Consider the following 115,343-nt stretch of genomic DNA (forward strand, 5'->3'; position numbering starts at 1 on the left):
TATTCAAAGTCTCATTTCTCAAATTATTCCGCAGGAAATAATCCCGGGGTTTGAGCCTAGTGCAAAAGTACCTGAAGTTGCATTAAAAGCGCAAAAGCCTAAACGACCTAAGAAGCCTAAAAAGCCGCAGCAAGGCGGAGCAGCTAACGACGCTCAGAAGCGTCCAAATGGTACTGGTGCAAACACTCCAAATAACGGGAATGCCAAGCGAGCAAACCAGAAGAGACGTCCTAGAAGAATCACACCTCAGTAAGACTGTATTTAGCATCGGTTTTATCGATGCTAAGCTCTCGCTTATTCGTGTTTTCTTTGCCATAGGCTAACTTATACTCATGTTATTAATTTCAAGTGATGTACATGTGTTTACACAACTTGCGACATGAGGATAGGCAAATGATCAATGTAAACAAGATGCTGGCCAGTTTAAGTCGCTCTAGCATGATGAAAGGCAGTGGAGGTAGTTTGCTCTCTGGTGGTCTTGCCGGCGGATTAGCTGGTAGTCTAATGAGCAAAGGCGGAAAAAAAAACGGGAAAAAAGCGCTCAAAGTAGGCGCGTTAGCCGCTGTCGGTGGTATCGCATGGAAAGCATACAAATCTTATTCTGAACAGCAAGCTAGAGACCGCGCATTCAACCAAGGTAAATACCAAGAATATGGCAGGGCACCAAGTCAAGGTTTTGCTTATGCGCCAGACTCTTTGCGCGAAGAACAGTTTGATGATGTGGTACGAGAGAATAATAGTGAAGGACAAATGCTCTTGTTAAGGGCGATGGTCTCAGCGGCCCATGCTGATGGACATATTGATCAGACTGAACGTATGAAGATTTTCGACCAAGTAGATGGCATGGATTTAGCCCCTGAAGACAAAGCTTCTCTATTCGATGAAATGCGTAACCCAATGAGTCTAGATGCGCTAGTTGCTTCGGTACCCTGCTCAGAGGCTGCTGCAGAAGTATATGCGATAAGTGCGCTTGCAATTGATTTAAGCGCAAGTGAGTCCCGTGTATACCTCGATAAGTTAGCTCAATTATTATGTTTACCCTCTGAGCTGCAGTTCGCATTAGAATCAAGTGCTCATGATGCAAGACTGTCAGTCACAGCATAATTAAAAGTAAATTAATTGTTAATAAAATAAATAAAAACTTAACATTTGCGGGTGCCTTCGTTATATTAATGGTCTGATGAGCGGAGCAGCAAGGTGGCGTAGGTGTCAAATTCAACTAAGTGGATCCTTTCAATCACGGTCGTGTTTGCACTAGCGAGCGTGATTGCGGTAATGCTTTTTTCTGAGGATGAAACACTGGTCGATGAACTATCTATTGTCCCAAAGGAGAATGCTTCACCTTCGACACCTCCCACCGCGATTCCATCGAATCCTAGCCTATTAAGCAAGAGCAAGGCAAGCTCGGTGACAGAAACTATGCCGCCTGAAGACGCTGCTATTTTCAAAGCACAAATCACACAAGTAGCAGATATGTATAGTGAGACAGCGCAATATCCCATTGGCTCACAACCTATTCGAAACCCTGCGGAAGCTTATCAACCCAAAGCATTTGAGGAAGCGAATTTCACCGTTCCTTATCCAATGCAGAATGGCGGTACTTTAGAAGTTAACGCGGCGCTTAATAAACACCAATATTTTGCTGGAGAAGACATTCAAATACGCTTGCAAATAAAGGGTAATGACAGTGATGCGTTTATCGAACCGAGTGCGGTTGTGGCATCTTCTGAGAAAGACTTACTAAGCGGAATAACTTTCGTTGAATCGGCAACATCGACTCGAGAATTTCTGGCGACTGTTCGCTCTGATGATATATCCGATGACCTTCCATCCCCCGAGCTATTGCTAAAAGTGACTATCGACGTCGACGGTGAAACATTTTTCATCACACAAGGCTTTACCTTATTTCAAGCGTCGGCGGCAGTCACCGGCATTGGCCGAAGCGAAGTAGATGATGCCAATCTTCTGATCCCAGTAAAAATAGACGTTGAAGAAGCTGGTTATTACTTTCTGAATGCCATTTTAGAGGATGAAGAAAGCGCAAAACCCTTGGTCGCCTTACAAACCGAAGGGCGCCTGAAAAAAGGCAATAAAGAATTGCGTCTACTTGCACACATCCAAGCGCTCAAAGTGGGAGAGTCAGAAGGGCCGTACACCTTAAGAAGTATCAAGCTCTACCGAGGCGCTAAAGAAGGTGAGCAATTTGATGTACCCGGTAAGTCTAATAAGAAAAGTTTTCCAGTACAGGGGTTTTCGTTCGAGCAGTACAGTGACGTAAAACATGTTGACCCACTGGCGAAAGAGCGAGAGGCGTTCCTGCGCAGTTTGGCCAAATAGGGCAAGCAACGAACGTGAAAGATAACGATAAATATCACACACGATAATAATAATAAGAAAAAATAATAAAACACGAGGTGAAACATGAAAACGAAAGCATTACTGCTACTCGCACTGGCGTTTATGGCGTCCAGTGTGAATGCAAGTATTAACGGAAAACCGGTCATATTAGTCCATGGTTTCCAAGTTGAAGACTTGCAGAATAACCCACCTAATGAGGGCTTTTTACAACAACGCTCAGTTGAATACTTCGGTGAGTTCTGGTCACAGCGGGCCGACCGACATCACTATTTCTCAAGTGCTGACCGAGTACGAGGTGGAATTAAAGATCAGTTTAAACGCCATTTCGAACGCTTGGAGAGTAATGGCTTGTGCGCACAGGGTTGTATATGGGTCACGCATTCTACTGGCGACCTAGTACTACGTGATGCTCTATCTCGCCTAGGTCAATGGGGTATCAATCAAAACCGAGTTAAAGTGCTGGCTGTAGTTGATCTTGCTGGTGCTGGTGGTGGCACAGAGTTGGCTGATTTGGCGGTAACGGTGTCTGAAGGCGGTGGTTTTATCCAAAACAGCATCCGTACCGTTGTTGGTTTATTCCTTGGCGTGAGTGTCGTTCCGGATAACTTAGGAGTAGTGAACGATTTGCGTCCTGCAACAGCAAGGAGTATTGCACCTCAAAACCAAGCATTTCCTAGACTACGTTTTACAGGCACCGGTTCTGCTTTTGCTGGCCTATCTAAGCCGTTTATTTTAGGTTCAGACGACAGCGTTGTGCCACTTCATAGTGCTTGTGGCTCTCGTTTTGTTGGTAATTACGAATCTTGTGATCGCAATATTAGAGTGAACGGTCAGCTGAAAAGCAGTCGTGCACCTAGTTCATTGTTACATAACCACTTTGTTGTGTTGATGGGTGAAAAAGCGGATCACTTTGAGGTGATCACGGATGAGAGAGCAGGCGGTAACTATGCAACTGTGATTAATGATCGCACCTTCAATGGTGTCAGAGTCGATTTCGACGATGTGACAGAGCGTAAATGGTGGAGCTGGTTTACTAAAGTGAGAACCTTACGCAATGGTGACCGTAAAAGTATGTCGCGTCATGTTTACGAGACTTTAGACAACTAAGCGACCACGCTACTTACTATCTATCAAAGGCCTTGAATGCATTTGAGTGTGTTCAAGGCTTTTTATTTTATTCGCCTTCATTCAATATCCAGTGGTTTTGAATAAATACCGATGATGCTTGTATATAAGCCTTTTTGCCGCTAGTTTTATACTTACATTTTATTTACATCTAAGCATATTCTCGCAAACTGCGCGCTCTTGCTTGATAGAGTATATCTAGGGCTTCTATGACAGATTCAACGCAAAAACATTATTCTACCTGTACGCTATGTGAGGCCATGTGCGGTATAGAAGTCACGACACAAGAGCGTGAGATTCTTTCCATTGCTGGCGACAAACAAAACCCATTTAGCGAGGGGCACGTTTGCCCTAAAGCGATGGCTTTGAAAGATCTTTATGAAGATCCCGACAGAGTCAAAAAGCCTCTCGAAAAAACCGCATCGGGCTGGCAAGAGCTGGAATGGGATGAGGCGCTTGATAAAGTGGCTCAAGGCTTGTTTGATGTCCAACAAAAACACGGTACTGAATCTGTCGCCACCTACTTAGGAAATCCTAACGCGCACAATATGGGCTCTATTTTGTTTGGACCCTATTTCTATCGAGCATTGCGTTCTCATAACCGCTATTCTGCGACATCAGTTGATCAACTACCTCATCACATTGTCAGTCGACAATTATTTGGTCATCAATCGCAAATACCCATCCCTGATATTGATCACACCCAGTATTTTATGATTATCGGTGGGAATCCATTGGCTTCGAATGGCAGCATCATGACAGTGCCACATATCAAGCGTCGACTAAAAGCGGTGCAATCTCGAGGAGGCAAGGTTGTCGTCGTTGACCCCAAGAAATCAGAAACTGCAGATATCAGTTGTGAGCATCATTTTATCAAACCCGGTACGGACGCTTTACTGCTCTTAGCTATGCTAAATACTCTGTTTGCTGAGGGCTTAAACAAGCCCGGAAAACTAGCAGAATTAACGCCGAAACTGTCTTTGATAGAAGCTTATGTTGCTCCTTATCCGGCTTCTCGTGTGGCTACACTAACGGGCATGGATGAACAAGAAATTAAGGATATCGTGCGTGGTTTCTGTGCTGCAGAGTCGGCTGTATGTTATGGACGTATGGGGGCTAGCGTACAAGCCTTTGGCACCTTAACGCAGTATCTGATCATGCTTTTTAATATCCTGACGGGTAACCTAGATAGGCAGGGTGGAATGATGTTTACGCAACCTGCTGCTGACCTATTGCCACATTCTGGCAGAGGCACCATTGGACAATATCATTCGCGAGTTCGAAAATTACCTGCATTCGCTGGGGAGTTTCCGGTTTCAGCCTTAGCGGAAGAAATACTGACCGAAGGTGAGGGGCAAATCAAAGGTATGGTGATTGGCGCAGGTAATCCAATTTTGACCACACCAAATGGGCAGCAATTGGACACGGCTTTTGAGTCTTTAGAATTCGTTGTCGCCGTTGATTTTTTCATTACTGAAACAAGCAGGCATGCCAACATCATCCTACCTCCAGTGACAGCGCTAGAGCGCGATCATTATGATGTGGTTTTTCATAATTTTGCGGTTCGAAATAGCACTAAGTTCTCTCCCGCTATTTTTGAACCAAGCGATGATTCGCGCACCGATTGGCAAATCTATCTTGGCTTAGCAGAGCGACTCGATGCGCTAAATGGCGCATCAACAGAAAAGTACGCCGCTTTGTGGCAGAAAGAGCCGACCGGTGTGGTCAATGATTTATTGCAGATGAGTGATTACCGTCACGAGGGTGAACGTTTGAATATCGACCTGCTGAAGCGTTTACCGCATGGTATCGATCTTGGCCCCTTACGAGAAGACTTACCTAACGCAATTTATCATAGCGACAAGCAAATTGATCTGAGCTTTGATTACTTCATGGGCGATCTTCAGCGCCTCAATGACACTTATTTTGCTGATAAGCCGGCAGAAGAAAACGGTCAATTACAGTTGATTGGACGCAGACATTTAAAAACCAACAACTCTTGGTTACATAACAGCCAACGAATGGTGAAAGGAACGAAGGGAGGATTGTCTCGTTGCACGGCGCAATTGCACCCTGATGACGCTCAACGGCTTGCCGTTACCGACAAACAAATGATCACGGTCAGTTCTCGAGTGGGCAGTATTCAGATTCCGGCTGAGATAACTGAAAAAATAATGCCCGGTGTCATCTCAATTCCACATGGATGGGGTCACAATAAAAAGGGGATGCGTTGGAAGGTAGCTCAAGAGCACGCAGGTGTGAGTGTGAACGATTTGACAGATGAAATGGTGTTGGATGAGTTATCTGGAAATGCAGTTCTTAATGGGGTGCCAGTCAGTGTCACCCCGATAGAAAGCGCAAACTAAAAGCACCATGTAGATCTTGAACATTGCGCTTGATTCATTGCTCGATGAATTGAGCGTAATCGTTCATTTATTTCATTACGTTTTTTAACAATCGGCTTACCTTCTCCTCTACTTGATTGACTTGCTTTGACTGCTTGGCATAGTCTACATGTTAATTATTTGTTGAGGCGATTATGCGTAAATTTACATTTTTATCATTGATGATGGTACTTGCTGTTGTATGTATTTTTGCTTGCACTCCTTCAACATCAAGCAGCACGGACGCTCGAGAAAATAAATCAACGAAACAAAGCAAAGAGCCTGTGACTAGAGCGCTCGCTGCTGCCTATTCTCCTTTTTTCTCTTTTGGGGTTGCAGTGAATAGAAATCATGTAACTCAAGAAGATAATCCAGGTGCCAATATAGTTCAGCAGCACTTCTCTGTATTGACGGCTGAAAACGATATGAAGTGGGAAAGTATTCAGCCCAGCGAGAAACGCTTCACGTTTAAAGGCTCAGATGCGCTTGTATCTTTTGCTGAAAAGTATGACAAAGAACTCATTGGTCATGTTTTCGTGTGGCATCAACAAACACCTGACTGGGTTTTTGAAGATGAGGAAGGTAATTTTGTTTCTCGGGAAGTGCTTCTACAAAGAATGCGGGATCATATTTTCACATTAGCTGGTCGTTATGAGAATGCTATCAAAGGCTGGGATGTGGTGAACGAAGCACTCAATGAAGATGGTAGCTTGAGGAAGTCAAAGTGGCAGCAAATTATTGGTGATGATTTCATCGAGAAAGCCTTTGAGTATGCTGCTGAGGCAGCGCCGAACGCTGCGCTCTATTACAATGATTACAATCTATTTAAAGCTGAAAAAATGGACGGCGCTATCGCCTTAGCAAAGCGCCTAAAAGGCAAGGGTATTCGAATTGATGGTATTGGTATACAAGCCCACTACAGCAACGAGCCCCCGTTAGAAGAATTAGAACAAAGTATACAGAAGGTCATCAATGCTGGTTTCAAGATCATGATTACTGAACTTGACCTGACCGTATTGAAATTTCCGGATGAAGATAAAGTGGGCGCGGATATCACCCTAGATTTTGCATTTCAAGAGGAATACGACCCCTATAAAAATGGGATTTCTGAAGCATCACATCAAAAGCTGGCGACCGCCTACATCGATTTGTTCCGCTTATTCTTGAAATATCATGAGCATATTGATCGCGTCACCTTGTGGGGAGTTTCAGATAAAGACACTTGGCGAAACTATTGGCCAATGAAAGGTAGAACAGATTACCCACTACTGTTTGATCGAAAACATCAGGCAAAGGACTTTGTAGACGATCTTATCGCGTTGGCAGAGAGTGCAAATAAAATAAATTAAACACTAGGCGGACCGCTAGAAGGTCATGACTAGTAAAGATATTAATAATAAAAAGACAAGGGAAAGCAGTATGCAAAGGCTTAGCGTTAAAGAGAAGTTTGGCTACGGCCTTGGTGACACGGCGAGCAATATCGTGTTTCAAGTTGTCATTGGTTTTCTAACCAAATATTACACTGATGTCTATGGCATTGGGGCAGCAGCAGTCGGCACCTTGTTTTTAGTGGTAAGAATCTTTGATGCGATTACTGACCCAATTATGGGAGGTATTGCTGATAGAACCGAGACGAAATGGGGTAAATACCGTCCTTATTTGGTTTGGTTTGCCTTACCCTACGGCGCGCTTGCGGTTGCGGCATTTACCACACCCGAATTAACTGAAGATGGCAAACTGATATACGCCTATCTTACCTATGCAGCCTTAATGACGGTCTACACAGCGATTAACATTCCTTATTCAGCACTGGGCGGTGTGATGACAGCGTCACCCACTGAGCGCGCATCTGTGCAGTCATGGCGCTTTGCGCTAGCGATGGTTGGCGGTGCGATAGTGACCGCGTCAGTCATGCCATTAGTAAACTATTTCGGGCAGGGGAATGAACAATTAGGCTTTCAAATGGCCATGGTGGTGCTTTCCATTTTTGCTGTTATCTGCTTCTTTCTTTGCTTTGCTTTTACCAAGGAGAGAGTACCTCCACCACCTCCATCTAATGCACCTTGGGTTGCAGGGATCTGGCGTGATTTCAAACAAATGTTACGCAATGACCAGTGGCGCATTATTGCTATTATCAGCTTGGTAATACTTATCAGCGTTGTCATGCGAGGTGGAACAACGATTTACTATGTTGAGTATTATTTGGAGCGTGAAGACCTTGTTACCTTATTTATGACAAGCGGTATGGTAGCAGGCATTTTTGGTGCGTTAGCTGCGAACGTACTCGTTGCCAAGTTTTGTAAAGTGCAACTGATGAAGGCGTGCGCCTTAGGCATCGTGATTAGTAACGGCATTTTGTTTATGGTGCCTCGAGACGGTATGGAGCTTGCCTTAGTTTTCACGATACTGGCCAACTTTGTACATATGATCTTCACTCCTCTTATGTTCTCGACGGTTCCTGATACTGTCGATTATGGCGCTAAAAAACTCGGCCAAAGTAGCATGGGGATGGCATTTTCAGGGCATTTATTAATGATAAAGATGGGTATTGCTCTAGGCGGAGCGGGTATCGGTTGGATTTTGGCATATTCAGGATATGAACCAAACGTTAGCCAAAGTGAGTCAGCATTAAATGGGATTTTATTTCTCTACACGATCGCATCTGTGATCGCCGGCATTATTATTTTTCTCCTCATGAACAACTACAAACTCACTCGTGATTTTAAAGACTAAGGAACATCTATTTTGAGTCAACATACTATTATTCAAAACCCTATTCTACCTGGCTTTAATCCAGACCCAAGTGTCGTGGCGGTGGGTGATGACTTCTATATCGCGACATCTACTTTTGAATGGTATCCAGGGGTGCAAATCCATCATTCAAAAGACTTAAAAAATTGGCGCTTAGCAAAACGACCGTTAGATAGGAAGAGCCTACTAGACATGCGCGGCAACCCAGATTCTTGCGGTATTTGGGCGCCTTGTTTAAGTTATCACGATGGCTTGTTTCACCTCATCTATACAGATGTAAAACGTTTTGATGGTAACTTTAAAGATGCTCATAATTACCTAACAACCTGCGAAACTATTGATGGTGAGTGGAGTGAGCCGGTGTATATGAACTCTAGCGGTTTCGATCCATCATTGTTTCATGATGATGATGGGCGAAAGTGGTTCGTTAATGTGATTTGGGATCACCGTCACGAAAATAATCGTTTTGGCGGTATCTTGCTACAAGAGTATTGCCCGAAACAAAAGAAATTAGTGGGGCCGATTAAAAATATCTTTAAAGGTACTAAACTTGGCTTGACTGAGGCGCCACATCTATTTAAGCGCAATGGATATTACTATTTACTCACCGCTGAAGGTGGCACTTTTTATACTCACGCGATGACTATGGCGCGCTCGAAAAACATCGACGGACCTTATGAAGAGGATCCTCACGGCTACCTACTGACCGCGAAAGACCATCAAGATTTAGGTTTGCAGCGAACAGGACATGGTGACTTGTTTGATGCACCGGATGGCCAGTCGTATCTTGTGCATTTGTGTGGGCGGCCGTTAGAGGGCGAGCGACGTTGCCCGCTTGGTAGAGAGACCGGTCTGCAAAAAACAGTATGGGGTGATGATGGGTGGTTGCGTTTGGAAAGTGCCATCTCCACAGAGAGTGAGGGTAGAGCAACAACCAGCAACGGCCTTCCTGAAATCGAAATTACAGTAAGTAACTTGCCTTTGCATCCTTGGCCCGCCAAAACGGAAAAACACGATTTTGAATCGCCTGATTTGCCAAGCGACTTTCAATGGTTGCGAACGCCTACACCAGAAACATTTATGAGCTTGACTGAGCGTTCAGGATACTTGCGTTTGAAGGGTAAAGAATCTATTGGTTCATTGTTCGAGCAGGCGTTAATTGCTCGACGCCAAGAAGCATTTTCTTATACCGCCGAGACAGCTCTGGAATTTGAGCCTGAAAATATCCAACAAATGGCAGGACTTACTTGCTATTACAATAGCCGTAAATTTCATTATTGCTACGTTTCAATAGATGATGATGGGCAACGTTATGTCGACATCATGAGTTGCCTTGGTAACGGTGATCAAATGTTGAATTTCCCCTTGAGAGAAGGGCATTTGGGGGAGTTCAAAACTGATGCTAGATTTGTCCTACCAGCTGAAGATAAGGTCTATTTGAAAGCAGAAGTTGATCGTCATGTGCTTACGTTTCATTTCTCGACTGATGGTCAAGAATGGACAAGGCTGCCGGTTAATTTAGATTACACTGTGATATCTGATGAAGCCGGTGGTGGTGACGGTTGTCATTTCACTGGTGGTTTTGTCGGTATGGCTTGTCAGGATGTTTCTGGCCAGCAGTGTTACGCTGATTTTGACTACTTTAGTTACGTAGAGCGGTAATTTTGCTCTTCGTGTCATTGGCGCGCTAACAGTCATTGCCGCGAAGGCGGTAACCTAAAACAGGGATTCCCTCCTGCGAGGGAATGACGGGGTACAGTCATTACCGCGCTACCCCAGTCATTACCGCGCTACCCCAGTCATTACCGCGCAGGCGGTAACCTAAAATCGGGATTCCCTCCTGCGAGGGAATGACGGGATGAAGGGAATGACGGGATGAAGGGAATGACGGGATGAAGGGAATGACGGGATGAAGGGAATGACGGAATGGCAGCTCATAATTCTAATTTAAGACAAAAAAAAGCACCTATCGTGATGATAAGTGCTTTTGTTTATTTAGCTTAGTCTGTTGCTATTTTTGTCGTTATACACGCTCAAAAATAGTCGCGATGCCTTGGCCTAGACCAATACACATTGTAGCCAAACCAATTTCTTTATCGTTAGCTTCCATCAAGTTAATCAGGGTTGTCGAGATACGCGAACCAGAGCAACCTAATGGGTGGCCTAGTGCAATTGCACCACCATTCAAGTTCACTTTTTCGTCATACTGTTCCAACCAACCTAAGCGCTTGATGCACGATAAGGCTTGCGCTGCGAAGGCTTCATTGAACTCGGCAATTTGAATGTCATCCATTGTCATGCCAGCACGTTTCAATGCTTTCTGAGTGGCTGGTACCGGGCCAAAGCCCATAATGGCAGCATCACAGCCCGCAACAGCCATTGCGCGAACTTTCGCACGTGGTGTAAGCCCAAGTTCTTTCGCGCGGTCCGCAGACATGATCAACATCGCTGAAGCACCGTCAGATAGCGCTGAAGAGGTTCCTGCGGTCACGGTGCCATTAACTGGATCAAACACCGGTCTTAAACCTGCTAAGCCCTCTACGGTGGTTTCAGGGCGAATAACTTCATCGTGCTCGATTAAGCTAAGTACACCATCTTTGTCATGACCTTCAATCGGTACAATCTCATTCCAACGACCTTCAACCGTCGCTTTGTGGGCACGCTGATGTGAGCGAGCACCGAAAGCGTCTTGCATCTCACGGGTGATCCCATTTTGACGGCCCAATAACTCAGCTGTCATACCCATGCTGCCAGACGCACGCGCAGTGTGTTTAGCAATACCAGGGTGGAAGTCGATATTGAAGTCCATAGGCACGTGGCCCATGTGCTCTACACCACCAATCATATATATATCACCGCGACCACTCATGATGCCTGAAGTGGCATCATGCAAAGCTTGCATAGAAGAACCACACAAACGGTTCACTGTCACCGCGCCTGTTGAGCGAGGGATGGGCGTGAGCAATTGTGCATTACGAGCAATGTTGAAGCCTTGTTCTTTGGTTTGCTGTACACAACCCCAAATAATGTCTTCAATTTCTGCAGGGTCAACACCTGGATTACGTTCAACTAATTTTGTCATTAAGTGTGCTGATAACGTTTCAGCTCGCACATTTCTGAACACACCGCCTTTGGAACGTCCCATCGGGGTACGAATACAATCGATAACTACGACATCTTTCATTTTTATCTCCTCTGGTGACTTAGGCTGATTGTGAAAAGTAAGATTTACCAGCAGCGGCCATTTCGCGCACACCGTCTGATATTTGATAAATAGGACCTAAACTGGCGTACTTGTCGGCAAGTGCAACAAAATTCGCTAAGCCCATAGTTTCAATGTAGCGGAAAATACCACCTCTGAACGGAGGGAAACCTAAACCGAACAGTAAGGCCATATCCGCTTCAGCTGCGCTTGCTACAATACCTTCTTCTAAACAACGAATCGCTTCGTTTGCCATTGGGATCATGACGCGAGCGATGATTTCTTCTTTATCGAATTCTTTGCTAGCAGCAACGTGACCTTCAAATAAAGCGTAAGCTTCAGGAGACGCTTTCTTCGCAGGACGACCGCGCTTATCCAATGAGAAATCGTAGAAACCTTTACCGTTCTTCTGACCTAAGCGACCGGCCTTATAAAGCAAGGTAACTGGGTCATTGTCAATTTTCTGCATACGCTCAGGAATGCCATCAGACATGACGCCGGAAGCGTGGTCAGCAGTATCCATGCCCACTACATCTAGCAAAAATGCTGGACCCATCGGCCAACCGAATACTTTTTCCATGACTTTATCAACGGCAGTAAAGTCAGCACCGTCAATCAATAACTGGCTGAAGCCAGCGAAATAAGGGAACAATACACGATTAACTAAGAAGCCAGGGCAGTCATTCACAACGATAGGTGTTTTACCCATTTTCAGTGTCGCAGCAACGACTGCGCTGATTGTTGCATCTGAGGTTTTTTCACCTCGGATGATTTCAACCAATGGCATTTTGTGCACAGGGTTAAAGAAGTGCATACCACAGAAACGTTCAGGCTTGTCTAAACTCTCTGCTAATTGGTTGATAGAAATAGTTGAGGTGTTAGAACAAATAATTGCATCATCAGCAACCGTTTTTTCAGTATCAGCCAAAACAGCTGCTTTGATTTTAGGATTTTCAACAACCGCTTCAATCACTAAGTCGGCATCAGCAATCGCATTTTGATCAAGGGTAGGAATAATGTTGTTCAGAGTAGAAGCCATTTTCTTCGCATCTACTTTGCCACGTTGCATTCCCTTCGCAAGAATACCAGAGGCTTCTTTCAATCCTAGGTCGAGAGCTGCCTGATTAATATCTTTCATGACAGTTGGAATACCCTTTACAGCACCTTGGTATGCAATACCACCGCCCATGATCCCAGCACCCAGAACAGCATGTTGCTTCACTTCTTTTGTTGCGCCTTTAGCTACTTTTTTGCCTTTACTTTTGACCAATTGGTCGGCAAGGAAAATACCCACCTGTGCTTTACATGCATCGGTTTTAGCAAGTGCTACAAAGCCTTCATTTTCGAGCTTCAAGGCACCATCGCGATCCAGACCAGCAGCTTTGCTTACGGTCTCGACCATTTTATGTGGTGCTGGGTAATGCTTACCAGCTTGTGCTGCAACCATTGCTGCTGCAGTAGAGAAGCTCATCATTGACTCATTCGTATTCAACATCAACGGGGCTTTTTTCTGGGCTCTACGGTTTTGCCAATCGAGCTTTCCATCGATGGCACTTTTTAGCATTGTACGTGCGGCTTCGTGCAATTTCTCAGGTGCAACAACTGCATCAACAGCGCCTTCTTTTAAGGCTTTTTCGCCGTTGCGATCGCGTCCAGTGGTCATCCACTCGAGCGCATTATCTGCGCCAATCAAACGTGGCAGTCGAACCGTGCCGCCAAAACCAGGCATCAAACCTAATTTTACTTCTGGCAAGCCAATCTTTGCTGTTGTATCTACGACTCTAATGTCGCCAGCTAAGGCCATTTCGCAACCCCCGCCCAAAGCGAAGCCATTCACTGCAACAACGCTTGGTACTGGCAGATCTTCAAAGCGATCGAACACTTGCGATGTTTTTGCTACCCATTCAAGAATATCTTCCGGAGCCATCTCAAATAGCGGAGTAAACTCGGTAATATCGGCGCCGACTATAAATGTACTTTTTGCTGAACGAACTAACACACCTTTAACACCGTCTGTCGATGCAATTGCCTGTGTTGCTTTGTCGAGTTCTTCAACGGTTTGTCTATCAAATTTGTTGACTGAACCTTGTGCATCAAACACCAGTTCAGCAATTGAGTCGTCTGTCAGTGTTACTGAAAGACTCTTGCCTTCAAAGATCATTCTATTCTCCTGTGACATTTACAACACGCCAGTATTAATTGTTAAGATTAGACCACACAATACCGATAGGTGATTTATACTCTCATTGGACGTATTGTTGGTTTAAGTGTTCTAAATAATGAACTGAGCGATTCAAATAATCGTTCAAACCCGTTAATCTGTATTTACTACCACTAAGTATCAATGGAGTATGTGAGATTAATAGTAGAACATCAGCTTGATTCATCAACCTGTTCATCTACATGGTCATGAATACTACGTTTTCAACCACTCATTGTACCAGTTATTTTTTTGTTTATTTATTGTAACCGACACATAACAACGACGAGAACCCGCTTGCATACGCACATAGCCTATATTTATCCCATTATTTTGATAGTCAGTATTTTGTTCGCGAATGTTGCACAAGCGGATGAAAATACCAACAATGAAGCCGTGTTGGCAGAAAAGCGAGCGGCCTTTCTGCGTATCGAAAAACAAGTTTGGAACACCAGCGATGCCGACTTCGCCGATTTAGTGGTGCAGCTTGGTGATTATCCCTTAGTGCCCTACTTGATTGAGAAAAAAATACTGCATGGACTCACAACTCGTAAAGCCGAGCAAGTAAGCGCGTTTTTGAAAGAGTATGAAAATACCCCGCTAGAGCGTAAAGTACTGAGAACCTGGTTGCGTTACCTAGCAAAGAAAAATCGTAAAAGCCTGTTTCTGGAGTCTTATCAATATATAGGCGACACAAAATTGAGCTGTCGACACTTCCGCTATCAGTTGGAAGATGGGGTTGCCATTGAGACATTGTATCCAGCATTGAAGCAACTTTGGAATGTGGGGAAATCTCAGCCTAAAGACTGTGATCCCTTGTTTAAGTTACTAAAAGACAATAATCAAATTACACCAGAACTTATTCTCGCGCGCATATCGAAAGCAGCGCAAGGTGGACAGCACACACTTATTCCTTATTTAACCAAGTTGCTTCCAAGCGAGCAGCAATACTTAGGTAAACTCTGGCACAAAGTGCGCAGAGATCCCTCATCGCTCAGGCGATTAAATGCCTTTTCTGAAAAATACCCAGAGGTTGAAACTGCCATCATCAGTTACGGCTTGGGTCGTTTAATATGGCGGGATAAGTCTTTGGCTTTGCGCACTTGGAAAAAGGCTGAAGAAAAATTTACCTTTAGCGCTGAGCATAAAGCGCATATTGCGAATCGTTTTGCGATCAGTTTGGCAATCGCTAATCATGAGAAAGCAGAGCAGTGGTTAATTGAATCAGAGAGCCTCGAGCAAGATCCTGAAGTCTTGCGTTGGCACTTGGCTATCTTACTGAACGAGCAAAACTGGTCTAGCATCATTAATTTGATTGAAAAGGCTTCGCCAGTATTAACCAGTAAAAATGATTACCGATATTGGTTGGCGCGCAGTTACGAAGCGATGAACAATGGAGCAAAAGCAAAAGAATTGTATCAACAACTGGCAAATGAGCGGCATTATTATGGCTTTCTTGCGAGTGCTCGTTTGGGACAAGCCGTCAGCCTACAAGATTCTCCCTTGTTGATTGAGAGAGAGCTTCTCGACAAGGTTGCTTCATTACCTAGTGCGAAGCGTGCGCGTGAGCTCAAAGAGTTGGGCCGATTTCATGAAGCGCGTTTGGAGTGGCGTTATGCGCAACGCCAGCTAAGCGAACAAGAGAAGTTGGCGTCCGCAGTACTGGCAACAGAATGGGAATGGCATGACCAAGCTATTTTTACTTTTTCAAATACCGGCTATCTGGATGACGTTAATCGGCGCTTTCCGATGGCATTTGCCGATGTTATTACCCGCGAGGCCCAACGCTATAAAATCGACCCAGAATGGGCATTTGCCATTGCGCGTCGTGAAAGTTCCTTTATGACCGATGCAGTGTCATCAGCCAGAGCGTTTGGTCTAATGCAAGTACTGCCTTCTACTGCCAAGTATCTAGAGAAAAAACGTGTGTCGGAACGCTCTTTAATGCGCCCTGAAGTGAACGCGAAACTCGGGAATAAGTATTTGCGGTACTTGATGGATAAGGTCGACAACAACACTGTGCTTGCAACGGCGTCTTACAATGCCGGTTGGAGACGGGTGCGAGGGTGGTTGCCTGAAAACGATACAATGGAAGCCGATTTGTGGGTCGAAACCATCCCATTCAAAGAAACCCGTAATTATGTGAAAGCGGTTCTCGCCTATAAACAGATTTATCAAAACAAGCTATATCAAATTAGTGATTCGGACACGTCTGATAGAAAGCCGGGCTCGGTTTTTGCTGACTTTGTCCAAATGCAAATTCCAAGTAGCGTGGCTGATTAGCGCCAACAAGCGCTGACATCATCAGCGTTGCGTGATAGCCTTTATTTATATTAGTCATGCCAAACAAGAAACGAGGAAAGTGATGCCAACAGAGTCAAGTCATGCTGCAGCCTATGCTGAACATATCCAGATATTACAAGAGCGTACCTTAGAAGCGATTCAACGTGAAAGTATCGATGGCTTAATTATCCATTCTGGGCAAGGTAAGATCATGTTCCTTGATGATAATTACTACCCTTACAAAGTAAATCCGCAGTTTAAAGCATGGTTACCCGTAGTCGATAATCCTTGTTGTTGGCTGGTGGTGAATGGCACTGACAAACCCAAATTGATCTTCTATCGTCCAGAAGACTTCTGGCACAAAGTACCGCCTGAACCAACAGATTTTTGGGTGGAGCACTTCGATATTGTTTATTTGAAACAAGCCAACGCAGTCGAGAAACATCTTCCTTACGACAGAGCGAAATATGCTTATGTTGGTGAATACATTGAAGTAGCAAAAGCCCTAGGCTTTGATTTGATCAACCCTGATCGTGTGCTGAACTACTTGCATTGGCAGCGTGCGTTTAAAACAGACTACGAACTACAATGTATGCGCGAGTCCAATAAAATTGCTGTTGGCGCGCACCAAGCGGCTAAACAGGCCTTTTTTGACCATAAGAGTGAGTTTGACATTAACGCTGCTTATCTAAGTGCGGCTAGGCAAGGCGAGAATCAGGTCCCGTACAACAATATCGTGGCCCTAAACGAAAACGCGGCGATATTGCATTACATGCAAACTGACAATGTGGCTCCTGACGATTTCCGTACTTTTTTAATTGATGCTGGTGCAAGTTATCATGGCTACGCTTCTGATATTACTCGTACCTACTGTGCAAAGTCGCATGAGTTTGCTGATCTTATTCAGGCGGTTGATAAGTTGACACTTGCACTAGGTGAACAGTTGAAGCCTGGCACGTCCTACACTGATATTCACTTAGCTGCTCACGCTGGTATTGCACGTATCCTGCAAGACTTTGGGGTCGTAAACTTAGCTGCTGAAGATTGCCAAGAGCAGGGGATAGTGAGTACGTTCTTCCCTCATGGCATTGGTCACTTTCTTGGCCTGCAAGTACATGATGTGGGTGGCCATGCTGGCGATGATAGAGGAACGCCTAATCCACCACCACAAACGCATCCTTTCTTACGCTGCACTCGTCAAATTGAAGCTCGACAAGTCTTTACTATCGAACCTGGTTTGTACTTCATCGATAGCTTGTTAGCCAAGTTAAAAGGCTCAGAGCAATCGAAGTATATTAACTGGAATGTGGTCGATGCATTCAAGCCTTTTGGTGGTATTCGTATAGAAGACAACATCATTGTGCATCGTGAACGCAATGAAAATATGACCAGAGAGTTGGGGCTAGATTGAGTACCAGCGAGACACTTTGAGGATAGAAATTATGGAGATTGTGGATTTTCACGATATTGAATTATGACGAAAAAAAAACTATTTATTAAGTTTTGGATTGCGCTCCTGCCTATCATAGGAATCAACAATACCTTGCATTTTTTTGCATCGGAAGAATGGGCAATGATGGTACTCAACTTAGTTAGTGCTTCGGCTGGTGTGTACTGCTTTGTATTGTTTTCCCGCTATTTGAATTCTGCAGACAAGAGCCACCAATAGAAGGGATGTTTTTATAGAGCCGATAGTCTTAGCTAAAAGTTAAGTAAGCATCCTTTAAACATCTCAGCGAGTTTATGCTCTTCGAACTGATCTGCAACAGTAAGATCATCAGGTCGTAAGCTTGGGAATGCACCATAACCGGCTAACAAACAGTGCCAAGAACTTACACCAAAATGCATTTGTAAGCCCTGTCGGTAGATTTCCTGTCTAAGGTCGCCTCTTTCATACCATACTGTGAGTAATTGCAGCAGTGAATCCGATAGCTTCATATTGTCTCGGTTTTCACGCCAATAGTCAGAATCTTGCCTTGTGTTCAGTTTGTAATGAGCAACGATATAGTCTCTAACACGCTCATACCGTTCTGCCATAGCTTGGTTGAACCGAGACTGATGTTGGTCACTGAAGTGACCGTCTTCAAATTCATCCATAAACATTTCAATAGATATTTGAGTCAGATGAAGTGCTGTTGCTTCTAAGGGTTCTATAAAGCCTTGTGATAAGCCAATGGCTAAACAGTTTTGGTGCCAGTGTTTTTCAATCTGTCCGACATTCATCTTTAAATGCCTAGCCTGCACATCGGCATCGAGCATACCTAAGTGTTGGCGCAACTCTTTTTCAGCGTCCTCTTTGTTGATGAACGAGGATGAATAAACATAGCCATTTCCTGTTCTATGTTGCAGAGGTATTTGCCAAGCCCAACCATTGCTTAGCGCCGTGGCTTTAGTCTGTGGGGAGAAATCAGTCAAACTTGCGCTAGGTATGGCAATTGCTGCGTCATTGAATAAATTGTCTTTAAAAGGTGTAAAGCCCTGCTTCAAGTGCTTTTGCATTAATAGGGCATCAAAACCGGTGCAATCAACAAAGAAATCCCCCTGCACTTGCTCGCCATTATCAAGCACTAAATGGCTAATATTACCCTGCTTCGTCAGTTCAACATGTTCAATGTTTGCTTGAATATGTTTGACTCCGAGTTGACTTGCTCGCTTGGCTAAAAATTGTCCCAACAGAGCAGAATCAAAGTGATAACCGTACTCCACTGCGAAAGGGAACGTGGGGGCTGCAACTGGGTCATGTTGATGCTTTGCCAGCCAGCCATTGAGAAAAAAGTCGGACGGTGTTGTATTAACCGAGACACCATGTCGACGAGTTAAGCAGTTAGTAAAAAAGTGTGGCTCAGAGAACGTATCAACTTGTGAAAGGAAAGGGTGGCTGTATGCCTCTATACCAGATTGAGGACTCCACCCAGCAAACTCAATATTGACCTTATAAGTAGCGTTACACTCAGGCATCCACTCTTGCTCACTTATGTGTAAGTCATCAAAGAAACGCTTTAGGGTAGGCGTTGAACCTTCACCCACACCAATAATCCCGATACTGGGCGACTCAACTAAGCAAATGTGAGTACCAAACTTAGCCCAGCGATGATGCATCAAGCTAGCAGCCATCCAGCCCGCTGTACCACCGCCAGCGATCACGATGGTTTTCGGGGCATTGTTTTGCTGTGTGGTAGTGGTTTCGTTCATTTAAGCGCTCAAGTAATGTTTTAGAAATTCATCGTGCGCCAGCATTTTGGCTAAAGGCTGTTTCTTTGCCTCGGCAATTTGCTCTAGCGCTTGTTGCAATTGATCAATCGGAGGGACATTCGCCGCAGGATGATAGTCTTTCGGGGTCAAACCTTGTCCTAACATTACCTGCAGCCATGAGGCATCTCGAAAGATATCGTGTTGGTCATTCAGCATATTCCCGACCTGAGAGAACACATCAATCTTGTTTTGTAAGCGGCTAGGAATACTCATCTCGCGCATATTAATCCAAAAATCTGAATCTGTTCGCTCATTTACGTGATAGTGCAGAATAATAAAGTCGCGAATCGTTTCGTATTCGACCTTTGATTCTTCGTTATATAAATCAATAACGGATTGCTCAATACCTTGATGTGGAAACAGTTTTAATAACCTGACGACTGCTGACTGTATTAGGTGAATGCTGGTGGATTCCAATGGTTCTAAGAAGCCGCTAGATAAGCCAATAGCAACGACGTTTTTGTGCCATTGTTCAGTGGTTCTGCCAGTATTGAATGAAATTTTGCGAACGTCATTCACCATTTTGGTATCTAGATTATTTACCAGCCTTTGATGAGCATCATCGTCATTCATGTATTGCTGAGAAAACACGATGCCATTACCATTTCGATGGGTCAATGGAATGCGCCATTGCCAGCCCTTGTCGTGGGCAATACTGCGAGTATACGGGGCGGTTGTCTCATGTCTTTCAGTTTGCACCGCAAGGGCTGAGTCAGCGGGTAAGTAGTGAGACCAATCTTCGTATTTCACTCCCAACGTTTTTTGCATTAACAAGGCACGCGTGCCAGTGCAGTCAACGAATAAATCGCCAAGAATTTCGGTGCCGTCTTTTAGTTTCAAGGCGGTGATATGGCCACTTTTTTCGCACTGTTGAATTTTATCTATCATACCTTCTGTGCGTTTTACGCCGGCTTGCTCTGATAATTTGCGCAAAAATTTACCGTATAAAGCTGAGTCGAAGTGATAGGCGTAAGGCATATCAAAAATTGGGTTTTGAGCATTGATTTTATTGAATGTGCCATCTTTGCAGCAGAGGTAATTTAAATCGAAATCCCACAGTGATTTATTCAAGCCCTGCTGACTTGCTCGCATCCAATAGTGTTGGAAATTGCAAAAGCCCATGTTCGCACCCGGCGCACCAAAAGTATGAAAATAACTTTCACCATCTACTCGCCAGTTTTCAAACTTTATCGCAAGTTTTATTGTGCCGTTGGTTTCACGTAGAAAATCTTTCTCATCGATACCTAAAAATTGATTAAAGGTTTGAATAGGTGGAATGGTTGCTTCACCAACACCGACAATACCGATATCTTCAGATTCGACTAATTCAACTTCTATTTGTGCCCCTAGGACTTTCTTTAAAAGCGATGCCGCCATCCAGCCAGCGGTGCCGCCGCCTGCAATCACAACTTTTTTAATGGGGTGGTGCATATGCGCCTCTCGTTTTTTATTTTTGTACGCAAAAGTTGCTGACTAAGATGCCTATAGTTTAACTTTTTGCACCTTAGAACGTGTCATTATCGTAGCACAATCCCTTTGAGATAGGACTTGCTTCTTGCAGATTCAGAAAATAAAAAAGCCCCTAATCGTTAGACTAGAGGCTTTGGTTTTCTTAGGTATTACATTAACTACTTAATTTTAGTAGAAAGAGTAGTTGAAGTTAACCATGTATGAAGGACCGAACTCACGACGAGTAGTAACTATGCCGTTGTCGTCACGAGATACTTGGTCAGCATCATCAAGAAGGTTGGTTGCTTGGAAAGAGACTCTTAGGCCTTCTAAGTGCTCTATACCAGAGTTTTCGAAGTCATAAGAAATCTGAGCATCGACCACTTGTGTACCGTCACGTGTTGCTTCAGTAATTTTGTTTGAACCACCTCGCTCATACGTTGTGTACTCATCACGATCAGTCATCGCTACTCTGAACTCAAAACCTTCGTTCTCATAGTACGCTACAAGAGAGGTGATTTGGTCAGATTGCCCTGGAATAGACGAACCATCATCTACTTCAGCATCAATAAAGGTAGCTGATGCGACAACACCGAAACCATCTAATGCATCAGATAGAATACTCATTGGAATGTTCGCAGTTAACTCAAGTCCAGATACAGAGCCTTCTAAGCCATCTTCAAAGAATGAAAATTGACCTAAACTAGGTGGGAAAACGTTTGTCCCAGCTGGGTAGAAAATACCATTCTGCGAGTTTGTTACGTCCACGTCCAATACGCGGTTGTGGAAGCCCTCGACGAAGTAGTCTGCGCCATTGTTGAATTCATCATTTGTAAAATCAATCGTTGGGCTAGCTTGTCTAGTTAAGTTAACTAAGTCTTTATAGAATAAAGACGCAGCAACATAACCTTCATCTTCAAAGTATTTTTCTATTGAGATATCGTAGTTATTTGACTCTAGAGGACGCAATTGTGCGTTACCTGCTTCTTTTGACCAAGGCGAACCAGCACCAGCCAGTACGTCTTCGTCTCTCAAAGTAATGAACTGGTCATTCAAATCGAACTTAACAAAACCAGAGGCTTTCATTTGGTCAAGACGCGCTCGTGAAATCGTAGTAGATGCCGCAAAACGAACAAACAAATCTTCAACCACTTCAGCATTAATACTGAAGCTTGGTAAGAAGTGAGAGTAGCTAGCACCATCAGTAATTGCACAATCAGCGTCAATCACAGAGTCACTATCGGCATCACATACACGGAAGTTTGAACCGATAACACCCAAAGTACCGTCCGAGGTTTGGTCAGTATCAACGTATTGAGCACCAACGTTACCAAAGATCAGCATGTCACCCATTTCATACTCGAAGTCGGCTTTTGCATAAATCGTGGTTATTTCTTCTTCGATGATATAAGTATCACCAAAACGGTCTGGTTCTAAGAAGCCACCATTGTTTTGTGTGTAGTATCCATTGTTGTATGGAGCGTTACCGTCATATGCAACAACAAAGCCCAAACCAGCCCAAGACAGGTCTGTTAGACCAACCACCGGAACGCCAGATTCAGCTACTGATTGACTATCTGGGAATACAGTCGCCGTAGCGAAGAAACCGTTGTTTTCTTTATCTTTGTAGCGGTCAGAAAAATGTAAACCAGCGGTAATTTTATTGAATATTTCGCCGTCTAAATTACCCTCTACTTCAAACTTAAATTGAGTGAGCTCTTCTTTAATGGTGAAGAAGTTGTTGAAACCATCTTGTGCATTTAAGTAGTTAAACGGTTCGCCACTTGCACGCAATTGAGTTGTTTCAAATTGGTCTGCTAAGTTAGCTAAACCACCACCCCATGTTTGTGGACCTGTTAGCTGTAGTGAATTCGGATCGCTGAACGCATCCAAACCTGATTGGCCAGTAAAGAACACACCTTCAGATGACATTTGGAATGTACGAGAACCAAAATCACCAGGTGACAATGCACCTGAACGACCTAAACCAGAGTAAGATTCTGCACGCTGCTCAAACTTATCAGCATCAGAACGGGCTAAATCTACTTCCACTTTCCAGTCGTCGTTTAAGTAATATTCGACATTAAGACCAAAGGCTCTTAACTCACCGTCTTTATTGAGTGGGTCAGTTCTAAGTACGGGATTAGCTTCGATTTGTGTGCCAGAAGTATTAGCGCCTGTACCGCTAAGGTTTGCAGTTGCGAATGGTTCGATAAAACCACGTAATACACCTGAATCCTCGAAGTCTATTTGCAGGTAATCTGCAACAATGTTCAAGCTATCGTTGGGTTGAAACTGCAACACTGTTGAAATGGTGTCGCGTTTAAGTTCAGTAGACTGCGCATTCAAATCAAGTCCAGAAGGCGTGATTTGTCCGTCATCATTTGTTGAGTAACCCCACACACCATATTTACGCTGGTTATTTGGTGTAGTTGTGTGCGCAATGGCAACTGCTAGGCCGATAGTATCATCTGCAAATTTCTCAACGAAAGACAATGAGTAGCGATAACCTTTATCGTCGAAATCAGGGTTGTCAGCAGGCGCTTGGTTTGCTTCGTAAACACCCGTTACAGTCAATGTTTCAGACGCGCTAAGCGGTCTGACTGTTTGTAAATCAACAGTACCACCCAAACCCTGAGTAATTAGAGTAGCGTCGCCTGTTTTATAAATAGTTGCACCCGTCATGATTTCGGATGGATATAAGTCGTACTCGATACCACGGTTGTCGCCAATACCAATTAGCTCACGACCGTTTAAAGATGTTCCTACAAAATCTTCTTTGAAACCACGAACAGAGATACCTGAGGTACGACCGCCAACTCGTTCACCGGCGAGGCCTGGTAAACGTGCAAGTGATTCTGCGATAGATGAATCTGGTAATTTACCGATGTCTTCTGCTGAAATAGCTTCAACGATTGAAGACGAATCTTGTTTTACTGCTTGTGCTCTCATGAGAGAGCCGCGGATACCACTTACTTGAATGATTTCCACGTTGTCTTCAGCCGCCGTGTCTGGAGTGGATTGTTGTGCCACTGCACCATTTGATGCAATCGCTCCAGCAATTGCTAGGCTTAGCATCGCTGGTTTGAAATTTTTATGCTTGTTCATTTGTGTGTCCTCAGTGTTCTACTTTATTATACTAACTTTGACTTTATTTATCGTTTCTATTGCGAAACTTAAGTGTCGTTTAAAGTCTTAATGCTCAGCCTCTGCAAAGCCTTTCCGTGGAAGTTAAAGACAAACTTCGGTCTTATTCTTCAGTTTTGCACAAACCAACAATCATAATATTAACATGTGATTTACAAAATAAAAGCAAAAACTTAATCGTTATAGTGAATTTTTTAAAAAATTGTCAATTTGGTTAGTTAGGAGCAGATGAGTCAGAGCAATTTTTTCAGGCTTTAACCACTCTGTATATCATCTATCATAGCTTTTTTTGCGAGTACTATGTGCACTCATTATCAATCTCTAACTTTGCTTTTTCGTATTCTTGCAGCAAATAGTTATTATCAAGTTAAATGCTGATAAGACCTATTTATACAATGTTTGAAGCCCCTTCTGTATTTACTTTTATTTGTGTTTCGCATTGCGTGTGTGCTGATTTAAGGCGTTTCCATGACTTGACGAGCACACTCTATTCTCTTTCCATGCAATTGGCTTTACATTTTATTTTCTTAATCCTTTAAGAATTGCTTTTCTTTTGTTGCTATTTCATTAATACTAACAACTCATTTACATTAACTGTGTAAATATCGAATGAATGCCGAAAAGAGGCATCACGCTATTAGCATTAAAACGGTAAAAAACATGAATACAAAACAAAAGCCTACCTTAGAGTTTTGGCAAGTATGGAATATGTGTTTTGGGTTTTTCGGAATTCAATATGGCTTTGGATTGCAGCAGGCAAACCTGAGTCCCATTTTTTCTTATCACGGTGCGGCTGAACATGAGCTTCCTATTCTATGGCTAGCGGGTCCTGTCACTGGACTGCTGATACAACCCTTAATTGGTGCAATCAGTGACCGTACTTGGACCAGTTTTGGTCGCAGAAAGCCATTCTTTTTGTGGGGCGCATTAATCGGCAGTGTAGCCGTTATGTTTATGCCTTACGTTCCTGAGCTATGGATGGTCGTTGGTCTGTTTTGGATATTAGATGCTGCAATGAATACAGCAATGGAACCTTATCGTGCAATGGTGGGTGACATGGTCAATCGCGAGCAGCGTCCTTTTGCTTTCGCCTTACAGACCTTCATGATTTCCGGTGGTCAGATACTCGCTAGTTTGATGCCAGTAGTGATGATTGCCTTTGGTGTTTCGGCGGTAACAGATGGCACTCAAATTCCAGACATTGTTAAATACTCATTTGTTGTGGGTGTCATAGTGATTATGACAACCGCGATATGGTCGTTTATCAAAGTAAAAGAATATCCGCCAGAAGATATCGTTGCCTTTAAAGCAGAAAATAAGGGCAAGGTATTATCAAATGTGCTATCAGATCTATGGTCAGCTATGCGAGATATGCCAAAGTCATTGCGAACATTATGGTGGGTTAAACTCGCCACTTGGTTTGGTTTACCGCTTATGTGGCAATACCTTTCGCTATCTATTGCACACCACGTTTACAACGCACCTACGCCAGATGCTCCCGGTTTCGCTGAAGGAACTGCGCAGGGCGGCACAGCTTTCGCGGTAATGCATATAACCACACTTGTTATGTCGTTCTTTATTGCCAAAACGATTCACCGCTTCGGCGACAGCAAAGTATATGCTTTGTGTTTGCTCGTGGGTGGAATTGGTTTCCTATCCATGCAATTAACCACCGATTTATATTTAACCCTCGCGTGTATGGCGTTGGTTGGAGTGGGTTGGGCTGGTGTTATTACTGTGCCATTCATTATCTGCGCGAACGTTGCGCCTATGCTGCGAATTGGCGTTTACATGGGCCTATTAAACGCAATGATCTGTCTACCACAAATACTGGAGATGGTTAGCATTGGCTACATCTATGAGTCGGTGTTGGGCGGTGATCCACGTAACGCATTAGCGCTTTGTGGTGTGCTATTTATTATCGGCGCGGGTTTGGCCTTGCGGATCAATACAGCCGAAGATACAAAATTAAGTCAAAGTCAGGATTTTTAATTTTATGAAGTTAAAAGATTTACAGCGTAAATGGTGGAAAGAGGGAGTTGTATACCAAATCTATCCGCGCAGTTTTAAAGATTCTACCGGAGATGGCGTAGGAGACTTACGCGGAATTATCGATAAGTTGGATTACATTCAGAGTTTAGGTGTCGACATCATCTGGCTTAACCCGATTTACAGCTCGCCGAATGATGACAATGGTTATGATATTTCAGACTATCGCAACATCATGACTGAGTTCGGTTCCATGTCTGATTTTGATGAATTGCTTGCAGGAATGCATGAACGAGGAATGAAAGTGGTGATGGATCTTGTGGTCAATCACTCTTCAGATGAGCATGAGTGGTTTCAACAATCGCGTAGCTCAAGGGACAATCCTTATCGCGATTATTACCACTGGTGGCCAGCTGAGGATGGTGAACCACCTCGCCGCTGGAGTTACTTTGATCCAGAGGCAAATGCATGGAAATACGACGCCACAACAGACGCTTACTATTTACATTACTTCTCAGTTAAGCAACCGGATTTAAATTGGGAAAACCCAAAATTGCGTGCTGAAATTTATGACATGATGCACTTTTGGTTCAAGAAGGGTATCGATGGATTTCGCATGGATGTCATTACTTTCATATCAAAGCATGACGGCTACCCTGAGTTTCCCGAGGAATATCAAGGCCAAGCAATGATTGACATGTATGCCAAGGGCCCACGCTTGCACGAATATCTTCATGAGATGCATGAGGAAGTATTGAAGCATTACGATTGCATGACGGTTGCAGAAGGCCCGGGCACACACATTGATAATGTATTAGATTTAGTTTCAGAAGAGCGTGAAGAGCTAAACATGAACTACCACTTCGATCACCAAGCGATTGGGGTAGGTGATCGCTTCTTGGTGAATGAAGATTTTCAAAATTTAGTTAAATTCAAAAAAGTGATGAGTGATTGGGATGCTGTTTTTAACGAAAAAGGTTGGGGTACCATCTATTTTGGTAACCATGACTTTTCTCGGATGGTCTCAAGGTGGGGCGATGACAGCCCAGAATATAGACGCTTCTCATCAAAGTTATTAAGTACTTACCTCTTAAGCATGCGTGGCACTCCTTACTATTACATGGGCGACGAAATTGGTATGACGAATATCAAGTTCGATAATATTGAAGATTATCAAGATCTGATGACCTTGAATTGGTACGAGTTGACCAAGCAAGAGGGCGGTGATCTCGATGCATTCATGGAGTCTCATAAACTTTGTTCTCGAGATAATGCAAGAACGCCTATTCAGTGGGACGATACAGAAAATGCGGGTTTTACCAAAGGTAAACCGTGGTTGAAGGTTAACCCCAATTACGCTGAAGTGAATGTAGCGTCTCAAGAGCACGACCCTGATTCTGAACTCAATTACTTCCGAAAGATGGTTAAGCTAAGAAAGCAAGAGTTATGCTTGGTCTACGGTGAGTATCGCTTGTTGTTGCCAGAGCATACTGATATTTATGCTTACACTCGAACACTTGATGATGAAGTGATCCTCGTCTTGTTAAATCAGTCACGGAACGCTCACTCATTAGATTTAGTTGAATTGACCGGTTTGGAGGTGAGCGGATGCGAGGTGCTCATTGATAACTATGAAAACCATAGTGAACAATCAGCTTTGGGTCACTTGAGACCGCATCAAGCGAAATTGATACGTATAAAGTAACGCTACTGCATAGCTACTTACACAGTTACTTACACCTGAAATAGAGAGCTGCGCTGTTTAGGCGCAGCTTTTTTGTTGATGCATAGTTTATAGAAAACTAGCTCACAGATGAGTAGAAAACCAGTCCAAAATCATCGCATCGATCTCAGTCTTGTACTTTGTTAATTCATGCCCACCATCATCGAAGCTGGCAAACAGATAAGGTCGGCCAAGTGCTTCTAGTTGTTCGGCCAGTTTCTGCGAATCAGCGTACCTTACTTTGTCATCATCCTTTGCGTGTATTAGCAAAATGGGCACTTTTGGCAGTTCATCAGACCAATGAATAGCAGAGCGTGCTTTGAGTAAGGTTTCTTCCTCCTGTTGATAATTTGGAATAACGGTAGAAAGAAGTGTTGCTGTTTTTTCATCACGATCTCGAAAACTGAACAGGTCGGCAATACCTGATTTACTCACTAACGCTTTGATATCAGGATTGGCTTTTGCAAACAGGTAACTCTGCATACCACCCCTGCTTGAACCAAGTACACCAATACGTTTTCTATCAGTGACTGCGAGTTGCTCTATAATGGGGAGTAAGGCATTCACGTCATTTTGGTCGATTCCGCCAAACTCATCACTTTTTCCATTGGTTTTAAAATCTTTCGCTTTGACATCGCCTTCCCAGCGATATTGGCTGCCAATGACTGCGAAACCTTCTATTGCTAATGGCATCAGTTCATACATCATTCGACCCATATTGACTGAGCCCCATCCTCCATTACCACCTCGATTGTAGATAACCGTTGGTAGGGCTTTGTCGACAGACTTAGGATGAATAAGAAAGCCGCCAACAATCACGTCATTTACCTTGTATTCAAAAACAGTACAAGTGAGCTTTGCTTTGAAGTTATTAAAGCTGGCTTCAGTAAAAGGAAAACGTTTTTTTGAAAACTTCGCATTGCGGTCAGACAGAAACTTAAGCCATGAATCATAACTTTCAAACACATTGCTAAAACAATCATAGTGCTCAGTAACAGTGTCAATATCTTTAAGTGACTTAGCCTGTAGCGATGCGCAGATAAAAAGCATCGTTACCAAAACGAGTCGAGAAAAATAGCGTTTATTCATGGGAATACCTTAGGGATTTAACCATTCACAGCTTAGCATTGATACTAGGCTCTGTGTAGATTTAAACAATGATATGGTTCTCGTAACCTTAGGCATTATTTAAAAGAATGCTGCTATTTCCTTTAGTCGCTGGGTAAACTTTGATAACATCGCTACTCGCTTCATGAAGAAGCGGGATGCTAAATAAAAAGGACTTATGGATGAGACGCTCCCCGCTAAATCGCGTATTCTTCGCATTTTTGTATGCTGCTATTCCATTGCAAATTGTCATCATCACCGTTGATCAGTGGTCATTGTGGTACATCCTAGTCGTGCCGGGTTTGTATTTGCTAATGTATGGTGATGATTATATCTATGAAAAAAGAGGCCAGTTTTATTTTCGCAGAGTACCGTTTTTTAAAGGTGTACCCATTCATCAACTGCGAGATCTAAAAGACCTTAGAGTGATTGATACTGCCATGAATGTTCATCGTTTGTGGCGGCGAATACAGCAACTGCGCTCAAAAGCTTAAGATGAACGATTAACCGATAGATCTGCTAAGCCAATCAGTGCTTGTTTATACTGGCTATCTGGAATCAGCTTTAACGCGTCTTTTGCCTTTTGTGCTTCAATCTCAGCGAGGTTTTGCGTGTAACTAAGTGACCCCGTTTCCTGCATGACCTTGAGTATACGGTCAAAGTGGGGCATACCATTTGCGTTTTCGATGGCATCGCGAATGAGTGATGCATCGGCAGCTTCGCAGTTCCACATTGCATGTAATAAAGGAAGAGTCGGCTTACCTTCAGCAAGGTCATCGCCCGCATTCTTGCCCATATCTTCAGCTTGTGCAGTGTAATCAAGTACATCATCAATCAGTTGGAAGGCTGTACCTAAATGTTTCCCATAGGCTTGCATCGCAAACTCAATCGCCGGATCTTGATCTGTAAGCACTGCCGCTAGTTGAGTGGCTGCTTCAAACAGGCGAGCCGTTTTGCTGTAAATCACCTCAAGGTAACTTTCTTCAGTGGTATCTGGATCATTGCAGTTCATTAGCTGCATGACTTCGCCTTGTGCAATTCGATTGGTTGCATCTGATAAGATGTCCATGACTTTCATTTGTTGCAAGCCAACCATCATTTGGAAGGCGCGTGAATATAAAAAGTCACCTACTAGTACGCTAGCTTGATTACCGAAGACGGCATTTGCCGTTTCTCGACCTCGGCGCATGGTAGACTCATCGACAACATCGTCATGCAATAAGGTTGCTGTGTGAATAAATTCAATGATCGCGGCAAGAGCGTGATGTTCGTCAGTCTTAATATCAAGCGCTCTTGCTGACAAAACTGTTAATAATGGACGTAATCGTTTGCCACCGCTATTAACAATGTAAAAACCGAGTTGGTTGATTAGCGCTACATCTGAGTCAACTTGCGTTTGAATTAACTGATTAACAGCTTGCATGTCTGATGCAGAAAGAGATTGAATGCTTGCTAAATCCATAGAAGACTCGTTAATACCTTAATTTTTCAGGAATAAATTTGATGCGCATTATTGTACATTAATCTACAATAGTGTGTACAAAAGCGATGTAAATAAGCATAACTTTATGGGTTTACGCGGCAGAAAAAAACATAATCGAATATTTACGAAATAAAATTCGGTTTTGTGCTTGATACGTGCGGTTTCTTAACGTACAATTCGCGCCCTGTTTTTTGAATTAAAGCGCTTATGAGCGCAGAGCGGAGAAATATATGTACGCGGTTTTCCAAAGTGGTGGTAAACAACACCGTGTGGCCGAAGGTCAAACCGTTCGTCTTGAAAAAATCGAAGTAGCTCCAGGCGAGTCTATTGAATTCGATAATATCTTGATGGTTAGCAATGGCGAAGACGTTAAAATCGGCACGCCTTATGTTGCTGGTGGTAAAGTTACAGCTGAGATCGTGACTCACGGTCGTGGCGAAAAAGTTAAAATAGTGAAGTTCCGTCGACGTAAGCATAGTCGCAAGCAGATGGGACATCGCCAGTGGTTCACTGAAGTGAAAATCACTGCAATCAACGCATAATAGGAGCACTAACTCATGGCACATAAAAAGGCTGGTGGTAGTACCAAAAACGGTCGCGATTCAGAAAGTAAACGTCTTGGTGTAAAACGCTACGGCGGTCAAGAAGTACTTGCTGGCAATATCATTGTTCGTCAGCGTGGAACTAAATTCCACCCTGGAGACAACATGGGTATTGGTAAAGACCACACTTTATTCGCTCTTACAGACGGTAAAGTGCAGTTTGAAATCAAAGGCCCTAAAAACCGTAAATACGTAAGCATTGTTGCTGAGTAATTCGGTCGAAGAATATCGGAAACCCCGCTATTAGCGGGGTTTTTTTTGGCCTCCTAAAAGGTGGTTCCAATTAAGAATAATCTCTCCCAGAATCTCTGCTTTTCGAAAAACGCTACGAGCTCATCCATGAGCGCTTAGGCAATCACATCCATGTGATTGCATATTTTCGAAAAGCAGAGATTCTGGACGAACTTATTCTTAGTTCACTGCTAATTTAAGAGTTCGCACTTTGAAAAGCTCAAAAGCACTAATGCACTAATAGCCTGCAGCCTTTCCCTAAATAAAAGTGTCACTCGGCAGGACGCCGAGTGCCAAGCGACCCATGGATGGGCTTGAAGCGCCTTTTATTTAGGGAAAGGCTGCAGGCTGTTAGTGCTCTAGTGCTGTTGCTCCTATACATTATATTTGCCAAGCGAACTGCGCGTTAGTGCAGTTACGATGCTGGCAAAAGATGCTATAATTAATACGTTATTTAACATAGCACGAGCATATTGTGGTCGAGCTATCTACCAACCATAGGTTTAGAGAAAAGATATGAAGTTTGTTGATGAAGCAGAAATACGCGTTGAAGCTGGAGACGGTGGTAACGGCGTTATTGGATTCAGACGCGAGAAGTACATCCCGAAGGGTGGGCCTGATGGTGGAGATGGTGGTGACGGCGGGAGTGTATATCTCGAGGCTGATGAAAACCTAAATACTCTAATCGACTATCGTTTTGAACGATTTCATCGTGCTCAGCGTGGTACAAACGGTCAAGGTGCAAACTGCACAGGCCGAGGCGGTGAAGATTTAATATTGCCTGTTCCTGTGGGCACGCGAGCGACTGATAAAGATACCGGTGAATTGCTGGGTGACCTTACCGTGCATGGTCAGCGAATGAAAGTTGCTCAAGGCGGTTATCACGGTTTGGGAAATGCTCGTTTTAAAAGCAGTACCAACCGTGCACCACGTATTAAAACAAATGGAACTCCTGGCGAAATCCGCACGCTTAGCTTAGAGCTAATGTTGCTTGCTGATGTAGGACTCCTTGGCTTACCTAACGCTGGTAAATCTACTTTTATTCGGTCTGTTTCTGCGGCTAAACCAAAAGTTGCTGATTATCCATTTACCACATTAGTACCGAACTTAGGCGTTGTCCGCTTAGATTCACAAGCTAGTTTTGTTATTGCAGATATTCCAGGACTGATCGAAGGTGCCTCGGATGGTGCGGGTCTGGGTATTCAGTTTTTACGTCACCTAGAACGTTGCCGTGTATTACTTCACTTGATTGATATTATGCCAGCTGACGGATCTGATCCGGTAGAGAATGCCCTGACGATTGTTAACGAACTTGACCAATACAGTCCTAAGCTAGCAGCAAAGCCGCGTTGGTTAGTATTTAATAAAATTGACCTGATGCTGGAAGATGAAGCTAACGAAATCTGTGCCGAAATTGCGTCTAAACTTGGTTGGGAAGAAGACTACTATCAAATTTCAGCATTCCAAAAGTTAAATGTCGACGAACTATGTCAGGATGTAATGGAGTTCATTGATTCCTTGCCTCCGGAGGAGTTGGCAACGGTTGAGCAAGATGAAGAAGACCAAGCTTTTAAATGGGATACTTACCATGAAAAAGTGATTGCAGAACATCAGCATGATGACCTTGACGACGATTTAGACGATGATGATTGGGATGACGACGACTATGATGTCGAAGTGATATACCAGAAGTAAGAGGCAAAATTAGTAGTATGACTATTTCAATGATAGCCGCAATGGCACATGGACGAGTGATTGGCGCTGATAATGCTATGCCTTGGCACTTACCTGCGGACCTAAAACATTTTAAATCTGTGACGATGGGAAAGCCGGTGATTATGGGTCGTCGCACTTATGAGTCGATTGGCAAAGCCCTTCCTGGTCGCCCTAATATAGTGATCAGCACTCAATCTGACTACACCCTAGACGACGCCTTAGTCGTCAACACCATTGACGACGCAATGGCTGCAGCAGCGCAATATGATGAAGTAATGATCATTGGCGGTGGCAGTGTTTATGAAGCATTGTTACCAAAAGCGGATCGCTTATATCTGACGTTTATCGATTTAAACGTAGAGGGCGATACGCATTTTCCAGATTACCAAGCCGCAGCATCATGGAATGAAAGTGAGAAAGAACATCATACTAAGGATGAAAGAAATCCTTACGACTATACTTTTGTTACGCTTGAGCGCGCCTAAGTTTCCTATTTAAGCTCACGCTATATACAAAACCGTATACCGCACTAAAGAATATGGATGGGGCAACCGTCAGCCATAAATTCGGCGTTTCAAACATAATATTGATTGAGATAACGAAGCTTGCTTGAATCACTATTGCTGGTAATGGCGTGAGTAGAGTGCCAGGTAAGCACATTCCTTTACATGCTCGTTCTACTTCGTTTAAGCTGGCTTCAAATGTCTTTGATGTTGCACAATCTTTGCTGAATATTGACGGCTTAAAAATGGTAGGCACCACGAATGGCAGACAATACTTCTTATCTTTAAAATGATGATAAAAGTATTCCAAGAAAAAAGTGAACACAAGCGTAATTGCGCCACTATAAACACCCTGAACTAAGGCTGCTTTTAGCAGCACATCTGGGTCGCCGCTTACTAGGCTATTGGCAAAGTATGCCCAAGTAGCATAGAAAACAAAGGCGATTACACCTGATATAGTCAGTCTTATAAAGGCAAACATAGTGTGTCTAGCAAGGTGCTAAGGCTCGTAGGTAAATAGTGATTCTATATCAAGACCTTGATGACGCATAACATCTTTCAATCGCTTTAAGGCTTCTACTTGGATTTGACGGACACGTTCGCGCGTGAGGCCTATTTCGGCACCAACATCTTCCAAGGTGGCAGGTTCGTGGCCGAGTAAACCGAAACGTCTTGCCAATACTTCACGTTGCTTTGGATTGAGCTCTTCTAGCCACCTGACAATATTTGACTTCATATCGTTGGTTTGAAGTTGGTTTTCAGGGCCTGTCTCGTGCTCGTCTGCGATCATGTCAAGTAAGGCTTTACTCTCTTCGTCACTTCCAATGGGCGTATCAACGGAACTAATGCGTTCATTTAGTTTCAACATCTTTTGCACACTCGCAACCGGTGCATCGCTTGCATCTGCTATTTCTTCAGCGGTCGGTTCGTGATCAAGTTCCTGTGCTAACTTTCTTGCAGTACGCAAGTATAGATTGAGTTCTTTGACAATATGAATCGGAAGTCGAATGGTTCTAGTTTGGTTCATTAAGGCACGTTCAATGGTTTGACGTATCCACCAAGTCGCATAGGTAGAAAAGCGAAACCCTCTTTCCGGATCAAATTTTTCAACGGCTCTAATCAGACCCAAGTTGCCCTCTTCAATCAGATCTAGCAGCGCCAAACCTCGGTTATTGTATCTTCGCGCTATCTTAACTACTAAGCGCAAATTGCTGACTATCATGCGTTCTCGAGACTTTTCGTTACCCTTGAGTGCCTCGCGAGAAAACTTCACTTCCTCTTCAGCCGTAAGCAAAGGGGAGAAACCAATCTCACCAAGATACATTTGGGTCGCATCTAGTTGCTTTGCGCTTATCTCTTCGCTTACTGCTTGCTTGGTGTTTGAGCTAGCGCTTTTGGCTTGGTCTGTATCGGATTCCATGTCTATTTCAGTGACGCCCTCATCAATGTCGTCAACAGCCTCTATCAAATCAGAGCCGTCCTGAGTTTGCTTTTTAGTCATGATTTTTTTTGTTTTCGTATCGGTCTTCGGGCTCATCGTTTGTCTCCAAACTTGGCGCATTGGTTCAGACTATAAAGTGCATGAGTTGCAAAAAAGAAACGTAGTCTATTGCGGAGGCAAAAAGGAATAGGGATCGAGCGATTTGCCTTTGCGGCGAATTTCAAAATGCAACATGACTTCACTATTGTCAGCGCGGCCCATGGTTGCAATTTTTTGTCCCTGCGTAACATATGTTTGTTCACCCACTAAAATCGTATCATTGTGCGCATAAGCGCTGAGTAGATTATTGTCATGTTTCACAATAATGAGATTGCCGTAGCCTTTTAAAGCGTTACCTGCATAGACAACCTTGCCACTTGCCGCTGCGTATATAGGAGAACTTAACTGACCCCTAATATCGACACCACGGTTTGTACCATCACTGCCAACTACCGCAGATGCAGATCTGCCTTTCGCCGGCCATATCCATGAACTTGATTGTGAATCTGAAACCCTATTATCAGGTTTACTCGACGTTTTGATATTGTTTTTAGATTTTTTTCGATGAGCGTCTGACTTAAGTTCACCATACGCTTGTGGTTTGATAGGGTCAACTACTACTTTGGTTGATTGTGCTGTCGTTTTTGCTATTACCTTGTTTTGTCTATGGTTATTTTTTGCAGGTGCAGCAATTAGTCGCAGTTTTTGGCCAGGAAATATGTTGTAAGGCGCTGAAATATCATTGTATCGTGCAATATCTCGATAATCGTTTCCACTGTAAAAAGCGACCGCAAACAGTGTATCACCGCGTTGTACGATATAGCTCTCACCAGAGATTTCAGTCAAATTGTTACGTTTGGTAATGTTGGTATCTAGCGATACGACAGGTGCCGGAAGATGACGTGAGTTACACGCTGCAAGTAGCGTGAAGGCGAATAATAATGCGATGAGATACTTAGTGCTCAGTGCGATCCGTTTAACCAAGCGAGAGATCATGATCCGTTACCTGAATATCAAATAAAGAACAACAGCAATAGCGACCGTCGCCCAGCCAATGACTTCGATATACTTTTTAAGCTTCAGTTCCATCATAGGTCCGCCATATTTCATCAAAGCAGCCACTAGGAAAAAGCGTAAACCTCGGCCTATTGTTGAAGCGACAATAAATGGCAGAAGGGCCATATGCATGAAGCCAGCAGTAATCGTAAATACTTTATAGGGAATAGGTGAAAAGCCTGCTAGAAATACTACCCAAACACCATATTCTTCAAACCACAAGGTCGCTTGTTCAAGCTTGGCTTGATAACCCATATCAATGACTAAAGGTTGGATCATGGTTTCAAAGGCAAAATATCCAAGTAAATAACCGAGGACGCCGCCAATGACCGAAGCTATCGTGGTAACAGCTGCAAATCGCCAAGCTTTTTGGGGCTGACTGAGTGCCATTGGTGCAAGCATCACATCTGGGGGAATAGGAAAAAACATCGACTCTGAGCAGCTTAAACCAGCTAAATATTTTTCGGCATGTCTGTGCTTGGCCCATTTTAAGCATAGGTCGTAGCAACGTTCAAAAATTTTCAAAGTAAGGCTCCCGCGACCAAAGGAACGAACCTAACGGCTTCAATGGTTTGTTCTATAAACTCGTCGCCTTTGCGGTCAATACACTTGAGTTGTTGTTGGTCATTTCCTACAGGAATGATTAATCGGCCACCGTCATTCAATTGGTCAACTAATGCCTGTGGCAATTCAGCCGCGGCCGCTGTAACGATAATGCCGTCGAACGGTGCTTTGCTTTTCCAGCCTTCCCAGCCGTCTCCGTGCTTCATTGAAATATTGTGAAAGTCGAGCTGATTCATGCGTCGCTTGGCTTGAAATTGTAAGGACTTGATACGCTCTACTGAAAAAACTTGCTCAAAAATACCGGCCAGTATTGCTGTTTGATAGCCAGAACCCGTGCCAATTTCTAAAATTCTTTTTGGCGTATTGTCGGCCTTTAATAGCAACTCTGTCATCTTCGCCACAATATATGGCTGCGAGATAGTTTGGCCTTGGCCTATTGGAAGGGCTGTATTTTGATACGCCTTGTGCTTTAACGCATCGGGAATAAAAATATCGCGCGGTATATTGGCTATCGCCGTGAGTACTCGATTGTCACTTACGCCTTCTTGTTCGAGTAATTGGGCCAGTTGTAAGCCTCGGCGTGATGATAAAGCCATTTTATTTCCTAATCTTCTTTGCTTAACCAAGCATTCATACTGTTTACTTTTTCATGGACAGTCATATCCACTGACATGGGTGTCACGGAACAGAAGCCTTGGTTCAGGGCCGCAAAATCCGTACCTTCACCAGCATCTTGTTCACTGCCTAACTTGCCGTACCAATATATCGTCCTGCCAAAGGGGTCAGCGCTTTGCACCATTGTTTCAGCACGATGCCGTTTGCCCAAGCGCGTAGCCACAATACCCTTGATATCTTCATAAGCAATGGCTGGTACATTCACATTTAATATTTCGTTTGGCGCTAGAGGGTGACTTGCGATCCTACGAATGATATCGCAGGTGATCTTAGCGGCGCTACTAAAATAATCTTCTTGTTTACTATTTAGTGAGACAGCAATCGCTGGCAAGCCCATATGGCGGCCTTCTAGGGCTGCTGCGACAGTGCCAGAATAAATTGTATCGTCACCAAGATTGGGCCCATGATTGATGCCAGAAACGACAAGATCTGGCTCTTCATCCATAAAACGACCAATGCCAAGCTGAACACAGTCAGACGGTGTCCCATTCACGGCATAAAAGCCATTTGGCATTTTCTCTATACGCAAGGGCGTATGCAAGGATAGGGCATTACTCATTCCGCTGCAATTACGGTCAGGTGCGATCACTGTTACGTCATGTTCTTTCGCGAGGTATTCATGCAGAACTGCGATCCCTTTTGCATTCACGCCGTCATCGTTACTAAGCAATATATTCATCGTGCTCTTGACCTTACATTATTGAATAATGGAGAAACCTTACACATCCATTAGCTCCCTTACAATAGAGGTTGCGAAACAGCCTGACGGTAGGGAGAAGCTGAGCTTCAAAACATCGTCGTTATACTGCCATTCAAAATCTTCAGGCACTATGCGTATTGCCCGGCGTTCTTGTTTCAAACCTAAGTCATTCAAGGTTTGAGTAACGGCCTTATGGTGACTAACACAGGCCAACTCAAACTCTTTCGCATCTTGAGATGTGTGTAACTTACCATTACCCCACATAGGGGCCGTGATATTGACATCATACGCAGCAAGGCGGGTGTCCACTTTCGCTTGTTCTTCGGCTTTATCATTAACAAAAAAACTATTCGAACCACTCAACTGCATGGCATCGCCCGGTAGCGCTTTAAAAAAACAGTCTTGTTCAATACGCTGGTGAATGATCTCGTTGAATAACCAGCTTCGCAAGGCTGAGATGGCCATAGAACGTTTATTTCTGTTCCTAATTTGCTCACCGTCTATGAGCTTTTCGGCCAAGGCTAAGTTGCCACCCTTGACACTTTTTACAGGTTCAACGCCGGCGCTATTCGTTTCAGTCACTAAGGGGGGAGATATTTCTGACGACGCTAAATCATTTGGTACTGATACCCGAATTTCGCCGAAGCGCTGGCTACCGTAATAGTTTGGTGCGCCCAATTGTTTGATTTTTTCTAGGCGTTGGAGCAGGTCGCTATCGTTGAAACCGTCGTTAAAATGAATATTTCGGATAGTCACTTCGAAGCGATTGCCCTTCAGCACTCCTACCCGTAACTTACGATCGTTTCTGGTGACCTCTAGTATTCGTGCACAGTCTAAATTGAAGGCGTTCCAGTCAGGCTCTTTGAAATTAGCGATGTGCACACCGAACCACTGTCGAGTGAGAGCAAACTTATCTTTGCGACCGGCATAGGTAATATTACGTAATGGTAAATTCGCAAACTTCGCGATCTCTTCAGCAACAAAGGCAGTGTTCAAATTGGTTTTTTCTAGCCAAAGGAAAATATGCTCCCCACTGCCACTTGGTATAAAACCTAGTTGCTCTTCAACCACAAAGTCACTGAGCGTGTGTTTTAATGCGCCATTGCCCAGTGAGACACCGTGTAAACGACGCCAGTGTGAGGTGCTTAAAGACATCAGCTTAACGACTTGGACAAACTAAAACGACGGCAGTACAAGCAATACCTTCTTCGCGTCCCACAAAGCCAAGGCCCTCAGTGGTGGTGGCTTTGATACTGATATCTTTTACTGAAACACCCATCGCATCTGAAATTGCTTCTCGCATAAACGTAATATGAGGAGCCATTTTTGGTGCTTGTGCCTCAATCGTGATATCAGCATTGCCTAACATATAGCCTAAATCTAAAATGCGCTGATAAACTAGACGCAAAAGTTCTAGACTGCTGATATTTTCAAACTTTTTATCAGTGTCTGGGAAATGATGCCCAATGTCGCCCAGTGCGAGTGAGCCGAGTAAGGCATCGCATAGAGCGTGTAATGCGACATCACCATCTGAATGGGCTATTAAGCCGCGCTCATGAGCGATACAAACACCACCAATTGTAATTGGACCCATACCACCGAATTTATGTACATCGTAACCATGTCCGATTCTGAACATCAGTTGCCTCCTTGCTTATTGTTAAGGTTTAAATAAAACTCAGCGAGTGATAAATCACTAGGGCGTGTTATTTTTATATTGCTAGACCGCCCTTCGACCAGTTTTACTTTTGTACCAATGTGCTCCATCGCTGAAGCTTCATCAGTCATTTTTATTTTATCTTGTTGTGCTTGCTCGATAGCATGCAAGAGTTCTTTTAGCGGAAAAAACTGTGGCGTTTGTGCTTGCCATAATCTTGTTCTATCAACTGTGCGCTGAACGTGAGGGGCTTCAATATCATCACTTAAATCGCTCGATAACTTCAAAGTATCGGATACTGGAGTAGCTAGGATCCCACCAACAGAATGCGCTTGTATAGCCAATAAATCGTCTATTTCGTCGTGGCTGACACAGGGCCTTGCAGCATCGTGAACCAACACCCAGTCATTGTCGCTTTGCGCATTAGTGGCCAGACAAGCACGCAAACCACTTAGCACAGAGTCAACTCGTTCATCGCCACCTACACAAGTGAATACCTGCGGAGAGTCCGCGCATTTCAGTGTGGAGAATTGTGTATCATCGGGGTGCAAAACAACCACCACTGATTTAATACGTGAGTGACTCAGTAGAGCAGCAATAGTGTGCTCAATCACAGTTTTGCCAGCAATCTGTAAATATTGCTTTGGAATACTCGCTTGCATTCTACTGCCGATGCCGGCAGCAGGGAGAACTACTGTATAGGAATTTACTGCTTTCACGTATACGACTACTTATTATGGTTCTTGAGGTAAAATACGGTAAAAGGTTTCACCTTCTTTTATTAGTCCTAACTCATTCCTTGCTCGCTCTTCAATTGACTCTAGGCCAAGTTGAAGATCGTCTATATCTGCTTGTAAAAGTGCGTTTCGCTGCTTCAAATTCGCATTTTGTTGTTTTAGCTCTTGGACTTGTAGGTCCATGGCTCGATAGTCAGCAATACTATTTTTACCAAACCACAGCCGAACTTGCAGCATAGCCAGCAATGCTATCAATATGATTACCAACCATCTATTGCGCATAATGCTTCCTCGAATAAGGCCGAACGTCGACGCTATATTTTCTTACTTTTTAAATAACTTGTCGCCTAATTTATCAAGCAACTCATCTTTTTTCTTATCAATAGCAGAATCCATTTGCGATTTAAGCAACTCGTTAAGACTTTCTGTATCACCTTGTGCTGCAGACAATAATGCGTCTACTGATGCGAGTTGTTCCGTCGAGCTACCTAATTGGTCCGCTACTTTTTGATTTAACTTACTTTTTAATTCGCCCAGCTTGCCGGAGCTCTCTCCACTCAAGCCTTGCGTGAATGATTGTAACATTTTTTTATCTAAGTCAGATTTTACTTTAATTGAAGGACTAGACAAGCTACCTGAAAAGTTCGTATTCAAGCTCAGTTCACTCAGACCTGACACAATTTCTGCCATTGCGCTGGTCAAGTCATTCTGACCCGTCGCTGACATAGATAAAGCGCTCAAGTCAAAGATGGAAGAACCAGATAACTTCCCATCTACAATTTCAATCCCACCTGTGCTGGCTAAGAAACCAGACTTCAGCATGGCGGTGAGTTTTTGTTTTGACTCTTCAGGGACCAATTCAACTGCTTTTAAAGCCAAACCTTGAATATCCCATTGCTGACTAGAGTTCACTTTACCTGCGAGAATCTCGAAAGTACCGTTTAAGTCAATGCTGTTCCATTGCTCAGCTTTACTAGAATTAATCAAAAAAGTAGTGGGTTGACCAACTCTACCATGCTGGTCAGTGATATTTTCCCACGTTGAGGCAATGCTCTCATCTTGCCACTTTATATTGACCAACGCTTTTTTGATCCATACATTGGGTAGGCCATCATCCGCTGCAGGGTCTACAGTCTCTTCCTCTGTTTCGCTTTGTGAATTCGCTAGCATATCAATTGCTGCAAGTAATCCTTGCGTATAAATTTTAGCTTTATCACCGAATAAGTGTTGGGTTACTTGACCTATTGCCCCTTCGTCACCCGCAACTAAGCCTTTGAGCAAATCGAAGTCTTCACCTGGAGCGGCTTTTAGGGCTGCGACTGAACTTGCACTGGCAGCTTTCGCTTCTTTCGCTAAGGCGACAAACTCGTTGATTTTGGCTTTATCTGCTTTTATCGATTCTTTAATCTCATCAAATTCTTTCTTGGCGGCTGCCAGAGCAACAGGGTCTTTATAATTTGTCTCTTTCAGCGCTTTTAGCTTTTCTTTGTATGTGGCGAGCTTTTCTTTATTCGGTAGCGCATCGTATTTTTCTTTTAAAGGCGTCTTGTACTTTTCAACGACTTCGCTGGCTTCGGCTACTGCAGCACTTGTTTTTAGCGGTGAGTTATTAAGAACATCGTCAACACTTGGCAAGTCTTCCAGTGTTGGAAACGCGAACGTAGATGCTTGAGCATCGGTTTGTGCATAAACAGCACCTTCTGAGGCTCTTTTTGTATCAAACTCGACATCTTGCACGATGAGCTCTTCGACAATCAGCTTTTTACCAAGCAATGGAAGGAGATCCACGTCTGCTTTGATCATGCCTACTTCAACTTTATTTCGACTAGGCATGTTGTTATCGGTGGCTTGCACTCTAATCATACTGATGCCGAATGGGAAAAGGCTATGGTCAACTTCTTCAATGTTCACCTCTGCACCCGATGCGTCGCCAAGAGCACTTTGCGCCAAGCTTTTTAATAGTGGGTTTGCAAATAGAAAATAAAGGACGAAAAGAGCAGCCACAATGCCCAAGGGGATGACAATCCAAAGTGATACTTTTCCTGACTGTGACCAAACATTTACTGAACGAGAAAGACGCTGATGCATATAACAATCCTTATTACACGAAGATAATTTTGGTTGATTTGCTTTTGAGCTAACAAAAAGCATAGAAGAAACGCTCAAAAATAACAAAGAACAACCGCTATGAACATCATACAGAATAAGCGTTGAACAACCAATCTATAGTGCAAATTGATATCAAATTAATAGGCTCTGTTTCCTTTTAAAGACAGTCAAATGAAAAAAAGTATTCACAAAGGTAGTTTTTGCTTTCAATTGCGATTATCGTACGGGCAAATTGTAACCCTGCTGAACTTACTTTGAGGTCTTTCAATGTTAGTGAACAATAGTATTCAAAATGTTTGTCCAATCCGTCAAAAAATTCGCGAGTTTTACCGTATCAATGAATCGGAGGCGATTGACCATATTTTGCCTGAAGCGGAAGTCAACATGGCGGCTCGCAGTCGCGCATGGGAGCGGGCACGCAGAATGGTATTGCAAATTCGCAGGGAGCAAGAAGGACACGGCGGTGTTGATGCACTGCTAAATGAATATTCACTATCGACAGCAGAGGGTGTGGTATTAATGTGTCTTGCTGAAGCTTTGCTTCGAGTACCAGACAAACACACTCAAGAAGAGCTCATTCGTGACAAATTGTCTAAAGGTGAATGGACACCTCACTTAGGTAATAGTGACTCGATATTTGTGAATGCTTCTGCCTGGGGTTTATTGTTTACTGGCAGTATGGTGAATTACGCAGATAAACGTAAGTCTGAGCAGTTTGGCCTATTGAAGAAAACCATGGGCCGCTTGGGTGAGCCAGTGATCCGCCGAGCGATGAAAATAGCCATGAAAGTCATGGGCCGACAGTTCGTGATGGGCGAAAGTATCGAAGACGCGGTAGAACGTGCTGCTGAAAAAGAAACACAAGGCTATGTTTACTCTTATGACATGTTGGGCGAGGGTGCACGCACCATGCGCGACGCCGACCGTTACTATGACGCCTATGTGAAAGCCATTGAAGTCATAGGTAAAGCTGCGAAAGGTCGTGGGCCTCGTTTAAGTCCAGGCATTTCAGTAAAACTATCAGCTATTCATCCACGCTACGATTTTGCGAAATATGAGCGTGTTATGGAAGAAATCCCAGTCAAGCTAAAAGCACTGTGTCTTATGGCAAAGAAATACGATATCGGCCTAACGGTTGATGCTGAAGAGTCTGAGCGTTTAGATATTTCTTTGGATATCATTGAAAAAGTGTATAGCGATGAAGATCTTGCAGGTTGGGACGGCTTTGGCTTAGCGGTTCAGTCATACCAAAAACGCGCTATTTTTGTGATTGATTGGCTGCGTGATATTAGCTTAAGAGTCGGTCGTAAAATAATGGTGCGTTTAGTCAAAGGCGCCTATTGGGATACAGAAATAAAGCATTCTCAGCAGGGAGGTTTTGATGACTTTCCTGTGTTTACCCGCAAAACGTCAACGGATGTTTCTTATCACGCCTGCGCAAACAGACTATTGGCTTACAGAGATTCTATCTACCCTCAATTCGCGACTCACAACGCCTACACCGCCTCAGTCATTATTGAACTGGCTGGCGATGATAAAGAAGGTTTTGAATTCCAATGTTTGCATGGCATGGGCGACTCCTTATACGACCAAGTCGTAACAGAAGACAATATTCAGTGTCGTGTTTATGCACCGGTCGGGATACATGAAGACTTGTTGGCTTATTTAGTTCGTCGTTTATTAGAAAATGGGGCTAATTCATCTTTCGTGAATGCCATAGTGGATGATAGCCAACCGGTTGAAGCGCTACTTGAAGATCCTGTTGAAAGAACGCAGCGGCTGCAGGTACGTGAAAATCGTCAAATCGCCATGCCTATCGACTTGTATCAGCCAGCACGTGTTAACTCTCGCGGTTTTGATATTTATGATGTGACAGAAACGCAGAACTTTTCATTTAGACTTGACCGCTGGTTCAAGGAATACACTCGACAGCTTTCAGAACTTGAAACTGATAGCGATGACGTGATTGTAGTGAAGAACCCAGCCTTACTCGATGAAGTCGTCGGTTACCATAAGTTGCATACGAAAGAGCAAATGGCAGAGATGTTGTCACGCACGAGCAAAGCCGCTGAGTCATGGTCTCAAGTACCGGTAGACGAAAGAGCCGAGTTATTGATGCGAACAGCAGATATCCTCGAACGCCATATGGATGAACTTATTGGTTTGTGCATAAAAGAAGCTGGCAAAATAACGCAAGACAGCATTGATGAAGTCAGAGAGGCCGTGGACTTCTGTCGCTATTATGCGGTTGAAGCACAACGCTTAGATCCTCAAGACCGTCTAGTGCCGCGCGGCACTATCTTGTGTATTAGCCCATGGAACTTCCCGTTGGCCATTTTCTTAGGACAAGTCGCAGCGGCCTTGGTGACGGGTAATACCGTGATGGCCAAGCCAGCAGAACAAACTAGCTTAATAGCAAAGCGTGCTTTGGAACTGATGATCTCAGTAGGCTTGCCAGAAGATGTGGTCAACCTTGTTGTCGCGCGTGGTCCTGATGTGGGAGAAGTCCTGTTACCGGATGAGCGCATTCAAGGTGTCATGTTCACTGGTTCTACCCAAACCGGTACCTTGATCTCTCAAATTCTCGCTGAACGAGGGACTGAGCAAGTCCCCTTGATTGCGGAAACGGGTGGTCAAAACTGTATGATTGTCGATTCAACGGCTTTACCAGAACAAGTCGTGGACGATGTGGTGATGTCTGGTTTCCAAAGCGCTGGACAACGCTGTAGTGCGTTAAGAGTGCTATTCGTTCAAGAAGATATTGCAGATGATGTGACTGACATGATTGTCGGTGCGATGAAAGAACTGAGCCTAGGCGATCCCTCTAAACTCTCAACCGATATCGGACCGGTTATCGATGAAAAAGCCTTATCTTCATTAACTAGCCATGTTGAAGCAATGGAAGGCAAAGCGAAGTTGATCTACAAATGCGATATGCCAAGTGAAAATGGTACTTTCTTTGCTCCTCATCTGTTTGAAATTGACAATATTGATGTACTGGAGCGCGAAGTATTTGGTCCTTGTGTACACATTATTCGCTTCAAGGGAAAAAATATCGATAAGGTTATTGAGCAAATTAACGGCACTGGTTTTGGGCTAACAATGGGCATTCATTCGCGTATTGAAGAGAGAGCTAACGAATTAGCTAGACTCTCCAGAGCGGGTAACGTTTATATCAATCGTAATATGATTGGTGCAATAGTGGGTGTGCAGCCTTTCGGCGGACGAGGCCTTTCTGGAACAGGTCCTAAAGCTGGCGGTCCAAACTACTTACCACGATTAATGAAAGAAAAAGCGACGCCAAAAGATGCCTCACAAATCGATAAATATGAAGACGATAAAGCGATTTTGAGTGACGACACAGCCGTTGCTGAAGCAAATGATCTGATGGACGCAGCAGTGGGCATTGAAAACAAGTGGAGACTGTCTGCTCTCAATGACCGTGTTTCGTTTGTACGTCAACTATTGGCAAAAGTAGCCAACGTAGAAAGCGTTGAAGAACTCGCCGATGACTTGAACAAAACTTTAGCAACAGCAAGAACCCAGTTGATAGCAATCGAACGTCGCTTGAAATCGCCCATGCAACTACCTGGACCAACTGGTGAGTCAAATACTCTACATCTTGAGCCGCGTGGCATATTGGTTTGTTTCGCAGATAAAGACGTTACGTTTGAATATTGGACACTGTCTATCGTAACTGCACTTGCAACCGGTAATACCGTTATCTCTGTGGTCTCAGATTTATTTTATGACGAAGCATGCACTTTTAGAGATAAGCTAGCGAGTACTGGGGCGCCCAATCATGTATTCCAAGTGGCTAAACTACGTCACTTAGAGGCCTTATTGGTGCATGAAAACCTTGCCGGTGTGGTTATCGACAGTAACACCGATCGAAGTGCCCATATATCGGCAAAACTGGCTGAGCGTCAAGGCGCAATATTACCGGTTATTACAGCTGAATATAATGACAACCTGATACAACGTTTAGTGACTGAGAAAACAATCAGTATTGATACTACGGCCTCGGGCGGTAATACCTCATTGATGACCATGGTAGAGGATGACGATTAACACTAGCGAAGGTAAGGTTGTAAAGCTATTGAAGCCCGCGATGCGCGGGCATCGATAGATTAGTCAGTATGGCTAAGGCTCTGACACCGAACGCGACAACACACCCTATTGCCACAGCATAAAGCCCCCGGATATCAAGTAGGCTGTCACAGACACAATAAGCAATTGCGCCGAGCAGAGAGGCGGTAATATAGATCTCTTTTTGGAATACCACTGGTACGTCGTTTAAAATAACGTCTCGAATAATCCCACCCAAACACGCACTGAAGACACCCATAATGACTGCCACCGGTATCTCGGCCCCTAAAGAAAGTGCTTTTTGTGCACCTAACACACTGAATAAGGCCATACCGATTGCATCTGCCCAGAGTAATGCCTTGGACTTTCGCGAGATTTGTTGAGTAGCAAAGTAAGTGATAACAGCAGAGACACTACAAATTACCACGTAGTACCAATCTACTAGCCAAAAAACAGGGACATCGAGGATCACATCTCGGAGTGTGCCACCACCTATACCGGTAACATTACCGATGAATACAAAACCTACCCAATCCATCTTTTTCTTAGCCGCAAGTAAAGCGCCGGATACAGCAAAAGCGGCGGTGCCTGCAACGTTAATAATAAAAAGCAAGGTGAGCATAAGGCTTTCCTACTTCAAGCTATTGCTTGAGGACGATGAACATTAAAGAAGAGGATTTGATTTTCCGCGCTTACGAGCATACAAACCAAGTAGAAAGCCGAACAAAACACTGACCAAAGCAAGCACTGTTCCGCGAGTAAACCAACGCATTTGGTCATTGCGATCCTTTCGGTCAATGACACGAGCAAGTTCCGCTTTTTCTTCAAGGCTCTTGGTTAGACTTCGATTCAAACTGAGGCGTTGCTTTTCAGCATCTTGACGATCGCGCTTGGCTTTTCGCATGGCGTTCAGTGCTTCATCAACTTCAATTTGTTGCTCAGCGACCCTTTCTCGGGCTTGAGTGAGTTCAGCGCGAATGGAGGGGATTCGACTCACAAATTTAGATTCAACCCAGCCTGTGCGACCTCTATCGTCCTCTATTTGCGCATAACCCGCACTTGAATCTACTTCGAGCAATGACACCGTCGTCCCCGCGGTAATTGAACCGAGTATACGAAAGTCTCTTCCGGGCCCCGCGTGTAAATAAATAAAAAGCTCGTCAGAAATATAACGAACCTCGCGTGGAGCGTCTGTTTCTTGTTCGGTTTCTTGTGCTGAACTGAGAGGAGATAACAATAGGAATACTACTGTTAAAAAGGCCAAGTTTACCTGCATAGTTATTCGCTACACCATTTGCTGTTTTCGTGATTAACATAAATATTAGGGACTTATGCTAGTGATAACAAGTCGCTTGTTGAAAGGTTTGCGAATATTCACATTCAAAGCTATTGTAAGCAGCCTATTTAGCTGCCAAATGAACGATATATAGACCATGGAAATTGAGTTAAAACTTGTTGCTGATCAAGATGCCTTAGCTACCTTTGAACGTCAAATCATGCCTAAACTGAAAGGGACATTGGAACGCGCTGCCTTCGATGTATTCAATGATTATTACGATACGCCGGAGCAATTTTTAGGGCAACGAAAAATGGGCTGTCGAGTCAGAACAGTTAACGGACAAATTGAGCAGACTATAAAAACCCAAGGCAAAGTAGAGGGAGGATTGCATCAACGGCCTGAATACAACGTTGACATTGACTCTTCTCAACCAGACCTTGAAAAATTCGAGCGAGAAATTTGGTCCGAAGATATTAATGTTGAAGAAATTAACCGACAATTGGTGGTTCAATTTTCAACGCACTTTCATCGCGTCACTTTTGATATTAAAGAAGGTGATAATCACATTGAGTTGGTGTTTGATTCAGGTGCTGTCAAACGCCAAAACGAAAGTCTGCCGATCAGTGAGATTGAAATAGAATTAAAAACGGGTGCACCGTCGGCACTATTCGACCTGGCTGACGAAATTAGCAAAGTAACACCGGTTCGCCTGAGTAATGTGACTAAAGCAGCCAGAGGGTATCAACTCCTCAACGGCAATATGCCTGAAACGCGGTCGTTACCAGACTTTCTGTCACTGACCAACGATGACAGCACTGAAGATGGTCTATGTAAAGCCATTGAATGCGCTCTTTCTCATTGGCAACATCATGAATATGTTTTTCTTCAAACAGGGCATCAGGGTGCCTTAACGGAAATTGCTAAAAGCGTGCACTTACTTTTACAAGGGGTTTCTTTGTATCTACCGGTTTTGCAGTGCCAAGAGCTTCTTAGTTTACACAAACAATTGCTAGTGCTGTCTGAGCAATGGAGCTGGCAAGATGACCTCCAATGTATACGTAAATTACGCTCTAAAAAAGGCCCTTTCAGCCGTCGAATCCCAAAGAACCAATCCTTATTGAGTTACTTAAATGGACGTAGAGAGGGCTTACTTAGCGTGCAATCACCTGAGCAATTACTTTTGTCTATTGAAAGTTCGCAGGTGCAATTAGGGGCGTCGCGTTTGTTGATTGAAAAACCATGGCAAGATCAAGCGACAGGTCACCAAATTCCTGTGCTTAAACATGCAAAAGGATGGTTGTCTCAGGGCTGGCAAACAGTGATGCAAAGTTTACCCGCTAAAAAAGGCATGGACCATACCAAGTATATTGCCTTAGAAGTATTGCTCAAACAGACCTTGATGACAGGGTTTTTATTGGCCGATTTATTCGCTGAAAGCCGAGGTAAATTCAGAGCGCCTTGGTTGGACCTGATTGAAGGCATTGAAGAAATTAAAGCCTTGTTATTCTTACGCAGTGTATTAGACGAAGTGGATATAGAAGATAGTGCCGACTTAAACACTTGGATTAGCGATAAGCTAAACAGCGTTATCACAGTGATGGAGAAAAGTCGTAAAGTTGCAATGAATGCAGAAGTCTATTGGTAGCCTGCTAAACTACGTAAATGCATTGTCACGATGTGTTTCATCAACACTCAAGCCAACATTAGAGTTGAACCATTGTCGCCGATGATCAATCAAACTTACTAAGGCAAACGGCGACACTTGCCTGTTTTTCACGTTTTAAGTACTTAAAATTTAAACAAAAGTGAATAAATATTGTTAGCCCCCTTGAATCGTACTAATTCGCCATCACTATGGATCCTTAACCGCGAAGCGGCAGTAAGCATAAAGGTAAATTTTATGCGGATACGAGTGAGTTCTCGAACTTTTTGTTCAAGCCTTGTTCTCTAATTAATTAATCTGGTTAAGCGAATCGATTTTATTCAATTTATTTATTTATGTTTTGCGCTTATCTTTACATCAAGCAAAACGGAACACCGTTTTAACTCTTAACATTACTTACTAAACTTAAAGGAAACGTAATATGTCTATGATCAACAAATCAATCCCAGACTTTTCAGTAGAAGCATTCCACGATGGTGAATTTAAAACTATCACTAGTGAAGATGTGAAAGGCAAATGGTCCATCTTCCTTTTCTACCCAGCGGATTTCACATTTGTATGCCCGACTGAGCTTGAAGATATGGCGGCTAAGCACGAAGAACTTCTTGGCTTAGGTGTGGAAGTATATTCAGTATCAACTGATTCTCACTTTGTACACAAAGCATGGCATGATGCGAGCGACGCGATTGGCAAAATCAAATATCCAATGCTAGCTGATTCCACAGGTTCACTGACGCGTGCTTTCGATATCATGATTGAAGAAGAAGGTCGTGCTTTACGTGGTACTTTCCTAGCTAACCCAGACGGTATCGTAAAAGTAGCTGAAATCCACGATTTAGGCATCGGTCGTTCTGCGGCAGATATGGTTCGTAAGGTTAAAGCAGCACAATACGTTGCTAACAACGACGGCGAAGTTTGTCCTGCAGCTTGGGAAGAAGGTCAAGCAACATTGACGCCAAGCCTAGACCTAGTAGGTAAAATCTAAGTCAAATTAGATTAATGCGATTGGGGAGCCAGACTCCCCAGTCATTCCCGCACCAAGTTTTGTAGCAATGGTGCAATACTGAACGCTTTGAGACACGCTCATGTGTAATAGCAAACGCTTTTTAAAGAAGCGACACCAGTAAAGAGTTTCAGTCCGTATTTTGGCTTGATTCTTTTGCTGAAGGATTAAGTTTTCAAGGAAAGTCTGCTTTAGCCCTAGTGCTCACACGTAGACGAATAAAACTATCACAGACATTCTAGGCTTGAAAAATGGCCGGGATAGTCATGACTAAAATTACTAGAATACAGAGTGAAACTCTTTATCTAAAACTGAATAAATGACCCTGAGTACATAGGCCAACATAGCAAGAAATGTACAGCGGGAGAAAAGAGGAAATAAGAGATGTTAACTAAAGATATATTGAATGCCCTAGCGCAATACACGAAAGATATGCAACACAAGGTGACACTCGTTCTGCAAACGGGTGAGCACAGCAAACGTAGCGAACTGAAAGATATGTTAAGCCAATTCGCATCGATTTCAGACAAAATAACACTAGAAGAGAGAGATGACAGTGAGCGTTTTCGCAGCCCAGTGACTTTCGGACTCGACGTAGATGGGAAACCAACTGGTATCGTCTTCTCTGGTGTGCCTGGTGGTCATGAGTTTAACTCTTTTGTCCTTGCTGTACTGCAGTCTGGTGGCGTTAAATTGAAGTTGGATGAGAGCATCCAAAAGATGATCAAAAAAGTCGTCAATCCACTTAAGTTCCAAGTTTTTGTGAGCTTAAGTTGTCACGCATGCCCAGATGTTGTCCAAGCGATGAATCAATTTGCCCTATTGAATGACAATATCGAAGCCGAAATGATTGATGGCAGCGTTTACCCTGACCTTATTGAAGAGAAAGGTATTCAGGGTGTGCCGACGGTTTATATGAATGGCGAAGTGTTTGCTACCGGACAAATCGATACGGCAAAATTGATCGACAAGTTAGGTGAGACGCAAGCTGAGATGTTCCAAGCGAGTAACGATGTAGAGCAACTGCCTTTACAAGATGTCACGGTTATTGGTGGTGGTCCAGCTGGCGTGGCAGCAGCAATATACTCTGCTCGAAAAGGCTTAAATGTCACGATTGTTGCGGACCGTTTTGGTGGACAAGTAAAAGACACGATGGGTATTGAAAACCTTATTTCAGTGCCTAAAACCACTGGGCCTGAATTAACTAACTCACTTATGGATCACCTTAATGACTATGAAGTGAATGTACGTGAGCATTTGCGAGTAGACAGTATAGAAAAAGGTGATATTAAGAAGCTAACACTCACCTCTGGTGAAGTGGTTGAGACGAAGACTATCATCATAGCAACAGGTGCAAACTGGAGAGAGCTAGGCGTGCCTGGAGAGAAGGAAAATATTGGTAACGGCGTTGCTTACTGCCCACATTGTGATGGTCCTTTCTACAAAGGAAAAGACGTTGCAGTCATCGGTGGTGGTAACTCTGGTGTCGAAGCAGCCCTAGATTTGGCAGGTATTGTAAAATCGGTCACTGTTTTTGAGTTTCTACCAGAGTTGAAAGCAGACCAAGTACTGATTGATCAAATTAATGCTCGTGACAATATTTCGGTCATTAAAAACGCTCAGACTAAAGAGATATTAGCGGCTGATGGTAAAGTGAATGCCATTGAATATATCGATAGGGACACCAGTGAAGTGCATCAAAAAGAGTTACAAGGTGTCTTCGTTCAGATTGGATTAGTGCCAAATAGTAGTATTCTTAAAGGCATCGTTGATTTAACCAAGTATGGTGAAGTAATTATCAATGAGAAAGGACAAACAAGCGAAGAAGGTATTTTTGCTTGTGGTGACGTAACGACCGTGCCATATAAACAAATAGTTATTGCGATGGGTGAAGGTGCAAAAGCTTCTCTAGCTGCTTATGACCATATTTTAATGAGTAAGCCAGCTGTTAAAGCTGATTCCGCTGCTGCGTAATTCTGTTAAATCTTGGATGAAAAAAAGGCGCTTCCGTCTGAAAGAAGCGCCTTTTTAAATGTGCCGCCACTAATGAGAATGGCGACAGGGACACACAACTTATCTCTTTAATTAAACGTCTTAAAGGATTAAGTTAACACTATCAGTTTCAAACTATCCTGTAAATGCGTTGTTAATGAATTTTCTTTTTATCATTGTTTAAACGCTGTTTGTTATGTATATTTATATTAACAAAGTAACTTAAACGTTTAAATTCATATGAAGTTCAGTAGCGAAGCTGAGAAAACCTTAGCAAGATTAATACATGACTTGGATTTGAGCTGTTTTTCGGCAGCCCAAAAGACAGTCTTTGAGCACCGTTTGCAGCAAGAGTTTCCCCTGTTGTTCAGCATGCTACTGGACGTATATGGAGATCAGTATGATTTCTATTATCACCTCCAGCAACTTATGGTCAGCCTGAGAGATGCTTTTGACGCGAGAAAGCCTGCGCTTAAGAAAAAAGATGAGACAAGCTTGAATGATGGGCCTTGGTTCAAAGACCACAAGAGCCTTGGTATTGCTTGTTATGTTGACTTATTCGCAGGTGACCTCGCCAAACTAAAAAATCGTATTCCTTATCTTGTGGATTTAGGTGTGACTTATATTCACCTCATGCCTTTATACAAATCGCCTGAGGGCGACAGCGACGGCGGCTATGCCGTATCTGACTATCGTCAAGTTGACCCGAAGTTAGGGACTATCGAAGAACTGGCTGCTTTGGCTGATGCATTTGCACAGGCGGGTATCCATTTGGTCTTAGACTTTGTATTCAACCACAGCTCTGATGAACACCAATGGGCAGAAAAAGCCAAGCAGGGTGATCCTGAATTTCAAGATTATTACTGGATGTTTGAGTCGAAAGACTTGCCGAATCAGTATGAAACACACTTGCGAGAAATCTTTCCGCAAGTGCGCAAAGGTAACTTCACCTGGTGCGACACTTCGAAGCGTTGGGTGTGGACAACGTTTAATAGTTTCCAATGGGATTTAAACTATTCTAACCCGGCTGTTTTTAATGCCATCACCCAAGAAATGCTATTTCTAGCAAATATCGGCTGCGATGCATTACGGTTAGATGCGTTGGCATTTATATGGAAAGAGTTAGGTACTAACTGTGAAAACCAGCCAAAAGCGCACCGCTTAATTAGCGCCTTCAATGCGTGCTTAAAAATTGTTTCGCCCAGTGTTGTGTTTAAATCTGAAGCCATTGTTCATCCTGATGAAGTACTCAAATATATTGGGAAAGACGAGTGCGAACTGTCTTATAACCCACTGTTAATGGCGCTTATTTGGAATAGCTTGGCTACTCGAAAGACGAAGCTACTGACACAGTCAATGCAACAAAGTTTTGCTATCAGCCCAGATTGTGCCTGGGTTAACTATATCCGATGTCACGATGATATAGGTTGGACCTTCGATGATGCTGTTGCCTATGATTTGGGTATCAATCCCCATGACCATCGCTATTTCTTGAATCAGTTTTTTACTGGTCGCTTCGAAGGTAGTTTTGCCAAAGGAGTCGCATTTGCTGAAAATAAGGAAACAGGAGATTGCAGAGTCTGTGGCTCTCTTGCGTCGTTAGCCGGTCTTGAAAGCGCCTTAGAGCAAAACGACCAAGCGCTGATCGATTTAGCTGTTGCCAGAATACTCATGGTGCATTCGATTATTCTGAGTATTGGTGGTATTCCCTTGCTCTATTCTGGTGATGAACTTGGTTTGTTGAATGACTACAGTTATCAAAGTGATATAAACAAACTTGCGGACGACCGCTGGGTGCATCGTATCGCTGTAAACGACAAGTCCATAAAAAGGGCGACGGCGAAAGGAAGTCCAGAATTTGCTATTTCTTCTGGTCTTAAAAAGCTCATTTCAATCCGAAAGTCAGAATCACTTCTTGGTGAAGGTAGCACAGAAATATTGCAGACTAATAATGAACATGTGTTTGCTTATTCACGGAAAACAAATACGGAAGAAATGATCGCTTTATGCAATTTCAGTGAGCACCAGCAGTTTGTAAAAGCTGAGCATGTCGGTATTGAGGGTAATCAGCGGCTAGACCTAATTAGCCAGCAAAACCTGGTATTAACCAATGGCCTGATTTCGCTGGCGCCATATCAAATACGCTGGCTGAAGTAAAAAGACAGAGCAGAGGTATTCGATACTCGTTTAGGGGCAACTGTTCCTAACGATAAGTCGAGTGCCCAGCATAATATGTTGAATGTTCTCTTTTTCATCATCGCCTTTGGCGATTGCCTCTAAAAGTAGATTCGCGGCTACTTTGCCTTTTTCAATACTCTGTTGGCAAATAGTAGTTAAGCTTGGCACGGCGCGACTTGCCTCTGGGATATCGTCAAACCCAGTCAACACGATATCTTCAGGAATGCGGATCCCCAGTTCTTGACAGACACGTGATGCTGCTAATGCGTTTATATCACTCATACACAATAGAATATCGGGTCTAGGCACTGTTGATAGTGATTCTCTGGCTGCAATCTCAGCATGTTCTTGATCGTTTTCGGGGATGTGCCAGATGCGATCAAATGAAATGCTCATGTTGTTATCTTTGGCGGCCATTAAATAGCCCTTTAAGCGGCGCTGAGAAATTTCTCGCGATTCACTATTGAAGTCACTCTCAATGAGTCTACAAATCCTTTTAGAATCTACCATTCGCAGGCCAAGGACAGAGATATTAGGGCTGTCGTTCCCTTTTTTCTTTACGTATTCCATCGCGTGATTAGCAACAGTGCGAGAACCAATTTCATTGTCGATGTTCACCGAATGAGTGCTATCAATCAGGCAGTCGACATGCACGACTGGCTTACCCAGACGAAGTATGGGATCTAAAGTGGAGTGTCGAATCGCACCATAAATAATAAAGCCATCAGGTAACGATTCAGCGGTACGTTGTTCGGCCGAATCTATGTTGCCGGATAACAGTAACATTTGTTTGTTTTTTTCGACCAAAAGTTCTGCTACGCCCTGTAAAAGCTGACTTGCGACAGGGTCTGAAAAGCTATAGCTAAGTGAGTCAACCAATACCACACCAATGACGCCAGACGCGCCAATACGCAAAGAGCGAGCAGCTAAATTTGGACCGCGGTAACCAAGCCTTTCGCATTCAGCGAGGATCTTTTCTCTTAACTTGCTGGATAGTTGATCAGGGCGGTTGAAGGCATTTGATACAGTGGCAATAGATACGCCAAGTATCTTCGCAACTTGAGTGAGGTTCAGCTTTTTGGCCATATTCTTCTTTTTATAAGTGCATTGTTAGCTAGTGCTTGCATCATAACTTAAAGAACTTAAAAAAGCGCTTAAATTTTTAGACCGTACAATAAGAAACTATAAAAAAGCCACTTCAGAAAAAGTGGCTTAGCAATGACAAATAGTAGGTGTTATCTAAAAGTTATCCAAATAATCGTTCGGAATACTTTCAATCTTCGCCACACCAGATTCAATTGCTGCCAACGCGACAGCCGTGGCGATGCGTTTACACAAGCGAGGATCCATTGGCTTTGGAATGATATAGTCTTTGCCAAATGATAGGGCTTTGCTGTTGCTCGCTTTTAATACTTGTTCAGGTACATCTTCTTTAGATACTTCTCGTAGTGCTTCAACTGCAGCCACTTTCATTTCATCATTAATCGAAGATGCTCTTACATCTAATGCACCACGAAATATGAATGGGAAACACAACACATTATTGACTTGGTTTGGATAGTCGGAGCGTCCTGTTGCCATAATAAGGTCGTCACGGACTGCATGAGCAAGTTCAGGCTTAATTTCAGGATCCGGGTTAGAGCAAGCAAATACGACAGGCTTAGGTGCCATTAGTTTAAGTGCTTCTGGCGGTAAAATATCTGGGCCGCTTAGTCCTAAGAATACGTCGGCGCCTTCCAGAACATCTTCCAAGCTACGTTTGTCGGTATTGTTTGCAAACAAGGCTTTGTGTGGAGTTAGCTCTTCACGACGGGTATGGATAACACCTTTACGGTCAAGCATATAGATTTTTTCACGCATGGCACCGCACTTAATAAGCAACTCCATACAAGCGACAGCAGCAGCACCAGCGCCCATACATACGAAAATGGCTTCTTCAATTTTCTTACCCTGTATTTCTAATGCGTTCAACATACCCGCCGCTGTTACGATAGCTGTACCGTGTTGATCATCATGAAAGATGGGTACTTTGCAGCGCTTTATGAGTTCTTGCTCAATCTCGAAACACTCGGGCGCTTTAATATCTTCTAAGTTAATACCACCAAAGGTGTCTGCAATATTCGCCACTGTATTGATGAACTCTTCCGTTGTTCGGTGTTTCACTTCAATATCAATCGAATCTAAACCAGCAAAATGTTTGAATAAAAGCGCTTTGCCTTCCATCACTGGTTTTGATGCTAATGGGCCTAAATTACCTAGTCCTAAAATAGCGGTACCATTCGAAATGACGGCCACTAAATTTCCTTTGGCTGTGTAGCGATATGCAGCATTCGGATCTGCAGCAATCTCTCTCACCGGTTCAGCCACGCCTGGACTATATGCTAGCGCCAGATCTGTAACGGTGTCAGCAGGTGTCGTAAGCTCAACACTAATTTTGCCGGGCTTTGGGAATTCGTGATAATCGAGTGCTTGTTGGCGAAAATCTGGCATGAGATGCAGGGTCCTTTCAATAGTGTCAGTGATACATTATTTGGTAAGTTTTCATATTGACTTACCAACATTGAGCAAATGTAGCACAAATCAGCGCCGAATGAAGAATACAATCTATGAAAGATGGATGAATTTTATAACTGGTAAGACCATGATTTTACGCTGATATTTTGCTAAACGATGAGGATTATAATCGAATGCGTATAACGAACATTTATGAAGGTTAATGAGTTTATATGAATTTTTGTATGTTTATAAGTCGTTATAAATTTTCAACGCTGAAGACATCCGCGCTTTGTAAGTTTATTACGGGCGAAAAAAAGAGCACATAATGTGCTCTTTTCTCTTAAATCTGCTTTTCAGCAAACACTTACTTCTTGCTAAGTGCACCAAAACGCTTCTTAAAGCGGTCAACACGACCACCAGTATCAACATTACGTTGCTTACCAGTGTAGAAAGGGTGACAAGATGAACATACGTCCAAGTTGATGTCTTTCTTTAACGTTGAACGAACTGCAATAACGTTGCCGCATGAACACGTTGCTTTGATTTCGTCGTACTGCGGGTGAATACCTTCTTTCATTGGGATACCTTTTATTTTAGGCCGTCTCGCTATACAACCCGAAGTTGCACACCAAACGCATTTAATTAAATAGCAGATGATGTTATCAACTGCCGAAATTTGGACGCGCATAATAATGGACTTACCTCGCAATATCAAGCGGAAAGTGCATTTACTCGAAGCTTTCAAGCTAGGCTCGCATCAAGACAGTAGACCTGTACTTTTGTTGTGTTCTTTCATTCTGAGGTAATCATTGCTATTCGCTCTTGCAAGACCTTGATAGTATGTAGGTTTGACAAATGAGCATCACTGTCAGCGAATCGCTGTTGACTAATCGAAATAAGGAGCAAGCTTGCAAGTCGTTCAAGTCGCCATTCCAGTTCCCATGTACCAAGTATTTGATTACCGTATCGAAAGCGAAGATGTGGGGGACATTATTGCGTGTCGAGTACTGGTTCCTTTCGGACCCCGAAAAGTGGTTGGTATTGTAATGGGGCACGCCGAACACGCGATTGTTGAAGAGAAGAAGCTCAAGTCGGTTATTGAAGTACTCGATAGCACGCCAGTTTGCTCTGCTAGCATGCGAGAGCTTGGAGAGTGGATGAGTCGATATTATCACTATCCAATTGGTGAGGTGTTACACACCTTATTACCCGCGGCACTAAGAAAACAAGCGAGTGGCAAAACGAAAGCTTCAGTTCAAACCGAGACCATGCTTTATTTGAGCGATGAAGCAAAAAATATTGATGACGTAGACCCTCGTTTATCGCGATCACAAAAACAACGAGCCCTCTTTCATTTTATTCTTGCGAGTGCAGAGCAAAAAGCACCTCTAAGCAAGGTGAAGGATGAGTTTAGTGCTTCTGTTGTCAAAGCGATGATTGAAAAAGACTTGTTAATTAAACGAGAAGAAGAGCTACAAGTCGGAGACTGGAAACAGTCAATACAAATAGCTGAGAAACCTTTAGCTAATGTTGACCAATCTATTGCTATATCAAGTGTAAACGTGAGCAATGGTTTTGATACTTTCTTAATTGAAGGTGTGACTGGAAGTGGCAAGACAGAGGTTTATTTGCAAATCATCGAGCCACTGTTGTTAGAAGGTAAACAAATTTTAATTTTGGTGCCGGAAATTGGCTTAACCCCGCAAACGGTTCAGCGCTTCGAAGATCGCTTTGGCATCCCAGTGGGCATGCTACATTCGAACTTGAATGATACTGAAAGGCTGACAGTTTGGCAGCAAGCTAGAGATGGCAATATTGGTATCGTTATCGGTACACGGTCTTCTATTTTCACTGAGTTGAAGAACCCAGGCATGATCATCGTCGATGAAGAGCACGATGAATCATTTAAGCAACAAGACAATCTGAAATATCATGCACGAGATATTGCTGTTTATCGCGCCAAACAGCTAAATATTCCCCTCGTCCTTGGCAGTGCAACTCCTTCACTCGAAAGTTTGCACAATGCGATTGAAAAGAAATACAAACATTTAGTTTTGCCTAACAGAGCCGGCAGTGCATCGATGCCAAGTCAGCGTTTAATGAATATCAAAGGCCAGCAGATGCAGTTTGGTATTGCGCAGGGCATGTTGGATAAAATGCGTGAACAATTGCAAGCAGGCAACCAAGTGATGGTGTTTGTTAATCGTAGGGGCTATGCGCCAGCCTTATTGTGCCACCAATGCGGACACGTAGAGTCTTGTCAGCGCTGCGATAACCCTATGACTGTGCATAAAAGCGTGAATAATTTGCAGTGCCATCGTTGTGCCGACACCCGATATTTGCCTAAACGCTGCCCGGAATGTGGTAGCGATGACTTGGATACTTTTGGGGTGGGCACTGAACAAATGCAAGCGGGTTTGGAGGAAATATTTGCAGAATACGATACTGTGCGAATCGATAGTGATACCGTAAGAGGAAAGGGTAAGTTAAACCGCCTTTTGCAGGACATCAATCAGAAGAAATACCAAGTGCTCGTAGGAACACAAATACTATCAAAAGGGCACCATTTTCCTGATGTTACGCTTGTACTTATCGTCGACGTGGATAGTGCTCTATTTAGTGCTGATTTCCGTGCACCCGAAAAACTCGCTCAATTAATCACGCAGCTGTCTGGACGAGCAGGAAGAAGCGGAAAAGCGGGTGAGATGTGGCTGCAAACTCATTGTCCAGAGCACCCATTACTACAAGACTTAATTAACAATGGCTATAGTGACTTTGCTCGGTACGCACTGCTAGAGCGGAAACATGCTGGATTGCCACCTTATGAACATCAAATATGTATTCGTAGCGAATCTCACAAAAAAGGGCTAGCAATGGATTTTCTTAAGATTTGTGCCGATACCTTTACGCAGTTTCAGCACGCCAAAGTCTTGGGGCCGTTTCCCGCTTTCATCGAGAAACGACAAGGTCGATTCCGGTTTGTGTTAATCGTGCAGTCACCTTCTCGAAACTACCTGCAAAAAATAACGGAACAAGCGAACTTTGGTTTACAAACCTTGGCGATATCCCGCCAAGTGCGGTGGAGTATTGATGTATCTCCCATTGATTTTAGTTAGACGCTGATTAGAACGAAGCTTGCACAAAGAACCACCGAATGAATAAAATTTGCGAAATTAACGCGTTTTTCAGCGCAGAATTTTGTATAGTCTGCAATCCGACCAAAGCAATAAAGCGATATAATAAAAACAATATGGCGCAAAAAGATTACGTGGCCAGAAGCCAGAAAAAAAGAAAGCCCCCTGTTCGCAAAAAAGCTAAGCACAATGTCGCTTGGTTTAAAGTCGTTCTTGCCATTGCCGTTGTTGCAGCCTTCGTTGCGGGCCTTTGGACTCTCAAAGATATGGATGTGGATGATAGCGAGGCTACAGACACAGTTGTTGAGTCGGCAGACGCAACGACCTCAGAAAAAGACACATCGCCTAACACTTACACTAATCCGAACACTGATTTGGATGAAAAAGAGATTTTGCCTGAAATGGGTGAAGAAGAGTGGGAGTTCATCGAAGGCTTGCCGGAGTATGCAGTTGAGGTGGAAGTGGGTGAGATGCCGGGAGCTGATAAGCGTTATTTTTTGCAGTGCGGTTCATTTAGAGAAAAGTCGCGGGCTGAAGAATTGAAGGCTAAAATTGCGTTCCAAGGCTATGAGTCACAAGTTCGTCGCACTGTGGGAGAAAATGGGGTTTGGTATAAAGTGGTAATAAGTCCTCTAGAATCGAAAAGGATGGCGAATAGTATTAGCAACAAGTTGAAAAAAAGAGCTGGTGTTCGTAATTGTCAATATAGGGAATTGAAGTCAGATTAACGCTTGAAAAAAAATGATACTCCCCCACATATACTCGACAAGCAAATGTCATCGGTATTTCAGTAGGAGTTTACATGACAACGATCGTTTCAATCCGTCGCAATAATCAAGTCGTCATCGCGGGCGACGGACAGGTATCACTCGGGAATACCGTTATGAAGGGGAATGCTCGCAAAGTGCGTCGTTTATATCACGACAAGGTCTTGGCAGGTTTTGCGGGTGGCACCGCAGATGCATTCACACTGTTTGAGCGTTTTGAATCTAAGCTCGAAATGCATCAAGGGCATCTAACCAAAGCGGCGGTGGAACTCGCCAAAGATTGGCGTACTGATCGCATGCTGAGAAAGCTTGAAGCATTGCTTGCTGTCGCTGATCATACTGCATCCTTGATCATTACCGGTAATGGCGATGTTATCCAACCAGAACAAGATTTGATTGCTATTGGCTCAGGTGGCCCATTCGCACAAGCCGCTGCAACAGCACTGCTCGGCAACACCGAGCTTGGCGCACAAGAAATCGCAGAAAAAAGTTTAACGATTGCTGGCGATATTTGTGTGTATACCAATCAAAATCAGACTATCGAAACCCTCGATTACTAATTCATAAATTCAATCTTTCTGTGGCGCTCATGTAAGTTTGCCGTGAAGAAATAGAGCAAAGGTAAAAGATTATGTCAGAAATGACTCCTAGAGAAATTGTTCATGCACTAGACCGCCACATTATTGGCCAGTCTGATGCCAAAAAGGCGGTCTCTATCGCGCTAAGAAATCGCTGGAGAAGAATGCAATTAGAGCCTGAGTTACGTCAAGAGGTCACGCCTAAAAACATTCTAATGATAGGTCCAACAGGTGTGGGTAAAACAGAAATTGCCAGACGTTTAGCTAAGCTGGCAAATGCACCTTTCATCAAAGTGGAAGCCACTAAATTTACTGAAGTTGGCTATGTCGGAAAAGAAGTAGAAACTATCATTCGCGATCTTGCTGACATTGCCGTGAAGATGACAAAAGAACAAGCGTCGAAAAAAGTAAAGTATCGTGCTGAAGAAGCAGCAGAAGACCGTATTCTTGATATCTTGTTGCCGCCAGCACAAAGCGTCAGCGGCGAAAGGGAAGAGCCTCAAGATAAGGGCACTCGCCAAGTTTTTCGCAAAAAGCTGCGCGAAGGCCAATTGGATGATAAAGAAATTGAAGTTGATGTGAGTTTACCGCAGGTTGGTGTTGAGATTATGGCTCCTCCTGGCATGGAAGAAATGACAAACCAACTTCAAGGGATGTTTCAAAATCTGTCTGGCGACCAAAAGAAAAAGAAAAAGTTAAAAATTAAAGAAGCGTTCAAATTGTTGGTGGAAGAAGAGTCAGCAAAACTTGTTAACCAAGAAGATTTAAAAGAAACGGCTATTGAGTCTTTGGAACAAAATGGCATTGTTTTTATAGATGAAATTGACAAGATTTGTAAGCGCGAAGGTAATCAATCAGGTGATGTATCTCGTGAGGGCGTGCAACGCGATCTGTTACCTCTAGTTGAGGGGTCTACGGTGTCTACAAAGCATGGCATGGTAAAAACCGACCATATTTTATTTATTGCTTCTGGTGCATTCCAAATGGCGAAACCTTCAGACCTTATTCCAGAGTTACAAGGTCGCTTGCCAATACGTGTTGAGCTTTCTGCATTAAGAGTCGAAGACTTTGTGCGTATTTTGACTGAGCCAAATGCGTCATTGACTCAGCAATATAAAGCACTGCTTAAAACTGAAGGAGTAGACGTGGAATTTGCTGAGTCAGGCATTCAACGTATCGCTGAAGTTGCTTGGCAAGTGAATGAAAAGACTGAAAACATTGGTGCACGACGCTTGTACACGGTGCTAGAAAGACTAATGGAAGAGATTTCATTTGAGGCTAGCGACAAAGCTGGCGAATCTTTACTGGTAGACAAAGAATATGTGAATCAGCATTTAGAAACTTTGGCAGATAATGAAGACTTAAGCCGATTTATATTGTAGTATACGAAACATAACGTAAGTCTTCGGTTTTATACCTTAATATTGAATTAGGCAAGTCCTTGTTCTAAATAAGATTATAAACCGCTCAAGGTCTAGTCAACCTTGAGGAGCAAGTCGCGTTTAAATATTTGATGCAAGCCCCAATTACTCCGGTTTTTGGGGTTTTGTGTTTCTAGAGTATAATAAACGTCCATTTGGCGACACTTTATAGACTTATCCCTCGAAAATGCATCATGCTATGTTTAGTGTCTGCTTAACAGTAGTTTCATTAGCGCCTTGGTGATTGGATAGGAAGTGAGTCTTTCAAACCCGATGAACATGGGCGCCGGGTTGGCTTCTAAAAACACCAGTTCACCGTTCTTCCGTCGTATCCAATCTATTGCTGTCCATTGCATATCAAAGCTTATTCGTATCTTTTGTGCAAGTGACTTTTCCTGCTCGCTAAGCTGAATCCGATGGACTATTTGTTCTTCCGCGCTTTGCGAACGAAAATCTAAGAGTTTCGTTTCAATAAGGCCACTAAAGACCTCTTCACCAATGACGTAAGTGCGAATGTTTTGACCAAGCACTTTGTCTTGTAGCGTGAAAGGGAAGCCTTTTATCAAATCAACATTAGTGCAACTTTCCGTTATCAGGGTTTGTGGGTCGTGTTGAACGTCAAAAGCTTGAGTCATGTATCCCGCGTGAACAGGTTTCATAATGCCACTTTGGCTTGAAGCTGAACAAACAGACTCATGGGGTAAAACATTGCTTATTTGAGTTTTCGGTATTACTGCACCCAATGCTTTTGCTTTTTCCAATTGAATTGGCTTCGTTTTATGCAGTTGAAATGCTTGCCATGAGTTGCACCAATGGATTCGTGAGAAATTTAAGAGGGTTTGTAAACTGCAGTTCAATTCTTGCTGATATAGCCGTTCATTTAAGTCTACAACCTCTAAGTCACCAGGGGTCGAGGCATTTTCTTTGGGCAATTCGGGCACGTTTATTTGGCCCCAAAAGGCACTGCTAAATTTGCTTAAAGCGACGGTTCGAAAGCCATTATTGATGAAACCATCATTACGGTTTGGGCAGTACGAAAATGAGTAATCTTTAAATAGACGTTGCGAGTCGAGAATAAAATAATCCTGCTCGATTTTTGCCATTTCACTACTGAGGTGTCGTATGCTTTCATTGCCAGGAGTCCCTAAGAGTAAGATCATAGTTTATTCCATGAAGTGAAGGTGGCAGCTCAACCAGAAAGAACGGGAGCTGCCAAATACTAGGCTCAAAAGGTAGGTAATATTCCGCCATTTTCATTTTTGCCGAGTGTTATAAATGGCATTGGGATTTTTCCCTGTTCATTGATACCAATGGTATCTAGCCCGTCTTGAAAGGTCGAAACGGGGAAGCCTGTTGTATTGATGCCGGAACGAACATTCGCTCCTCCACTAACCTGTTTCAATTCTGACTTTTTAAGGATTTGCATAGTAGTTGATGTCATACTTATCTCCGATTTCATTTTTAAAAGTATTGCTGCGTAAGTTGTAAGTTGTTAGGTGATAAGTGAGCGCCAAAGGCCAGTCTTTAAGATAGCCTGAGTCGTCACCGTCCTTGGTTTTACATCCGTTTCCTTAACAGACGCGTTCATCTTATATTCATGGCTGCTGTGGTACTACTGTACCCTAGGATTGTTCTTTTATTTCCTGATGAATAACTGGCCTAAAGTCTTGCCCACGAAGCGAAATAAAAGGACAATACGTGATCTCGTAGTCGGGGCATATGCCAGTCTTTTAAATGCATTCGATGTGCTTGCGGAAAATATCTTTATAGGGAGTAGGTTATTTCATTTTCATTTAGTAATAGAGTCTTAGTTTTCCTCTTTTACTCATTTATCTTCAGCACCGTTGCGTTCTCTAGTCATGCAAAATGGAAAGTAGAGGGCTTGGATTCTGGTATCGCCGAAAATGTAAAACTTCATCTTAATAGCGTCACTTTTCCTGACAACGAGTATGAACTAGCGCAATTTGAAGAACGCGTGCGCGAGCTCACGACGACAGCGCTGAGGGCTTATTCCTACTACAAAGCCGATGTTCAGATAGAAAACTTGAACAAAGCCGCATTCGAAGATGAAGGCGTTTTGATTAAAGTGACCTTGGGCGAAAAGGTGAAGGTGTCGAGTGTGCAGTTAGATGTTGATCAAGCGAGTACTCAGACAGCCCACTTTCCAGAAGAACTAAAGCAAGTTTTACAGAACTTTCAAGCAATGCAGGGTTTGCCCCTAGATCAATCCAAGTATGACGGCCTGAAGTCTCGCTTACAGTCCTTTGCTTTAATTTTTGGTTATTTTGATTTCAAGCTGAATCAACATCAAATCAAGATTAATTTAGCTAAAAACCAAGCTGAAGTCAGATGGGACTTGCGTTTCGGTGAGCGGCACAAGTTTGGTAAGCTGGACTATTTAACTGAAGACAAAGGCAGCTCGCTCGTTGAAGCTGTTATGCCATACAAAAAGGGTGATTATTTTAATCAACAGTTGCTAGGTGAATTTACTCAATCGGTGAGACAAACTGGCTACTATGAAAGTGTGGTCATTAGAGCAAACCTCGATGCAATGACGCCACAACAGAAAGCAGAAAAAGTCGTCCCCATAGAGGCATTACTAAGAACCAAACCGAGAGACACCTATCAATTTGGTATTGGCGCTTCTACAGATTCAGGCCCCAGAATTACCATGAATTGGAAACGCCCTTGGGTAAATTTGAGAGGGCATAGCCTATCTTCAGAACTGTATTTCTCTGCACCGAAGAAAACCATTGCCTTGGGTTACACGATCCCAATGGCAAATCCATTGAACGACTTTTTTAAAGTTCAGGTGGGTGTTCAGCAGTTAAATGAAGAGCAAAGAGACAGTGAGAACTATACTTTAGCGGCGCAGCGACAGTTTGGTGCCAAGCAGGAAAATGATTGGGATAAAATTGTATTTTTGCGCTATGAGTATGAGCGCTTCGTCCAAGGGATAGATGAAGAGCAGTCAACGCAACTATTGTTGCCAGGTATCACATTGAACCGGGTTAGGAAGCGCGGAGAGTTATTTATCGATTGGGGGGACAGACAACAGTTCACCGTAGAGTCGGCCTCTGATCGAGTTATTTCTGATATTAATGTCCTTAGACTGACTGCGCGCACCAAGTGGATTCGAACTTACGGCAAACATCGCTTTATTTTGCGCGGTGATGTCGGTGCTATTGTGACCAACGACTTTGAACGAGTGCCGTCGAGTATGCGATTTTTTGCCGGTGGTGACCAAAGTATCCGCGGCTTTTCACTAAACAGCTTAAGTGAAAAAAGAATTGATGAAGCGACCGGCCTCCCGGAGTTGGTTGGTGCTAGGTTCTTGTCAGTCGCCAGCACTGAATACGCATACCAATTATATGATGACTGGCGAGCAGCCGTATTTGTTGATGCAGGCAGTGCTGATGATGATTTCGGTAAATCACCGGCCTATGGCGTAGGTGCAGGCGCACACTGGTTGTCCCCAATTGGTACTGTGCGTTTGTATGTCGCTCGTGGCTTTACAGACGAAGAAAACACATGGCGCTTACACCTCATTATTGGACCGGGGATTTAGCATGTTGAAATCAATTAAGCTAAATCAATGGTTGAAAGGTCTATCTTGGGCATTCCTAACCCTGGTGCTACTGCTGATATTAATCACAGCGTTGTTGCTGTCGCCTATGGGTATCAAATTTGGTGTGAATAAGCTCAATGAAATGGATGCGGGAATATCGATAGACTATGACTCAGGAAGCTTGTACTCATCTATCAAACTCAAGAATATCAGTGTTCGCCAGCCAGGCCTAGAACTCGATGCAGACAAGGCAGAGGTAGACCTCAGCCTAAGCTGCTTATGGAGCGCTGAAGTATGCATAAACAATATCGACTTAGGCAAAATCAAGTTAGCGCTCTCTGAAACTGAAGCCGCCCCTAAATCGGACACACCTATTTCCGAACTTATCACTTTGCCTGTGATGATTAGATTGCATGAATTATCACTTGATGAGCTGAATATTTTTCAGAATGAAACTTTGCTTTTGGACGCGAAAGATTTCGCACTTGCTCTGCAATTTGAGAAGGTACTAGAGATAAAAAAGCTGACCTTAGATGAGCTCAATTATTATATTCCACAGCAGTCTGAAGTGCCTGAACCAACAATAGCGCCAAGTGAGAGCGAGAGTAGAGAATGGTTGGCGAAGCTGGGCAATTTCAAATATGACCCCATCACGCTTCCACGGGTATTCGTGCCGATTCAAGCTAAGCTAGCTAATACCCGAATCAACAATATCTGCGTCCTTAAACATACGGAATTATTACCAAGCAATCTATATTGTTTGTCTTCGCTGAACATTGGCGCTCAAATAAAAAAACAAGAGCTAAGCAGCAAGCTCACTTTTTCTTCTTTTGAAGACAAACGGGACACACCTATTTTTGTGCCACTCGATGTAATGACTTCGGCCACCGTTAATTTTGCTGACAAGCTTCGCCATGATATTAAGCTCGAAATCAAACCGAACAGCAGCGCTAAAAGTATTGAAGGTAAACCGAAATCGGACACACCTAAAACTACTAGTGCGGATAGCTTCGTAATTGCGATATCTGGAGACCAATCTCAGACATTTCTCAATTTCAAGCATGCAGCGGCAAAACAAAACATTGTTGATGCCAGTTTGAATTTAGAGGTATCTCAGGCAGAACTGCCAGTAGATATTGAATTTGCATTCAATGGAATAAACGAAAGCGCAAAAGCTTCGTTAACCAATTTGTTGCCAGGGGTTTCTGAACAGCAATTAGAACCCTTAATAGGTGTGTCCAATTTGAGGGCGAGCGTAGTGGGGGATATCAACCAATACGCTGTTTCCGTCGAGGGCAAAGGCCAACAGGTCATGGGTGTTTCAAATGTCTATGTTGATGCCTTGATATCTCCGAAAACGAAAGAAAGTCTAGTAAATATCGAACAAGCACTTATTTCTGGAGACATAGGGAAGCTGAGTTATGCAGGAAAAGTGTTTGTAGAGACGAATGCGTCACTCAATGAGTTAACGCTAGAAGGCTTGTTAGGACTTGAAAAATTAGATCCTAGTTATCTATCAACGGATCTTATGGGCATGTTTAGTGGTGAGCTCCCTCACACTGTTACGCTCAATGAAGTCACCCAGTGGGCGAGTATTTCTGACGCCGCAATTGATGGCTCATGGCAAGAGCTACCTTTTAAGTCCGCTTTGAACCTGCGTTTGGATAAGAGTGGTAATATCTTTGTTGAAGAGTTTTTGTTGAATCAATCAGAAAACGTGATGAAAGCAAGCGGGCAGCTATATAGTCAAAAAGCTTTAGATGCTATTGAAAGTGTCTTAGAGCAGCAAAATTTTGCAGCTCAGCAAAGTACAACTGTATCAAAGCAAAACTCAAGTAAGCTCGACAGCAGTCTTCTGGTATTCGATTTTGATATTAATTCATTTGAAGATATTTACCCATCCCTAGAAGGCGCGCTTAGTTTGCAAGGCCAAATACAGGGCGCAATCGAAGCTCCAACAATTACCTTAACTGGTAAAGGGGAGTCGATAGTGCTTGGAGAGCATCAATTGGATTCATTGAATTTGCAAGCGAATGTCGATTTTGCGCAAAAACTCGCTTCTGAAATAAAACTGAATTTGTCGCAATTGTATTCATCAGGAGTCGCCATACCTCAATTGGAATTAAGCCTTCAGGGTGATGAAGTCAATCAGTCTTTGTCTTTGGATATTCCCGAAGGTGACTTCCAAACTCGACAAGTCTTAGAGGGAGAGTTACTTAGAGACGGCAATACAACTCGATGGAACGGTCAGTGGTTGGAAGGGCGAATTAATACAGCATTGGCTGAGTTGGAAATGCAATCTACACCACAGTTAACGGTTACATTACAGCCTTTTTCACTGCAGCTTCAAGCACATTGCTGGAGAGGCAGAGCGGATGAACTATGTGTAGACGATATCAAAGTTGATGAAAAGAATGCTGATGCCAAAGTGAGTTTGAATTATCAAATCATGAACTCAGGCATGGGAGCGCTCTTAACTGAAATAAACGTCGCTAAATCTGACCTAGAAGTGAACGTGGATGCCGCAGTTCTCTGGTCAAAAGACGATGGTGTTAATTTTACTCTCGACTTGAATGCTAGCGATAATATTTTGGTTGCTGGGCAACAAGCGCTCAGTATTGAAAAAATAAACGCAGTTGTTTCAGGCTCAAGCGAACAGATAAATACGACCCTCAGCTTATCTAGTGAAGCGGCGGGCGCAATTGACCTTGAAAGTCTGTTGCTCTTACAAAGCGAGAAAAGAACGCACAACGGCAAAATAGGTGTGTCCGATTTGGCGTTGTCACAGTTTGCGCCATTCACAAGCCATGTTCAGCGTTTAGAGGGCGTAATAAATGCAGACTTGGCATTTAGCGGAGCGCTAGAAAAGCCTTCGTTAGGCGGTGAACTTAAGATCAAGGATGCTGCTGTTGGATTAAGTGATTATCCCATTCGTCTCTCCGAGTACAACCAAGAGCTTGTATTTGACGGCTTCAGCGCGACATACGACGGACAGTTTAAGTTAGGGCAGGGCAGCGGTCGCATCCAAGGAGCAATCGACTTTGCCGATGGCATAAGCGCTAGCGCAAACATTTCAGGAGATAAACTCGATATAGAGTACGAGACTTATCGTTTTCATGTCTCACCTGATATGCAAATTAATATGACGCCTGAATTACTGTCAGTGACGGGCGGTGTAAATATTCCGTATGCACGTATTAAACTTAAGGATCTGCCACCCAACGCAAAGTCTCCAAATGCAGATATTCTTGTTGTAGATGAAAAACGGCCTAATCAAAATGCAGGTATCCCACTTGATATTGACTTAAACATAAAAGTGGATGAGCAAAAGAAAGGCGAAGTCCGTTTGGATGCACTTGACTTGAAAGCCGAACTAAGTGGTAATTTGAATGTGAAAATCGATTCTGAAAACACTCGCGTTAACGGGCTAGTCAGTATTTTAAAAGGTGACTATGCAGCCTATGGGCAAGTTCTGCAAATAAGAAAAGGGGATATTTCCTTCAGCGGTCAGCCAGACGTGCCAGCCTTCGATATAGAAGCTATTCGTAACCCACTGAATACCAGTGACGAGGTTATCGCTGGGATCAGAGTTAGTGGTAACGCGATCACGCCGAGAGTTGCCTTGTTTTCGGAACCATCAATGGAGCAAGCAGAACAGCTTTCTTATCTAATCAGTGGAACAGGTTTGAATTCAGATAGCACAGAAAAGTCCGATTCAGATACGATGTTGGTGAATGCACTCGTGAGTTTCGGTGTGGGTCAAAGTGAGAGCGGATTAGGCAGTTTAGGTCGTAAACTCGGAGTCAAAGATCTCAACTTACAAACGGCGGGTCAAGGTAACAAAACTCAAGTTCAACTCTCTGGGCAACTGGCTGAAGGTGTCAAAGTGACTTATGGTATCGGTGTATTCGATTCAGTAAGCGAGGTAAGCGTTCACTATCAGTTATTGCCTCAGTTATACCTAGAGGCGGTTAGCGGCTTAAATAGTACTCTGGACCTAATTTATGAAGTAAACAGCCGAGATTAAAAGAAAAGGTGAGGCGAACAATTAGACACTGAACGCCTTCACTTTTCTCAGCAAAACAATTATGAAGCTCTTGAATACATCGCTCGATAATATTGCGCAATTAATGTCGTTCGGTTTTGAATATTCAGTTTTCGGTAAATATTTGCACAGTGAAATTTAACAGTCCTTTCACTAATAAAAAGTGCATTTGCTATCACCTTATTTGACGATCCTTCAATAACTTTCATCACTATTTCCTTCTCTCTTTTCGATAGAGTTTGTATTAGCGTTATGATATCCATCAGTTTTTTCCTTTTTTGATGTACTACTTGGTTGAATTAGCAAGTGAACGATTGTCGATTTGTGTCAACTTGCCGTGGTTGAGCGAAAGCACGATATCGGCATTCGCAATGGTTTCTGGTCTATGAGCGATCATAATTATGGTGACATTGAGTTGTCTCAAAGCCTGATTTACTCGCTTTTCGGTACTCACATCTAAGTGACTGCTCGCTTCGTCAAGAAACAAAACTTTCGGTTGCTTGTATAAGGCGCGTGCCAACAATAAGCGCTGTTTCTGCCCTCCACTTAGTGAGCTACCCATGTCTCCGATGAGTGTGTTGTATTGCATAGTCATGCCTAGTACGTCCTCATGCAGGCATGCTGCTTCACTCACTTTCAAGGCAAGGTTAATATCTGTTCGCTCAGCAAAATCTGTAATGTTATCCAGCACAGAGCCAGGAAGAAGCTGGTCATCCTGCATGACTGCTGCGAAGTCTTGTAGATGACGGTTGGTGCTGTCTAACACTAGATTGTTCACTCTAACTGAGCCTGTCGTCGCTTTGTTTAAACCCATTAAGCAAGTAAACAGTGTGGATTTTCCGCTACCACTTGAGCCGATGATCACCACTGTACTGAGTGCTGGGACGCTAAAACTGATATTCTGAAATACCCATGGTGAGCTTTCGTGATACCTAAATGATAAATTGTGTATTTCCAATGCAGATTGACGGGCTTTTTGACTATTAATATCACTAACCCCAAGAGGTAGTGATTCATTAGTGCTAGGGCGAGATTCAACTGGTGTCAGGACGATGTCAGCGAGCCTGTCCAAGTGTACTCGTAGCATTTTGAATTCAAGACATTTATTAACCAGGCTGTCAGCTGAAGCAATAAAGCGATTTTTGTAACTGATGAAGGCATATAGCATTCCTATGCTAAAAGCGTTGCTCATTACAAGCTCTGCCGCTAAGTACACAACTAAGATGTTTTCTACACCGAACAAGGCTTTGTTTGTGCTAGAAAAGTTTATGTTCCATCTAGCTAGGGTGATTTGTTTATTCATGGCCGTCGCCAATTGATTGAGCCATTGAGAGTGACGTTGTGCCATTTTATTGTTGAGTTTAATGGTCTTTATGGCTCTAACACTTTGCATAAAGTGAGTGTTTTCATTTGCTTGGCTCTGAATGACTTCTGCTTGTTGACGCTTCATTGGATTAAACAATGCCCAGCGCAGGCTAGCATAAATGGCTAATACAGACAGAACGAGCAAGCTCAGTGTCGGCGAGTAGATAAAAAGTACGCCAAGCATCAAAAGAGCCATACCGCCGTCAATAAGAGCCGTGACAATACCTGAACTCAGCACCGCTCTCACTTGTTGTAGGGCTGAAAATCGACTCACTATGTCACCCAAATGGCGTTTTTGAAAGTAACTCACCGGAAGGTGCAGCAAATGGTCGAATACACCCGTTGCCATTTGTAGATTGAGATAATTGGTAAATCTCAACATGATACGATCCCGCAGAAACACGGTGCATGTATCAACAAGCAATAACAATACAAATGCAATAGCGATCACTGTTAGCAGATTCGTATCCGAATTCACGATCACTTCGTCAATAACGGTCTGCATATAAAAAGGAGAGGCAATCGCAAAGACTTGTAATAACACACTGAGTATTAACAGAGTAGTTAAGTGCGACGCGATACCGCTGTTAGGTTTTATAAAGTGGCTTAGCTTCAGCTTCTGCTGCCGATTAGCTTTAGCGCGAACGAAGTTACTCGTTGGATGGAGCTCGACGGCAATACCGGTGTAGCAATCGCTCACCTCGCCTATTGGGACCCTCCGAATACCTATAGCTGGGTCCGCTATCTCACAATATTTCTTTTTCACCTTGAGAAGGACCACAAAGTGATTGAAATTCCAATGCAAGACTGCTGGCGTTTTTAGTTCCGATAATTCATGCAATTCTGTTTTTAGCGCTCTGCCAGAAAGCTTCAATTGAGCCGCTTGTTTCAATAGACTACTTAAATCGCTACCTTGAATCGATATCTGGCTGGTCAGGCGAAGTCTATCAATCGTCATCGCATTGCCATGATAGTTAGTAACCATTGTTAAGCATGCTAGCGCACATTCACTGGCTTCAGCTTGCAGAACGAGGTTTACCTTTCTACGTGCAGTGAAACGTAATAAACGATAAAGAGAAGTGTCCTTATTATTCTGCATTACACTGTACCTCTCAAGCTGAGAATCGGTTTGAGTAACCATTCCCAAAGCTGCATTTCAGCAAGTTCGATTTCAGCTTCAAACAGCATCCCATCTTTTAGATGTATTTGCTTGCCATTAGCACTCAGTGTTTGCGAAGTGAGTGCTGCTTCTGCAATAAACACTGGACCTTGCAATACAAATGGCACCTCTTTTATTTGTTGGGGTAACAGAACATCCTCTGATACTTCATGAATGCTTGCGCTTGCCATACCAAATTTTTGATACGGAAAAGCACTGAGCTTTAAACCAACAACTTGGTTTATTGCTATAAACCCCGAATGACTGGATGGGACATACATTCGCGCTTTCACCTCACGGTTCAGAGGGCTTATTTGCATCATGAAGTTGCCTGGGTTGACGCGCTCACCTTTTTCAACTTGTATATTTCTGACGATCCCATCAATAGGGCTCAAGAGAGAATATGTATCTGCTCCATTGACCGACGATAAGGTTTGCTTCGTTTGTTCAATTTGATTGAGTAAGCTCCCGCGTTTTTCTGAGTATTGGATTTGAAGTACCTGTTGATTCGCGCGGGCTTTAGTTTGCGATTGCGTTAATTGTTGGAGTGCAAGGGCTGCTTCACTGATTTGGATTTTTAGTTGTAAGCCTTTTTCTTGAGATTGCTGATAGACCGTTTTTGACACGCTGCCTAACTGGTAGAGCGAATACAATTCATTCTCTTGTGCGCTATGTAGAGACAGTAAACTCTCTAAGTGTGACAAGCGCTTCTTACTTGTAGTCAGTTGTGCGTTTAGATTGCCCATCAACTGTTTATTCTGTAAAAGGTTTTGCTGGTATTGGCGTGAATTTAATTCGGTCTGTTGGTTAAGTAGCGAGAGTTGTCTCTTTATAGAGTCGAGTTGTTTGTGATAAGCAGCTTCGCCACTCAATTGAGAGTTAGGGCGAACAAGATGGGCCAGCACTTCCCCCTTCGAGACTATTTGGTTAGAGGTAACGGGGATATCACCAAGAAGACTATTTTGTTCAATCGGATAAATATCGACGCTAGCTTTTTCAGCAACGAGCCATCCTACGACACTTACCTTGTTAGTGTAGGTATGCGTTATGAGTAAATAAATAAAGCTTCCCGTTACAAAAAGAAGTAAACACACCACCACTAGGTGTTGGGGACTGGGCAGCCGTAGCGAATTTCCCAGCTTGTCCCTATGCTGACCTTCTATCGCTTCTTCTCGAAATAATGAATTCGAATACTGCATGCTTGAACTGTCCCCTTATCTTGCTCACATCCTTTTGACTGATTGCAAGACTACACAGGAAGTTTTAAATCGACGTTCAAATTTGGGACAAAATGATCTAATTTTGGGACATTTATGCATTTTGTCTCAAAATTGAAAGGCTGTTTAAAGTCCATATTTATTTTATGGGTACTATTTAATTGAGTGAAAAAACACAATGAATTCAGGTGGTAAATGCTCATACTTGGAGTTTTGAGATTATTTATTGGCCAAACTAATCGCCAAAAAGTCAAATCAAAGCAAAATAAGCGAACATAATTTTGTTTGGCCCAAAAAAAACGCACATATGAGAATGTGCGTTCTTATCTTGCTTTTTTAGCTATTCAAACCTCAAGCTTGAGGTCACTTAGACGCTTAATGAACCCAGTGATAAGTATGCGCTTTGGCATCCATTTCTTGCTGAGTTTGTTTCGGCATAAACAGGTTATTGTGCTTTTCAAAGAAAAACGGTGAGCGTTTCTCTTTTTCACCTAACTCGTTCATGGTTGCCGCTTCAAATACTCTGCCATTAATAATGGTGTACTCAACATATTCACTGCGTGACAAGTCATTGAGCACATCTCCGTCAATAACGACTAGATCAGCGAGTTTACCAACCTCTATGCTACCGAGTTGTTTATCCATGCCTAAGTGTCTTGCACCGTCAATGGTGCCACCTCTTAATGCTTCAAATGGAGTGAAACCGCCGTGCTCCATGATCCATAACTCCCAATGTGCACCTAAACCTTCACGCTGTCCGTGCGCACCAATATGCACGCCTACGCCATTGTCTCTCAGCGTTTTAGCATAGCGAGCAATTGGGTAGTGATTATAATGTTCATCTGGTGCTTTAGGACGACGGATACGACGATCTACTATAAAGCTTGGTGTATAACGCATGAGGCGTTCGTTTTCCCAAACATTACTGCGGTCGTAGAAGTAGGTTTCGCCTGTTAACCCGCCGTAAGCCACAACAAAAGTAGGTGTGTAACCAAACTTCGTTGCGCCCCATAATTGGGTCAAATCGTTATACCCGTTTGCGATAGGAATACTATGTTCAAGCCCGGTGTGGCCATCAACTAGCATAGATATATTTTGCTGGAATTTACCACCACCCTCTGGCACAACCATCATGTCTTGGTTTTTTGCCGCAACGAGCACTTGTTGACGCTGGTCTCGTCTAGGTTGGTTATAACTTTTGACTGAAATAGCGCCGATATCTTTAAGTCGTCTTACGTGATAAAAAGCATCATCATAATCATTGATAATCGATTTCACTCGCAGTGACTCGGCACCGTATAATATAGTACCAGTGGAGTAGATTCTTGGTGCAATACGTTGCCCGGCTCTCTGTAGTTCGCTAGCTGCCATAATCTCCGTTGTATCATTTGACGGATCGTGAATGGTAGTGACGCCAAACGCCAGGTTGCTATATTGAGTCCAGTTTTGTTCGGGAATAATTTCGCTACGACCCTGTGGTCCATGAGCATGCGTGTCGACTAAGCCTGGAATCACAGTTTTTCCTTTGGCATCGACAATAAGCGCGCCTTTTGGAATAGAGATATCTTCAGCTGTTCCAACGGCTTCGATCCTGTTGCCTTTAATCAGCACCACGCCGTTCTCAATGACTTCTTGGGTATTGTCGGCATCTCTCATTGTGACGACTTTGCCGCCAACAATTGCCTTGTATCCCTTAGGTACAAAGAACTCTTTCTCAAAGCTTAGATCCATTCCCTCATTAACAGGTTCTGGTAACTCGGCACCTTCTTCTGCGATGAAATCAAATGCTTCACTAAGCGAGCGCTCAAAATAACGAGGACCATGTGACCAACCGACTGATTGGTTATCAGGGCTCCATGTCATATAGTTTCCAGAGCGAGCTGAAAGTTGTTTAACTGGAAGTGAAGACATCGTTGGACCGATAGAAATCTTTTTACCATTATCGGCAAAAGGTGCAACGAATGTGTTGTATTGGTTTACAAAGGCTATCCAGTTCTTATCGTGAGATAATCGATATTCACTGACTTTATCGGCTCCATAAAGGTGAACTCGCTTATCCTCACCACGCAAGTTTACGCTGGAAAACTGGGTTTCTGGGTAAGGCTTTCCACCTACTGATTCAGTGAAATAAATGCGGTCGTTGCCTGCGCTGAAATGAGGTTCAACACCTCTGCGCGCAACTCGCTCAGATGTTTTTTCTTTTAGGTTTAAAACATATATGCCAGGCTCGGTTGAATTACTTGGGTCGAGCAAATATCCGCCGGTAAACTTACGGTAGGTAATTAGCTTGCCGTCAGTGGAAAAACTAGGCTCGATATAATGCCCTTTACTGAGACTGACAACTTTGCCTTTACCGCCTCGAGATGACACTGTGCGTATATCTCCTTGACCTTCATCACTCCAAGTGGTGTAGACGATCTGTTTGCCGTCATTCGAATAACGCGGATAGTATTCGTCGTGTTGATCTTGCCGGGTCAAACGCTTCGTCTTACCTGACTTGATGTCTTTTACATACAACTTGCCAAGTGCTTGGAACAAGATGCTTTTTCCGTTAGGTGACTTCTGAGCCCACCGAATAGCCTTAACATCAAAACTGTCTGGAGCAACATCAACATCAAAACGTAAAGCATCAGCATATTGAACGGTGGTTTTAATATTGAGCTCAAGCGTCTTAAGCTCTTTTGATTTTACGTTGATTGTATGGAATTTGCCGCCAGTCCAAAACATGATGTTCTTAGCATCGGGTGTCCAATCAAAATAAGCAAAGTAACCTTCGGTTCCAAAACCTTCTTGCATATCACGTTCAAGGTCAAGGAAGAGAGGGATTTCATCACCCGTTGATAACTCTTTTAGAAATAGTGCTGTTTGGTGCTTCACTCTGCGAACATACGCAATGTATTTCCCGTCGGGAGATGGGGTTGGAACGACAGCTCCACCAGTACCTGAAATGATGGTTTCTTCTTCACCCGTTTGACGGTCATATCTTACGATACCAAAGAGACCTTGAAGCGCGTCTCTATTATAACTGAAGGTTGAACCGCCAGTGATATCTCTGCTGAAGTAGATGTAACGACCATCGGGCGAAAATGCCGGGTCTGCGATGTTCTTTTGGTCAGCCTTTCCGTTTACGCGTTCCTTTATCGCTAAGCCGCTACCACCACTCTTGTGATAGAGCCAGATTTCGCCTGCGGGAATACTGCGTCGTGACATAATACCTTTCGTGACAACGATGTACTCGCCATCGGGGCTCCATTTCGGAGAATGGATTAGGTTTGATTTTTCTTTGGTGATTTGGCGTAAGTTCTCGCCGTTGGTATCCATCACCCACACATTTGATAAGCCGTCGCGATCAGATATAAATGCTACTTGTTTGCCATCGGGGCTAAAGCTTGGGTGGATATTCCAAGCGAAATCCTGTGTCAGTGGCTCTGCGTCGCCACCCTCTGCACTGGCTATGAAGATGTCGCCAAGCATATCAAAAACAAATCGCTTTCCATCCGGACTAACGTCCAAACTTGACCAAGTGGTCTCGTCAGTAGATATGTCGATGCTGTTCAATTCCATCGGAGGGTTCAGTACATCCCAAGATGCATAGGGTTTTTCTTCTTTTTTCGCTTCGGGATTATTGTCATCTGCAAAGCTTATCGAGCTTATTGTTAGCAGGCTGGCGAGCGCCAACGAGCCAAAAGTTTGTTTTGTTGAAATCATTCTTATTCTTCTGTCTTTAAATAGTTAATGACACTGTGCGGTATGTTGTTGTTATTGTTTGTACTTGTTACGAATTCAACAATAGTGCCTTAGCTTGCTAACTGCAACTTTACTTGGTGAATGAACACAAATTTGTGTAAAGCCCCCAAATCGGACACACCTATTTCGAACTAAGAACGATAAGAGATGAATATCCAAACTGGATCCAAACTGGACACACCTATTTTAATTAAATGAAAAATAGCTAGACCTGTTTTTGAGAAAAGTTAAATAGGTGTGTCCAATTATTGCAAAGAGTCGACTAGAAGCGCTCGAGGCTCACTTGTCTATTGCGGATAGCCAGCTCACTCTTGTTATCAATTTCACCCAGGCTATATTGAGCAGGCCCTGTTGGCTCGGCTAAAACAAAACGCACTCCATCGTCAGTGATGAACTGCTGGTCGTCTTTTGGCTTTAATACGACTCCCACTAAAGCATGGTTGGGTAGGTAGACCATAGACGTTTGTAGCTTAGGGTTATATGCGTTCATCAATGCAAGAAACAGGGTTGATTTACTGTCACAATCTCCCTTGTTATCCAGCAGCAACTGTCGTGGTGAAGCAAAACCAGAGCCGTTTGATGAAGCACGATTCTCAAGCGTGTCGTATGGAATTGCTTGCAGCCAAGATAAAGCGAAATCGATAAACTCGTTCGGATTTCTGGGATTAGATAGGTGCTTTTTTATTTCTTTAACAATTGCCTGCATGCCGTCAGCACTTTCCAGCGCATACCGTTTATGGTCTTGTTTTATAAAGTCTTGACCAAATTCATTTTTAAAGGGGACATAATAGTGCTTGGACATGTAAGCATTCTCTGCTGCAGCGTACTGTTCGCCAAGTTTTTTGTTTATTGCTTCAGCATCTTCTTTAGTTGGGGCGGTTACTTGCATTTGGATTGAGCCACCTGATTGCTTTATAGAGATTTTAGCAAGCCGTGGATCTACTGTTTTTGCATAGGTCATCAGTGCTCGCCGAATTGAATTTTGGGCTAATATTGGGTTATATGCAGGCGCAGACTCAGGAAGTGTAAGAAGAGTCTCGTTTGGTATAGTAAAAGAGAGTATTTGTACTTCGTTGTTTTTATCAAGCCACTTATAGTCAAAACTCCGCCCGTCAACCGTGCGCATTTGAGAAAAGGATGTTTGCTTAGCATTAACCGCTTGCGAATGAGCTATGCAGAGTGTTAACAACAGTAAATAAACAAAGCTTTTGAACATGATGACATTAACCTATTTGGCTAGTGGTCAACATTCCCTTGCGTAAACCAATTTAAAGACTCGTGTAACTCTACCACGGTTCCAACAATAATTAAGGTAGGGGGTTTTAAAGTCGCCGTAGTAGGGTTATCGACTATTGTTTCTAAAGTTCCAGTGACAACTTTTTGGTCGCTTCTGGTTGCAGCTTGGACAAGGGCAATTGGCATCGTTTTGGACATCCCATGCTCGATAAGCTTCTCACAAATAATTGATAGCCCAGTTAAGCCCATATAGAAAACAAGTGTATGATTTTGTTGAACTAATGCTGGCCAGTTAAGATTGATTGTATTATCTTTCAAATGTCCCGTGGTAAAGGTGACCGACTGTGCATGATCGCGATGCGTTAAAGGTATGCCAGCATAACTAGCCGCTCCGCTAGCGGCTGTGATACCCGGAACAACCTGAAAATCAACGCCATGTTCCACTAGGGTTTCAATCTCTTCTCCGCCTCGGCCGAATATAAATGGGTCGCCGCCTTTCAGTCGAACAACTCTATTGCCAGCGAGTGCCTCTTTCGCTAAAAGTTCGTTAATCTCCTCTTGGGGAATTGTATGATTACTCTTCGCTTTACCAACGTAAATTTTTTCTGCATCTCTGCGCACCAGCTCTAGTATGTCGGGACTTACAAGTCGGTCATAAACAACGATGTCGGCTTTTTGCATAAGCCTTAGCGCACGGAATGTAAGTAGATCCGGATCACCTGGGCCAGCACCGACTAAATAGACCTGTCCAGCAGGTTTGTTGCCATTTTTATACGCAATGAGGGCCTTGTCTAATTTCTCTTCCGCTAACTCATCGTTTCCTTGAAGGACAGACTCACCGATATCACCATCTAAGACTTCCTCCCAGAAATATCGTCTATCGGTAACCGAAGATAAAGCGCCTTTAACCCTGTTTCTGAATTTTTCTGAAAAATTACCCAGCAGTTTTATATTTGCCGGAATAACACTCTCAAGCTTTTGACGAATATAACGAAGAAGGACAGGTGCGACGCCACCACTACTCATTGCAATGATAATTGGTGAACGATCGACTATTGACGGTGTGATGAATTTGCAAAGCGGCGTGTTGTCGACAACGTTCACTAACAAGTTTTTTGCATGTGCAATGTCATGAATGTGTTTATTGACCTGCTCATCATCTGTTGCAACAAAAATCATTTGTTTACCCTCAATATCAGGGTCTTTAAACTTACGCTCAATCAGTGTGATTTGTTTGTGTTCAGAGGCTAAGCGGCTTACCGTGTCGCTTACCCAAGGAGAAACGATAGTTATCCTCGCAGGTGTTTTTAGCAACAATTCGCATTTGCGCGCAGCTACTTCACCTGCCCCAACAAGAAGGCAGTGAATATGTTCAGCATCTACAAATATTGGAAAGTACTTCATCGTTTTTCGCATAAGTTAACGTGCTTGAATTATGAATAACTTTTTTATTCAAATACAGCACTATTTTCGTCATTGTTATTTCGTTTAAGAATATGACGGAGTGAAGCATATTCTAACTTAATTGGACACACCTCTTATTTCAGATTCGAATGGTGAGCTAAATTGGACACACCGATATTCAGTCACTTCCACTTAAACCCATTAAGTTATTAAAACTGCAGTAAGAAAATTGTTGAAGAACTTCGTAGATATCGAAAATAGGTGTGTCCTATTTTCGGAATTTTGTTATTTACAGATATAAAAAAAGCCACATGAAGTGGCTTTTTAGTATTACTTTTTACGTTTGGGTGGCGTATCAGACCATTCTCTGATATTCAAACGCTGACCTGCAACACGCGTTTTTGCCAAAGTATCTTTCGTTTCTTTTGGCATGCCTTTCGGCAAGTCTACTGTAGTGAAGTTGTCATAGATCTCAATCGCACCAATATTTTTGCTGCTGATATTCGCTTCATTAGCAATGGCACCTACAATATTACCCGGTTTAGCACCGTGGGTGTGACCGACTTCGATTCTAAACCTTTGCATACCTTCATCCGGCGTACTCTTGCCGCGCGGCGCTCTTGGCTTGCGATCGTTCCTGTCATTTCTACCACGTTCAGTTCGCTCGTTGCGTCCTTGACGACGACCAGAGTCACGGTCATTAAACGTTGGCTTACTGTGCAAATCTGGACGATCAGACTCTTTCAACAAGAGTGGCTCATCACCTTGAGCTACTTTAGCCAAAGCCGCCATCACAACGTCTGGAGATGCTTCAGTCTCTTCCATGATTGATTCTACAATTGGAATATAAGATTCAATTGACTCATCCGTCATCGCTTCAACAATGCTTTGCTTGAATCGCACCAATCGAGATTTATTCAGCTCTGAAATGGATGGTATATCCATGTTTTCAATGCGTTGTTTGGTTGCTTTTTCGATAGCAAACAACAAACGTTTTTCTCTATGGGAAATAAACAAGATTGCATCGCCGCTGCGACCAGCACGACCAGTTCTACCGATTCTGTGAACATATGATTCTGTATCATATGGGATATCAAAATTGATTACGTGGCTCACACGCTCTACATCAAGACCACGAGCAACAACGTCAGTCGCAACCAAGATATCGATGGTACCTTGCTTCAATTTCTCAACGGTTCTTTCTCTTGCGTTCTGAGGAATATCGCCATTCAATGGTTCTACATCATAACCGCGAGCAGTTAGCTTATCAGCAAGTTCAACCGTCGCTGTTTTCGTTCTCACGAAGATAATCATACCGTCGAATTCTTCGACTTCCATGATACGCGTCAGTGCTTCTAATTTATGATGACCAGCAACTTGACAATAACGTTGGCGAATCATGCTTGCCGTTGATACTGTTGATTCGATTTTAACATGCTGTGGATCATTCAAATAACGCTTAGTGATTTTCTTGATTGCGTCCGGCATGGTTGCTGAGAATAAGGCTGTTTGACGCTCTTTTGGAGCGTGGCTTAAGATAAGCTCAACATCGTCAATAAAGCCCATGCGCAACATCTCATCTGCTTCATCCAGGACGAGGAATCGTAACTTATCTAATTTAAGCGTTTTGCGTTTGATGTGGTCGATAATTCGACCTGGTGTTCCAACAACAACCTGCACACCACGTTTAAGTTGGCGAATTTGGTTGTCATAGGACTGACCGCCATAAACAGGCAATACTCTAATTTTCTTTGAAAAGCTCGCATAAACTTGGAATGCTTCAGCAACCTGAATTGCTAGCTCTCTTGTTGGTGCTAAGACCAGCAATTGTGTGAAACTTTCATCAGGATCTATGTTTGCTAACATTGGCAATGCGAATGCAGCTGTTTTTCCTGTACCTGTTTGAGCTTGGCCCAAAAGGTCGTGACCATCGAGTAATAATGGAATACTCTTGGCTTGTATTGGTGATGGCTTTTCATAGCCAACTTTTTCTAACGCCTGTAGTAAGGGCGTTGGCAGATTTAGTTCTTTAAATGTAACATCGACAGTGTCGGTCATCGGGTATCCTGATAGACTGAGAGTGGGGGCATTGCAGAGAGGATGCGAGAGCCTTCATAAAGCAAGGAGTATATAAGAAATAGTAATAACTTGCTATCATTACTATTGTTTAGTTTGTAAACGCATGAGATAAAAGAAAAGATATGCCCTCAGCTCTTTATTTAAGCGCATTTCTTCGGTAAAAATAGAAGAGAAAAAGCATCGAATAAGAAATATATTGACGGAAAATAAAAGGATATTAGTTAAAATGAGTAAGATAAAATTCATCAATCGAATAAAAAATAAGTTAGGCAGTACGCTTTCAAGCGGTCAAAATCGAAAGAAAACAAGTATTGCTGTTGTTTTACTCATCTCGTTGTTTCTCTCCGCGTGTTCTCAAAAAACTAGCCAAGAGCATATCGCAGCAGCAGAGGAGTTCTATGCTGAAGGAGACGTCAGCGCAGCTGTTGTCGAATTAAAGAATGCTATCCAACTTGATCCGAAATTAGCTAGCGCTAGATTTGAACTCGGTAAAATTTATTTGGAACAAAAAAGTTTCGAAGCCGCAGAGAAAGAACTCAGCAGAGCTCAAGACCTTGGTTATCCTGAGGTTGAGGTTCTCCCATTACTCACCAGAGCTTACCAAAGAACAGGCGCCAACACAGCGCTCGTAGCTCTTGATCATGAGATGGAAGGTCTCACTGTCGTCGAAAAAGCTGAGGTTGGCTTTTTAAAGGCGCAATCTCTCTTACAACTCAATAAAGTAGAAGAAGCAAGAGTGCTCGTCCAGGACATCCTCGCATTAGAAACTAGCTCTGTTTATAAGGGGTTGGCTGGCGTTCTACGATTAATTATCGAGCAAGAGAATGAAGATGCCCTTCAGCAGAGCATCGAATTACAAAAGCAAGCTCCCCTAAATAAAGATCTACTGAGTCTGACTGCCAGACTATATTTGGTAAATGAGCAACCAACGGAAGCGGCAGATATCTACGCGGAATATGTCAAAGCTGAGCCTGAAGACGCAGAAACAAGGTTTATTTTGGCCAGAATGTTAATAGACCTCAATCGAAGCGATGAGGCTGAGCCTCATGTCGATACCTTGCTAAAAATAAACGATAAAAATGCACTTCTGAATAAACTTAAAGGCATCGTTCGTGCGGCAGATCAGGACTTTGTGAACGGCCAGAAGTATTCTGAAATTGCTATCAACAACGGCAGTGTAGACCCAATTTCAAGACTCGTTGCCGGCTATTCAGCATATCAACAAGCCGACTTCGAAGGTGCCGTTGGACATTTATCTACTATCGCGACGTCATTACCAGATAATCATCCTGGTCTCAGAATTCTGGCTGCAAGCCAATTGCAAACGGGTCTGACATCTGAAGCATCAGACTTGTTAGGAAGGCTTGGCAACCTGACATCTAACGATGCGACATTGTTTTCAAAAGCGGGTTATGAGTTAGTAAAACGAGGCGAAAACAAAAGGGCAGTAGAGATAATTGAGCGCTCGGACGGACTTAGCGATGACACGGATGATTTAACTCGCCTGGGTGTCTTAAAGCTGAGTGTTAACAACATCGATGGTATCTTAGATCTGGAAAGTGCAGTAGAGAAGTCCCCTGAATCAGTGACTGCCAAAAGTACACTTGCGACCGCATATATGGCGTCTAATCAACTTGATAAGGCCAGTGAATTGGCCTCTGAGTGGAAGAAGGAGGCAAGTAACCTTCCTGAAGGCTTCTTACTCGCGGGTGAAGTGGCTCTGAGAAATAATGACTTAGTAACAGCGGAATCCGAGTTTCTTAGTGCGTCTGCAATCGCGCCAAATAACACCAAAGTACAGATGGCACTCATTGGTTTAGAGTTAAGAAAAGAAGATATTCCAGCCGCAATTTCGAAACTCGAACAGTTGTTGGAGGAAAGCCCTGATTATGTGCCTGCGCTAACGGCTTACTATGCCCTGAAAAACAGACAAGGTTCTCCTGATGAAGGCTTGGAACCAATATTGAGTCAGTTGAGTAAAACACCTGAAAATAATCAGTTATTGGTTTTACTTTCTCAAGTCTATGTTCAGCAATCTGAGTATGAAAATGCGCTTGATACCTTGAATAAAGTAACGGAGGACAAAGCCCTTGATACTGCATATTGGGGAACTAAGGGAACCGTTTTATTGCGTCTTAACAAGCTTGCTCAAGCAGACGAACACTATACTAAATGGCTTTCATTTTCTCCAAATAACCGAGATGCAGCCATGGGTAAACTATTGTTGTTAGATAGTCGAAACGATTACCAAGTAGGTTTAACATTAACGCAGGACTATTTGGAGTCTCGTGACGATCCTCAAATGGAAGTGCTACAAAGTTACTTCCTTATCATGACTGGTAAAGTTGAGGAAGCTCAAAGCTTAATTGACAGTTTCAACCCGAATGTGAAAAATCTTCCTTTGGTGCGAGGAGTGACCGCGAGAATTAAATTACGACAAGGTGATGCCAAAGGAGCTGTTGATGACGCAAAAGCAGCTTACGATGATAACCCAAGTACCAAAAGTGTTTTCTTGCTAGCACAAGCATATGACTTAAGTGGACAAGAGGGAGAATCGGTTAGCCTATTGTCTTCCTATTTGGAAAATAATCCTAACGATCTTCGAGTAATGATGCTCCTCGCAGAGAAGAAAATAGAATCCGATAAAAATACAGCAATCAATATGTATCAAGATGCGCTAAAACTAGATGAAAACAATTCGGTTGTCCTCAACAATTTAGCGTACCTATTAACCCAAGAGGGTCAATTAGATGAAGCCGCGGGCTTGGCTAAGCGAGCTTTTGACTTGAATCCTAATTCGCCAGCGGTTGTCGACACCTATGCACAGATTCAGGTGAAGCAGGGAAACACTGAAGACGCTGTTGAAACCTATAGTCGGGTAATGAATCAAGAAGTGAACAATGAAGAAATTTTCCTTAATTATGTTGAAGCACTGCTTCTTAATGGAAGCAAAGAAATTGCTAAGCGGAGAATTAATGAGCGCTCGCTTGAGCAAGAAGAATCTAAACAAAGATTAGCAAGCTTAAAAGCAAAATTTAGTATTTAAAAAGAATCGACACTACCTTGAGCGTTCAAGGTAGTGTTCCCTCCTGTTTATCGAGTCAATGAATGATGTTTGAATCTAGTCGCCTGTTTCTTTTTCGCCTAAAACAAAATAGGCTTTTTGAATTCTTTGTTATTTCGGTCATTATCATTTCGGCGTTGGAAATAGGTGCAAAGACGTATGATCTTTCCCCCACCTCTTTACTCGTCACAAAGTATCTTGATGTATTTATTACCTTGTTCTTTTTGTTTGAAATATTGGTTCGATTCTTAGCTGAGGAGAATAAAAAAGACTTCTTCAAGTCAGGTTGGAATATTTTTGACACGATTGTTGTGGTAATTAGTTTAATTCCGATTAATGAGTCAGAGATGGCTTTATTAGCTCGATTGATTCGTATCTTTCGCGTGTTGCGGATGATTTCGATTATTCCTGAATTGAGAATATTGATTAACTCATTGCTACAAGCATTGCCTAGACTGGGCTATGTCGTATTACTGATGTTTATTATCTTCTATATTTACGCAGCGATAGGTAGTTTTTTGTTTCAAGATATCAACCCAGTACTGTGGGGTAATATTGCGATTTCTATGCTGACCTTGTTCCGAGTAATGACCTTCGAGGATTGGACGGATATTCAATACGAGACCATGGAAGTTTACCCGATGAGTTGGTTATTTTATATGACCTTCATTTTCTTCACGGCTTTTGCATTTTTGAATATGGTGATAGGCATCGTTGTTGGTGTTATGGACGAAGAGATGCACAAAGAGAGATTAAAAACGGAGCCCTCTATGAGTGAGCTTCAAGAGCAAATGGTGACCCTACAAGCTCAAATACAAGTGCTCCTAGACAGGCAACCGCAGGCAGCTACTGAAACCGATAGTAAGCGCAAATAAGTCAAAATGGGACACACCTGTTAAGCTCTGCTTAGTAAGACTACTTTTACCGCGCATCGCTTTTTCGCAGGCATAAAAAAACGACCTCAATAGGTCGTTTTTTTATTTGCTACATAAGTGCTAGTTTGCTTTCATTACGCGGTTGATTGAAAGCAAGTCATCTTCAGTGAGCGTACCAGCTGCTCGTTTAAGATTGATGATCGCAGTGATAAAGTTGTATCGAGCATCGGCCAAATTTCTACGAGCGTCAAATAGGTTTCTCGTACTGTTAAGAACATCGACAATTGTTCTTGTACCAACATCAAACCCAGCTTCAGTCGCTCTTAATGCACTATCCGCTGACACTACTGATTGCTCTAGGGCGCGAATTGTAGAAATAGCAGCTTTCACATCATTATATGAGCTTCTCACCGAGCGAACGGTTTGACGATAAGTTAGCTCTAAGTTTTCACTCGCAATCACGTAACGGTTGCGCGCTTGTTCTGTGCTAGTGCTGACGCGTCCACCTTGGTATATTGGAACGCTCACCGAAACACCAATTGATTGGCTATTAACAGCAGGCAAATCAATTGCCGCTTGGCCAGGTACTTCGTTCGTTGTATCCCTTCGGCCTAGTGATGCTGATAATGACGCAGTCGGATAATGACCCGCTTTTGCTGATTCAATATCTTCCATCGCAATATCTTTCGCAAAGCGCTGCACTAGTAAATCGAAATTTGAATCTTCAGCTAACTTCAACCAATCGTCAACATTAGCAGGGTTTGGTGATGTTGCTGTAAATAACTCAGTATCAAGGACCGAGATGTCCTTGTGGTATTTACCCGTGATTTCTCGTAGTTCTTCCAAACGAAGTTCGAGTTGGTTTTCGGCTCTGATTTGTCTTGCTACTGTATTATCGTAATTTGCTTGGGCTTCATGGACGTCAGTGATGGCCGTTAAACCAACTTCAAAGCGTTGTTTAGTTTGCTCCAATTGGCGTTCAATAGCTCTTAGCTCAGCTTTCACAAATTCGACACTATCTTGTTCTCTCAATACTGAAAGATAGGCGTTGGTTACTCGCACGATTAACTGCTGAAATGCCGAAGCAAGATTCGCATCACCTTGCTGAGCGACTTTTTCTGCTCTATCCATTCCCACCCAATTTGCATGGTCGTAAATTGACATACTTAGATTCAAGCCAAGGCTTAGGGTATCGCTATCTGATTCAAAGGTAATAAACTCTGTTCGCTCAACAGGGCGATCGGTGTTCGGATCGATTATTAACTCACCCGTTGTTGGGTCAGTTTGACCAGTCGGAATCGATATTGTGTCTATATTGTCACCGGAGTTTAATGTATAGGATACAGAACCTGATATTTGTGGTAACAAATTTGCTCTGCTCAATGCAATTCCATTGTACGCCAATTCTTTATCAGCCTTAGCTCGATTAATTACTGGATCGTTTTGAAGTGCAAGTTGATACACCTCCGAGAGGTCGTCTGCTAGCACTGAGCCTGATAAGCCGATACCAATAAAAACTGAAAGTAGCGTTTTCTTCATAAAAAGAGCCTTAAAAATAATATTTTTCGTTGATGCATTACGTATGTGCTAAGTCTATGACATTCAAGTCTTTAAACATACTGAATGGTTGTTACATATATCCACTAAGTGTAACAGAATGTGACGTTTTTGCTGAAATTACATCGACCTTAGTTTAATTTAGTGTGAAAAAGTACAAGAAGATCATGATGGAAATATTAAAATATACAAATAAAGACGTGTCCATTTTGAAAAAAGAGACAGTTTTTCACGGTTTCTTTAAGATGAACCGCTATGAAGTGCAGCATAAATTGTTCAATGGGCAACAAAGTTCTGTCGTCAAGCGAGAAATGTTTGAGCGAGGGCATGCTGTCGCTGTTCTACCCTATGATCCAAATACGCAGGAATTTGTATTAATCGAGCAGTTTAGATTAGGCGCGATGGAGACATGTGACTCTCCTTGGTTATTTGAAGTAATTGCAGGCATGATTGATGAAGGCCAGACGCCAGAGTCTGTATGCCATCGTGAGGCTCAGGAAGAGTCTGGGATAGAGCTTGCAGGACTCACGAAAGCACTTACCTATTTGTCTAGCCCGGGAGGGACGACGGAACGTTTGCATATTTTCATGGCCAGGACCGAGTCAGCTAAAGCGAAAGGGATTCATGGTTTAGATTATGAATCCGAAGATATTCGAGTTCATCGTGTACCAGAAAATGTAGCGAGAACATGGCTAGATGATGGCACAATTGATAATGCCGCGGCGATCATTGCACTACAATGGTTCTTTCTCAACAAAGAAAAATTGTTAAAGGAATGGCGAGAAATCTAGGATAAGAATAGAAGTGTGCTAAGCCGGTTAAGATAATTCGGAAATTGGACACACCTTTTTTCACCGTATCGTTTACACTTCGTGACTTAATTGCGCATCTAAGTTGAATTTAAAATTCCATTAATTAGTATGATTTAAGAAAAGAAATAAAGGCCTTAGCTTTGAGAAAAAAATACGTACCTCACTTGCCGTCTATTCTTGCGATTTGCGAAAGCAACTATGCGAGCGCATTGAGGTTGCTACCTGATTGTGATTCTGAGGACTTGAGTTATGAGTTTCAAATCAGCGATACCTTGCGCTATAGAATAAAGATTTTAGAGTCCACCAGATATACAAGTACAATTGAAATGGCGCAATTTGCTCGAAATACACCAGCTTTTTTACAGCCAATAATGGAAGTTCGCCTGTATCATGATGCCAAGGTGGCAGAGGTGCTTAGTTGTCAAAGAATTTCTAAACTTGAGCCTTCTTATGAATACCCTAATCTTAAAATGCATCAACGAAACGAAAAACAAATGGTTAATATATTTTTAGCAGAGTGGTTGCAGTTTTGCCTTCAACAGAAAAAAATTCAAATAACGACAAATCAAGAATAATGATCACGGACATAATTTATCTACACGGTTTTCTTAGCTCACCACAATCTGAAAAAGCCCAAATAACAAAAAAATATTTTTCTCAATTTCACCCTGAAATTCGTGTGCATACTCCCACACTCCCAGGCGTGCCTAATGACGCGATCGCTGTTGTTGAAGACTTGTTGCAAGTTTTGCAGAGTGCTAACGGTCATGAAGAGGCTACTAAAATGGACACACCTATTTCGGTTGCGTTCATCGGTAGCTCAATGGGCGGTTTCTTATCCACGTTTTTTGCAGAGAGACTAGGGTGCAAAGCTGCACTGATTAATCCTGCAGTCACGCCATTTGATCTTCTTCAAGAGTATTTCGGGGAACATCAAAACCCCTACACATCAGAATGCTTTAATGTTGACGAAACGACTGTTGGGATGTTGCGTCAACTGAATGTTGAAAAGCTAAATTCGCAGCAAAATTACCTCGTACTGTTACAAACCGGAGACGAGACTCTCGATTATCGCTTGGCTGAGCAAAAATACGGTACTGAGTATTGTCGAATTGAACAGGGTGGCAGTCATGCATTCGATCAATTTGAAACGCGTTTGGATGAGATTTCCTCATTCCTATTATCCAAAAACTGAGTTAATTAGTCTTTATTTTAGCTCCAGTGCATGTCGAAAACAGGTGTGTCCGATTAAACGCGACCTATATGCCAGATTCTGACAAACCTTGATTGCCGTAAATGCCTAGCCTTGCTACTATCACAGTCAGATAAATCAACAATAAAAAGCGCTAACATGTCTACTCAATATAACTCTGATGCCATCGAAGTTTTAAATGGTCTGGAGCCTGTCAAACGCAGGCCTGGAATGTATACCGATACAACTAGGCCGAACCATTTGAGCCAAGAGGTCATAGACAACAGTGTTGATGAGGCGCTTGCAGGCCACGCATCTTCAATCAAGGTTATTTTACATGAAGATCAATCGTTAGAGGTTATCGATGACGGCCGTGGCATGCCAGTCGATATTCATCCCGAGGAAAAGATTTCTGGGGTCGAATTGATCATGACTAAACTGCATGCCGGCGGTAAGTTTTCGAATAAAAATTACGAATACTCTGGTGGTCTACATGGAGTTGGCATTTCGGTTGTAAATGCATTGTCGTTGCGTGTTCAAGTGACTATTAGGCGCGATGGTAATATTTATCAAATGGCCTTTGAGAATGGCGACAAAGTAGAAGAGCTTCGTGTTGTCGATACATGTGGTAAAAGAAACACAGGAACAAGCGTGCATTTTTGGCCTGACGCCAGTTACTTTGACTCTCCTAAATTCTCCGTTAGCAAGCTTCTACATGTGTTAAGAGCAAAAGCTGTACTATGTCCCGGGTTAAAAATCAGGTTTGACGATAAAGTTAGCAAAGAGACCACTGAGTGGTATTACGAAGACGGATTAAGAGATTACCTTTATCAGTCAGTAAAAGAATACATCACGCTGCCAGATGACACACCATTCGTTGGACAGTTCTCCGGTAATGGAGAAGCTGCTGACTGGGCGGTTATGTGGTTGCCTGAAGGTGGCGAGATGGTTACCGAAAGTTATGTAAACCTTATTCCTACTGCCCAAGGCGGTACACACGTCAACGGTCTCAGACAGGGTCTTTTGGATTCAATGAGAGAGTTTTGCGAGTTTAGGAATTTGTTACCCCGTGGCGTTAAAATAACTGCGGATGATATTTGGGACCGATGTGCATATATTCTCTCGACTAAAATGCATGATCCACAATTTGCGGGTCAAACCAAAGAGCGTCTCTCTTCCAGGCAGGCCTCTGCGTTTGTGTCTGGTGTGGTCAAAGATGCGTTTAGCTTATGGTTAAATCAGCATACTGATGTTGCAGAGTTATTAGCAGAAATGTGCATAAACAATGCACAAAAGCGATTGCGACAGAATAAGAAGGTCGCTCGTAAAAAAGTTACTCAAGGTCCCGCGTTACCGGGGAAATTAACAGATTGCTCCTCGCAAGACATTAATTATTCAGAGCTGTTTTTAGTGGAAGGGGACTCTGCTGGTGGATCGGCAAAACAAGCCAGAGATCGTGAGTTTCAGGCGATAATGCCATTGAGAGGCAAGATTTTGAACAGTTGGGAAGTCGATTCATCTCAAGTTTTAGCATCACAAGAAATTCATGACATCTCAGTTGCTTTAGGTATCGATCCCGATTCTGACGATCTAAGCGGCTTGAGATACGGAAAGATATGTATCTTGGCTGATGCTGATTCTGACGGTCTTCACATAGCAACCCTACTCTGTGCGTTGTTTGTTAAGCATTTCCGAACTTTAGTCGAACGCGGACACGTCTTTGTTGCAATGCCACCATTATTTAGAATAGATATTGGTAAAGACGTTTATTACGCATTGGATGAAAGCGAAAAGCAAGGTGTACTCGACCGAATTGAAGCTGAAAAGAAACGTGGCAAAGTCAACGTTCAACGCTTCAAAGGACTAGGTGAAATGAATCCACTGCAGCTAAGAGAAACAACAATGGATCCAAACACTCGTCGACTAGTACAACTAACGATTGATGATGCAGAAAACATGCTTGAATTGATGGATATGCTTCTTTCGAAAAAACGATCTCCAGACCGCAAAGCTTGGCTAGAAAGCAAAGGTAACCTAGCGATAATTGATTAAATCAATTCAAGGCTTTATTGACTATGATGCGCTATTTGAAATTCAGTTTGTTGACAGTAGCACTGTTATTCTTGCTACTGATTTTCTTGATATTGGATTTTAGCCCACAAGTACCTTATTCGGCTCATCGCCAAGTACAAAACGCAGATGAAGTGCACGACCTCATAAAGCAACTTCGGGCAAGCCTAAGAGGGCGATACACTCGTCAACAAATTGATATTTCTATTGGACAGGCTGACAGCCTTTTGGGCTTTGTTCAGCGTGCTCTACCTGAGGTTAGTAGTCAACTCTCATTATCGGACACATCTATTGAACTCGACATTAGCTATCAGCTCCCGTCTTTGTTTCTTGGTAGTTATATCAATCTTACTATCCAAATTTTAGAAGGTGATGCGCTAGCAGTTGAACATGTCAAAGTCGGCAGTATTGGGATACCTGGCGACTGGGCGTTAGGTCTTGCAGAGTCACTTGTTAATACTTATACAAAAAGTGTCGTGGCCACTAGTGCTATCCAGCAAATTGAAAAAATCGATGTAAACCCTAACCAAGTGTCTGTCTATCTGCATCCGCTAGACACTCTATTGCGAGAACTGAAGAACATAAGAACTTCAAGTGGAGGAGATGATAATCAACTTCTTCGAATAAAAACTGCGCACTACCTTCGATTCTTGGATGACTTGAGAGCATCTGATGTCGGCAAACAGGACACATCTTTAAGCTATTACTTACAAGCACTCATGGCTGAAGCAAAGTCGATGACGAGTAGTGGTTTGGGAGATCAAGAAAATTCAGCAACTTTGGAAAACGAAGCTGCTATATTCGCCTTAGCAATCTTCGCAGGGAATCGACGTTTTGCAGCCGTAATTGGCGATATGTCATTCGCTATTGATAAGATACCAACCAGTCCTTATTCGCCGACTTTGGCAAGTCGGAAAGACCTTAGTTTACATTTCATATTTTCTGCAGCAATAAAGCTAATGTCTGAGCAGGGAATTAGTGTTGCTGTTGGTGAGTTTAAGGAGTTGATGGATAGAGGTGAGGGAGGTTCTGGCTATAGTTTTGTTGACTTAAGTGCTGATATGGCAGGCGCAAACTTTGCTGCACTAGCAGTCGATCCTAAAACAGCCAGACAAATTCAAAATATTGTGTCACTTGAAAGTGCTGAAATGCTATTTTTCCCCTCAATAGATAATCTTGAAGAAGGCATGGGTAAAACAGAGTTCAAAACGAAATACACAGATGTTGAAAGTGACGAATACAAAAAGGTTGTCAACGAAATCAATCGCCGATTGGACACTTTACCTATCGGCAGAAGAGCATTCAATTAGTATTCAAAAACACCTCGTTCGCGGCACCCATTCCTCTTATTTTCGATAGATTGACGTGTTGCTTAAACTCAATTAATGCATCACTCGCTCCAACCACATACCCAAATAATGATTCAAATTTGCTAGTGAGTTTTCTCCATTCAGTTGGTGCGAAGCCTAATTGTGACAACGGAAATTGAATTACTTTGTCATGCGGGGAATAAACCATCCCGGATGTCTCTGTGACGACTTGTATATAAGCCTTTAAATCCATAGGAATAGCGCGTGAATTGCTGCTTCTCTTGTCAGTTAGTGGTTTTAGTTGAGTGGGTTGCCAATGAGACTTAATTTGTAAAACGCGTTTTTGAATGCTCGTGTAGTGGGACTGTTCAAGTGAGCTTGCAATACCGGCGCGTATTGGGTTGAGATCGACATAAACCATGCAGGCTAGTAGTGCTCGCTCATCAAGTAATGCTTGTGATTTGTATCGTGACTCCCAAAACTTGCCGACACAACCATCTTCTTTGTTTGCTTTGACGGCAATATATTGATTCAGATCTTTCATAAACGATGCGATGCTAAAAAGTTTTAAGCGAATAAACTCTATATCTCGATAGACTTTTGATTTTTCGTCATTAGTAAGGGCCGACGAACCTTTGCACAGATAAGTAACTTGCAGTGGTGTTAGCTTATGAATAAGTGACCAGCGTCTCAATATGGTTGTTCTATCTAAAGAATAAGCTAAGTTATCATCTACATGCAGAACAAAATGGGCATGGTTATGCATAATCGCATACGCACATATTTCAATCGTAAATGCTTTAGCTAGTCGAAAAAGCCGTGACTCTATCCACTTTCTTCGATGTTCATAGTTCTGTCCTGAAAACTTGTCAAAGCCACAAATTCTAGCTTGTCGAACACACCTAATCATACAATGATAATGCTTGGTTTGACTCAATATTATTTGTGCTTTCCGTGGTGTTGCCATGGTGAAATCCTTTTCGTTGAAGGACTTATCTTATGGGTACTTTTAAGCGAAAAAAACTGAATGAAAGGCCAGTTTTAATTTAAACATATGATATATGACAGACAGCGGAGGCTTTGTGAGTATTCAAATGGTTGACTTGAACTTCTCTAATGTCACTAATAAGGTTTGGATTTTTTTCACTATTCTAGGCAAAAGTTCGGTGTGATTACTTTTCTCACTCTCTAAGGCAGTAATTTCAATTGCTAACTCTTCAACATACGGTATGAATCTTTTACTGCGGCTAGAGAACTCACTATCATCGCCAAAAATGACGGTGAATTTACCTTTTCCATCTTTATTTAAAGTATCTAGTTGTTTATCTGCATCCAGAGCTTTGCGATATATGATTTGTAAGTTTTCTTTTAGTTTGTTGATGACTTCTTCCACAGCGATCCTCATTTGACACTAAAGTTTGGGCTACATTTGCCGATAACCCTTTAAAGTGCGCAATTCTGCACACTTTTGTTGATAGCTACAAGCAATAAAAGGAAATGGTATGGATATTTCAGGTGTTAGTACCTCAGGTGTATCCGGTGCGTTGGAGATCAAATCTGCTCAATTAGCGAAAGATCGAATAGAGCAAGATGGTCAAGCAGCGCTTCAGCTGTTGGAGTCAGCTGACGTACCGACTCAATCAGCTAATTCAAATGTGGGCTCAATTATTAACACTTACGCATAATAGTTGACTTCATGGCTGAAGGTTGAGGTTAATTGGCGTTTTGCTGGGTTGTCCTCCTATTTCCCTAACAAGTTTTGGGACTAGGTAACCTGGCAATCGCTTTATCATCCCAGACATAATTTTTACGGCTTCAGTTTCATCCACATCAAAATGGGACACACCTTTTACCTTGTCAACCAAATGCAAATAATAGGGTAAAACGCCAAAATCGAACAATTTTCGATTCAACTCGACTTGAGTAACAACACTGTCATTTATCCCTTTTAGCAAAACGCTTTGATTTAGCAGCGTCACCCCCATCGACCTCAATAGCGCGATATTCTCTTTTAATTCGGTGCTTAGTTCGTTCGCATGGTTGATATGAAACACAATTACCTTGTTGAGAGGTGTGTCCCTTAACCAACCTAAAAACGACGAATCAATCCGAGAAGGAATGACCACAGGTAGACGAGTATGAATCCTAAGCGTTTTAACATGCTCGATATGGCTTATTTGCTCTGATAGCCAAGCTAAATGTTCATTTGTCGCCATTAGTGGATCGCCACCAGAGAAAATTACTTCATCGATGTTACTATCATCTTCAATATACTTTAAAGATGCTAGCCATTGGGACTTATTCATCGCGTTCTCTTTATAAGGGAACTCCCTACGAAAGCAGTATCGACAATTAACTGCACAACCGGTCTTTACCAACAACAGTGCTCTATTTTTATACTTGTGCAGTACACCTTTAGTTGAAGAACTCTGTTCGTTGAGAGGATCTGAAACAAACCCTGGCACATCAGCAAACTCGGCTCTCAATGGCAGCACTTGTTTTAGAAGCGGATCATTAAAGTTGCCCTTTGCCATTAATGATGCGAAGTGCCGTGGGACTCTCATCGGAAAAAGCTTTCTCGCATCGTTATGCTGAGTCGCTATTTTGGTGTCAATTTCCAAGTACTGGAGTAACGATTCCAATGTTGTGAATGACATTGACAATTCTTTTTGCCAGTTTGACTCTACAGATGTCATATTTTTAGGTATTATTTGGTTCACAAAAATGCTCATAACGTAAATTTTAGAGGAATCATGGCTAATTTCAGCACAAATGAGTTCAAAGCGGGTCTTAAGATAATGCTCGACGGCGAACCTTGCAACATTCTTGAGAACGAATATGTTAAACCTGGCAAAGGACAGGCTTTTAACCGAGTCAGAATTCGTAAACTTATTTCTAATAAAGTTTTGGAAAAAACCTTCCGTTCTGGTGAGTCGGTAGAGGGTGCAGATGTTCTTGATGTTGAACTTTCGTATTTGTACTCAGATGGTGAATTTTGGCACTTCATGAATAACGAAACATTTGAACAAATAGCAGCCGATGAGAAAGCATTGGGTGATAGTATCAAGTGGTTGGTTGAGAACGATGATTGTACGATTACTCTTTGGAACGGCACCCCCATTTCAGTGACTCCACCGAATTTTGTGGAGTTGGAAATTACTGAAACAGACCCAGGTTTGAAGGGTGATACCGCTGGAACCGGCGGCAAACCGGCAACACTATCTACTGGAGCGGTTGTTAGAGTTCCTCTTTTTGTGCAAACAGGAGAAGTGATAAAAGTCGATACTAGAAGTGGCGAGTATGCCTCCAGGGCACAAAAATAAAGCTAACTTAAAGGGGCACATCGATGTCCCTTTTTTATAGTTGAATAAATATTATGCAGCAACAAGCTAATTGGCAGCCTAGTGCAACTATTCAAAACGTAGTTTTGAAAAATACTATATTGGCAAAAATTCGAGGCTACTTTGAGTCGGAAGGAGTGTTAGAGGTCGACACCCCTGTTTTATCTAAGTCGACAGTGACAGATCTACATTTAGATGCATTAGAGACGATTCATACAAACCCCTTGTCAGTTAAACGGACACACCTTTTTCTGCAAACTTCACCAGAATATTATATGAAGCGGCTACTTTGCGCTGGGTTTCCAAGTATTTTCCAGATTGCCAAGTGTTTTCGTGATGATGAAGTTGGCAGGTACCACAGCCCTGAGTTTTTAATGTTAGAGTGGTATCGACTTGATTTCTGTATGCAAGAACTGATTGACGATGTGATGGAAGTGCTTCGACTGACTCTCAATGTTGAAGGTTATCAGCAGATTACCTATGCCTCTTTATTTGAAAAGCATCTCAATATTGATATAACAGGTGTGTCCTGTTTAGAGTTGCAGGCTGCATGCTCAAAATATGGCTTCGAAGATATTGTCAGTAAACTAAACAACAGCCAAAACCAGAGTTCTGATATAGATCTGATGCTCCAACTCTTATTCTGCGAACTTATTGAACCGCTAATTGGTAAAGATAGTCCAGTTGTCGTTACACATTTTCCAGCTAGTCAGGCATCTTTGGCGGCATTGAATGTAGATAATCCAATCTTTGCAGAGCGGTTCGAGGTGTATTATCGGGGGGTTGAATTAGCCAATGGTTTTGAAGAGCTCGGTGATCATGATGAATTGCGTGAACGCTTTAACAGCGATAATAAACTCAGGGAGATAAACTCTAAAAAGCAAAAGCCACTTGACGAAAAGTTTCTTCAGGCTATGGAGGCTGGACTACCGTCTTGTTCTGGCGTTGCGCTTGGATTGGACAGATTGCTTATGATAGCCGCAAACAGCGAGCACATCAGAGAAGTACAATCTTTTTCTTTTGACGCTTGGTAGACCGGTAAATAAAACGGAGAGGCCCATTTGAATAAGCTAATCGATTGGTTTGATGAGATTTGCCCCGAAACTATCGTTTTGGGCTATGGGAGTTTGATGAACCAGTCTAGCCGTGAAACCTATAATAATATCAATTCTTTTTGTTTGCCTGTAAAAGTTCATGGTTGGAAACGAGAGTGGGTCACTCGCTCTGTAGCAGAGCAGCAGACATATGTAGGTGCAATTCAGGCCCAGAATAGTGTAATCAATGCCCAAGCTGTACCCTCAGTGATAGATCAAATGTTATTAAAGAGAGAAGTAGACTATCGGTTTGTTGAAATCCAGCCAGACAGCGTCCAGTTCACTAAAGAGGTGTGTCCCGAAATCCGGCAAAAGATAAATAATAGCAATATTTACATCTGTGAAAGCCTCTTAATCGAAGCGCCAACGAAAAAGTTTCCTGTCTACCAGAGTTACTTAGATACATGCCTCGCTGGCTGTATTGAAGTGGGAGGTGAAATGGAAGCGACAGCATTTATGCGGAGTACATCGGGTTGGCCAAGTTTCGGTGTAATTGATGACAGGGCAGCGCCTAGGTACCCGAGAGTAGGTCATATTTCAAAAGATAGCTATGAAATTATTGATAGTGTGCTCTCAGAATATGAATAAACTAAGCTCAGAGCGTTACCTTTATAGAGATGCATTGATTGATGATGCTGGTTTTTTTCTTACTCTCTTAAATGATGAGAATTGGCTACGATTCATTGGTGACCGAAATGTGCAAACGTTGCTTGATGCTGAAGGCTTTATCGTAAATCAAGTTAAGCCAATGTACTCCAGTTATGGGCTAGGAATGAAGGTTATTTGTAATAAGCAAACTGGTGAGCGTCTAGGGTTAATAGGCTTGTTAAAACGAGACTATTTAGATTCCATTGATTTGGGGTATGCGCTATTGCAGTCAGCTAGGGGAAAAGGAGTGATTGCTGAATCGGTTCCCTTATTTACCAATGTTGCTTTCAAGGAAATTGAGTCGACGAAACTTTATGCGACGGTTGATCCAGATAATTGCGCTTCTATTCGAATTTTACAGAAGAATCATTTTTGTTTAGCACCTAATCCGGAAGCCTTTGCCGATTTACCCTGTGGCATCATGCTTTATGTTAGATATAGAAATGAACATGATGCTTGTAAGACGTAATTACGGTCGTATATAAAATAGGTGTGTCCAATTTATGGAAGGTCAAAAAGACCTTCATAAGCGAAGGTCTTTTCACATGCATTATTCACTTTACTGCGGTGTTCTTATTACCATTAAACGAATTTCAGTCATATCCTCGATAGCAAATTTAATGCCCTCACGACCAAGTCCCGATTCTTTAACTCCGCCATAAGGCATATTATCAACTCGCCAACTTGGAACATCGCCTATAACGACACCGCCAACATCCAACTCGTCCCACGCTTTGTGAGCTTTATAGATATCTCTGGTGAAAATACCTGCTTGTAAGCCGAATTGACTGTTATTAACTAATGCTAAAGCTTCCTCGAAATCGTTAAATGAACTAATAATTGACACTGGTCCGAACGCTTCTTCAGAATTTACATCGCTACCGATAGGAGCGTCCTCTAGCAGTGTGGCTTGAAGCATCAAGCCCTCTCTTTTTCCACCACATAATAGTTTGGCACCATCTTCAATCGCGCTATTAATCCAGCCTTCCAAACGTTTTGCTTCTGACTCAGAAATCATGGGTCCGATGAAAGTATCTTCATTTAAGGGATCGCCATGAACTAAATTGGCAACCTTATCTTGATACTTCGATTTAAACTCGGCATAAATTGATTCATGAATGAAAATACGTTGAACACTAATGCAACTTTGCCCCGATTGATAGTAGGCACCAAAAACAATACGCTCGATTGCGTCATCGATATCAGCATCATGGTCGACAATACACCCTGCATTTCCCCCTAGCTCAAGGATTACTGGCTTTTTACCTGCTTTTGCTTTGAGTTGCCAACCTACATCTGGCGAACCGGTAAAGCTCAGAAGCTTGAATCTATCGTCTGTGGTAAATAAATCTGCGCCATCACGACTGCACGGTAGAATTGAAAAAGCACCTTCGGGTAAATCTGTCTCAGCTAACACTTCCCCAATGATGAGTGCTCCTATCGGCGTTCTGCTCGCTGGTTTGAGTACGAATGAACACCCAGCCGCAATGGCGGGAGCTATTTTGTGCGCAGCAAGATTAAGTGGGAAGTTGAATGGAGAAATAAATGAACATGGGCCAATAGGCACTTTTTTATATTGACCTTGATAGCCTTTCGCCCGCTCAGTAATTTCTAAATTCATGACCTCGCCAGAAATCCTAACTGATTCCTCAGCTGCTATTTTGAAGGTATCTATTAATCGAGTGACCTCGCCACGCGCGTCTTTAATCGGCTTACCAGCCTCAATGCAAAGGGCGTAAGCTAACTCATCAAAGCGTTCCCTAAACCGTGTCACACAATGCTCAAGGATCTGTTGTCGCTTGTATGCTGGCATTTTATTTAGAGCAGGTTGACTGGCTTCAGCGGCTTCTATTGCTTTATCAATGACTTTCGCATCGGCAAGTGCTATTTGCGTCGCTACTTCACCAGTATATTTATTGGTTACATCAAGATCTTTGTTCGCAAATACCGCTTTGTTTGCGAGGTAATATGGGTACTGCTTAGCTAGTTTATTCATTTTGTCTCCTCCTAAAGGGACACACCTATTTGGGTGTTTGCTCGGCTATCTGGCGTTCGTGGTCATTAGTAGCTTTAGTTCGCAGCGAAATAGGTGTGTCCCTTTACGCTCAACTTGCACAAACGCCTTAGCTTAAAAAGGTGTGTCCGATTTAAATCAACGATACTACTAAAGTGCTGCACTCAGTTTTCTAATCGTTTTGTTCAAAGTCTCGTCATTGAGGCTATAGTCGACGGGAACATCTATCAAATGGACGTTCGGCTCAGCTAAACACTTCTCTAACGTTGGTAGCAGTTGGTCGGTGGCTTCTACTCGCCAACCTTTACCGCCATATGATTCGACATACTTTACGAAGTCAGGATTACCATAGTCTAAGCCATAGTTTTCAAACTCCATATTAGCTTGCTTCCATTTGATCATACCGTAGGCGTCATCTCTAAGAATGATCACAACAATATGTAGGTTGAGCCTCACCGCGGTTTCTAACTCTTGACTGTTCATCATAAAGCCGCCGTCACCACAAACGGTTACGACTGCTCTATCCGGGTGAACAAGTTTAGCTGCCATCGCAGATGGTAGGCCAGCCCCCATCGTCGCGAGTGCGTTATCAAGTAATAGAGTGTTAGGAAGGAAGGCCGGATAATTTCGGGCAAACCAAATTTTGTAAACGCCATTATCTAAAGTAACAATCCCGTTTTTAGGCATCGCTTTGCGTACTTCTCGCACAAACCGTTCAGGTAAAATTGGAAATCTGTCATCATCTTCTGAAGCCGTTCTATGTTCTACGTAAGCATCATGAACATCTTGGTAGAAACCCAGCTTCCAGCTTTCTTGCGCTTGTATTTTCTCATTTATCTGCCAAATACTATTTGCAATATCACCAATTACTTCAAGTTGAGGGAAATAGACTGGGTCGACAGCTGCTGAGTCGAAATTAATATGAATGACCTTCTGGTTATCGTCTTCCATAAAGAAAGGCGGCTTTTCAACCACATCATGGCCAACATTAATAATTAGGTCTGCTCTATCAATAACGCGGTGAACAAAATCGCCAGAAGATAAAGCAGTGTTGCCCATAAACAGTTTGCCACTCTCATCCAAGACGCCCTTACCCATTTGCGTTGTGATATAAGGAATGCCAGTTTTATCTACAAACTCTTTCAGCATTTTTGCTGTTAACTTACGGTTTGCACCTGCTCCAATCAACAGCACAGGAGATTTGGCTTTCTCAATCATATCGACGGCTGCATTGATTGCCTTATATTCTGCTATAGGGCGACGTGCGATACTCGGTTTGAGGACAGGAGTATTGGTTTCTTCATCAGCAATATCCTCTGGGAGCTCTATATGTGTAGCGCCTGGTCGCTCTTCAGAGGCGAGTCTAAAGGCCTCCCGCACAACAGATGGTATACGATCACCACTCACAACTTGTGTTGTGTACTTGGTAATCGGGCGCATCATGTCTACAACATCAATGACTTGAAACCGTCCTTGTTTGCTAGTTTTAATCGGTTTTTGTCCGGTAATCATAAGCATTGGCATGGCGCCAAGTTGGGCGTATGCAGCAGGAGTAACTAGATTCGTGGCGCCTGGACCTAAGGTCGATAAACAGACACCTACTTTTCCAGTTAGTCTGCCGTAGGTTGCGGCCATAAAGCCAGCGCCTTGCTCATGGCGAGTGAGGATCAGTTTGATTGATGAACTTCTGAGAGATTCCAATAAATCTAAGTTCTCTTCCCCTGGAATCCCAAAAATATATTCGACGCCTTCAGCTTCTAGCGCTTTTACCATTAAGTCAGATGCTTTCATGTTTGCCTCTTTTACCAAATTGAATATTTAGTATAGATTGGTAATGCCAATTTACATATTCAATTAACGAATAATGTATTTGAGCAATTTTTGGACACTACCATTCTATGAGAAATAACAGAGTTAAAAAGCTGAAGGAAGCACTGTTGCCTTTATAAGTATGACATCTTCTACAGGGGCGTCTTGGAATCTTATTAGTGCTTTGTACTCAGTTTCGACTTCTGCGATTTTGTCGAGTACTTCATAGCCTTCGGTAACACTTCCGAAAACGGTATATCCCCAAGTCTTGCCAGGGTTTAGGTTATCGTTATCTTTCATGTTGAAGAAAAACTGCCTTTTGGCTGTATGTGGATCATCTTCTCTTGCCATGGCAATTGTATGAAGGTCATTTTTCAGGCCATTTCCCGACTCATTATAAATCGTGCGATTTGCTTTTCGTTCTTTGTATTCCGGCTCATAACCACCACCCTGAACAATATAGTTTGGAATAATTCGGTGGAAAATGGTGTTGTTATATTCGCCACGTTTTACATAGCTCAGGAAGTTATTCACAGTAATGGGAGCTCGTTTCCTGTTGAGCTCGATAACAATGTCGCCCATGCTTGTTTCGAATTTCACCATGGGATAATAATTATCGGGTTGGATGTTTTCACCTGGTTGTTTTTGCGCTTTTGCGGCAACCCCGTCGATGCTGACAACAATCAATACAAGAATGAAGAGAATGTTTTTCAATTTAAGACCTCGCTTTGTAAGTAGATAAAATACTAAACTTCTTGTTACTATCAATGACCTGATATCCACCGAAAAGTTTCTTTAGTTTTTGTGGGTAATCCAAGTGGCGATTGCCTACAATCCGTAATTCCCCGCCATGTTTTAAAACAGATTTTGAATCTTTGAACATCTGATAAGCAACATGATCTGTAATTGCATTCTGTTGATGAAACGGAGGATTACAAAGCACTAAATCATAAGATGATTCAGCGTCTTTCAATACTTCCTCGAGACAATTACTGACAACAAAACTAGCTCGCTCGTCGCTGCCTAAGTGCGCAATAACATTGAGTCTTGCAGACTCAACTGCCATGAATGATTCATCAACAAATGTGACATGTGCGCTTGGGTTTTTACTTAAAATGGACACACCTAAAACGCCGTTACCACATCCAAGATCTATCACTTTTTGGTCTGTCGCATCGGGAAGATTTTTCAATAGAATTCGAGCGCCAATATCGAGATGCTCACGACAAAAAACATTCGCATGATTATGTAATTCGAATGAAATCAAGGGATCAGTCACAGTAGTTGGATAAGGACTGTCATTGCTCGGCTTTTTTTCAAAACGGGAAAATATTAATCGCGCTTTCTTTTTAGCAAGAGATGTTGTCGTTTTCCCAATATATTTTTCAAACAAGCGTAAAACCGAATTTTGTACGGCTTTGACTTTCCCTGCTGCGATAACTTTCGTGTCAGGACTCAACACTTTACTTAAATTAATAAGTTGATATTCGAGCAATGCAAGGGTCCTGGGTATTTTGATGATTACAAGCGCGGGTGGAGCTTTTGCAAAGGTGGCTAAGTCCAGTAATGCATCAGCAAAGACCACGTTTTCTGGCTCATAGCCATTTATAAGCATGTTTGTAGTGAGGCTTTTATGAGATATCCATGAGTCTGAAATGAATACTGGTGAATATGCTTGTAGCCAGCAGGTTAAGGCACCGAATTCATCGTTTAGGATGAAAATAGGTGTGTCCGATTTGCAGTCTACACCATCAAGAGAAGCCAAAATATCGCAATTTTCAATATGCTCAATAATGTACTCGTCTGCGGAGTCCCAAGCCTGCAAACTAACATGCTGGTGCTTGGCCGGATAACGTTCTAAATGTAAAGTGCGCTCAAAAGCGCTAAAGTGCGTATTCATCTCTTACCTAAAGTTGATAGTCAAACTCACAAAAAACGAAATCCGAATTATGCAAAAAAGTCTGTTTCCACAAAACCAATTACAAAGTCTACCTTTGGTAGATGCAAAGGTACAATTTTTAGAGAATTGGCTCGATTCAACAACAGCAGACGACTACTTTGACCAGTTTCATCAACAACTTGATTGGCAAGAAGGAGAAATCAAAATATTTGGTAAAACGACCAAAATACCCCGTTTACAGGCTTGGTACGGGGATGAGGGGACCGATTACCAATATTCGGGAGTGACAATGAAACCGCTTAAATGGACACACCAATTACTGAGGTTGAAAGAACAATGCGAGGCACTAACAGGTGTGTCCTATAATTCGGTGCTAGCGAATTTATACCGCGATGGTAGCGACAGCATGGGGATGCATTCCGATAACGAACCGGAGTTGGGTTTATCCCCAACTATTGTCTCCGTGTCACTTGGAGAAACACGCAACTTTGACTTTAAACACCGTGTAAGCGGTGAAAAATATAGATTACCCCTGTCACACGGCTCGGTACTCGTTATGTCTGGGTCAACACAAAAGTATTGGTTACACGGCATCGCTAAAACAAAAAAATCACAACAAGCTCGGATAAACTTAACTTTTAGACAAATCAAAAGTAACAACCAAAAGTAACGCATTCACATTTTGTCGTATTGCATCAAAACGTTTATCATTCACTTATTACATTTTAGGAACCTTTTTATGACAGTACAGCAATCGATCATTGATAAAATTAAAGCGCAGTTTTCCCTTGTGCATCTTGAAGTCGTGAATGAAAGTCATATGCACAATGTCCCCGCGAATTCAGAAACTCACTTTAAGGTTGTCTTAGTATCAGATGATTTTGATGGACAACGGCTCATACAGCGACAGCGCGCAATCAATAAGTTATTAGCCGAAGAGTTGGCAGGGCCAGTCCACGCGCTAGCACAACACATTTACACACAAGCTGAATGGGAAAAGAAGTTTGCAGTAGCTCCTGATTCTCCTAACTGTTTGGGTGGCAGTAAAAGCTAGATTCGTTCGTAAATGATATTAACAATCTGTTAAAGGAATTTTGTTTGCATTTCTGCTAGACTCGCCGCAACTTTAAGATATTCGAAATGTAATTTATGTTTAATTTGATTAATGGCACGAAAGGAAACGTGAAAAACGACATCCTTTCGGGTGTGACTGTAGCCCTTGCCTTGGTCCCTGAAGCTGTAGCGTTTGCCTTTGTTGCGGGTGTCGAGCCAATGGTTGGTCTTTACGCAGCCTTTATGATGGGGCTAATAACATCGGCTATTGGTGGCCGTCCAGGTATGATTTCTGGAGCCACTGGTGCAATGGCTGTTGTGATGGTCGCTTTAGTTGCTGAACATGGCGTGCAATATCTCTTTGCCGCGGTTCTATTGGCTGGCTTGTTGCAGATCTTAGCGGGTATATTCCGGCTCGGTAAGTTTATTCGCCTGGTTCCCTATCCAGTGATGCTAGGGTTTGTGAATGGTCTAGCTATCGTTATATTTTTAGCTCAATTAGGCCAGTTCAAAGTCACGAGCCCCTTGGGCCAGCTAGAATGGATGTCTGGTACGATGCTGTACATCATGCTCGGCTTGGTAATTTTGACGATGGCTGTTATCTATTTATTGCCAAAGTTGACCACTGCCATCCCCGCGTCATTGGTAGCGATTGTTGGTGTTACCTTGCTTGTTCATGGGTTTGACTTAGAAGCTCGCACGGTTATCGATTTTGTCCGAGATATGGTGCCAGAAGCTCAAAAAGCGACGGTAACATTGGCTGGTGAGTTACCTTCCTTTAGTATTCCGTCTGTTCCTTTTACAATGGAAACCTTCTACATCATTCTTCCAACAGCGATCATATTATCACTCGTAGGCCTAATTGAATCTCTATTAACGCTGACATTAATTGATGAAATGACTGACACTCGCGGTCAGGGCAATAAAGAATGTGTTGGCCAAGGTGTTGCAAATACAGTTAACGGTTTCTTTGGTGGAATGGGTGGTTGTGCCATGATTGGTCAAAGCATGATCAACATAAACTCAGGTGGTCGAGGCCGTTTATCTGGTATCACGGCAGCTTTAGTTCTACTTGGTTTTATCCTGTTTGCTGCACCATTGATTGAGATGATACCACTGGCCGCATTGGTTGGCGTTATGTTTGTTGTCGTCATCGGTACATTTGAATGGGCGTCGTTTAGAATTATTCGAGGCGTTAATAAAGAAGATGCCTTTGTGCTGTTCTTAGTGACAGGTATTACGGTTATCGCTGACTTGGCGATAGCTGTTGTCGTTGGTGTTATCGTTTCCGCACTCGTGTTTGCTTGGAAGCACGCGACGCATATTATGGCAAAGACGCACACCGATGATGATGGATGGAAAGTGTATGACTTGGAAGGGCCTTTATTCTTTGGCTCAGTGACTCACTTTAGAGAGATCTTTGACCCACAAAATGATCCTGAAGATGTAGTGATAGACTTCCAAGAATCACGTATTTGGGACTCTTCAGGTATTGATGCGCTTGACGGACTTGCTGACAAATATAAAGAACAAGGTAAGAAGCTCCATATTCGTCATATCAGTCCCGAGTGCAGGGTCTTGCTCAGAAAGGCCGGAGATTATGTTGAAATTAACGTGAATGAAGATCCTAGGTATCGGGTGGTGTCAGACACACTAGGTTAATTGACGACTTAGGAATATGAAAACGGGAGCAAGTGCTCCCGTTTTTTTATGACGTTGATTTAATTGCGATACAAGGTTTTGATTAAATGAAAACCAAACTGTGTTTTTATTGGCCCATGCACTTTAAGCACTTCTTTTTTAAATACCACATTATCGAAAGCTTTGACCATGTCACCACGCTTGAACTCGCCTAAGTCACCACCTTTCTTCGCGCTAGGACAAATACTATATTTTTTGGCTAGTTGCTGAAAGTTAGCTCCTCTGTCTAGTTCAGATTTGATTTTTTCAGCCTGAACTTTAGACTTGACCAATATATGACATGCTGCTGCTTTCATTATAGTTTATGGTGCCTTTTTAAATAACAATGTCATTCTATTTGACTCGCCAATGGCATCGACTTTTGCTTTTAATGCTGGGTCATCAGCTGTCCCGTTGTATGATGGTGGCAAACGCCAAACGACCTCGGATTCAGTTGGCAAATCACTAGGATTGGCATTGATATCAGATTCAGACACTAAGACAAATCCAGCTTCTTTGAAAGCTTCGATCACTGCAGACTTCTTCAAATATCCCGCACTTCCATCAGCCCATTTATCCGAGCTTTTATCAGGGGCTTGATGCTGAACTACGCCAACCATTCCAGAGTCCTTTAATAGCGTGTGAGTTGTTTTCAAGGCTTCTGTTAACGTACCCGCTTCTTCTTCAAAGCGATTTAAGTTATGTAAAGCACGAATAAACAATACTCTATCTAGAGTGCCAGCAAGCGCTTCTGGCGCAGAGTTAAATGTAAAACCACTCGCTTCGATACCATTGTCAGAGAAATCAGCAATCATATTAGGAAAAGCACTGGTTCTTTCTATCGCTCTTGCGATCCCTTCTTCAGAAAAGAAACCAAATCGTGGCCACATATCATCGTTGTAATTTATGCCATGAAGCTCGCCCTCGGCTCCCAAATACGTCGTCAATATTTTTGAATACCAACCACCACCGGGTAAAGCTTCCGCGACAGCCATGCCTGGCCCTACACGAAAAAACTCTAAAGTTTGAATTGGATTGCGCGCGTCATCTCTCGCTTTATCTTCGTCTGTTCGAACTTTAATTGCGTGAAACAAGCGACCACGATCTACTGTAGGTTCGCGGTCTTTCAGCTCTGCCACTGCCGCAGCAGGTTCAGGGCTTGCTTTGACTTCTTCTTTAACGTCGCTTGATGGCGCATCATTACAACCTTGAAGCGCTGCAAACGAGAGTAAACATGCCGCTGCTATAATTGATTTTTTAAACATAGTCGTCCCTTTTTTCATTCTAATTATTGAATTTAACCTGTTGTCCTAGTAGTAGACCACAACTAACTAGTTTTGTTTGCTTAGCCAGTATATCAATTCGACAACGTCATCCGCAGTCATATCGCGAGTGAAGGTAGCTTGGTATTTTCCATTGACTATAAAGTTAGGCACACTTTGCAGTATTTCGCGGTATTGGTCGATTGACGCGTTGTTGTTTTGCATTATTTCTTTAACTTCGTCGCTCTTTAAAGCGCTTTCAAAGTCTTCTTCCGTCACATCATAGGCAATAAGAATCGCCTTCACATCGTTTAGGCTCTTTATTTCAAGATTCTTTTCATGGATATGTTGAAAGATGGCTGCATTTACCATCTTTTCTTGATTTAAGTGTCTACCAATAGCCATACCTAAGGTAGCAAAATCTTGGATTTCAGGAGTAGTGAACCTCATAAAATTGACGTGTACTTTTTTGAAATCAGTATTGGAGTCTAGGCGGTCATTGATATTGTTTACCAGTGGTTCAAAGTTGTAGCAGTGTGGGCACCAAAATGAAAAGTATTCGACCACTTCAGGTTCTGCCCTTACCTCATCACTTATTACCTTGTAATGTACGCCTTCCTTCCAAGGAATAAGGCTCATAGGCATACTATCAGTGCTTTCCTTGGTATCAGCTTTAACTTCAGCACTTTGTTCTTTGGTACTACTAGTCGTCGCTGTGGTCTCTGGTTGACTGCATGCACTTATGAAAAAGATACATATAAAAAGTGAAGTAATAAGTTTAATCGACTGAGTCATGGGGTTCCCTGAAATAAAATGTTTTCTTGATTATAGAGAGTTTTACTCGAGCGTAAACACTTCGGCCCAAATGGGACACACCTATTTTGGATATTCGGTATGTCTTTGGGGTGAAACTTGATAGGAATAATTCATGAAAGTGATAAAAAGGTGTGTCCAAAAATAAAGGTAGTGGGTGATAAAACCCCGAAAGAGGTGTGTCCAATTTTCGGTGCGGGAATAAAAAAGGCCGCTAATGCGGCCCTTGTGTTAAATAGTGCGGTTTATGATTGTTTTGTTAACCATACAATCAGATTTACAATGTCGTCGGCAGTCATGTCACGAGTGAACGTGGCTTGATACTTACCATTCACTATAAAGTTAGGTACGCCTGAAACATAATCGCGGTATTCAGCGATTTGTTTGTTGTTTTTATTAACTAGATTTTTCACACTGAAACTTTTTGCTAATTTATCAAATTCTTCGCCATCTACGCCGTTAATAACGAAGATGCTTCTGAGATCTTTTAAGCTGCTAATTGTGCTACGTTGTTGATGGATGTAGTTAAAAATTGCACCATTAAGTTCGGTTTCTTTTTTTAGAGCACGTGCTATCACCATTGCAGTCGTCGCATTTTCCTGAACATCAGGTCCAGCCATTGGCATAAAATTAACATGCACTTTTGTAAATTTAACATCTTCACCTAAGCCAGCTTTGATATTCTTAACCAAAGGCTCAAATCGATAACAAGCAGGGCACCAAAAAGAGAAAAATTCCTTCACTTCTGGCTTGGCCGTCGCCTTGTCACTAATGACAGTATAATGTTTACCTTCTTGCCATTGCTCTTGAGCACTAATATTAAGTGACAGTACGGTTAGCAAAATTATTGAAAAAAGCTTCTTCATTGTGTTTTATTCCTTGTTCACAGCGCAGTAACGCGTGTATTAATTTTTCTGTTTGCAGAATACCATAAAGCGAAAAAATATTTCAAAACAAAAGGCCGCCTACTTCAGTAATGGCGGCCTTATTCATTTGTTGTTCAGCTTTACAACGCTTGGTTTAGAAACATTTGAGCCTTACTTATCCGTTTAGTTCAATTGGTATCGCAGGTTTAGCGTAATACGCCTTTTTTGCCCAACAAATCCAAAAACATCTTCATAATCTTCATTCAGCAGGTTTTCTGCGCGTAAGTTAAGCGTCAAGCTATCGTTTATCTTGTAGCCATAATTTGCACTTAGCAACCAATATGCACCTAATTCAACAAGTTCAGGAGAAGCAGGAAAAGGAGGAAAGAAGCGATCCAACTTTGACCCTGTGTAATCACCTTGAACATACACATTGTTTTGATCGTTAATGGTATAGTTCAAAGTTACTGAGCCTGTGTGTCGCGCACGCCTTAGCTCTATTTCAGTTGGTGCTTTCGCTTCTAAATACGCATAGCTTGCGGACCAGGCAAGATGATCCAAATATCCTTTCAGTGACAACTCAAAGCCTTTACGAGTACTCGTTTCTTCTAGGTTGTTAGCAGTAAAGGCGCCGCTTGTAGGATCAAATACGAAGCCATTAATTTCATCTTCCAACTCAGTATTGAAGTGAGTTAACTGTATGTCAATTTGATCTGTTGGGGCATATTCTAGCCCAACTTCGTTAGAGAAGCTGGATTCAGGCGTCAAATTGGGATTTCCCTGAAAAGTGCCCGGGAAAAAGCCAAACCTTTCGGTGAAACTTGGATTCTTGATTGCTTTGCCACGACTCAGAAATACCTTTAAATTTGGCATTACTTGCCAACTCAGACCTAATCGGAAGCTGCTGGCATCCTCAAATTCATCACTATTATCTCTACGTAAACTAGCACTTAAATACAATGATTCGCCTAAGCTAACTTGGCCATCTGCCAGCGCGGAGATTGTGGTGTTCGATTGTGACTGGTTAGGATCACCAAAGCTAATAGGGCCTGCCTGTTGAAAGTCCTCTTCGACGGCATCAACGCCTATGTTCAAGAAGTTTTGCTTGTAACCTGCACCCATGGATAAATCGAAATAGTGGAGCCAAGTTAAACGTTCTGTTTCACCTAAGGTACTCCCTGAGAATATATCTTGAGTATAGTTTTCACTTTCGTTACGACTTAGTTGGTAGCTTAATGATTGTGACCAGTTATTTGCTTTCGGCGCATATAACCATCTCAATAGATAGTTTAATTGTTCGCCTTCGCTAACGTTATCAGCGTCGGTTGGCAAGCCTGTAGTGGCAAAGTCAATTGCGTCAAACGAAGATGTAAACTCGACTATTCGTACATTGCTAGTCAGTTGATGCGCATCGTTAATATCATATTGCACTTGAGCGCTTAGGCTCGAATTGCGGTAGCCATCGTCCTCACCTCCATTTCGAGAGATGTTATCGCCATCTGTACTCAGGTGATTGAGGTTAATCGCAAAACTGAGTTTGTCGCTTTTTAAACTGTAGGATAAACCGAGTTCCTTAGTTGCTTGAGTACCCAACGCTATATTGCCTGAAAGTTGTTGCGGTTCACTTGCTCGCTTAGTCGTAATGCTTATGACGCCGGATACAGCGCTTGTTCCCCATAAGGCGCTTTGCGGGCCTCTTAGTAGCTCAATATGTTCTATGTCTGCAACAACAATATGCGCGAAGTCAACAAGGCCACCTTGCCCTATGTCGTTAACTTCCACACCGTCAATGAGGACTAAAATATGATTACTCTCACTCCCGCGGAAACGCAATTCGCTTAGCGTTCCAGTCGGCCCTGACTGACTCACATTGACGCTTGCAAATGTGCGCAAAAGCTCCACAACAGTGCTCGCTCCGGATGCTTTGATTGTGTCTTCGTCTAAGAAGGACACCGAGCCGGCTAAAGTACGTTTGTCGATTGCTGCTCGTGAACCAAGCACACTAATGGTTTCAAGATCATTGTTAGATTGTGAATAAACAGTAGGACTCGCAGCGATGAAAGCTGCTAAAAAAGATAGTTTTATTTTCATTTTAAATATGGACTCTGTGAATGCTCCACCCGAGCATGTCAAATAGGAAAGGTCGAAACCTCGCTTATCAAGGCCGGTATCCGGGCTCACACAATCATTTCAAAACCTTCCCATGCAAAAAGAGGCACAGTGGTTGACGTCGTTATTCACGATGAATGAAAAGTGGAAAAGTGGACTCTTCCTGTGTTTACCGTTGCGGGGGCAGCGCTAGATTCTCACCAGCTTCCCGTTTAACTCATAGTTTGAAAATTCAGCTATGAGCACCTTGAACGTGGCGAATTATAAATGGATTCAAGCATTTGTGTAGCGTTATTCCGATATTTTTAGCTATGACATATAGCGAGTTCGCAGAGATTACCGACGCTTACAATTTGATAGGCTCTTCGTGCAACGCCGAATATTGCTCTTTCAAGGCTAAAATTTGATTTTCCCAATATTTATCCTCAGCGAACCAAGGGAATGCCTGAGGAAACGCGGGGTCTTCCCATCGTAGGCTAAGCCATGCCATGTAATGGACCATACGCATAGCGCGTAAAGGTTCGATTAACTTTAGCTCTTTAACATCGAAGGGCTGAAATTCTTCATAAGCTTCAACGAGTGTGTCCAACTGTATGAATTGCTGTTGTCTATCACCGGAAAGCATCATCCATAAGTCCTGAACCGCGGGGCCCATGCGACAATCATCCAGATCGACAAAGGTAGGCCCATCACGCCAGAGGATATTACCCGGATGCAAGTCGCCATGTAGTCTGATGTTTTTGTATGAGCCAGTAAATCGAGTTTTGGTTTCTTTAATGACCATATCTAAAATAGTATGAAACGCTGTTTGCAGGTGGTGAGGAAGCAAACTACCATTTTCTAATACGGTTTTAGGTGTGTCCAAGTAAGTCTGGACATCCATTGCGGGTCTAGTCTCGAATGACGACGATTGAGCAACTCGATGTATTCGGCCGATAAACCTGCCCATCCATTCAAGTTGGTCGAGGTTATCTACTTCAAACTGTCGACCACCGACAGAAGGAAATAGAGCGAATCGATAACCTTCATGCTCATGAAGGGTGTGTCCCGTTTGCGGAGCGTCGATATGAGACAAGCGCAAAGGCGCAACGACGGGGACTTCTTGCTCATGTAACTCGATTGAGAAGTCGTGTTCCTCTTGGATCTGGGTATTGGTCCAACGTTGAGGCCGGTAAAACTTCACAACATAACGTTGTTTGTCTTCACCTATGAATTGGTACACTCTATTTTCGTAGCTGTTGAGTGCTAAAAGCCCAGATTCGGCGCGCACACCCAAGGTTTCAATGGCATCCAGAATTAAATCTGGATGCAGACCTGCAAAGGTAAAGTCAGACATCAGTGAATATAAATTTAGTAGTTTCTTCTATTTTGATTATTTCACCATTTTCATCTTGTGTCTGTACATGAAATTTAAATTCGGTTATTTCTTCTGTCAGTGCATAGGGGTCACTGGTGACGCTGATCGGAAGTGTATAAACCTCACCTCCTCGCACTTGCACTTCGGATACGCCAACATAGTTGCCACTTTCCAAGCCACTGATACTGACTTTAAAAGTACGGTCCTGTTGTGATTTGTTAAGCAACTTCAGTGTATAAACGTTTTCTATAAGCCCTTGGTTTGTCTCACGATATAATGAATTTCGGTCTTTAATGATGTCGATTTCTAAGGGGACACGAGAGTAAATATCAAACACAAGCAAACTCGTCATAACAAGCAGAACAACCGCATAACCAATCAACTTGGGCCTAACTATCTTAGTGGTTCCGCCCGCCAGTTGGTGTTCTGATGTGAAGCTAATAAGGCCTTTATCATAACCCATCTTATCCATAACGCCGTTGCACGCATCTACGCAAGCGCCGCAGTTAATGCATTCGTATTGCAAACCATTTCGAATATCAATGCCTGTTGGGCAGACTTGAACACAGAGGTTACAGTCAATACAATCGCCAAGCCCTTTTTCTTGAAGTTGTTCTTGTGTCACTTTACGTGAGCGTGGTCCGCGCTTCTCGCCTCGTTCAGGGTTGTATGCAACAGTGAATGTATCTTTATCAAACATCGCTGATTGAAAACGTGCGTATGGGCACATGTGTGTGCACATAATTTCACGCATGTATCCAGCATTGCCATATGTACATACAGTGAAAAAGATGACGGAGAAACCAGCCCAGAAACTGACGTCAAAAGTGAAGAAGTCAACGAATAGGCTATCGATAGGTGTGAAGTAGCCTACGAAGGTGATGGATGTTAATAAGGCAACGCTTACCCAAGAGAAGTGCTTCAAGGTTTTACGGAAGAATTTGTCAGCGTCCATTTTCCGTTGGTCCAACTTCATTCTCTTATTTCGGCTACCCTCGATTTTTTCTTCAAACCAAATGTAGATAAAGGTCCAAGTTGTTTGTGGACACATAAACCCACACCACACGCGCCCAGCAAAAGTAGTGATAAAAAATAGAGCAAATGCGGAGACAATAAAAATATACGCAAGAATAGTCAGGTCTTGCGGCCAAAGTGTCATTGCAAAAATATTGAAACGTTGTTCTCCAATATCTAACAATACGGCTTGATTGCCGTTGTATTGAAGCCAAGGAATAAGCGCGAATACGCCTAGAAAGATCAAACCGAAGAAGCGTCGAATATTCTCCAGCATGCCTTCGACAGCTCTCACATAGATCCTGCTACGAGCTGGGTATGCTGATGAGTCACCACTATTTGAGGGTTTATGAATTTTTACCGGAGTGACGTCTTTGATATCAATTTTTTCGTTCATTAAGAACTCCGCGTGGGAAATGAAGAAGATACATAAATTTTAGGCTGACAGTATATCAAGAAGACGCAAGCAAATGTTAATTCAGATCAAATAAGAACAGTCTTTTCTTAAAGATTTTGTAAGCTTATATTTGAGCCATTTAGGTATACTTCAGGAAAACATACTAGCGTATTGTGGGAAATCATTGTATTTAACGTATGAAT

90 protein-coding genes and 1 riboswitch (1 of these 91 only partly in view) are annotated in these 115,343 nt (G+C 42.8%); of the genes, 43 read left to right on the forward strand and 47 right to left on the reverse strand.

Annotation, left to right across the window (positions count from 1 at the left end):
• The 8 genes from RM556_RS03150 to RM556_RS03185 all read left to right on the forward strand — a co-directional run.
• A protein-coding gene (locus RM556_RS03150) for a DEAD/DEAH box helicase (RefSeq protein ID WP_311373823.1) crosses the window boundary here: on the forward strand, positions 1-253 show its 3' end. It extends 1,070 nt beyond the left edge of the window; 253 of the gene's 1,323 nt are visible here — the last part of the coding sequence; its start codon lies beyond the left edge, outside the window; the stop codon is at positions 251-253.
• Positions 254-393: 140 nt separating this feature from the next.
• Positions 394-1,104, forward strand: coding sequence for a tellurite resistance TerB family protein (locus RM556_RS03155; protein WP_311373824.1), 711 nt, complete (start codon positions 394-396; stop codon positions 1,102-1,104).
• A 102-nt stretch (positions 1,105-1,206) separates the two neighbouring features.
• Positions 1,207-2,337, forward strand: coding sequence for a hypothetical protein (locus RM556_RS03160; protein WP_311373825.1), 1,131 nt, complete (start codon positions 1,207-1,209; stop codon positions 2,335-2,337).
• Positions 2,338-2,421: 84 nt separating this feature from the next.
• Positions 2,422-3,465, forward strand: coding sequence for a hypothetical protein (locus RM556_RS03165; RefSeq protein WP_311373826.1), 1,044 nt, complete (start codon positions 2,422-2,424; stop codon positions 3,463-3,465).
• Between the two features lie 227 nt (positions 3,466-3,692).
• A complete protein-coding gene (locus RM556_RS03170; protein WP_311361803.1) occupies positions 3,693-5,849 on the forward strand; it encodes a molybdopterin oxidoreductase family protein in 2,157 nt (718 codons plus the stop codon).
• A gap of 173 nt (positions 5,850-6,022) precedes the next feature.
• Positions 6,023-7,216, forward strand: coding sequence for an endo-1,4-beta-xylanase (locus RM556_RS03175; RefSeq protein WP_311373827.1), 1,194 nt, complete (start codon positions 6,023-6,025; stop codon positions 7,214-7,216).
• A gap of 70 nt (positions 7,217-7,286) precedes the next feature.
• The gene (locus RM556_RS03180; protein WP_311373828.1) at positions 7,287-8,600 is read left to right on the forward strand and encodes a glycoside-pentoside-hexuronide (GPH):cation symporter; all 1,314 of its coding nucleotides are present in this window, start codon (positions 7,287-7,289) and stop codon (positions 8,598-8,600) included.
• A 12-nt stretch (positions 8,601-8,612) separates the two neighbouring features.
• Entirely contained in the window at positions 8,613-10,280 is a 1,668-nt protein-coding gene (locus tag RM556_RS03185; protein WP_311373829.1) for a glycoside hydrolase family 43 protein, read from the forward strand.
• A gap of 361 nt (positions 10,281-10,641) precedes the next feature.
• On the opposite strand, the gene fadA is transcribed toward RM556_RS03185, so the two are convergent.
• Together fadA and fadB are read right to left on the reverse strand one after the other, a co-directional pair.
• Complete coding sequence (fadA, locus tag RM556_RS03190) at positions 10,642-11,802, reverse strand: acetyl-CoA C-acyltransferase FadA (protein WP_311361807.1); 1,161 nt, start codon at positions 11,800-11,802, stop codon at positions 10,642-10,644.
• A 19-nt stretch (positions 11,803-11,821) separates the two neighbouring features.
• Entirely contained in the window at positions 11,822-13,981 is a 2,160-nt protein-coding gene (gene fadB / locus RM556_RS03195) for a fatty acid oxidation complex subunit alpha FadB (RefSeq protein ID WP_311373830.1), read from the reverse strand.
• Between the two features lie 336 nt (positions 13,982-14,317).
• Between fadB and RM556_RS03200 the strand changes: the two genes are divergently transcribed.
• Both RM556_RS03200 and pepQ read left to right on the forward strand, forming a co-directional pair.
• Positions 14,318-16,303 carry a transglycosylase SLT domain-containing protein gene (locus tag RM556_RS03200; protein ID WP_311361809.1) on the forward strand — a complete coding sequence of 662 codons (1,986 nt, stop codon included), beginning with the start codon at positions 14,318-14,320 and terminating at the stop codon, positions 16,301-16,303.
• Positions 16,304-16,385: 82 nt separating this feature from the next.
• Positions 16,386-17,714: a Xaa-Pro dipeptidase gene (gene pepQ / locus RM556_RS03205; protein WP_311361810.1), complete on the forward strand. Its 1,329-nt coding sequence runs from the start codon at positions 16,386-16,388 to the stop codon at positions 17,712-17,714.
• Positions 17,715-18,004: 290 nt separating this feature from the next.
• On the opposite strand, the gene RM556_RS03210 is transcribed toward pepQ, so the two are convergent.
• The 3 genes from RM556_RS03210 to RM556_RS03220 form a co-directional block, all read right to left on the reverse strand.
• Positions 18,005-19,495: a tryptophan halogenase family protein gene (locus tag RM556_RS03210; protein WP_311373831.1), complete on the reverse strand. Its 1,491-nt coding sequence runs from the start codon at positions 19,493-19,495 to the stop codon at positions 18,005-18,007.
• Positions 19,496-20,986 (reverse strand): tryptophan halogenase family protein, encoded by a 1,491-nt coding sequence (locus tag RM556_RS03215; RefSeq protein WP_311373832.1) that lies wholly within the window; start codon positions 20,984-20,986, stop codon positions 19,496-19,498.
• A 207-nt stretch (positions 20,987-21,193) separates the two neighbouring features.
• Entirely contained in the window at positions 21,194-24,112 is a 2,919-nt protein-coding gene (locus tag RM556_RS03220; protein WP_311373833.1) for a TonB-dependent receptor, read from the reverse strand.
• A 699-nt stretch (positions 24,113-24,811) separates the two neighbouring features.
• Between RM556_RS03220 and RM556_RS03225 the strand changes: the two genes are divergently transcribed.
• Positions 24,812-26,143, forward strand: coding sequence for an MFS transporter (locus RM556_RS03225; RefSeq protein WP_311373834.1), 1,332 nt, complete (start codon positions 24,812-24,814; stop codon positions 26,141-26,143).
• 4 nt (positions 26,144-26,147) lie between these two features.
• Positions 26,148-27,845, forward strand: a complete 1,698-nt coding sequence (locus tag RM556_RS03230; RefSeq protein ID WP_311361815.1) for an alpha-glucosidase — start codon at positions 26,148-26,150, stop codon at positions 27,843-27,845.
• Between the two features lie 102 nt (positions 27,846-27,947).
• Here RM556_RS03230 and RM556_RS03235 read toward each other — a convergent pair whose 3' ends face one another.
• Entirely contained in the window at positions 27,948-28,952 is a 1,005-nt protein-coding gene (locus RM556_RS03235; RefSeq protein ID WP_311361816.1) for a prolyl oligopeptidase family serine peptidase, read from the reverse strand.
• A 200-nt stretch (positions 28,953-29,152) separates the two neighbouring features.
• Between RM556_RS03235 and RM556_RS03240 the strand changes: the two genes are divergently transcribed.
• Complete coding sequence (locus RM556_RS03240) at positions 29,153-29,464, forward strand: hypothetical protein (protein ID WP_311361817.1); 312 nt, start codon at positions 29,153-29,155, stop codon at positions 29,462-29,464.
• On the opposite strand, the gene ispB is transcribed toward RM556_RS03240, so the two are convergent.
• The gene (ispB, locus tag RM556_RS03245; protein ID WP_311361818.1) at positions 29,461-30,432 is read right to left on the reverse strand and encodes an octaprenyl diphosphate synthase; all 972 of its coding nucleotides are present in this window, start codon (positions 30,430-30,432) and stop codon (positions 29,461-29,463) included. The genes RM556_RS03240 and ispB overlap by 4 nt on opposite strands.
• 251 nt (positions 30,433-30,683) lie before the next feature.
• Here ispB and rplU point away from each other — a divergent pair, with 251 nt between their 5' ends.
• The 4 genes from rplU (at position 30,684) to folA (ending at position 33,487) form a co-directional block, all read left to right on the forward strand.
• Positions 30,684-30,995 (forward strand): 50S ribosomal protein L21, encoded by a 312-nt coding sequence (rplU, locus tag RM556_RS03250; protein ID WP_311361819.1) that lies wholly within the window; start codon positions 30,684-30,686, stop codon positions 30,993-30,995.
• A gap of 15 nt (positions 30,996-31,010) precedes the next feature.
• On the forward strand, positions 31,011-31,268 hold the full coding sequence (gene rpmA / locus RM556_RS03255) for a 50S ribosomal protein L27 (RefSeq protein ID WP_195731600.1): 258 nt from the start codon (positions 31,011-31,013) through the stop codon (positions 31,266-31,268).
• A 534-nt stretch (positions 31,269-31,802) separates the two neighbouring features.
• On the forward strand, positions 31,803-32,981 hold the full coding sequence (cgtA, locus tag RM556_RS03260) for an Obg family GTPase CgtA (RefSeq protein WP_311361820.1): 1,179 nt from the start codon (positions 31,803-31,805) through the stop codon (positions 32,979-32,981).
• 17 nt (positions 32,982-32,998) lie between these two features.
• The gene (gene folA, locus RM556_RS03265) at positions 32,999-33,487 is read left to right on the forward strand and encodes a type 3 dihydrofolate reductase (protein WP_311373835.1); all 489 of its coding nucleotides are present in this window, start codon (positions 32,999-33,001) and stop codon (positions 33,485-33,487) included.
• Here folA and RM556_RS03270 read toward each other — a convergent pair.
• The 11 genes from RM556_RS03270 to RM556_RS03320 all read right to left on the reverse strand — a co-directional run bounded on the left by RM556_RS03270 (position 33,468) and on the right by RM556_RS03320 (position 42,462).
• On the reverse strand, positions 33,468-33,986 hold the full coding sequence (locus RM556_RS03270) for a hypothetical protein (protein WP_311373836.1): 519 nt from the start codon (positions 33,984-33,986) through the stop codon (positions 33,468-33,470). The two genes, folA and RM556_RS03270, sit on opposite strands and share 20 nt — an antisense overlap.
• An 18-nt stretch (positions 33,987-34,004) precedes the next feature.
• A complete protein-coding gene (rpoS, locus tag RM556_RS03275) occupies positions 34,005-35,006 on the reverse strand; it encodes an RNA polymerase sigma factor RpoS (RefSeq protein WP_311374075.1) in 1,002 nt (333 codons plus the stop codon).
• Between the two features lie 105 nt (positions 35,007-35,111).
• Positions 35,112-35,981: a peptidoglycan DD-metalloendopeptidase family protein gene (locus RM556_RS03280; RefSeq protein ID WP_311373837.1), complete on the reverse strand. Its 870-nt coding sequence runs from the start codon at positions 35,979-35,981 to the stop codon at positions 35,112-35,114.
• A 6-nt stretch (positions 35,982-35,987) separates the two neighbouring features.
• Positions 35,988-36,566, reverse strand: coding sequence for a YqaA family protein (locus RM556_RS03285; RefSeq protein WP_311373838.1), 579 nt, complete (start codon positions 36,564-36,566; stop codon positions 35,988-35,990).
• Positions 36,563-37,201, reverse strand: coding sequence for a protein-L-isoaspartate(D-aspartate) O-methyltransferase (locus RM556_RS03290; protein WP_311361825.1), 639 nt, complete (start codon positions 37,199-37,201; stop codon positions 36,563-36,565). Before RM556_RS03290 ends, RM556_RS03285 begins: the two co-directional genes overlap by 4 nt.
• An 8-nt stretch (positions 37,202-37,209) precedes the next feature.
• Positions 37,210-37,959: a 5'/3'-nucleotidase SurE gene (gene surE / locus RM556_RS03295; protein WP_311361826.1), complete on the reverse strand. Its 750-nt coding sequence runs from the start codon at positions 37,957-37,959 to the stop codon at positions 37,210-37,212.
• A 39-nt stretch (positions 37,960-37,998) separates the two neighbouring features.
• Positions 37,999-39,135, reverse strand: coding sequence for a tRNA pseudouridine(13) synthase TruD (gene truD, locus RM556_RS03300; RefSeq protein ID WP_311373839.1), 1,137 nt, complete (start codon positions 39,133-39,135; stop codon positions 37,999-38,001).
• Between the two features lie 4 nt (positions 39,136-39,139).
• Positions 39,140-39,619: a 2-C-methyl-D-erythritol 2,4-cyclodiphosphate synthase gene (gene ispF, locus RM556_RS03305; protein WP_311361828.1), complete on the reverse strand. Its 480-nt coding sequence runs from the start codon at positions 39,617-39,619 to the stop codon at positions 39,140-39,142.
• Complete coding sequence (gene ispD, locus RM556_RS03310; protein WP_311361829.1) at positions 39,619-40,356, reverse strand: 2-C-methyl-D-erythritol 4-phosphate cytidylyltransferase; 738 nt, start codon at positions 40,354-40,356, stop codon at positions 39,619-39,621. The genes ispF and ispD overlap by 1 nt, the downstream gene beginning before the upstream one ends.
• Before the next feature lie 15 nt (positions 40,357-40,371).
• Positions 40,372-40,656 (reverse strand): cell division protein FtsB, encoded by a 285-nt coding sequence (gene ftsB, locus RM556_RS03315; protein WP_311361830.1) that lies wholly within the window; start codon positions 40,654-40,656, stop codon positions 40,372-40,374.
• Between the two features lie 42 nt (positions 40,657-40,698).
• On the reverse strand, positions 40,699-42,462 hold the full coding sequence (locus RM556_RS03320) for a TIGR03545 family protein (RefSeq protein WP_311373840.1): 1,764 nt from the start codon (positions 42,460-42,462) through the stop codon (positions 40,699-40,701).
• 288 nt (positions 42,463-42,750) lie between these two features.
• Here RM556_RS03320 and putA point away from each other — a divergent pair, with 288 nt between their 5' ends.
• Entirely contained in the window at positions 42,751-46,554 is a 3,804-nt protein-coding gene (gene putA / locus RM556_RS03325) for a bifunctional proline dehydrogenase/L-glutamate gamma-semialdehyde dehydrogenase PutA (protein ID WP_311373841.1), read from the forward strand.
• Between the two features lie 25 nt (positions 46,555-46,579).
• Here the strand turns inward: putA and RM556_RS03330 are convergent, their stop codons facing one another.
• Positions 46,580-47,194, reverse strand: a complete 615-nt coding sequence (locus RM556_RS03330; RefSeq protein ID WP_311361833.1) for a trimeric intracellular cation channel family protein — start codon at positions 47,192-47,194, stop codon at positions 46,580-46,582.
• Between the two features lie 42 nt (positions 47,195-47,236).
• The gene (locus RM556_RS03335) at positions 47,237-47,848 is read right to left on the reverse strand and encodes a TIGR04211 family SH3 domain-containing protein (RefSeq protein ID WP_311373842.1); all 612 of its coding nucleotides are present in this window, start codon (positions 47,846-47,848) and stop codon (positions 47,237-47,239) included.
• A gap of 157 nt (positions 47,849-48,005) precedes the next feature.
• Between RM556_RS03335 and RM556_RS03340 the strand changes: the two genes are divergently transcribed.
• The 4 genes from RM556_RS03340 to RM556_RS03355 all read left to right on the forward strand — a co-directional run bounded on the left by RM556_RS03340 (position 48,006) and on the right by RM556_RS03355 (position 54,666).
• The gene (locus tag RM556_RS03340; RefSeq protein ID WP_311361835.1) at positions 48,006-49,496 is read left to right on the forward strand and encodes a CYTH domain-containing protein; all 1,491 of its coding nucleotides are present in this window, start codon (positions 48,006-48,008) and stop codon (positions 49,494-49,496) included.
• Between the two features lie 439 nt (positions 49,497-49,935).
• A complete protein-coding gene (gene ahpC / locus RM556_RS03345) occupies positions 49,936-50,499 on the forward strand; it encodes an alkyl hydroperoxide reductase subunit C (protein WP_311361836.1) in 564 nt (187 codons plus the stop codon).
• Positions 50,500-50,901: 402 nt separating this feature from the next.
• Positions 50,902-52,491: an alkyl hydroperoxide reductase subunit F gene (gene ahpF / locus RM556_RS03350; protein WP_311361837.1), complete on the forward strand. Its 1,590-nt coding sequence runs from the start codon at positions 50,902-50,904 to the stop codon at positions 52,489-52,491.
• Positions 52,492-52,749: 258 nt separating this feature from the next.
• Entirely contained in the window at positions 52,750-54,666 is a 1,917-nt protein-coding gene (locus tag RM556_RS03355) for an alpha-amylase family glycosyl hydrolase (RefSeq protein ID WP_311373843.1), read from the forward strand.
• A 30-nt stretch (positions 54,667-54,696) separates the two neighbouring features.
• On the opposite strand, the gene RM556_RS03360 is transcribed toward RM556_RS03355, so the two are convergent.
• The 3 genes from RM556_RS03360 to rpmE all read right to left on the reverse strand — a co-directional run bounded on the left by RM556_RS03360 (position 54,697) and on the right by rpmE (position 57,760).
• Positions 54,697-55,773 carry a LacI family DNA-binding transcriptional regulator gene (locus RM556_RS03360; protein ID WP_311361839.1) on the reverse strand — a complete coding sequence of 359 codons (1,077 nt, stop codon included), beginning with the start codon at positions 55,771-55,773 and terminating at the stop codon, positions 54,697-54,699.
• 153 nt (positions 55,774-55,926) lie between these two features.
• Complete coding sequence (locus tag RM556_RS03365; RefSeq protein WP_311361840.1) at positions 55,927-57,177, reverse strand: malic enzyme-like NAD(P)-binding protein; 1,251 nt, start codon at positions 57,175-57,177, stop codon at positions 55,927-55,929.
• A 370-nt stretch (positions 57,178-57,547) separates the two neighbouring features.
• The gene (gene rpmE, locus RM556_RS03370; RefSeq protein ID WP_311361841.1) at positions 57,548-57,760 is read right to left on the reverse strand and encodes a 50S ribosomal protein L31; all 213 of its coding nucleotides are present in this window, start codon (positions 57,758-57,760) and stop codon (positions 57,548-57,550) included.
• A gap of 331 nt (positions 57,761-58,091) precedes the next feature.
• Here rpmE and priA point away from each other — a divergent pair, with 331 nt between their 5' ends.
• The 4 genes from priA to hslU all read left to right on the forward strand — a co-directional run bounded on the left by priA (position 58,092) and on the right by hslU (position 63,044).
• Entirely contained in the window at positions 58,092-60,299 is a 2,208-nt protein-coding gene (priA, locus tag RM556_RS03375) for a primosomal protein N' (protein WP_311373844.1), read from the forward strand.
• A gap of 38 nt (positions 60,300-60,337) precedes the next feature.
• Positions 60,338-61,045 carry an SPOR domain-containing protein gene (locus tag RM556_RS03380; protein WP_311361843.1) on the forward strand — a complete coding sequence of 236 codons (708 nt, stop codon included), beginning with the start codon at positions 60,338-60,340 and terminating at the stop codon, positions 61,043-61,045.
• Between the two features lie 74 nt (positions 61,046-61,119).
• On the forward strand, positions 61,120-61,644 hold the full coding sequence (gene hslV, locus RM556_RS03385) for an ATP-dependent protease subunit HslV (RefSeq protein ID WP_311361844.1): 525 nt from the start codon (positions 61,120-61,122) through the stop codon (positions 61,642-61,644).
• Positions 61,645-61,715: 71 nt separating this feature from the next.
• A complete protein-coding gene (hslU, locus tag RM556_RS03390; RefSeq protein WP_311373845.1) occupies positions 61,716-63,044 on the forward strand; it encodes an ATP-dependent protease ATPase subunit HslU in 1,329 nt (442 codons plus the stop codon).
• A 242-nt stretch (positions 63,045-63,286) separates the two neighbouring features.
• Here the strand turns inward: hslU and RM556_RS03395 are convergent, their stop codons facing one another.
• Positions 63,287-64,243 carry a hypothetical protein gene (locus RM556_RS03395; protein ID WP_311373846.1) on the reverse strand — a complete coding sequence of 319 codons (957 nt, stop codon included), beginning with the start codon at positions 64,241-64,243 and terminating at the stop codon, positions 63,287-63,289.
• A gap of 65 nt (positions 64,244-64,308) precedes the next feature.
• Positions 64,309-64,524 carry a hypothetical protein gene (locus RM556_RS03400; protein ID WP_311361847.1) on the reverse strand — a complete coding sequence of 72 codons (216 nt, stop codon included), beginning with the start codon at positions 64,522-64,524 and terminating at the stop codon, positions 64,309-64,311.
• A 441-nt stretch (positions 64,525-64,965) separates the two neighbouring features.
• Here RM556_RS03400 and RM556_RS03405 point away from each other — a divergent pair, with 441 nt between their 5' ends.
• Together RM556_RS03405 and RM556_RS03410 are read left to right on the forward strand one after the other, a co-directional pair.
• Positions 64,966-66,651, forward strand: a complete 1,686-nt coding sequence (locus tag RM556_RS03405) for an autotransporter assembly complex family protein (protein WP_311361848.1) — start codon at positions 64,966-64,968, stop codon at positions 66,649-66,651.
• Between the two features lies 1 nt (position 66,652).
• Positions 66,653-70,678, forward strand: a complete 4,026-nt coding sequence (locus RM556_RS03410; RefSeq protein WP_311373847.1) for a translocation/assembly module TamB domain-containing protein — start codon at positions 66,653-66,655, stop codon at positions 70,676-70,678.
• Positions 70,679-70,737: 59 nt separating this feature from the next.
• On the opposite strand, the gene RM556_RS03415 is transcribed toward RM556_RS03410, so the two are convergent.
• The 7 genes from RM556_RS03415 to RM556_RS03445 form a co-directional block, all read right to left on the reverse strand.
• A complete protein-coding gene (locus tag RM556_RS03415) occupies positions 70,738-70,959 on the reverse strand; it encodes a LuxR C-terminal-related transcriptional regulator (protein WP_311361850.1) in 222 nt (73 codons plus the stop codon).
• Positions 70,960-70,982: 23 nt separating this feature from the next.
• Positions 70,983-73,160 (reverse strand): peptidase domain-containing ABC transporter, encoded by a 2,178-nt coding sequence (locus tag RM556_RS03420; protein WP_311373848.1) that lies wholly within the window; start codon positions 73,158-73,160, stop codon positions 70,983-70,985.
• Positions 73,160-74,419 carry an HlyD family efflux transporter periplasmic adaptor subunit gene (locus RM556_RS03425; RefSeq protein ID WP_311373849.1) on the reverse strand — a complete coding sequence of 420 codons (1,260 nt, stop codon included), beginning with the start codon at positions 74,417-74,419 and terminating at the stop codon, positions 73,160-73,162. Before RM556_RS03425 ends, RM556_RS03420 begins: the two co-directional genes overlap by 1 nt.
• Before the next feature lie 393 nt (positions 74,420-74,812).
• The gene (locus tag RM556_RS03430; RefSeq protein ID WP_311373850.1) at positions 74,813-78,145 is read right to left on the reverse strand and encodes an amidohydrolase family protein; all 3,333 of its coding nucleotides are present in this window, start codon (positions 78,143-78,145) and stop codon (positions 74,813-74,815) included.
• A gap of 301 nt (positions 78,146-78,446) precedes the next feature.
• Positions 78,447-79,400: a hypothetical protein gene (locus RM556_RS03435; RefSeq protein ID WP_311361854.1), complete on the reverse strand. Its 954-nt coding sequence runs from the start codon at positions 79,398-79,400 to the stop codon at positions 78,447-78,449.
• Between the two features lie 20 nt (positions 79,401-79,420).
• A complete protein-coding gene (cysG, locus tag RM556_RS03440) occupies positions 79,421-80,824 on the reverse strand; it encodes a siroheme synthase CysG (RefSeq protein WP_311361855.1) in 1,404 nt (467 codons plus the stop codon).
• Positions 80,825-81,154: 330 nt separating this feature from the next.
• Positions 81,155-82,882 (reverse strand): DEAD/DEAH box helicase, encoded by a 1,728-nt coding sequence (locus RM556_RS03445; protein WP_311361856.1) that lies wholly within the window; start codon positions 82,880-82,882, stop codon positions 81,155-81,157.
• A gap of 247 nt (positions 82,883-83,129) precedes the next feature.
• On the opposite strand from RM556_RS03445, the gene prsT reads away from it, so the two are divergent.
• The gene (prsT, locus tag RM556_RS03450; protein ID WP_311373851.1) at positions 83,130-85,949 is read left to right on the forward strand and encodes an XrtA/PEP-CTERM system TPR-repeat protein PrsT; all 2,820 of its coding nucleotides are present in this window, start codon (positions 83,130-83,132) and stop codon (positions 85,947-85,949) included.
• Positions 85,950-86,014: 65 nt separating this feature from the next.
• A complete protein-coding gene (locus RM556_RS03455; protein ID WP_311374076.1) occupies positions 86,015-86,842 on the forward strand; it encodes an ion transporter in 828 nt (275 codons plus the stop codon).
• A gap of 120 nt (positions 86,843-86,962) precedes the next feature.
• Here RM556_RS03455 and tolC read toward each other — a convergent pair whose 3' ends face one another.
• Positions 86,963-88,381, reverse strand: a complete 1,419-nt coding sequence (gene tolC / locus RM556_RS03460) for an outer membrane channel protein TolC (RefSeq protein WP_311361858.1) — start codon at positions 88,379-88,381, stop codon at positions 86,963-86,965.
• A 185-nt stretch (positions 88,382-88,566) separates the two neighbouring features.
• On the opposite strand from tolC, the gene nudF reads away from it, so the two are divergent.
• The 5 genes from nudF (at position 88,567) to RM556_RS03485 (ending at position 93,783) form a co-directional block, all read left to right on the forward strand.
• Positions 88,567-89,190, forward strand: a complete 624-nt coding sequence (nudF, locus tag RM556_RS03465; RefSeq protein WP_409220044.1) for an ADP-ribose diphosphatase — start codon at positions 88,567-88,569, stop codon at positions 89,188-89,190.
• 161 nt (positions 89,191-89,351) lie between these two features.
• Positions 89,352-89,786, forward strand: a complete 435-nt coding sequence (locus RM556_RS03470) for a DUF1249 domain-containing protein (protein WP_311361859.1) — start codon at positions 89,352-89,354, stop codon at positions 89,784-89,786.
• Entirely contained in the window at positions 89,786-90,406 is a 621-nt protein-coding gene (locus RM556_RS03475) for a YqiA/YcfP family alpha/beta fold hydrolase (RefSeq protein ID WP_311361860.1), read from the forward strand. The genes RM556_RS03470 and RM556_RS03475 overlap by 1 nt, the downstream gene beginning before the upstream one ends.
• A gap of 156 nt (positions 90,407-90,562) precedes the next feature.
• Positions 90,563-92,455 carry a DNA topoisomerase IV subunit B gene (gene parE / locus RM556_RS03480; protein WP_311361861.1) on the forward strand — a complete coding sequence of 631 codons (1,893 nt, stop codon included), beginning with the start codon at positions 90,563-90,565 and terminating at the stop codon, positions 92,453-92,455.
• A 23-nt stretch (positions 92,456-92,478) separates the two neighbouring features.
• On the forward strand, positions 92,479-93,783 hold the full coding sequence (locus tag RM556_RS03485) for a hypothetical protein (protein WP_311361862.1): 1,305 nt from the start codon (positions 92,479-92,481) through the stop codon (positions 93,781-93,783).
• Here the strand turns inward: RM556_RS03485 and RM556_RS03490 are convergent.
• Together RM556_RS03490 and RM556_RS03495 are read right to left on the reverse strand one after the other, a co-directional pair.
• Positions 93,776-94,750 (reverse strand): transposase, encoded by a 975-nt coding sequence (locus tag RM556_RS03490; protein WP_311373852.1) that lies wholly within the window; start codon positions 94,748-94,750, stop codon positions 93,776-93,778. The two genes, RM556_RS03485 and RM556_RS03490, sit on opposite strands and share 8 nt — an antisense overlap.
• Positions 94,751-94,873: 123 nt before the next feature.
• Positions 94,874-95,176, reverse strand: a complete 303-nt coding sequence (locus RM556_RS03495) for a hypothetical protein (protein WP_311361864.1) — start codon at positions 95,174-95,176, stop codon at positions 94,874-94,876.
• 109 nt (positions 95,177-95,285) lie between these two features.
• Between RM556_RS03495 and RM556_RS03500 the strand changes: the two genes are divergently transcribed.
• Entirely contained in the window at positions 95,286-95,468 is a 183-nt protein-coding gene (locus RM556_RS03500; RefSeq protein WP_311361865.1) for a hypothetical protein, read from the forward strand.
• A 9-nt stretch (positions 95,469-95,477) separates the two neighbouring features.
• Here RM556_RS03500 and epmB read toward each other — a convergent pair whose 3' ends face one another.
• Complete coding sequence (gene epmB / locus RM556_RS03505) at positions 95,478-96,503, reverse strand: EF-P beta-lysylation protein EpmB (RefSeq protein ID WP_311361866.1); 1,026 nt, start codon at positions 96,501-96,503, stop codon at positions 95,478-95,480.
• Between the two features lie 33 nt (positions 96,504-96,536).
• On the opposite strand from epmB, the gene efp reads away from it, so the two are divergent.
• From efp to RM556_RS03525, 4 genes are read left to right on the forward strand one after another with little or no spacing between them, the layout of a single operon-like run.
• Positions 96,537-97,106 carry an elongation factor P gene (gene efp, locus RM556_RS03510; RefSeq protein WP_311361867.1) on the forward strand — a complete coding sequence of 190 codons (570 nt, stop codon included), beginning with the start codon at positions 96,537-96,539 and terminating at the stop codon, positions 97,104-97,106.
• 53 nt (positions 97,107-97,159) lie between these two features.
• Entirely contained in the window at positions 97,160-98,158 is a 999-nt protein-coding gene (gene epmA, locus RM556_RS03515; protein ID WP_311361868.1) for an elongation factor P--(R)-beta-lysine ligase, read from the forward strand.
• Positions 98,159-98,185: 27 nt separating this feature from the next.
• Positions 98,186-98,806 (forward strand): hypothetical protein, encoded by a 621-nt coding sequence (locus RM556_RS03520; protein ID WP_311361869.1) that lies wholly within the window; start codon positions 98,186-98,188, stop codon positions 98,804-98,806.
• A complete protein-coding gene (locus RM556_RS03525; RefSeq protein WP_311361870.1) occupies positions 98,799-99,335 on the forward strand; it encodes a GNAT family N-acetyltransferase in 537 nt (178 codons plus the stop codon). The genes RM556_RS03520 and RM556_RS03525 overlap by 8 nt, the downstream gene beginning before the upstream one ends.
• 90 nt (positions 99,336-99,425) lie before the next feature.
• Here the strand turns inward: RM556_RS03525 and RM556_RS03530 are convergent, their stop codons facing one another.
• From RM556_RS03530 to RM556_RS03545, 4 genes are all read right to left on the reverse strand, one after another.
• Complete coding sequence (locus RM556_RS03530; RefSeq protein ID WP_311361871.1) at positions 99,426-100,862, reverse strand: aldehyde dehydrogenase family protein; 1,437 nt, start codon at positions 100,860-100,862, stop codon at positions 99,426-99,428.
• Between the two features lie 168 nt (positions 100,863-101,030).
• The gene (locus RM556_RS03535; RefSeq protein ID WP_311361872.1) at positions 101,031-102,671 is read right to left on the reverse strand and encodes an acetolactate synthase large subunit; all 1,641 of its coding nucleotides are present in this window, start codon (positions 102,669-102,671) and stop codon (positions 101,031-101,033) included.
• 123 nt (positions 102,672-102,794) lie between these two features.
• Positions 102,795-103,403, reverse strand: coding sequence for a peptidylprolyl isomerase (locus RM556_RS03540; protein ID WP_409220045.1), 609 nt, complete (start codon positions 103,401-103,403; stop codon positions 102,795-102,797).
• Between the two features lies 1 nt (position 103,404).
• The gene (locus RM556_RS03545; protein WP_311361873.1) at positions 103,405-104,589 is read right to left on the reverse strand and encodes a methyltransferase; all 1,185 of its coding nucleotides are present in this window, start codon (positions 104,587-104,589) and stop codon (positions 103,405-103,407) included.
• A gap of 49 nt (positions 104,590-104,638) precedes the next feature.
• Here RM556_RS03545 and RM556_RS03550 point away from each other — a divergent pair, with 49 nt between their 5' ends.
• The 3 genes from RM556_RS03550 (at position 104,639) to RM556_RS03560 (ending at position 107,304) form a co-directional block, all read left to right on the forward strand.
• Positions 104,639-105,259 (forward strand): alpha-ketoglutarate-dependent dioxygenase AlkB, encoded by a 621-nt coding sequence (locus RM556_RS03550; RefSeq protein ID WP_311373853.1) that lies wholly within the window; start codon positions 104,639-104,641, stop codon positions 105,257-105,259.
• Positions 105,260-105,328: 69 nt separating this feature from the next.
• On the forward strand, positions 105,329-105,643 hold the full coding sequence (locus RM556_RS03555; protein WP_311361875.1) for a BolA/IbaG family iron-sulfur metabolism protein: 315 nt from the start codon (positions 105,329-105,331) through the stop codon (positions 105,641-105,643).
• Positions 105,644-105,738: 95 nt separating this feature from the next.
• On the forward strand, positions 105,739-107,304 hold the full coding sequence (locus RM556_RS03560; RefSeq protein ID WP_311373854.1) for a SulP family inorganic anion transporter: 1,566 nt from the start codon (positions 105,739-105,741) through the stop codon (positions 107,302-107,304).
• Between the two features lie 59 nt (positions 107,305-107,363).
• On the opposite strand, the gene RM556_RS03565 is transcribed toward RM556_RS03560, so the two are convergent.
• The 7 genes from RM556_RS03565 to ccoG all read right to left on the reverse strand — a co-directional run bounded on the left by RM556_RS03565 (position 107,364) and on the right by ccoG (position 115,140).
• Positions 107,364-107,639 carry a peptidylprolyl isomerase gene (locus RM556_RS03565; protein WP_311361877.1) on the reverse strand — a complete coding sequence of 92 codons (276 nt, stop codon included), beginning with the start codon at positions 107,637-107,639 and terminating at the stop codon, positions 107,364-107,366.
• 6 nt (positions 107,640-107,645) lie between these two features.
• The gene (locus RM556_RS03570; protein WP_311373855.1) at positions 107,646-108,587 is read right to left on the reverse strand and encodes a methyltransferase; all 942 of its coding nucleotides are present in this window, start codon (positions 108,585-108,587) and stop codon (positions 107,646-107,648) included.
• Positions 108,588-108,653: 66 nt separating this feature from the next.
• Entirely contained in the window at positions 108,654-109,379 is a 726-nt protein-coding gene (locus tag RM556_RS03575) for a thiol:disulfide interchange protein DsbA/DsbL (RefSeq protein WP_311373856.1), read from the reverse strand.
• A 263-nt stretch (positions 109,380-109,642) separates the two neighbouring features.
• Positions 109,643-110,263 carry a thiol:disulfide interchange protein DsbA/DsbL gene (locus tag RM556_RS03580; protein ID WP_311361880.1) on the reverse strand — a complete coding sequence of 207 codons (621 nt, stop codon included), beginning with the start codon at positions 110,261-110,263 and terminating at the stop codon, positions 109,643-109,645.
• A 183-nt stretch (positions 110,264-110,446) separates the two neighbouring features.
• Positions 110,447-112,354, reverse strand: coding sequence for a TonB-dependent receptor domain-containing protein (locus RM556_RS03585; RefSeq protein WP_311373857.1), 1,908 nt, complete (start codon positions 112,352-112,354; stop codon positions 110,447-110,449).
• 53 nt (positions 112,355-112,407) lie between these two features.
• A riboswitch (cobalamin riboswitch) is annotated at positions 112,408-112,637 on the reverse strand.
• 81 nt (positions 112,638-112,718) lie between these two features.
• Positions 112,719-113,708, reverse strand: a complete 990-nt coding sequence (locus tag RM556_RS03590; protein WP_311361882.1) for a serine/threonine protein kinase — start codon at positions 113,706-113,708, stop codon at positions 112,719-112,721.
• Positions 113,701-115,140, reverse strand: a complete 1,440-nt coding sequence (ccoG, locus tag RM556_RS03595) for a cytochrome c oxidase accessory protein CcoG (protein WP_311361883.1) — start codon at positions 115,138-115,140, stop codon at positions 113,701-113,703. The genes RM556_RS03590 and ccoG overlap by 8 nt, the downstream gene beginning before the upstream one ends.
• Positions 115,141-115,343: the final 203 nt, after the last annotated feature.

The organism is Alteromonas sp. W364 (assembly GCF_031846205.1).
Taxonomy (GTDB): domain Bacteria; phylum Pseudomonadota; class Gammaproteobacteria; order Enterobacterales; family Alteromonadaceae; genus Glaciecola; species Glaciecola blandensis.

Coding starts and splice junctions, on each gene's coding strand:
- RM556_RS03155 (WP_311373824.1), top strand. CDS start 394: ATGATCAATGTAAACAAGATGCTGGCCAGTTTAAGTCGCTCTAGCATG.
- RM556_RS03165 (WP_311373826.1), top strand. CDS start 2,422: ATGAAAACGAAAGCATTACTGCTACTCGCACTGGCGTTTATGGCGTCC.
- RM556_RS03170 (WP_311361803.1), top strand. CDS start 3,693: ATGACAGATTCAACGCAAAAACATTATTCTACCTGTACGCTATGTGAG.
- RM556_RS03175 (WP_311373827.1), top strand. CDS start 6,023: ATGCGTAAATTTACATTTTTATCATTGATGATGGTACTTGCTGTTGTA.
- RM556_RS03180 (WP_311373828.1), top strand. CDS start 7,287: ATGCAAAGGCTTAGCGTTAAAGAGAAGTTTGGCTACGGCCTTGGTGAC.
- fadA (WP_311361807.1), bottom strand. CDS start 11,802: ATGAAAGATGTCGTAGTTATCGATTGTATTCGTACCCCGATGGGACGT.
- fadB (WP_311373830.1), bottom strand. CDS start 13,981: ATGATCTTTGAAGGCAAGAGTCTTTCAGTAACACTGACAGACGACTCA.
- pepQ (WP_311361810.1), top strand. CDS start 16,386: ATGCCAACAGAGTCAAGTCATGCTGCAGCCTATGCTGAACATATCCAG.
- RM556_RS03210 (WP_311373831.1), bottom strand. CDS start 19,495: ATGAACGAAACCACTACCACACAGCAAAACAATGCCCCGAAAACCATC.
- RM556_RS03215 (WP_311373832.1), bottom strand. CDS start 20,986: ATGCACCACCCCATTAAAAAAGTTGTGATTGCAGGCGGCGGCACCGCT.
- RM556_RS03220 (WP_311373833.1), bottom strand. CDS start 24,112: ATGAACAAGCATAAAAATTTCAAACCAGCGATGCTAAGCCTAGCAATT.
- RM556_RS03225 (WP_311373834.1), top strand. CDS start 24,812: ATGAATACAAAACAAAAGCCTACCTTAGAGTTTTGGCAAGTATGGAAT.
- RM556_RS03230 (WP_311361815.1), top strand. CDS start 26,148: ATGAAGTTAAAAGATTTACAGCGTAAATGGTGGAAAGAGGGAGTTGTA.
- RM556_RS03235 (WP_311361816.1), bottom strand. CDS start 28,952: ATGAATAAACGCTATTTTTCTCGACTCGTTTTGGTAACGATGCTTTTT.
- RM556_RS03240 (WP_311361817.1), top strand. CDS start 29,153: ATGAGACGCTCCCCGCTAAATCGCGTATTCTTCGCATTTTTGTATGCT.
- ispB (WP_311361818.1), bottom strand. CDS start 30,432: ATGGATTTAGCAAGCATTCAATCTCTTTCTGCATCAGACATGCAAGCT.
- rplU (WP_311361819.1), top strand. CDS start 30,684: ATGTACGCGGTTTTCCAAAGTGGTGGTAAACAACACCGTGTGGCCGAA.
- rpmA (WP_195731600.1), top strand. CDS start 31,011: ATGGCACATAAAAAGGCTGGTGGTAGTACCAAAAACGGTCGCGATTCA.
- cgtA (WP_311361820.1), top strand. CDS start 31,803: ATGAAGTTTGTTGATGAAGCAGAAATACGCGTTGAAGCTGGAGACGGT.
- folA (WP_311373835.1), top strand. CDS start 32,999: ATGACTATTTCAATGATAGCCGCAATGGCACATGGACGAGTGATTGGC.
- RM556_RS03270 (WP_311373836.1), bottom strand. CDS start 33,986: ATGTTTGCCTTTATAAGACTGACTATATCAGGTGTAATCGCCTTTGTT.
- rpoS (WP_311374075.1), bottom strand. CDS start 35,006: ATGACTAAAAAGCAAACTCAGGACGGCTCTGATTTGATAGAGGCTGTT.
- RM556_RS03280 (WP_311373837.1), bottom strand. CDS start 35,981: ATGATCTCTCGCTTGGTTAAACGGATCGCACTGAGCACTAAGTATCTC.
- RM556_RS03290 (WP_311361825.1), bottom strand. CDS start 37,201: ATGGCTTTATCATCACGCCGAGGCTTACAACTGGCCCAATTACTCGAA.
- surE (WP_311361826.1), bottom strand. CDS start 37,959: ATGAATATATTGCTTAGTAACGATGACGGCGTGAATGCAAAAGGGATC.
- truD (WP_311373839.1), bottom strand. CDS start 39,135: ATGTCTTTAAGCACCTCACACTGGCGTCGTTTACACGGTGTCTCACTG.
- ispF (WP_311361828.1), bottom strand. CDS start 39,619: ATGTTCAGAATCGGACATGGTTACGATGTACATAAATTCGGTGGTATG.
- ftsB (WP_311361830.1), bottom strand. CDS start 40,656: ATGCGCAATAGATGGTTGGTAATCATATTGATAGCATTGCTGGCTATG.
- RM556_RS03320 (WP_311373840.1), bottom strand. CDS start 42,462: ATGCATCAGCGTCTTTCTCGTTCAGTAAATGTTTGGTCACAGTCAGGA.
- putA (WP_311373841.1), top strand. CDS start 42,751: ATGTTAGTGAACAATAGTATTCAAAATGTTTGTCCAATCCGTCAAAAA.
- RM556_RS03330 (WP_311361833.1), bottom strand. CDS start 47,194: ATGCTCACCTTGCTTTTTATTATTAACGTTGCAGGCACCGCCGCTTTT.
- RM556_RS03335 (WP_311373842.1), bottom strand. CDS start 47,848: ATGCAGGTAAACTTGGCCTTTTTAACAGTAGTATTCCTATTGTTATCT.
- RM556_RS03340 (WP_311361835.1), top strand. CDS start 48,006: ATGGAAATTGAGTTAAAACTTGTTGCTGATCAAGATGCCTTAGCTACC.
- ahpC (WP_311361836.1), top strand. CDS start 49,936: ATGTCTATGATCAACAAATCAATCCCAGACTTTTCAGTAGAAGCATTC.
- ahpF (WP_311361837.1), top strand. CDS start 50,902: ATGTTAACTAAAGATATATTGAATGCCCTAGCGCAATACACGAAAGAT.
- RM556_RS03355 (WP_311373843.1), top strand. CDS start 52,750: ATGAAGTTCAGTAGCGAAGCTGAGAAAACCTTAGCAAGATTAATACAT.
- RM556_RS03360 (WP_311361839.1), bottom strand. CDS start 55,773: ATGGCCAAAAAGCTGAACCTCACTCAAGTTGCGAAGATACTTGGCGTA.
- RM556_RS03365 (WP_311361840.1), bottom strand. CDS start 57,177: ATGCCAGATTTTCGCCAACAAGCACTCGATTATCACGAATTCCCAAAG.
- rpmE (WP_311361841.1), bottom strand. CDS start 57,760: ATGAAAGAAGGTATTCACCCGCAGTACGACGAAATCAAAGCAACGTGT.
- RM556_RS03380 (WP_311361843.1), top strand. CDS start 60,338: ATGAATAAAATTTGCGAAATTAACGCGTTTTTCAGCGCAGAATTTTGT.
- hslV (WP_311361844.1), top strand. CDS start 61,120: ATGACAACGATCGTTTCAATCCGTCGCAATAATCAAGTCGTCATCGCG.
- hslU (WP_311373845.1), top strand. CDS start 61,716: ATGTCAGAAATGACTCCTAGAGAAATTGTTCATGCACTAGACCGCCAC.
- RM556_RS03395 (WP_311373846.1), bottom strand. CDS start 64,243: ATGATCTTACTCTTAGGGACTCCTGGCAATGAAAGCATACGACACCTC.
- RM556_RS03400 (WP_311361847.1), bottom strand. CDS start 64,524: ATGACATCAACTACTATGCAAATCCTTAAAAAGTCAGAATTGAAACAG.
- RM556_RS03410 (WP_311373847.1), top strand. CDS start 66,653: ATGTTGAAATCAATTAAGCTAAATCAATGGTTGAAAGGTCTATCTTGG.
- RM556_RS03415 (WP_311361850.1), bottom strand. CDS start 70,959: ATGGATATCATAACGCTAATACAAACTCTATCGAAAAGAGAGAAGGAA.
- RM556_RS03420 (WP_311373848.1), bottom strand. CDS start 73,160: ATGCAGAATAATAAGGACACTTCTCTTTATCGTTTATTACGTTTCACT.
- RM556_RS03425 (WP_311373849.1), bottom strand. CDS start 74,419: ATGCAGTATTCGAATTCATTATTTCGAGAAGAAGCGATAGAAGGTCAG.
- RM556_RS03430 (WP_311373850.1), bottom strand. CDS start 78,145: ATGATTTCAACAAAACAAACTTTTGGCTCGTTGGCGCTCGCCAGCCTG.
- RM556_RS03435 (WP_311361854.1), bottom strand. CDS start 79,400: ATGTTCAAAAGCTTTGTTTATTTACTGTTGTTAACACTCTGCATAGCT.
- cysG (WP_311361855.1), bottom strand. CDS start 80,824: ATGAAGTACTTTCCAATATTTGTAGATGCTGAACATATTCACTGCCTT.
- RM556_RS03445 (WP_311361856.1), bottom strand. CDS start 82,882: ATGACCGACACTGTCGATGTTACATTTAAAGAACTAAATCTGCCAACG.
- prsT (WP_311373851.1), top strand. CDS start 83,130: ATGAGTAAGATAAAATTCATCAATCGAATAAAAAATAAGTTAGGCAGT.
- RM556_RS03455 (WP_311374076.1), top strand. CDS start 86,015: ATGTTTGAATCTAGTCGCCTGTTTCTTTTTCGCCTAAAACAAAATAGG.
- tolC (WP_311361858.1), bottom strand. CDS start 88,381: ATGAAGAAAACGCTACTTTCAGTTTTTATTGGTATCGGCTTATCAGGC.
- nudF (WP_409220044.1), top strand. CDS start 88,567: ATGATGGAAATATTAAAATATACAAATAAAGACGTGTCCATTTTGAAA.
- RM556_RS03475 (WP_311361860.1), top strand. CDS start 89,786: ATGATCACGGACATAATTTATCTACACGGTTTTCTTAGCTCACCACAA.
- parE (WP_311361861.1), top strand. CDS start 90,563: ATGTCTACTCAATATAACTCTGATGCCATCGAAGTTTTAAATGGTCTG.
- RM556_RS03485 (WP_311361862.1), top strand. CDS start 92,479: ATGATGCGCTATTTGAAATTCAGTTTGTTGACAGTAGCACTGTTATTC.
- RM556_RS03490 (WP_311373852.1), bottom strand. CDS start 94,750: ATGGCAACACCACGGAAAGCACAAATAATATTGAGTCAAACCAAGCAT.
- RM556_RS03500 (WP_311361865.1), top strand. CDS start 95,286: ATGGATATTTCAGGTGTTAGTACCTCAGGTGTATCCGGTGCGTTGGAG.
- efp (WP_311361867.1), top strand. CDS start 96,537: ATGGCTAATTTCAGCACAAATGAGTTCAAAGCGGGTCTTAAGATAATG.
- epmA (WP_311361868.1), top strand. CDS start 97,160: ATGCAGCAACAAGCTAATTGGCAGCCTAGTGCAACTATTCAAAACGTA.
- RM556_RS03525 (WP_311361870.1), top strand. CDS start 98,799: ATGAATAAACTAAGCTCAGAGCGTTACCTTTATAGAGATGCATTGATT.
- RM556_RS03530 (WP_311361871.1), bottom strand. CDS start 100,862: ATGAATAAACTAGCTAAGCAGTACCCATATTACCTCGCAAACAAAGCG.
- RM556_RS03535 (WP_311361872.1), bottom strand. CDS start 102,671: ATGAAAGCATCTGACTTAATGGTAAAAGCGCTAGAAGCTGAAGGCGTC.
- RM556_RS03545 (WP_311361873.1), bottom strand. CDS start 104,589: ATGAATACGCACTTTAGCGCTTTTGAGCGCACTTTACATTTAGAACGT.
- RM556_RS03550 (WP_311373853.1), top strand. CDS start 104,639: ATGCAAAAAAGTCTGTTTCCACAAAACCAATTACAAAGTCTACCTTTG.
- RM556_RS03555 (WP_311361875.1), top strand. CDS start 105,329: ATGACAGTACAGCAATCGATCATTGATAAAATTAAAGCGCAGTTTTCC.
- RM556_RS03560 (WP_311373854.1), top strand. CDS start 105,739: ATGTTTAATTTGATTAATGGCACGAAAGGAAACGTGAAAAACGACATC.
- RM556_RS03565 (WP_311361877.1), bottom strand. CDS start 107,639: ATGAAAGCAGCAGCATGTCATATATTGGTCAAGTCTAAAGTTCAGGCT.
- RM556_RS03570 (WP_311373855.1), bottom strand. CDS start 108,587: ATGTTTAAAAAATCAATTATAGCAGCGGCATGTTTACTCTCGTTTGCA.
- RM556_RS03575 (WP_311373856.1), bottom strand. CDS start 109,379: ATGACTCAGTCGATTAAACTTATTACTTCACTTTTTATATGTATCTTT.
- RM556_RS03580 (WP_311361880.1), bottom strand. CDS start 110,263: ATGAAGAAGCTTTTTTCAATAATTTTGCTAACCGTACTGTCACTTAAT.
- RM556_RS03585 (WP_311373857.1), bottom strand. CDS start 112,354: ATGAAAATAAAACTATCTTTTTTAGCAGCTTTCATCGCTGCGAGTCCT.
- RM556_RS03590 (WP_311361882.1), bottom strand. CDS start 113,708: ATGTCTGACTTTACCTTTGCAGGTCTGCATCCAGATTTAATTCTGGAT.
- ccoG (WP_311361883.1), bottom strand. CDS start 115,140: ATGAACGAAAAAATTGATATCAAAGACGTCACTCCGGTAAAAATTCAT.